At 69.9% G+C, this 105,442-nt stretch carries 99 protein-coding genes and 1 pseudogene (1 of these 100 only partly in view); 58 read left to right on the top strand and 42 right to left on the bottom strand.

The window, feature by feature from the left end:
- Nucleotides 1-99: 99 nt before the first annotated feature.
- The 3 genes from ACIP4X_RS08485 to ACIP4X_RS08475 form a co-directional block, all read right to left on the bottom strand.
- Nucleotides 100-348: a hypothetical protein gene (locus ACIP4X_RS08485; protein ID WP_401347381.1), complete on the bottom strand. Its 249-nt coding sequence runs from the start codon at nucleotides 346-348 to the stop codon at nucleotides 100-102.
- A 193-nt stretch (nucleotides 349-541) separates the two neighbouring features.
- Entirely contained in the window at nucleotides 542-1,045 is a 504-nt protein-coding gene (locus tag ACIP4X_RS08480) for a sigma factor-like helix-turn-helix DNA-binding protein (protein ID WP_391459729.1), read from the bottom strand.
- Nucleotides 1,046-1,274: 229 nt separating this feature from the next.
- Nucleotides 1,275-1,790 carry a MarR family transcriptional regulator gene (locus ACIP4X_RS08475; protein WP_358728700.1) on the bottom strand — a complete coding sequence of 172 codons (516 nt, stop codon included), beginning with the start codon at nucleotides 1,788-1,790 and terminating at the stop codon, nucleotides 1,275-1,277.
- Nucleotides 1,791-1,933: 143 nt separating this feature from the next.
- Here ACIP4X_RS08475 and ilvA point away from each other — a divergent pair, with 143 nt between their 5' ends.
- From ilvA to ACIP4X_RS08460, 3 genes are all read left to right on the top strand, one after another.
- Nucleotides 1,934-3,163, top strand: a complete 1,230-nt coding sequence (gene ilvA, locus ACIP4X_RS08470) for a threonine ammonia-lyase (protein WP_358728702.1) — start codon at nucleotides 1,934-1,936, stop codon at nucleotides 3,161-3,163.
- A gap of 244 nt (nucleotides 3,164-3,407) precedes the next feature.
- Complete coding sequence (locus tag ACIP4X_RS08465) at nucleotides 3,408-4,427, top strand: ATP-binding cassette domain-containing protein (protein WP_358728704.1); 1,020 nt, start codon at nucleotides 3,408-3,410, stop codon at nucleotides 4,425-4,427.
- Complete coding sequence (locus ACIP4X_RS08460; RefSeq protein WP_358728706.1) at nucleotides 4,424-5,281, top strand: ABC transporter permease; 858 nt, start codon at nucleotides 4,424-4,426, stop codon at nucleotides 5,279-5,281. Before ACIP4X_RS08465 ends, ACIP4X_RS08460 begins: the two co-directional genes overlap by 4 nt.
- Before the next feature lie 126 nt (nucleotides 5,282-5,407).
- Here ACIP4X_RS08460 and greA read toward each other — a convergent pair whose 3' ends face one another.
- Together greA and ACIP4X_RS08450 are read right to left on the bottom strand one after the other, a co-directional pair.
- A complete protein-coding gene (gene greA, locus ACIP4X_RS08455) occupies nucleotides 5,408-5,905 on the bottom strand; it encodes a transcription elongation factor GreA (RefSeq protein ID WP_358728708.1) in 498 nt (165 codons plus the stop codon).
- A 176-nt stretch (nucleotides 5,906-6,081) separates the two neighbouring features.
- Entirely contained in the window at nucleotides 6,082-6,480 is a 399-nt protein-coding gene (locus ACIP4X_RS08450; protein ID WP_358728710.1) for a DUF4307 domain-containing protein, read from the bottom strand.
- Between the two features lie 221 nt (nucleotides 6,481-6,701).
- Between ACIP4X_RS08450 and mca the strand changes: the two genes are divergently transcribed.
- Nucleotides 6,702-7,559 carry a mycothiol conjugate amidase Mca gene (mca, locus tag ACIP4X_RS08445; RefSeq protein ID WP_391459734.1) on the top strand — a complete coding sequence of 286 codons (858 nt, stop codon included), beginning with the start codon at nucleotides 6,702-6,704 and terminating at the stop codon, nucleotides 7,557-7,559.
- A gap of 6 nt (nucleotides 7,560-7,565) precedes the next feature.
- Nucleotides 7,566-7,811: a hypothetical protein gene (locus tag ACIP4X_RS08440; RefSeq protein WP_358728712.1), complete on the top strand. Its 246-nt coding sequence runs from the start codon at nucleotides 7,566-7,568 to the stop codon at nucleotides 7,809-7,811.
- A gap of 85 nt (nucleotides 7,812-7,896) precedes the next feature.
- On the opposite strand, the gene ACIP4X_RS08435 is transcribed toward ACIP4X_RS08440, so the two are convergent.
- The gene (locus ACIP4X_RS08435; protein WP_391459724.1) at nucleotides 7,897-11,097 is read right to left on the bottom strand and encodes a tetratricopeptide repeat protein; all 3,201 of its coding nucleotides are present in this window, start codon (nucleotides 11,095-11,097) and stop codon (nucleotides 7,897-7,899) included.
- 196 nt (nucleotides 11,098-11,293) lie between these two features.
- Between ACIP4X_RS08435 and ACIP4X_RS08430 the strand changes: the two genes are divergently transcribed.
- Nucleotides 11,294-13,327 carry a thioredoxin domain-containing protein gene (locus ACIP4X_RS08430; RefSeq protein WP_401347376.1) on the top strand — a complete coding sequence of 678 codons (2,034 nt, stop codon included), beginning with the start codon at nucleotides 11,294-11,296 and terminating at the stop codon, nucleotides 13,325-13,327.
- A gap of 44 nt (nucleotides 13,328-13,371) precedes the next feature.
- Here ACIP4X_RS08430 and ACIP4X_RS08425 read toward each other — a convergent pair whose 3' ends face one another.
- The 4 genes from ACIP4X_RS08425 to ACIP4X_RS08410 all read right to left on the bottom strand — a co-directional run bounded on the left by ACIP4X_RS08425 (nucleotide 13,372) and on the right by ACIP4X_RS08410 (nucleotide 17,205).
- On the bottom strand, nucleotides 13,372-14,103 hold the full coding sequence (locus tag ACIP4X_RS08425; protein WP_358728718.1) for a Mut7-C RNAse domain-containing protein: 732 nt from the start codon (nucleotides 14,101-14,103) through the stop codon (nucleotides 13,372-13,374).
- A 34-nt stretch (nucleotides 14,104-14,137) separates the two neighbouring features.
- Entirely contained in the window at nucleotides 14,138-14,776 is a 639-nt protein-coding gene (locus ACIP4X_RS08420) for a TetR family transcriptional regulator (protein WP_391459719.1), read from the bottom strand.
- Between the two features lie 14 nt (nucleotides 14,777-14,790).
- Entirely contained in the window at nucleotides 14,791-16,344 is a 1,554-nt protein-coding gene (locus tag ACIP4X_RS08415; RefSeq protein ID WP_401347373.1) for an MFS transporter, read from the bottom strand.
- Between the two features lie 147 nt (nucleotides 16,345-16,491).
- On the bottom strand, nucleotides 16,492-17,205 hold the full coding sequence (locus ACIP4X_RS08410) for a hemolysin III family protein (protein WP_391459715.1): 714 nt from the start codon (nucleotides 17,203-17,205) through the stop codon (nucleotides 16,492-16,494).
- A gap of 288 nt (nucleotides 17,206-17,493) precedes the next feature.
- Between ACIP4X_RS08410 and ACIP4X_RS08405 the strand changes: the two genes are divergently transcribed.
- The 5 genes and pseudogenes from ACIP4X_RS08405 to ACIP4X_RS08385 all read left to right on the top strand — a co-directional run.
- The gene (locus tag ACIP4X_RS08405) at nucleotides 17,494-19,395 is read left to right on the top strand and encodes a phosphoenolpyruvate carboxykinase (GTP) (protein ID WP_401347370.1); all 1,902 of its coding nucleotides are present in this window, start codon (nucleotides 17,494-17,496) and stop codon (nucleotides 19,393-19,395) included.
- 156 nt (nucleotides 19,396-19,551) lie between these two features.
- A complete protein-coding gene (gene rfbA, locus ACIP4X_RS08400) occupies nucleotides 19,552-20,484 on the top strand; it encodes a glucose-1-phosphate thymidylyltransferase RfbA (RefSeq protein ID WP_391459711.1) in 933 nt (310 codons plus the stop codon).
- Nucleotides 20,485-21,283: 799 nt separating this feature from the next.
- On the top strand, nucleotides 21,284-22,336 hold the full coding sequence (locus ACIP4X_RS08395; RefSeq protein ID WP_401347367.1) for a collagen-like protein: 1,053 nt from the start codon (nucleotides 21,284-21,286) through the stop codon (nucleotides 22,334-22,336).
- Between the two features lie 143 nt (nucleotides 22,337-22,479).
- A complete protein-coding gene (locus tag ACIP4X_RS08390) occupies nucleotides 22,480-22,650 on the top strand; it encodes a hypothetical protein (RefSeq protein ID WP_358728731.1) in 171 nt (56 codons plus the stop codon).
- 18 nt (nucleotides 22,651-22,668) lie between these two features.
- Nucleotides 22,669-22,965: pseudogene (locus ACIP4X_RS08385) on the top strand (sugar nucleotide-binding protein); the annotation flags it as partial.
- A gap of 34 nt (nucleotides 22,966-22,999) precedes the next feature.
- Here ACIP4X_RS08385 and ACIP4X_RS08380 read toward each other — a convergent pair.
- Both ACIP4X_RS08380 and ACIP4X_RS08375 read right to left on the bottom strand, forming a co-directional pair.
- Complete coding sequence (locus ACIP4X_RS08380) at nucleotides 23,000-24,274, bottom strand: glycosyltransferase (RefSeq protein WP_358728733.1); 1,275 nt, start codon at nucleotides 24,272-24,274, stop codon at nucleotides 23,000-23,002.
- The gene (locus tag ACIP4X_RS08375) at nucleotides 24,271-24,873 is read right to left on the bottom strand and encodes a tetratricopeptide repeat protein (protein ID WP_358728735.1); all 603 of its coding nucleotides are present in this window, start codon (nucleotides 24,871-24,873) and stop codon (nucleotides 24,271-24,273) included. Before ACIP4X_RS08375 ends, ACIP4X_RS08380 begins: the two co-directional genes overlap by 4 nt.
- A gap of 660 nt (nucleotides 24,874-25,533) precedes the next feature.
- Between ACIP4X_RS08375 and ACIP4X_RS08370 the strand changes: the two genes are divergently transcribed.
- Nucleotides 25,534-26,412, top strand: a complete 879-nt coding sequence (locus ACIP4X_RS08370) for a hypothetical protein (RefSeq protein WP_358728737.1) — start codon at nucleotides 25,534-25,536, stop codon at nucleotides 26,410-26,412.
- Between the two features lie 207 nt (nucleotides 26,413-26,619).
- Here the strand turns inward: ACIP4X_RS08370 and ACIP4X_RS08365 are convergent, their stop codons facing one another.
- The 3 genes from ACIP4X_RS08365 to ACIP4X_RS08355 form a co-directional block, all read right to left on the bottom strand.
- A complete protein-coding gene (locus ACIP4X_RS08365) occupies nucleotides 26,620-27,051 on the bottom strand; it encodes a hypothetical protein (protein WP_391459701.1) in 432 nt (143 codons plus the stop codon).
- 102 nt (nucleotides 27,052-27,153) lie between these two features.
- Nucleotides 27,154-28,365: a pyridoxal phosphate-dependent aminotransferase gene (locus ACIP4X_RS08360; RefSeq protein WP_358728740.1), complete on the bottom strand. Its 1,212-nt coding sequence runs from the start codon at nucleotides 28,363-28,365 to the stop codon at nucleotides 27,154-27,156.
- A gap of 140 nt (nucleotides 28,366-28,505) precedes the next feature.
- Nucleotides 28,506-29,891 (bottom strand): DUF2079 domain-containing protein, encoded by a 1,386-nt coding sequence (locus ACIP4X_RS08355; protein ID WP_391459698.1) that lies wholly within the window; start codon nucleotides 29,889-29,891, stop codon nucleotides 28,506-28,508.
- 409 nt (nucleotides 29,892-30,300) lie between these two features.
- Here ACIP4X_RS08355 and ACIP4X_RS08350 point away from each other — a divergent pair, with 409 nt between their 5' ends.
- Nucleotides 30,301-31,173 carry a serine protease gene (locus ACIP4X_RS08350; protein WP_358728744.1) on the top strand — a complete coding sequence of 291 codons (873 nt, stop codon included), beginning with the start codon at nucleotides 30,301-30,303 and terminating at the stop codon, nucleotides 31,171-31,173.
- A 47-nt stretch (nucleotides 31,174-31,220) separates the two neighbouring features.
- On the opposite strand, the gene ACIP4X_RS08345 is transcribed toward ACIP4X_RS08350, so the two are convergent.
- Both ACIP4X_RS08345 and ACIP4X_RS08340 read right to left on the bottom strand, forming a co-directional pair.
- The gene (locus tag ACIP4X_RS08345; protein WP_391459696.1) at nucleotides 31,221-32,864 is read right to left on the bottom strand and encodes an amidohydrolase family protein; all 1,644 of its coding nucleotides are present in this window, start codon (nucleotides 32,862-32,864) and stop codon (nucleotides 31,221-31,223) included.
- 20 nt (nucleotides 32,865-32,884) lie between these two features.
- On the bottom strand, nucleotides 32,885-34,150 hold the full coding sequence (locus ACIP4X_RS08340) for an amino acid deaminase (protein ID WP_358728748.1): 1,266 nt from the start codon (nucleotides 34,148-34,150) through the stop codon (nucleotides 32,885-32,887).
- A 193-nt stretch (nucleotides 34,151-34,343) separates the two neighbouring features.
- On the opposite strand from ACIP4X_RS08340, the gene ACIP4X_RS08335 reads away from it, so the two are divergent.
- The 3 genes from ACIP4X_RS08335 (at nucleotide 34,344) to ACIP4X_RS08325 (ending at nucleotide 36,341) form a co-directional block, all read left to right on the top strand.
- Nucleotides 34,344-35,105 carry an IclR family transcriptional regulator gene (locus ACIP4X_RS08335; protein WP_358728750.1) on the top strand — a complete coding sequence of 254 codons (762 nt, stop codon included), beginning with the start codon at nucleotides 34,344-34,346 and terminating at the stop codon, nucleotides 35,103-35,105.
- Between the two features lie 46 nt (nucleotides 35,106-35,151).
- The gene (locus ACIP4X_RS08330) at nucleotides 35,152-35,571 is read left to right on the top strand and encodes a RidA family protein (RefSeq protein WP_401347358.1); all 420 of its coding nucleotides are present in this window, start codon (nucleotides 35,152-35,154) and stop codon (nucleotides 35,569-35,571) included.
- A 77-nt stretch (nucleotides 35,572-35,648) separates the two neighbouring features.
- Nucleotides 35,649-36,341 (top strand): hypothetical protein, encoded by a 693-nt coding sequence (locus ACIP4X_RS08325; protein ID WP_401347355.1) that lies wholly within the window; start codon nucleotides 35,649-35,651, stop codon nucleotides 36,339-36,341.
- A 67-nt stretch (nucleotides 36,342-36,408) separates the two neighbouring features.
- On the opposite strand, the gene ACIP4X_RS08320 is transcribed toward ACIP4X_RS08325, so the two are convergent.
- The 5 genes from ACIP4X_RS08320 to ACIP4X_RS08300 all read right to left on the bottom strand — a co-directional run bounded on the left by ACIP4X_RS08320 (nucleotide 36,409) and on the right by ACIP4X_RS08300 (nucleotide 41,363).
- Nucleotides 36,409-36,813, bottom strand: a complete 405-nt coding sequence (locus tag ACIP4X_RS08320) for a hypothetical protein (protein ID WP_391459692.1) — start codon at nucleotides 36,811-36,813, stop codon at nucleotides 36,409-36,411.
- A 113-nt stretch (nucleotides 36,814-36,926) separates the two neighbouring features.
- Entirely contained in the window at nucleotides 36,927-38,624 is a 1,698-nt protein-coding gene (locus ACIP4X_RS08315) for a chitinase (protein WP_401347351.1), read from the bottom strand.
- A 168-nt stretch (nucleotides 38,625-38,792) separates the two neighbouring features.
- The gene (locus tag ACIP4X_RS08310; protein WP_358728756.1) at nucleotides 38,793-39,191 is read right to left on the bottom strand and encodes a hypothetical protein; all 399 of its coding nucleotides are present in this window, start codon (nucleotides 39,189-39,191) and stop codon (nucleotides 38,793-38,795) included.
- 20 nt (nucleotides 39,192-39,211) lie between these two features.
- The gene (locus ACIP4X_RS08305) at nucleotides 39,212-39,775 is read right to left on the bottom strand and encodes a hypothetical protein (protein WP_358728758.1); all 564 of its coding nucleotides are present in this window, start codon (nucleotides 39,773-39,775) and stop codon (nucleotides 39,212-39,214) included.
- A gap of 28 nt (nucleotides 39,776-39,803) precedes the next feature.
- Nucleotides 39,804-41,363, bottom strand: coding sequence for a hypothetical protein (locus ACIP4X_RS08300; protein ID WP_401347347.1), 1,560 nt, complete (start codon nucleotides 41,361-41,363; stop codon nucleotides 39,804-39,806).
- Nucleotides 41,364-41,723: 360 nt separating this feature from the next.
- Between ACIP4X_RS08300 and ACIP4X_RS08295 the strand changes: the two genes are divergently transcribed.
- The 14 genes from ACIP4X_RS08295 to ACIP4X_RS08230 all read left to right on the top strand — a co-directional run bounded on the left by ACIP4X_RS08295 (nucleotide 41,724) and on the right by ACIP4X_RS08230 (nucleotide 53,394).
- Nucleotides 41,724-42,533 carry a hypothetical protein gene (locus ACIP4X_RS08295; protein WP_358728762.1) on the top strand — a complete coding sequence of 270 codons (810 nt, stop codon included), beginning with the start codon at nucleotides 41,724-41,726 and terminating at the stop codon, nucleotides 42,531-42,533.
- Between the two features lie 85 nt (nucleotides 42,534-42,618).
- A complete protein-coding gene (cpaB, locus tag ACIP4X_RS08290) occupies nucleotides 42,619-43,326 on the top strand; it encodes a Flp pilus assembly protein CpaB (protein WP_358728763.1) in 708 nt (235 codons plus the stop codon).
- 13 nt (nucleotides 43,327-43,339) lie between these two features.
- The gene (locus ACIP4X_RS08285) at nucleotides 43,340-44,593 is read left to right on the top strand and encodes an AAA family ATPase (RefSeq protein ID WP_358728765.1); all 1,254 of its coding nucleotides are present in this window, start codon (nucleotides 43,340-43,342) and stop codon (nucleotides 44,591-44,593) included.
- Nucleotides 44,590-45,006, top strand: a complete 417-nt coding sequence (locus ACIP4X_RS08280) for a TadE/TadG family type IV pilus assembly protein (protein WP_358728767.1) — start codon at nucleotides 44,590-44,592, stop codon at nucleotides 45,004-45,006. The genes ACIP4X_RS08285 and ACIP4X_RS08280 overlap by 4 nt, the downstream gene beginning before the upstream one ends.
- Nucleotide 45,007: 1 nt before the next feature.
- On the top strand, nucleotides 45,008-45,379 hold the full coding sequence (locus tag ACIP4X_RS08275) for a TadE family protein (RefSeq protein WP_401347344.1): 372 nt from the start codon (nucleotides 45,008-45,010) through the stop codon (nucleotides 45,377-45,379).
- 84 nt (nucleotides 45,380-45,463) lie between these two features.
- Nucleotides 45,464-46,801, top strand: coding sequence for a CpaF family protein (locus ACIP4X_RS08270; protein WP_358728771.1), 1,338 nt, complete (start codon nucleotides 45,464-45,466; stop codon nucleotides 46,799-46,801).
- A 19-nt stretch (nucleotides 46,802-46,820) separates the two neighbouring features.
- Complete coding sequence (locus ACIP4X_RS08265) at nucleotides 46,821-47,762, top strand: type II secretion system F family protein (protein ID WP_358728773.1); 942 nt, start codon at nucleotides 46,821-46,823, stop codon at nucleotides 47,760-47,762.
- Between the two features lie 27 nt (nucleotides 47,763-47,789).
- Nucleotides 47,790-48,683: a DUF5936 domain-containing protein gene (locus ACIP4X_RS08260; RefSeq protein WP_358728774.1), complete on the top strand. Its 894-nt coding sequence runs from the start codon at nucleotides 47,790-47,792 to the stop codon at nucleotides 48,681-48,683.
- 15 nt (nucleotides 48,684-48,698) lie between these two features.
- The gene (locus ACIP4X_RS08255) at nucleotides 48,699-50,282 is read left to right on the top strand and encodes a histidine kinase (protein ID WP_391459667.1); all 1,584 of its coding nucleotides are present in this window, start codon (nucleotides 48,699-48,701) and stop codon (nucleotides 50,280-50,282) included.
- 50 nt (nucleotides 50,283-50,332) lie between these two features.
- The gene (locus ACIP4X_RS08250; RefSeq protein ID WP_358728778.1) at nucleotides 50,333-51,172 is read left to right on the top strand and encodes a response regulator transcription factor; all 840 of its coding nucleotides are present in this window, start codon (nucleotides 50,333-50,335) and stop codon (nucleotides 51,170-51,172) included.
- A gap of 148 nt (nucleotides 51,173-51,320) precedes the next feature.
- Nucleotides 51,321-51,554 carry a Flp family type IVb pilin gene (locus ACIP4X_RS08245; RefSeq protein ID WP_401347340.1) on the top strand — a complete coding sequence of 78 codons (234 nt, stop codon included), beginning with the start codon at nucleotides 51,321-51,323 and terminating at the stop codon, nucleotides 51,552-51,554.
- On the top strand, nucleotides 51,551-52,150 hold the full coding sequence (locus tag ACIP4X_RS08240) for a pilus assembly protein TadG-related protein (protein WP_401347337.1): 600 nt from the start codon (nucleotides 51,551-51,553) through the stop codon (nucleotides 52,148-52,150). The genes ACIP4X_RS08245 and ACIP4X_RS08240 overlap by 4 nt, the downstream gene beginning before the upstream one ends.
- Nucleotides 52,151-52,184: 34 nt before the next feature.
- Entirely contained in the window at nucleotides 52,185-52,760 is a 576-nt protein-coding gene (locus tag ACIP4X_RS08235; RefSeq protein WP_401347334.1) for a hypothetical protein, read from the top strand.
- Nucleotides 52,761-52,767: 7 nt separating this feature from the next.
- On the top strand, nucleotides 52,768-53,394 hold the full coding sequence (locus tag ACIP4X_RS08230; protein ID WP_401347332.1) for an OmpA family protein: 627 nt from the start codon (nucleotides 52,768-52,770) through the stop codon (nucleotides 53,392-53,394).
- Nucleotides 53,395-53,521: 127 nt separating this feature from the next.
- Here ACIP4X_RS08230 and ACIP4X_RS08225 read toward each other — a convergent pair whose 3' ends face one another.
- Genes ACIP4X_RS08225 through ACIP4X_RS08215 form a run of 3 tightly spaced genes read right to left on the bottom strand, consistent with a single transcriptional unit; the run spans nucleotide 53,522 to nucleotide 54,932 of the window.
- Nucleotides 53,522-53,836 carry a hypothetical protein gene (locus ACIP4X_RS08225; RefSeq protein ID WP_401347330.1) on the bottom strand — a complete coding sequence of 105 codons (315 nt, stop codon included), beginning with the start codon at nucleotides 53,834-53,836 and terminating at the stop codon, nucleotides 53,522-53,524.
- Nucleotides 53,837-53,876: 40 nt separating this feature from the next.
- Nucleotides 53,877-54,068, bottom strand: a complete 192-nt coding sequence (locus ACIP4X_RS08220; RefSeq protein WP_401347328.1) for a hypothetical protein — start codon at nucleotides 54,066-54,068, stop codon at nucleotides 53,877-53,879.
- Nucleotides 54,069-54,080: 12 nt separating this feature from the next.
- Nucleotides 54,081-54,932 (bottom strand): helix-turn-helix domain-containing protein, encoded by an 852-nt coding sequence (locus ACIP4X_RS08215; protein WP_401347326.1) that lies wholly within the window; start codon nucleotides 54,930-54,932, stop codon nucleotides 54,081-54,083.
- Nucleotides 54,933-55,182: 250 nt separating this feature from the next.
- Between ACIP4X_RS08215 and ACIP4X_RS08210 the strand changes: the two genes are divergently transcribed.
- Nucleotides 55,183-55,695 (top strand): ATP-binding protein, encoded by a 513-nt coding sequence (locus tag ACIP4X_RS08210; RefSeq protein ID WP_401347323.1) that lies wholly within the window; start codon nucleotides 55,183-55,185, stop codon nucleotides 55,693-55,695.
- Nucleotides 55,696-56,055: 360 nt separating this feature from the next.
- Here ACIP4X_RS08210 and ACIP4X_RS08205 read toward each other — a convergent pair whose 3' ends face one another.
- Nucleotides 56,056-56,787, bottom strand: coding sequence for a type IV toxin-antitoxin system AbiEi family antitoxin domain-containing protein (locus ACIP4X_RS08205; protein WP_401347321.1), 732 nt, complete (start codon nucleotides 56,785-56,787; stop codon nucleotides 56,056-56,058).
- Nucleotides 56,788-57,092: 305 nt separating this feature from the next.
- Here ACIP4X_RS08205 and ACIP4X_RS08200 point away from each other — a divergent pair, with 305 nt between their 5' ends.
- Nucleotides 57,093-59,636, top strand: a complete 2,544-nt coding sequence (locus tag ACIP4X_RS08200; RefSeq protein WP_401347318.1) for a hypothetical protein — start codon at nucleotides 57,093-57,095, stop codon at nucleotides 59,634-59,636.
- The gene (locus ACIP4X_RS08195) at nucleotides 59,626-60,927 is read left to right on the top strand and encodes a hypothetical protein (RefSeq protein ID WP_358728789.1); all 1,302 of its coding nucleotides are present in this window, start codon (nucleotides 59,626-59,628) and stop codon (nucleotides 60,925-60,927) included. The genes ACIP4X_RS08200 and ACIP4X_RS08195 overlap by 11 nt, the downstream gene beginning before the upstream one ends.
- A 28-nt stretch (nucleotides 60,928-60,955) precedes the next feature.
- On the opposite strand, the gene ACIP4X_RS08190 is transcribed toward ACIP4X_RS08195, so the two are convergent.
- Nucleotides 60,956-61,339 (bottom strand): DUF192 domain-containing protein, encoded by a 384-nt coding sequence (locus ACIP4X_RS08190; protein ID WP_358728791.1) that lies wholly within the window; start codon nucleotides 61,337-61,339, stop codon nucleotides 60,956-60,958.
- Between the two features lie 128 nt (nucleotides 61,340-61,467).
- Between ACIP4X_RS08190 and ACIP4X_RS08185 the strand changes: the two genes are divergently transcribed.
- From ACIP4X_RS08185 to ACIP4X_RS08160, 6 genes are all read left to right on the top strand, one after another.
- Nucleotides 61,468-62,214 (top strand): prepilin peptidase, encoded by a 747-nt coding sequence (locus ACIP4X_RS08185; RefSeq protein WP_401347315.1) that lies wholly within the window; start codon nucleotides 61,468-61,470, stop codon nucleotides 62,212-62,214.
- Between the two features lie 64 nt (nucleotides 62,215-62,278).
- Nucleotides 62,279-63,073, top strand: a complete 795-nt coding sequence (locus tag ACIP4X_RS08180) for a methyltransferase domain-containing protein (protein WP_358728794.1) — start codon at nucleotides 62,279-62,281, stop codon at nucleotides 63,071-63,073.
- 691 nt (nucleotides 63,074-63,764) lie between these two features.
- Entirely contained in the window at nucleotides 63,765-64,538 is a 774-nt protein-coding gene (locus ACIP4X_RS08175; RefSeq protein ID WP_358728796.1) for an isoprenyl transferase, read from the top strand.
- Between the two features lie 340 nt (nucleotides 64,539-64,878).
- Complete coding sequence (locus ACIP4X_RS08170) at nucleotides 64,879-66,204, top strand: PhoH family protein (protein WP_358728798.1); 1,326 nt, start codon at nucleotides 64,879-64,881, stop codon at nucleotides 66,202-66,204.
- Nucleotides 66,205-66,606: 402 nt separating this feature from the next.
- Nucleotides 66,607-67,320, top strand: coding sequence for a transglycosylase SLT domain-containing protein (locus tag ACIP4X_RS08165; protein WP_358728800.1), 714 nt, complete (start codon nucleotides 66,607-66,609; stop codon nucleotides 67,318-67,320).
- A gap of 132 nt (nucleotides 67,321-67,452) precedes the next feature.
- Nucleotides 67,453-68,832: an AI-2E family transporter gene (locus tag ACIP4X_RS08160; protein WP_358728802.1), complete on the top strand. Its 1,380-nt coding sequence runs from the start codon at nucleotides 67,453-67,455 to the stop codon at nucleotides 68,830-68,832.
- Between the two features lie 56 nt (nucleotides 68,833-68,888).
- Here the strand turns inward: ACIP4X_RS08160 and ACIP4X_RS08155 are convergent, their stop codons facing one another.
- Entirely contained in the window at nucleotides 68,889-69,422 is a 534-nt protein-coding gene (locus ACIP4X_RS08155; protein WP_100571946.1) for an alkyl hydroperoxide reductase, read from the bottom strand.
- A gap of 4 nt (nucleotides 69,423-69,426) precedes the next feature.
- A complete protein-coding gene (locus ACIP4X_RS08150) occupies nucleotides 69,427-69,981 on the bottom strand; it encodes a peroxiredoxin (protein ID WP_225075362.1) in 555 nt (184 codons plus the stop codon).
- Nucleotides 69,982-70,114: 133 nt separating this feature from the next.
- On the opposite strand from ACIP4X_RS08150, the gene ACIP4X_RS08145 reads away from it, so the two are divergent.
- Entirely contained in the window at nucleotides 70,115-71,074 is a 960-nt protein-coding gene (locus tag ACIP4X_RS08145) for a LysR substrate-binding domain-containing protein (protein ID WP_401347311.1), read from the top strand.
- Between the two features lie 40 nt (nucleotides 71,075-71,114).
- Here the strand turns inward: ACIP4X_RS08145 and ACIP4X_RS08140 are convergent, their stop codons facing one another.
- The 3 genes from ACIP4X_RS08140 to ACIP4X_RS08130 are packed head-to-tail and all read right to left on the bottom strand — an operon-like array spanning nucleotide 71,115 to nucleotide 74,664.
- Nucleotides 71,115-73,457 (bottom strand): ABC transporter permease, encoded by a 2,343-nt coding sequence (locus tag ACIP4X_RS08140; RefSeq protein WP_401347308.1) that lies wholly within the window; start codon nucleotides 73,455-73,457, stop codon nucleotides 71,115-71,117.
- Nucleotides 73,454-74,143, bottom strand: a complete 690-nt coding sequence (locus ACIP4X_RS08135; RefSeq protein ID WP_358728807.1) for an ABC transporter ATP-binding protein — start codon at nucleotides 74,141-74,143, stop codon at nucleotides 73,454-73,456. Before ACIP4X_RS08135 ends, ACIP4X_RS08140 begins: the two co-directional genes overlap by 4 nt.
- Entirely contained in the window at nucleotides 74,140-74,664 is a 525-nt protein-coding gene (locus tag ACIP4X_RS08130; RefSeq protein ID WP_358728809.1) for a PadR family transcriptional regulator, read from the bottom strand. Before ACIP4X_RS08130 ends, ACIP4X_RS08135 begins: the two co-directional genes overlap by 4 nt.
- 337 nt (nucleotides 74,665-75,001) lie before the next feature.
- Between ACIP4X_RS08130 and ACIP4X_RS08125 the strand changes: the two genes are divergently transcribed.
- On the top strand, nucleotides 75,002-77,347 hold the full coding sequence (locus tag ACIP4X_RS08125) for a transglycosylase domain-containing protein (RefSeq protein WP_401347304.1): 2,346 nt from the start codon (nucleotides 75,002-75,004) through the stop codon (nucleotides 77,345-77,347).
- Between the two features lie 123 nt (nucleotides 77,348-77,470).
- Here ACIP4X_RS08125 and ACIP4X_RS08120 read toward each other — a convergent pair whose 3' ends face one another.
- The 4 genes from ACIP4X_RS08120 to ACIP4X_RS08105 form a co-directional block, all read right to left on the bottom strand.
- The gene (locus ACIP4X_RS08120; RefSeq protein ID WP_401347301.1) at nucleotides 77,471-79,639 is read right to left on the bottom strand and encodes a SpoIIE family protein phosphatase; all 2,169 of its coding nucleotides are present in this window, start codon (nucleotides 79,637-79,639) and stop codon (nucleotides 77,471-77,473) included.
- Between the two features lie 285 nt (nucleotides 79,640-79,924).
- Nucleotides 79,925-80,617: a DUF402 domain-containing protein gene (locus tag ACIP4X_RS08115; RefSeq protein WP_358728815.1), complete on the bottom strand. Its 693-nt coding sequence runs from the start codon at nucleotides 80,615-80,617 to the stop codon at nucleotides 79,925-79,927.
- Nucleotides 80,618-80,689: 72 nt separating this feature from the next.
- Entirely contained in the window at nucleotides 80,690-82,075 is a 1,386-nt protein-coding gene (locus ACIP4X_RS08110) for a class II fumarate hydratase (RefSeq protein WP_401347297.1), read from the bottom strand.
- Between the two features lie 119 nt (nucleotides 82,076-82,194).
- Complete coding sequence (locus ACIP4X_RS08105; RefSeq protein ID WP_391459643.1) at nucleotides 82,195-83,895, bottom strand: FumA C-terminus/TtdB family hydratase beta subunit; 1,701 nt, start codon at nucleotides 83,893-83,895, stop codon at nucleotides 82,195-82,197.
- 171 nt (nucleotides 83,896-84,066) lie between these two features.
- Here ACIP4X_RS08105 and ACIP4X_RS08100 point away from each other — a divergent pair, with 171 nt between their 5' ends.
- Nucleotides 84,067-84,762, top strand: a complete 696-nt coding sequence (locus tag ACIP4X_RS08100; RefSeq protein ID WP_401347294.1) for a DUF1707 domain-containing protein — start codon at nucleotides 84,067-84,069, stop codon at nucleotides 84,760-84,762.
- A 140-nt stretch (nucleotides 84,763-84,902) separates the two neighbouring features.
- Entirely contained in the window at nucleotides 84,903-85,280 is a 378-nt protein-coding gene (locus ACIP4X_RS08095) for a WhiB family transcriptional regulator (protein ID WP_358728823.1), read from the top strand.
- A gap of 118 nt (nucleotides 85,281-85,398) precedes the next feature.
- Here the strand turns inward: ACIP4X_RS08095 and glpX are convergent, their stop codons facing one another.
- Nucleotides 85,399-86,433 carry a class II fructose-bisphosphatase gene (gene glpX / locus ACIP4X_RS08090; protein ID WP_358728824.1) on the bottom strand — a complete coding sequence of 345 codons (1,035 nt, stop codon included), beginning with the start codon at nucleotides 86,431-86,433 and terminating at the stop codon, nucleotides 85,399-85,401.
- A gap of 126 nt (nucleotides 86,434-86,559) precedes the next feature.
- Here glpX and ACIP4X_RS08085 point away from each other — a divergent pair, with 126 nt between their 5' ends.
- Nucleotides 86,560-87,084: a DUF4245 domain-containing protein gene (locus tag ACIP4X_RS08085; protein WP_358728826.1), complete on the top strand. Its 525-nt coding sequence runs from the start codon at nucleotides 86,560-86,562 to the stop codon at nucleotides 87,082-87,084.
- A gap of 224 nt (nucleotides 87,085-87,308) precedes the next feature.
- On the opposite strand, the gene ACIP4X_RS08080 is transcribed toward ACIP4X_RS08085, so the two are convergent.
- On the bottom strand, nucleotides 87,309-87,545 hold the full coding sequence (locus ACIP4X_RS08080; protein ID WP_401347290.1) for an exodeoxyribonuclease VII small subunit: 237 nt from the start codon (nucleotides 87,543-87,545) through the stop codon (nucleotides 87,309-87,311).
- 9 nt (nucleotides 87,546-87,554) lie between these two features.
- Nucleotides 87,555-88,763: an exodeoxyribonuclease VII large subunit gene (xseA, locus tag ACIP4X_RS08075; RefSeq protein ID WP_401347288.1), complete on the bottom strand. Its 1,209-nt coding sequence runs from the start codon at nucleotides 88,761-88,763 to the stop codon at nucleotides 87,555-87,557.
- 98 nt (nucleotides 88,764-88,861) lie between these two features.
- On the opposite strand from xseA, the gene ACIP4X_RS08070 reads away from it, so the two are divergent.
- The gene (locus ACIP4X_RS08070; RefSeq protein ID WP_358728832.1) at nucleotides 88,862-89,869 is read left to right on the top strand and encodes a 4-hydroxy-3-methylbut-2-enyl diphosphate reductase; all 1,008 of its coding nucleotides are present in this window, start codon (nucleotides 88,862-88,864) and stop codon (nucleotides 89,867-89,869) included.
- A 29-nt stretch (nucleotides 89,870-89,898) separates the two neighbouring features.
- Complete coding sequence (gene ppgK / locus ACIP4X_RS08065) at nucleotides 89,899-90,645, top strand: polyphosphate--glucose phosphotransferase (RefSeq protein WP_358728834.1); 747 nt, start codon at nucleotides 89,899-89,901, stop codon at nucleotides 90,643-90,645.
- 118 nt (nucleotides 90,646-90,763) lie between these two features.
- On the opposite strand, the gene ACIP4X_RS08060 is transcribed toward ppgK, so the two are convergent.
- Nucleotides 90,764-91,132, bottom strand: coding sequence for a DUF6542 domain-containing protein (locus ACIP4X_RS08060; protein ID WP_391459732.1), 369 nt, complete (start codon nucleotides 91,130-91,132; stop codon nucleotides 90,764-90,766).
- Nucleotides 91,133-91,456: 324 nt separating this feature from the next.
- Between ACIP4X_RS08060 and ychF the strand changes: the two genes are divergently transcribed.
- From ychF to ACIP4X_RS08025, 7 genes are all read left to right on the top strand, one after another.
- Nucleotides 91,457-92,545 (top strand): redox-regulated ATPase YchF, encoded by a 1,089-nt coding sequence (gene ychF / locus ACIP4X_RS08055; RefSeq protein ID WP_100571966.1) that lies wholly within the window; start codon nucleotides 91,457-91,459, stop codon nucleotides 92,543-92,545.
- Nucleotides 92,546-92,873: 328 nt separating this feature from the next.
- Nucleotides 92,874-93,065: a hypothetical protein gene (locus ACIP4X_RS08050; protein WP_030145782.1), complete on the top strand. Its 192-nt coding sequence runs from the start codon at nucleotides 92,874-92,876 to the stop codon at nucleotides 93,063-93,065.
- Entirely contained in the window at nucleotides 93,049-93,594 is a 546-nt protein-coding gene (locus tag ACIP4X_RS08045) for a DUF6879 family protein (protein ID WP_401347282.1), read from the top strand. The genes ACIP4X_RS08050 and ACIP4X_RS08045 overlap by 17 nt, the downstream gene beginning before the upstream one ends.
- The gene (locus ACIP4X_RS08040) at nucleotides 93,591-94,421 is read left to right on the top strand and encodes a helix-turn-helix domain-containing protein (protein ID WP_401347279.1); all 831 of its coding nucleotides are present in this window, start codon (nucleotides 93,591-93,593) and stop codon (nucleotides 94,419-94,421) included. The genes ACIP4X_RS08045 and ACIP4X_RS08040 overlap by 4 nt, the downstream gene beginning before the upstream one ends.
- A 61-nt stretch (nucleotides 94,422-94,482) precedes the next feature.
- Complete coding sequence (locus ACIP4X_RS08035) at nucleotides 94,483-94,686, top strand: hypothetical protein (protein ID WP_030145785.1); 204 nt, start codon at nucleotides 94,483-94,485, stop codon at nucleotides 94,684-94,686.
- On the top strand, nucleotides 94,686-94,907 hold the full coding sequence (locus tag ACIP4X_RS08030) for a hypothetical protein (RefSeq protein WP_401347276.1): 222 nt from the start codon (nucleotides 94,686-94,688) through the stop codon (nucleotides 94,905-94,907). Before ACIP4X_RS08035 ends, ACIP4X_RS08030 begins: the two co-directional genes overlap by 1 nt.
- A 118-nt stretch (nucleotides 94,908-95,025) precedes the next feature.
- Nucleotides 95,026-95,232 carry a hypothetical protein gene (locus ACIP4X_RS08025; protein ID WP_401347273.1) on the top strand — a complete coding sequence of 69 codons (207 nt, stop codon included), beginning with the start codon at nucleotides 95,026-95,028 and terminating at the stop codon, nucleotides 95,230-95,232.
- A gap of 184 nt (nucleotides 95,233-95,416) precedes the next feature.
- Here ACIP4X_RS08025 and ACIP4X_RS08020 read toward each other — a convergent pair whose 3' ends face one another.
- On the bottom strand, nucleotides 95,417-95,578 hold the full coding sequence (locus ACIP4X_RS08020) for a hypothetical protein (protein WP_401347271.1): 162 nt from the start codon (nucleotides 95,576-95,578) through the stop codon (nucleotides 95,417-95,419).
- Between the two features lie 243 nt (nucleotides 95,579-95,821).
- Complete coding sequence (locus tag ACIP4X_RS08015; protein WP_401347268.1) at nucleotides 95,822-96,196, bottom strand: hypothetical protein; 375 nt, start codon at nucleotides 96,194-96,196, stop codon at nucleotides 95,822-95,824.
- 258 nt (nucleotides 96,197-96,454) lie between these two features.
- Between ACIP4X_RS08015 and ACIP4X_RS08010 the strand changes: the two genes are divergently transcribed.
- From ACIP4X_RS08010 to ACIP4X_RS07990, 5 genes are all read left to right on the top strand, one after another.
- Nucleotides 96,455-99,001: a type I restriction-modification system subunit M gene (locus ACIP4X_RS08010; RefSeq protein WP_401347266.1), complete on the top strand. Its 2,547-nt coding sequence runs from the start codon at nucleotides 96,455-96,457 to the stop codon at nucleotides 98,999-99,001.
- A complete protein-coding gene (locus ACIP4X_RS08005; protein WP_401347264.1) occupies nucleotides 98,998-100,176 on the top strand; it encodes a restriction endonuclease subunit S in 1,179 nt (392 codons plus the stop codon). Before ACIP4X_RS08010 ends, ACIP4X_RS08005 begins: the two co-directional genes overlap by 4 nt.
- Nucleotides 100,173-103,265: a type I restriction endonuclease subunit R gene (locus ACIP4X_RS08000; protein WP_401347261.1), complete on the top strand. Its 3,093-nt coding sequence runs from the start codon at nucleotides 100,173-100,175 to the stop codon at nucleotides 103,263-103,265. The genes ACIP4X_RS08005 and ACIP4X_RS08000 overlap by 4 nt, the downstream gene beginning before the upstream one ends.
- A gap of 34 nt (nucleotides 103,266-103,299) precedes the next feature.
- Nucleotides 103,300-103,980 carry a M48 family metallopeptidase gene (locus ACIP4X_RS07995; protein WP_401347259.1) on the top strand — a complete coding sequence of 227 codons (681 nt, stop codon included), beginning with the start codon at nucleotides 103,300-103,302 and terminating at the stop codon, nucleotides 103,978-103,980.
- Nucleotides 103,981-104,190: 210 nt separating this feature from the next.
- On the top strand, nucleotides 104,191-105,442 hold the 5' portion of the coding sequence (locus ACIP4X_RS07990; protein ID WP_401347257.1) for an ATP-binding protein. 743 nt of this gene lie beyond the right edge of the window; 1,252 of the gene's 1,995 nt are visible here — the first part of the coding sequence; it begins with the start codon at nucleotides 104,191-104,193; its stop codon lies beyond the right edge, outside the window.

Raw genomic sequence — 105,442 nt, 5'->3', positions numbered from 1 at the left:
GAGCTCCAGACACTCCTCGCGACCTGGACCGGCGCCTGCCCCACCTGCCACCGCGACATACCGACCCCAAGAGCAACCTGACCAAGCACTACTAGCTAGTCACCAGCCGGTCACGGGTGGAGTCGTCTGCGACGGCGGCTCCACCCAGGGGCGGGCCGTCAGCGCCCATACCGTGAAGGCGACGACCGCCGCGGCCAGCACCAGCCACATCATCCGGCGGGCGGCCGTGCGGCGGCGCAGCATCCGTCCACCGCGGCGCACGGCGTCCTCGTACAGCTCCGGGGGTACCTGCGGCGGACGCTGCTCCAGGATCCGCCGCACGGCCGCCTCCCGCTCGGACCGGTTCACCGGCGACCCCAGCCACACAGGCCACACGAGCCACATCGGCGGCGCAGGCCACGCAAGCCACACGCACTGCGCAAGCCACACGCACTGCGCAAGCCACACGCACTGCGCAGGCCACACGCACTGCGCAAGCCACATGCACCGCGCGGGCCGCGCACACCGCGCAGGCCGCACAAGCCGGGACCCCGCGATCCACTCACGGCGCCGCCGCCCCGGCCCCGCCGATCGCCGGTGTTCCGCGCACTGGCGTGCGGGTGAGCGCCATGATCGCGCGGTCGCAGAGGAGGCGGATCCGGTCCGCGGGCAGGCCCAGCAGGGCCGCCGCCTGTTCCTCGGCCAGTCCCTCGTACAGCCTGAGGACGACGATCAGGCGCTCCTGGGCCGTGAGCGCGGCCAGGGCGCCGGGCGTCCTGCGGCGGGTGCGGCCCGGGCCGCCGAGCCGGTGCCACGCCTCGCGGGCGAAGCGGGCGGCCAGCTGCCGGCGGACGTGGTGGTACGGGTCCTCGCCGGGCAGCCGGTCCCAGCACGCGTACGTGTGCGCCAGAGCGAGGGTCAGCAGGCGTCGCGCGCGCGGGTTGTCGCCGGGGGCCTCGGCGGTGAGCAGCGTGGCGGCGTGCAGCAGCCGCCCGGCCGCGCCCGCGACGAACGCCTCGAACTCCCGGGCCCGGCGAGCGCCTCGGGCCGCCTGCCGCTCTCGCACCGCGCCTCCCCCCAAGGGCGACCGTGACCGAGGGACCCGTCTCGTACGGCCTCCTGAACCAGGTATGACGACCGCGCATGACGGCCGGGCACGACGACCGGGCGACGACCGGGTACGCAACCGGATACGACGACCGGACACGAGGAGGGCCCGGTCTCATATGAGGGCAGGGGCGGCCCGTCGGTCAAGAGCCGCGTTCACATCCCGCGGCCCGCGCACGGGCGGGGTTTCAGGACGCCGAGGGGGAGTCCGTCTGCGGTATGCCCTGGCGGGCGGCGAGGGCGTCATTGAAGCGAGTCAGCAGCGCGCAGAAGGTGTCGCGTTCCGCCGGTTCCCAGTCGCGGGTCAGCTCGGCCATCAGCTGCCGCCTGGACGAGCGGACCTCCTCCAGCCGCGACAGCCCGCGCGGGGAGAGCTGGAGCACCACGGCCCGCCCGTCCTCGGGGTGCGAGGTGCGCTTGACGAGGCCGGTGTCGACGAGCGGCGCCACCTGACGGGTGACGGTGGAGGAGTCGATGCCCATGCTCGCGGCGAGCGCCTTGACACCCATCGGGCCCTCTTTGTCGAGGCGGTTGAGCAGCAGGTACGCGGCGCGGTCCATGGAGTTGCGCACCTGTCCGACGCCGCCGAGGCGGGTCTGCTCGGCCCGGCGGGCGAAGACCGCCACCTCGTGCTGGAGGGTGTCGAGGAGACCGGTGTCACCGACGGTCGTCCCGTCCGTCGACATGTCGGGGGGTGTGGGCATGGCCGGGGGCTCACTTCTGGAGAGCTGCTGGGTTGGGGGACAGGTTACGCGGACTGGTGGCAAGTCGTACCGGCGCTGCGCGATCCGGTCTCGGAGGATGGTCACAACGGCGTCCGCGGCCTGTGAACTGCGAGACTTGAGGCATGAGCTACAGCACGGCAGGCTCCCTCTGGCCCGTCACCCTGGACGACGTGCGCGGCGCGCAGAAGATGCTCTCCGGGGTGGCACGGGTGACCGCGCTGGAGGGCAGCAGGCACCTGTCCGGCCTGGTGGGCGCGCCGGTGCACCTGAAGTGCGAGAACCTCCAGCGGACGGGTTCGTTCAAGCTGCGCGGCGCCTACGTCAGGATCGCGGGACTGCTGCCCGAGGAGCGCGCCGCCGGGGTGGTGGCGGCGAGCGCAGGCAACCACGCGCAGGGCGTCGCGCTGGCGTCGTCGCTGCTCGGGGTGCACTCGACGGTGTTCATGCCGAAGGGCGCCCCGCTGCCGAAGATCAGCGCCACGCGGGACTACGGCGCCGAGGTGCGGCTGCACGGCCAGGTGGTCGACGAGACGCTGGCCGCCGCCCAGGAGTACGCGGACCGGACGGGCGCGGTGTTCATCCACCCGTTCGACCATCCGGACATCATCGCGGGCCAGGGCACGGTGGGCCTGGAGATCCTGGAACAGTGCCCCCAGGTGGGCACGATCGTCGTCGGCATCGGCGGTGGCGGGCTCGCGGCCGGCATCGCGGTGGCGGTGAAGTCGCTGCGGCCGGACGTGCGGATCGTCGGGGTGCAGGCGGCGGGCTCGGCCGCGTATCCGCCGTCGCTGGCGGCGGGCCGTCCGGTGTCGGTCGGCACCCCGGTGACGATGGCCGACGGCATCAGGGTCGGGCGGCCGGGCGACGTGCCGTTCGGGATCCTGCGCGAGCTGCTGGACGAGGTGCGCACGGTCACCGAGGACGAGCTGTCCGCCGCGCTGCTGCTGTGCCTGGAGCGGGCCAAACTGGTGGTCGAGCCGGCCGGGGCGAGCCCGGTCGCGGCGCTGCTGGGCCGTTCGGGTCCCCTGGCCGGTCCGGTGGTGGCGGTGCTGTCCGGCGGGAACGTCGATCCGGTGCTGCTCCAGCGGGTACTGCGGTACGGGATGGCCGCGCAGGGCCGCTATCTGGCGGTGCGGCTGCGGCTCACCGACCGGCCGGGTGCGCTCGCCACGCTGCTGGGGGTGCTGTCGGCGGTCGACGCCAACGTGCTCGACGTCAGCCACGTCCGGACCGACCCACGGCTCGGACTCGCGGAGGCAGAGGTGGAGCTGCATCTGGAGACCAAGGGCCCGGCGCACTGCGCCGAGGTCGGCCAGTCCCTGCGGGAGTCCGGCTACACGGTCATCGACTGAGCCCGCCCTCCGCCGGGCGGTCGGGCGGCGGACGGGCGGAACACGGAGGTCACCACTCTTCATCACTCGTTCGGGAAAATTCATTGAGCAGACGCGATACATCGCGTTATGGTGTGTCGTGTTCGCGAGCGAGCCGCGCGTTCCGCGTGGACGCCGCCCGGTCGCGGCGCGGACGAAATTCCCAGCGGAACAACACCTGCCTCTCTAGGCTTTTCCGACCATCCCCGACGACGTGGAGACTCACATGCCAGGCGCCATCTATGCCGAGGGTCTGGTCAAGACCTTCGGCGACGTAAGGGCTCTGGACGGCGTCGACCTCGATGTCCCCGAGGGCACGGTGCTGGGACTGCTCGGGCCCAACGGCGCGGGCAAGACCACGACCGTCCGCTGTCTGACCACGCTGCTGCGACCCGACAGCGGCAAGGCCGTCGTCGCGGGTCTCGACGTGCTCAAACACCCCAACGAGGTGCGGCGCTCGATCGGACTGTCCGGCCAGTTCGCCGCGGTCGACGAGTATCTGACCGGCCGCGAGAACCTCGAGATGGTCGGCCGGCTGTACCAGATGAGGGGCGCGGCGGCGAAGACCAGGGCGGGGGAGCTGCTGGAGCAGTTCAACCTCGCCGACGCCGCGGACCGGCCCGCCAAGACCTACTCCGGAGGCATGCGTCGCCGGCTCGACCTGGCGGCGGCGCTCGTCGTCTCCCCGCCGGTGATGTTCATGGACGAGCCCACGACCGGCCTCGACCCGCGCAACCGCCAGCAGCTGTGGGAGGTCATAAAGCAGCTGGTCTCCGGCGGTACGACCCTGTTGCTGACCACGCAGTACCTGGAGGAGGCCGACCACCTGGCGCACGAGATAGCGGTGGTCGACCACGGCCGGGTCATCGCCCTCGGGACCTCCGACCAGCTCAAGGCCCGCACCGGCGGCGAGCGCGTCGAGGTCGTGGTGCACGAGCGCGAGCACATCCCCACCGCCGCCGAGGTGCTGCGCGGCTTCGGCAAGGGCGACACCAGCGTCGAGGACCACACCCGCAAGATCACCACGCCCGTCACCGGCGGCGCGAAGCTCCTCGCCGAGATCATCCGGGAGCTGGACACCCGCGGCATCGAGATCGACGACATCGGTCTGCGCCGCCCGACCCTCGACGACGTGTTCCTGTCCCTGACCGGCCATGTGGCCGAGGCCAAGGACGAGAACGGCACGAGCGGCGCCCGGGGCGCCGACGCCAGGGACCGCCGGAACAAGAAGGAGACCGCCAAGTGAGCGCCGCCACCGACAGCGCGCGGATCGCGCCGCCCGGCAACGTCCTGACCCAGTCCGTCCGTGACTCGATGGTCGTCGCCAAGCGCAACCTGATCCGCATGACCCGGATCCCCGAGATGGTCATCTTCGGGCTCATCCAGCCGATCATGTTCGTGGTGCTGTTCACCTACGTGTTCGGCGGCTCGATGCAGATCCAGGGCACGACCGATCCCAGCGTCTACAAGAACTTCCTGATGGCGGGCATCTTCGCGCAGACCGTCACCTTCGCCACCGCCAGCTCCGGCGCCGGCATCGCGGACGACATGCACAAGGGCCTGATCGACCGGTTCCGCTCGCTGCCCATGGCACGCGGCGCGGTGCTCACCGGGCGTACGTTCGCCGACCTGGTGCAGACGGCGCTGACCCTGTTCGTCCTCGCCGCCGTCGCCCTGCTCGTCGGCTGGCGCGTCGGATCGTACGGCGACACGAACGTCGGCCGGGTGCTGGCCGCCTTCGGCCTGCTGCTCCTGCTCGGTTACGCCTTCACCTGGATCGGCGCCCTGATCGGCCTGTCGGTCCGCACGCCCGAGGCGGCCACCTCCGGCGGTCTGATCTGGCTCTTCCCGGTGACGTTCGTCTCCAACGCGTTCGTGGACTCCGGCAAGATGACGCCGTGGCTGCGGCATGTCGCGGAGTGGAACCCGTTCAGTGCCACCGTCCAGGCCTGCCGCGTGCTCTTCGCCAACCCGGGCCAGTCCACGTCCACCGCCTGGCCGATGCAGCACCCGGTCTGGGCCTCGCTGATCTACTCGGCTCTGATCATCCTCGTCTTCCGCACCCTGGCGGTGCGCAAGTACCGCTCGGCCACGGCCTGAGCACGAGCAGCGGCGAAGCCTGGGCCAGAAGTAGCCCGGACATCTGGGCCAGAAGTAGCCCGGACATGACGAGGCCCCCGGTGCTCACGCGGAGCGCCGGGGGCCTCGCCGGAAGGCGGTGGGGACTCAGCCGCTGTACGGCTCGGCCTTGAGGATCTTCACCGAGGCGACCTTGCCGTTCGGCAGCTCGTACTCCGCGTCCTCGCCGACCTTGTGGCCGAGCACGCCGGAACCCAGCGGGGACTGCGGCGAGTAGGTCTCGATCTCGGCGCTCGCGTACTCCCGCGAGGCCAGCAGGAAGGTCAGGGTGTCGTCCTCGTCGCCGTCGAAGGCGATCGTGACGACCATGCCCGGCGCGACCGCGCCGTCCGCGGCCGGCGGCTCGCCGACCTGGGCGGTCTCGAGGAGCTGGGTCAGCTGGCGCACACGAAGTTCCTGCTTGCCCTGCTCCTCCTTGGCCGCGTGGTACCCGCCGTTCTCGCGCAGGTCGCCCTCCTCGCGCGCGGCCGCGATCTTGGCGGCGATCTCCGTGCGCGCAGGACCAGTAAGGTACGCAAGCTCGTCCTTGAGCTTGTTGTACGCCTCCTGGGTCAGCCAGGTGACGTTCTCGCTGGTCTGGGTCACAGGTGCTCCTCGTCGGTGCTGGGAATACAAAGCATCGCCCTACCCAGAAGAATGTTCCCTCATGGATGGGCGAAACCACGAGCCTAACAATTCAGGGCGCAAAGGGGGAGGACATAAGCCGTGAGACCTACGTCTACGCAGGTCAGCGACCGCCTATTCAGGTCGGCGCGGACGCGTCACCCGGCGTTGCAGCCCAGCAGCTCGGCCGTCGTGCCCCGCGCCGTCGTTCGCAGGGTGAGCACCTTGTCGATCTGCGAGGCGTGCTCGTCGAAGCGGAAGTCCGCCCGTCCGACCTCGGAGCCGTCGGCCGCCTGCGAGCGCAGCGTGCAGTAGCCGCGGGCGCCGGCGTCCTTGTGGACCTCCAGATGGACCCGCACCGCGTCGTCCGACGTCTGGAAGGCGATGACCTGCGCGCTGATCTTGTTCTGGCCGACGTAGTGGTAGGCGAAGTAGCCGATCAGGGCGAGCAGGGCCGCGCCCAGGACGGCACCGGTGATCTTGAGCTTGTGGTCGGCGCGCTCGTTCGCGGAGCGGCCGTAGCGGCCCTCGGGCAGCCGGGTGCTCGCCGTGCTCATGATCGTCCTCTCGGCCGGTGCGGGACGCGCGCCCCGCGGGGGCTTCCGGAGCCGGACCCCGGAATTATTCGCCCCCCGATTCGGTCACTATAGAAGCCCCCGCCCGCCCGACCGACCGCGACCCCGGACCGATCCTGCCGCGGGACGGCACCGTTGACTGCCCGCCCGGCCGGGCACCGACTTGACCTGAGGACTGAGCCTTGACTGACCAGCTGCGACTGATGGCCGTGCACGCGCACCCCGACGACGAGTCGAGCAAGGGCGCGGCCACCATGGCCAAGTACGTTTCCGAGGGGGTGGACGTGCTGGTGGTGACCTGCACGGGCGGAGAGCGTGGCTCCATCCTCAACCCCAAGCTCCAGGGCGACAAGTACATCGAGGAGAACATCCACGAGGTGCGCAGGAAGGAGATGGACGAGGCCCGCGAGATCCTCGGCGTGCGCCAGGAGTGGCTCGGCTTCGTCGACTCGGGACTGCCCGAGGGCGACCCGCTGCCCCCGCTGCCCGAGGGCTGCTTCGCCCTGGAGGACCTCGACAAGGCGGCCGGCGAGCTGGTCCGCCAGATCCGCTCCTTCCGTCCCCAGGTGATCACCACCTACGACGAGAACGGCGGCTACCCGCACCCCGACCACATCATGACCCACAAGATCTCGATGGTGGCCTTCGAGGGCGCCGCGGACGCCGAGAAGTACCCGGAGGACGAGTACGGCCCGGCCTACCAGCCGCAGAAGCTCTACTACAACCAGGGCTTCAACCGCGTGCGCACCGAGACGCTGCACCAGGCCCTGCTCGACCGGGGCCTGGAGTCTCCCTACGGCGAGTGGCTCAAGCGCTGGGAGAAGTCGGGCCACACCGAGCGCACGCTCACCACGCACGTCCCCTGCGCGGACTTCTTCGAGATCCGCGACAAGGCGCTGATCGCCCACGCCACGCAGATCGACCCCGACGGCGGCTGGTTCCGGGTGCCGATGGAGGTCCAGAAGGAGGTCTGGCCGACGGAGGAGTACGAGCTCGCGAAGTCGCTCGTCGACACCTCGCTCCCGGAGGACGACCTCTTTGCGGGTGTCCGGCAGTCGTGAGGGACAATGCCTGACATGAGTGCAAGCGTGAGCCTGGCAATGACGCACCTGGTCCCTCTCGCCGAGTTCGACAAGAACAAGGTCACCCCCGGCGTCCTCGGCTTCGTCGTCTTCGCGGTGATGGCCCTCGCGGTGTGGGCCCTGATGAAGTCCATGAACCGCCACATGGGCAGGATCGACTTCAAGGAGGCCCCGGACCCCGCGGCACGGCCCGGCGCCGCCTCCGGCGAGGCCAAGGCCGAGCGGGGCTGACACCCGGGCGCACCCGACACCCGGGCGGGCACTGCCGGCCCACGGCCTCTCGTCCGGGTCGGGCCGGCCCGACCCGGACGGAGGATCAGTTCCCGTCCGGCACCGCCACGCCCATCACCTCCCGCGCGTGCCGCTCGGGCACCATGCCCAGGCGCCAGGCCTGCCAGCCCGCCTCCAGGCTCACGCCGCGCTCCAGGAGGAGCCGGTAGGCCTCGACGTAGTCGTTCAGCTTGCCGTCGCGCAGCGGATGGGCGCCGCGGGCGAGCTGGGCCAGTTCCTCCTGGGCCACCGCCGTGCCGACCTCCGTGCCTCCGGGAGCGGCGTACGGCAGCAGCGTGCAGCGCAGGAACCGCGCCCAGTCCTCACCGCGGCGGTCCCCGTAGGTGGCGAACAGGGCCAGTGCCTCGTCGCACAGGGCCAGCGCCTGCTGGGTGCGCGCGTTGCCGGCGTCCACCACGGCCAGCTCCAGACATGTCCACGCCTCGCCGTGCGCCAGGCCGATGCGCTGGAAGTCGGCGCGGGCGTCCACGAGGAGCTGGCGGGCGAAACCGGAGTTGCGCAGTGAGCCGGTCTGCGCCGCCCGCTGGTCCCGGGTGACCCGGGCCGAGTGGTGCCGTGCGCAGGCCAGTCCGTACACGTCCCGCATCCGGGAGAACATGGTGCGGGCACGTTCCAGCTCGCGCACCGACTGGTCGAGCGCGCCGCTCTCCTCCAGCGCCTGACCGAGGTAGTACAGCGTCCACGCCTCGCCGCGCGCGTCCTCGTTGTCCCGGTGCCGCGCCGCCGCCTGCCGCAGCTCCTCCACCGCCTCGGCCGTCTCGCCGGCCAGCAGCCGGGCCCGGGCGAGCTGAGTGAGGGCCCAGGCCTCGCCGCGGGCGTCGCGGGTGCGGCGGTAGCGTTCCAGCGCCTGGCGCAGATCCGCCTCGGCCCGCTCCACGTCACCCCTGCGCAGCGCGAGCTGGCCGAGCTGGAAGTGGGCCCACGCCTCGCCGTGCACCGAGCCGCCCTCCCGGTGCAGCACCAGCGACTGCGTGAGCAGTTCCAGAGCCTCCGCCAGGTGCGCCCGGTCCCGTTCCACCGCCGCCAGCGCGTGCATCGTCCAGGCGCGGTCGGTCGCCAGCTCGGGCGCCGCCTGGAGGTCGAGGGCCTCCCGCAGCCGGGCCGCGGCCTCCGTCAGATTGCCCTGGTGGTGCAGCGTGATGCCGAGGGAGTTCAGCGCGCGGGCCGCGCCCGCGTCGTGGTGGGCCTCCCGGTACAGGTCGACGACCGAGGCCAGCGTGGTCCGCGCCTTGTCCAGCTCACCGAGCTGGCGGGCGGCGATACCGGTACGCCACTGCACCGACCGGACAAGGAGCCCCTGGTCGACGGCCTGGGTCAGCTCGCTGATCTCGCCCAGCCGGTACAGGTCGCCGCGCAGCAGGCAGTAGTCGCACAGGGCGCCGAGCAGGTTCAGCACGGCGCCCTGGTTCACGCCCTCCGCGTGCCGGAGGGCGGCGGTGATGAAGCTCGACTCGTCGTCCAGCCAGCGCAGCGCCTCGTCCAGGGAGGTGAAACCGTGCGGGCTGAAGCGGTCCGACCGGGTGGACATGTTCCCGTCGACCAGGCGCAGCACCGAATCGGCCAGCTCGGCGTAGTTCTCGATCAGCCGCTCCTGCGCGGCCGTCCGCTCGGCGGGGTCCTCCTCGTCCAGCAGGCGCGCGTGCGCGAAGGCCCGCACCAGGTCGTGCAGCCGGTAGCGGTTGCCCCGCACATGGTCGATCAGACCCGCCCTGGCGAGGGCCGCGAGCTGCCGCTTCGCCTCCGACTCGTCCGTGGCCAGCAGCGCGGCCGCCGCCGCGCCGCCCATCGAGGCGCGTCCGGCCAGGGCGAGCCGTCTCAGCAGCCGGCGGCCCTGCTCCGACTGGTCGGTGTAGCGCAGCCACAGGGCACGCTCCACCGGCTCCACCGGGCCGTACGCGCCCAGGTCGGTGGCCAGCCGGCGCGGTGAGCGCGGGCCGAGGCAGGAGCCCGCGATGCGCAGGGCCAGCGGCAGCCCGCCGCACAACTGCGTGATCCGGTCGGTGGATTCCGCGTCGTAGGGCCCCGAGCTGTCCTGTGCGGCGGCGGTCAGCAGTTCCTCCGCGCCCACCGCGTCCAGTGCCTCGACGGGCAGTTGGTGCACCCAGGCGGGCAGGTCGGCGGGCAGTGGCAGCGGTTCGCGGGCGGTGACCAGGACCAGACTGTCGGACCGCTCGGGAACCAGGGCACGGACCTGCTCGGCGTCCGAGGCGTCGTCCAGCACGATCGTGACCGGCAGCCCGGTCAGCTGCTGGTGGTACAGCTCGCCGAGCCGTTTGAGCTGCTGATCGGGGGAGGAGCGGTCACGGAACAGCAGCTGCTCGCGGGGCGCGCCGAGCCGGTTCAGCAGATGCAGCAGGGCGTCGCGGACGGGCAGCGGCGGCTCCTCCCGGCTGCCGCCGCGCAGGTCGACCACGACCGCGCCCCGGAACTGGTCCTTCAGATCATGGGCCGCGCGGACCGCCAGCGTGCTGCGGCCGGAGCCCGGCGTTCCGTGCAGGACCACGACGGTCGGCCGGGTCTCGGTGGACGCGCGGGCCGCCTGCACCCACTGCCGGATCCGCGCCATCTCCTGCCGTCGCCCCGCGAACACGCCTACGGACTCGGGCAGTTGGCCGAAAGACTGCTCCAGGGCGTTGCGTCTGCGGGCCGCCGCGCTCTTGTCCGTGCCGCGCAGCCGGGGCGCCGTCTTCTTCGGCGTGGTGGACGCGCTCAGCACCCGCTGCTGGTCGAGGAACGGGCGGATGCCGCGCACCTCCAGCGCGGTCAGCCACTGCAGCCGCAGCTGCTGCGGTCCTCCGGGCTGGCCGGCCGCTCCGGCCCGGCGGTGGGCGGCGGGCAGGTGGGTGGCGGTCACCTTCACCACGGTGGCGGCGACGCCCACCACCCCGGCGGTGACGCCCGCGCCGACGGCGGTGCCGCCGCCGGTGCCCAGCGACAGATCGGCGACGACGGCGGCCAGTCCCGCAACTCCCGCGACGAGCAGGGGTGTTCCGCCGCCCTCGCGGGCGTAGCGCTGGGCGAACGTGAGCTGTCCGGCGGCCGCCTCGTCCAGCGCCCGCGTGTAGGCCCCGTACTCCTCCGCCGCGGTCTCGGCCATGGTGTCCAGCGCGCCGCGCGCCCGGGACAGCAGCACACTTCCGTCCACCCGGCCGCCCGAGCGGCGAACCTCCTCCTCCACGGCCCGAGTCAGCAGCCGCTCGGCGTCCGCCCGATGGCCATCTCGCATGTCCCGTCCCCCTCCGGTGACAACTCCGTTGCCTACGAGTGTCCTTCGGCTCGCGCGGGAGCGCGAGGGGGCGGCGATCACGTGTCCCCGCCCGTTGCCGACCGTCCGGGGGGACAGGGAGTCGGAGGAGCACACGAGGAGTCGCAGTGCGATCACCTTCCGCGTCCGGTGGGGTGAGGTGAGGCAGGATGGGGGCATGCCGAACCGACTGGCCCACGAGACGTCCCCCTACCTGCTCCAGCACGCCGACAACCCGGTCGACTGGTGGCCGTGGTCGGCGGAGGCCTTCGAGGAGGCGCGGCGGCGCGATGTCCCCGTGCTGCTGAGTGTCGGGTACAGCAGTTGCCACTGGTGCCACGTCATGGCGCACGAATCCTTCGAGGACGCGGCCACCGCCGCCTTCCTCGGCGAGCACTTCGTCAGCGTCAAGGTGGACCGCGAGGAGCGGCCCGACGTCGACGCCGTGTACATGGAGGCGGTGCAGGCGGCCACCGGGCAGGGCGGATGGCCGATGACCGTGTTCCTCACGCCCGACGCCGAGCCGTTCTACTTCGGCACGTACTTCCCGCCCGACCCCCGGCACGGCATGCCCTCCTTCGGGCAGGTCCTCGAAGGGGTGCGGCAGGCCTGGCAGACCCGGCGGGACGAAGTCGCCGACGTCGCCGGGAAGATCGTGCGCGACCTGGCACAGCGGGAGATCGGCTACGGCACCGCGCGGCCCCCGGGCGAGGAGGAACTGGCGCAGGCACTGCTCGCGCTCACCCGGGAGTACGACGCCCGGCGCGGCGGGTTCGGCGGGGCGCCGAAGTTCCCGCCGTCGATGGTGATCGAGTTCCTGCTGCGGCACCACGCCCGCACCGGCTCCGAGGGCGCCCTCCAGATGGCGGCGGACACCTGCGAGCGGATGGCCCGCGGCGGCATGCACGACCAGCTCGGCGGCGGCTTCGCCCGGTACTCCGTCGACCGCGACTGGGTGGTGCCGCACTTCGAGAAGATGCTGTACGACAACGCGCTGCTGTGCCGGGTCTACGCCCACCTGTGGCGCGCCACCGGCTCCGACTTCGCCCGCCGGGTGGCCCTCGCGACCGCCGACTTCATGGTGCGCGAACTGCGCACCGCCGAAGGCGGGTTCGCCTCGGCCCTGGACGCGGACAGCGACGACGGCACGGGCAAGCATGTCGAGGGCGCCTACTACGTGTGGACCCCCGCCCAGCTCAGGGAGGTCCTCGGCGCCGAGGACGCCGAACTCGCCGCCCGCTGCTTCGGCGTGACCGAGGAGGGCACCTTCGAGCACGGCGCCTCGGTTCTGCAACTCCCGGTGCAGGAGGGCGTGTTCGACGCCGACCGGGTCGAGTCCGTACGGCGCCGGCTGCTGGCGGAGCGGGCCGGGCGTCCGGCACCCGGCCGGGACGACAAGGTCGTCGCCGCCTGGAACGGGCTGGCGATCGCCGCCCTCGCCGAGACCGGCGCCTACTTCGACCGCCCGGACCTGGTCGAGGCCGCGGTCGGCGCCGCCGATCTGCTGGTCCGGCTGCACATGGACGAGCATGCCGCGCTGCTCCGTACCAGCAAGGACGGCCGGGCCGGAGCCAACGCCGGGGTGCTGGAGGACTACGCCGACGTCGCCGAGGGCTTCCTCGCCCTCGCCTCCGTGACCGGCGAGGGCGTCTGGCTGGAGTTCGCCGGGCTGCTCCTCGGGCATGTGCTCACCCGGTTCACCGACCCGGAGTCGGGCGCGCTGTACGACACGGCCGTCGATGCCGAGCAGTTGATCCGGCGGCCCCAGGACCCCACCGACAACGCCACCCCCTCCGGCTGGTCCGCGGCGGCCGGCGCCCTGCTCGGCTACGCCGCCCACACGGGTTCCGAGGCCCACCGCACCGCCGCCGAAAGGGCGTTGGGCGTGGTGGGCGCGCTCGGCCCGCGCGTTCCGCGCTTCATCGGCTGGGGCCTCGCCGTCGCCGAGGCCCTGCTGGACGGCCCGCGCGAGGTCGCGGTCGTCGGCCCGTCCCTCGACGACGCGGCGGCAAGGGCCCTGCACCGTACGGCACTTCTGGGCACCGCCCCCGGCACGGTCGTCGCGTACGGCACTCCGGACAGCGAGGAGTTCCCGCTGCTCGCCGACCGCCCCCTCGTCCACGGCGAGCCGGCCGCCTACGTCTGCCGCGACTTCACCTGCGACGCCCCCACGACCGACCCGGACCGCCTGCGCACCGCGCTGGGCGGCTGAACCGGGCACCGCACCCTCACTTCGAAGGGGCGCGGCCCCGGACGTCAGCTCCGGTCGGCGTACCCGGCCAGGGCGCGCTCCACGATGGCCTCCAACTGGTCGTGGTGGGCGCCCTTCCAGTAGGCGCGGCCGCAGTCGAGGCAGCGGGCGAAGACGTCGTACGTGCGGTGCGTGCCGTGTTCGAGCTGGTCGGCGACCTCGTCCTTCGTGGCCTCCCGCACCAGTCCGTTGCAGGCGGTGCAGCGGGTCCAGGGACGCAGCTCGGGGCGGAAGCGGTCCAGGACGTCCTGGAGCTGGTCCTCGGGGCGAGTGCTGTAGACGTAGGCGCCCGCCCACAGTTCACGGCGGCGCAGCAGGCCCCGGTCGCGGCTGAGCATGACCCGCTTCTCGGCGGCCGAGCGGGCGGCGAGCGCCGGGTCGCCGATGTCGGTGGACTCGTACGCGGTGTCGACGCCCAGCAGGCGCAGCCGGCGGGCGAGCGTGCCCAGGTGCACATCGAGGAGGAAGCGCAGGGGAGCGCCGGGCACCCGCTGGGGGCGTGCGACGGCGCACACCTGGACCGTCTCGCCCGCCCGCGGCACGTGCGACACCGGCACCTCAAGGCCGTCCACGACCAGCGCGCCGACCTCGGTGAGCGGGACGCCCAGGGACTCCACGACGTGGCCGAGCGTCGAGACGCCGTCGGTGGCGACCGCGGTGGCGCCGCGACGCCGGGTGTGCGGGACGAACAGGTGCAGGCCGGGGGCGAAGCCGACGTGGATCTCGGGACCGTTCACCCGGTCAGGATGGCACGGAGGCGGGGCTGCGGGCTCACGGATTTCCGGTGGGGAGGCCGTGTTCCAGCACGTCCATGGCCTGGTCCATGAGGTCGCTCAGCTCGCCCTCGCACCCGTGCTCGGCCCAGTACAGGGAGACCTCCATCAGCCCGCCCATGAGGGACATGGCGAAGACCCGCACCTCCAGGCTGTCCTGGTCCAGGCCGGTGCGGGCCGCGATGGCCTGGCGGATGAGCACGCCGGCCTCCGACATGCTCTCCATCATCCGGGCGCGGACCGCGGGAACCTCGACGCCCAGCCGGGCGCGCAGCCGGGACACGTCGGGCTCGTCGGCCATTCCCAGCGCGAGGGCCTTGTGCATGACGTGCCGGAGGGAGTCCATCCACGGCTCGTCGACGGGCCGCGCCCGCAGCTCCTCCAGCATGATCTCGTCGTACTCGTCCGTGAGGACGATGTCCTCCTTGGTCGGGAAGTACCGGAAGACGGTCGACGGCGACACCTCGGCGCGGTCGGCGATCTGCTCGATCGTCGTGGCGTCGTACCCCTGCTCCTCGATCAGCGCGTACGTCGCCGTACGGATCGCCTGCCGGGTCTTGAGCTTCTTGCGTTCCCGCAGTCCCATCGGGGGGCGGTCGGCTGGGGTGGTGATACGTGCGGCCGTCATGAAGGTCATTGTCCGGCATCGGGTCAGGGCCGGGCCATGGCCGGGCCCTCCTCCGGCTCGGCCCGTACGGGTCCGTGGGCGCCGCCCGGCAGGAACACGGCTGCCAGCAGAGCGGCCACCAGTGACGCGACGCCGCACACCAGCAGCACCAGGCCCATGGCGTGCACGTACGCTCCGTTCGCGGAGGCCGCCAGGTGTGCCGAGCCCGACCTCTCCGCGACCAGGTGGGCGGCGACCACGGACTTTCCGGCGGTGTGCGCGACCTCACCGGGCAGCCCCGTGACGTCGAGCCGGTGCCGGAAGGCGCTCGCCAGGAGGCTGCCGAGCAGGGCGATGCCGATCGCGCCGCCGACCTGGCGCAGCGTCATCAGCAGCCCGGAGCCGCTGCCCGCGCGGTCGGCGGGCAGGGCGGCCAGCGCCCCGTCCATGGCCGGGACGACGGAGAAGCCGAAGCCGACACCCGCGATCGACAGCCACAGCGCGGTGAGGCCGTAGCCGGAGTCCACTGTCGTACGGCTGCCGAGCAGCGCGGCGAAGGCGAGCACCACCAGGCCCGCGGTGACCACCGCCCGCGGCCCGAACCGGGCGACGACCGGCTGCGCGCCCTTCGCGGCGACCATCAGCCCGCCCATCATGGGCAGCAGCCGCACACCGGTGCCGAGGGCGTCGTGGCCGAGTACGGCCTGGAGGTAGGGCGGCAGTACGAACATCAGGCCGGACAGGATGAACATCACCAGGGTCGCGGCGATCGTGTTGAAGAGGAAGCCGCGCCGGCCGAGCAGCGCCATGTCGAGCATGGGCCGGGCCTCCCGGCGCTCACGCAGCACGAGCCCGGTCAGGAGCACGGCAGTCGCCGCGAACATGGCGAGTACGAGGGGGTCGCTCCAGCCGCGGTCGGGAGCCTCGATGATCGCGTAGATCAGTGCGCCGAGGCCGGTCGCGGTGAACGCCGTGGAGAGGGCGCCGACCTTCGGGGTTGCCGGATCCCGGGTCTCGGGGAGCAGCAGGACGCAGGCCGTCACGCCGATGGCGGCCATGGGCACGTTGATGAGGAAGACCGAGCCCCACCAGAAGTGGTTCAGCAGCCAGCCGCCGATGATCGGGCCGAGCGGCAGGCCGAGCGCGGAGGCGGCCGAGATGACGCCGACGGCCTTGGTGCGCTCCTCGGGTCCGAACAGTGAGGGCAGCACGGACAGCGCGAGCGGCATGACCAGCGCCCCGCCGACGCCCATGACGGCGCGGGCGGCGATCACCTCGTTCACCCCGTCGGCCAGGGCGCCGACCACGGATCCGGCGAGGAAGACGCCGAGCCCGGTGATCAGCGTCAGCCGTCGTCCGAACCGGTCGCCGAGCAGTCCGGCCGGGAGCATCAGCGCGGCGAAGACGACGACGTACGCGTCCACCATCCACTGCAGTTGACCGGTGGTGGCCCCGAGGTCCTTCGCCATGGTCGGCAGGGCGACGTTGAGGATCGTCATGTCGAAGCCGAGCACCAGCATGCTCGCGACCAGGGCCCCGAGGGCCCACCAGCGGCGGGGATCGCGCCGCACGTCTTCGGCGTGGGTGAGAGTAGCCATGAAATGAAAGTAACTCTCAAAATATAGGGTCTGTCAATTGTCATCCGCTATCAGGTCTACTTCGGGGGCCCTCAGCGGCTTTCGGGCGCACGGAAACGGCCACGGCTCGTACGAGCCGTGGCCGGGTGGGGAGAGGGGTGTGACGCGTTACGCGTGCTGGTACGCCACCAGCGAGATGCCCACGTAGTGCACCACGAAGGCGGCCAGCGTGAACGAGTGGAAGACCTCGTGGAAGCCGAACCAGCTCGGCGACGGGTTCGGCCGCTTGATGCCGTAGATCACGCCGCCCGCGCTGTAGAGGAGCCCGCCGACGACGACCAGGACCAGGACGGCGATGCCACCGGTGTGCAGGAAGTCCGGCAGGAAGAAGACGGCCGCCCAGCCCATCGCGATGTAGCAGGGGGTGTAGAGCCAGCGCGGGGCGCCGACCCAGAATACGCGGAAGGCGATGCCGGCGGCCGCCGCGCCCCATATCCCCCACAGCAGCCACTGCCCTTTGGTCCCGGGCAGGAGCAGCAGGGTGAGCGGCGTGTACGTGCCCGCGATGATCAGGAAGATGTTGGCGTGGTCGAGCCGGCGCAGCACGCCGCCCAGGCGTGGACCCCAGTCGCCCCGGTGGTACAGGGCGCTGACGCCGAAGAGCAGGCAGGCGGTGAGGGCGTAGATCCCGCAGGCGACCCGCCCGCGGGCGGAGCCGGCCAGTGCTGTGAGTGCGAGCCCCGCGACGAGTACGGCCGGGAACATGCCCAGATGCAGCCAGCCGCGCAGTTTCGGCTTGACCGGGTGCGGCGGGGTGGGCGCGACCGGACTGCGGCCGGCGACCGGCGTGTCCAGGGGCGCGTCGGAGGCGGACGCAGTCATGCGCGCATCGTACCGACGGCACCGTAAGTCGCGTGTCAGACCCGGTCCGTGAGCAGCGGCGACCGGCCCGAACGCAAAAAGACCTTCAGCCGAACCCAACGTGGACGCAAAGAATCGCGGGAATCGTGGCATTACTCACGTCGCTCACCTGTGACGCCCCCTGGACAGATGGGCGCTCTCGTCGGATGATCAAATGAGTGCGGTCGGCACCGGATGAGCGGCTACGAAGCGTCCGGGTCGCAGCCCCCACGGGGCGACAAGACAAAAACCCCTCATTTAGGAGCGATCGTGGCGCGCGACATCGCGGCTCCCCCCGTCATCCCCACCCAGCACAAGGAACTGATCTCGTGGGTCAATGAGATCGCCGAACTGACGCAGCCGGACAGCGTGGTCTGGTGTGACGGATCCGAGGCCGAGTACGAGCGACTGTGCGAGGAGCTCGTCCGGAAGGGCACCTTCCGGAAACTCGACCCGATCAAGCGCCCCAACTCCTACTACGCGGCGTCGGACCCCTCCGATGTGGCCCGCGTGGAGGACCGGACGTTCATCTGTTCCGAGAAGGAGGAGGACGCCGGCCCGACCAACCACTGGAAGGCGCCCGCCGAGATGCGGGAGATCTTCCAGGGGGCCGACGGCAATAAGGGGGGCGGAGTAGCCGAAGGCTCCTCCGGTAAGGGCGGTGGTGGGCGACGGGAGGGATTGTTCCGCGGCTCGATGAAGGGCCGGACGATGTACGTCGTCCCGTTCTGCATGGGCCCGCTGGGCTCGCCGCTGTCCGCGATCGGCGTCGAGATCACCGACTCCGCCTACGTCGCGGTGTCCATGCGCACCATGACCCGCATGGGACAACCGGTGCTGGACGAGCTCGGCGACGACGGCTTCTTCGTGAAGGCCGTCCACACCCTGGGCGCCCCGCTGGAGCCGGGCCAGGCGGACGTCCCGTGGCCGTGCAACTCCACCAAGTACATCTCGCACTTCCCCGAGGCCCGTGAGATCTGGTCCTACGGCTCCGGCTACGGCGGCAACGCGCTGCTCGGCAAGAAGTGTTACGCCCTGCGCATCGCCTCCGTCATGGCGCGCGACGAGGGCTGGCTGGCCGAGCACATGCTGATCCTCAAGCTCACCCCGCCCGCCGGTGAGGCCAAGTACGTCGCGGCCGCCTTCCCGAGCGCCTGCGGCAAGACCAACCTCGCCATGCTGGAACCCACGATCTCCGGCTGGACCGTCGAGACCATCGGTGACGACATCGCGTGGATGCGGTTCGGCGAGGACGGCCGGCTGTACGCGATCAACCCCGAGGCCGGTTTCTTCGGTGTCGCGCCCGGCACCGGCGAGCACACCAACGCCAACGCCATGAAGACGCTGTGGGGCAACTCGGTCTTCACCAACGTCGCCCTCACCGACGACGGCGACGTGTGGTGGGAGGGCATGACGGAGGAGACCCCGGCGCACCTCACCGACTGGAAGGGCAACTCCTGGACCCCCGAGTCCGGGACGCCCGCCGCGCACCCCAACGCCCGCTTCACCACGCCCGCCGCGCAGTGCCCGATCATCGCGCCGGAGTGGGAGGACCCCAAGGGCGTGCCGATCTCGGCGATCCTGTTCGGCGGCCGCCGCGCCTCCGCGGTGCCGCTGGTGACGGAGTCCTTCGACTGGAACCACGGCGTCTTCCTCGGCGCCAACGTCGCCTCCGAGAAGACGGCCGCCGCCGAGGGCAAGGTCGGCGAGCTGCGCCGCGACCCGTTCGCCATGCTGCCGTTCTGCGGCTACAACATGGGCGACTACATGGGTCACTGGATCAAGGTCGGCAAGGCCGCCGAGCAGCGTGACGGCGACCAGTCCAAGCTGCCGAAGATCTACTACGTCAACTGGTTCCGCAAGAACGACGAGGGCAAGTTCGTCTGGCCCGGCTTCGGCGAGAACAGCCGCGTCCTGAAGTGGATCGTGGAGCGCCTGGACGGCACCGCCGAGGGCGTCGAGACCGCGATCGGCGTCCTGCCGACGAAGGCGGCCCTGGACACGGACGGCCTCGAACTGTCCGAGTCCGACCTGGAGTTCCTGCTCACGGTCGACAAGGAGGTATGGCGTGAGGAGGCCGGACTGGTCCCCGAGCACCTGAACACCTTCGGCGACCACACGCCCAAGGAGCTGTGGGACCAGTACCGCGCGCTCGTCGAGCGCCTGGGCTGACGCGGTCCCCGACCAACCCGAGAGGCCGGGTGCGCACAACGGCGTGCGCACCCGGCCTCTTCGGCGTGCGGGCGACGGTGGCCGGCCGCGTCCGACGGGGACGCGCACTTCGTGCCCAAAAGCGGCATTCCTGGACAATTCACCTATGGTGATGCCATGCGCGGAATCCTGTTGGCCGGAGGCACCGGCTCGCGACTGTGGCCGTTGACCCGCACGGTGTCGAAGCAACTGCTGCCGGTCTTCGACAAACCCATGGTCTATTACCCGCTTTCCACACTGGTGATGGCCGGAATCCGAGAAATTCTGATCATCACCACTCCGGAAGACCAGCAGCAGTTCCGCCGGTTGCTCGGCGACGGCAGCCAACTCGGACTGCGATTCGACTACATGACACAGGAACACCCGGAGGGAATCGCCCAGGCCTTCCTGCTGGCGGCCGACTTCATCGGCGGCGAGCCGGTCTCCCTGATCCTGGGCGACAACATCTTCCACGGCAGCGGCCTCGGCACCCGGCTGGCCCGCAACGCGGATGTGCAGGGGGGCAGGGTGTTCGCCTACCCGGTGGCCAACCCCTCGGCCTACGGCGTCGTGGAGTTCGACGAACTGGGCCGGGCCCTGTCCATCGAGGAGAAGCCGGCCCGGCCCCGGTCGCGGTACGCCGTGCCCGGACTGTACTTCTACGATCATCGGGTCGTCGACATCGCCCGGAGCCTGCGGCCCAGCGCCCGGGGCGAGTTGGAGATCACCGATCTCAACCGCGCCTATCTGGAGACCGGGAGCCTGCACGTCGTCCGGCTGGACCGGGGCACGGCGTGGCTGGACACGGGTACCTTCGCCTCGATGGTCCAGGCATCGGAGTACGTCCGTGTGGTCGAGGAGCGCCAGGGCTTCAAGATCGGCTGTGTCGAGGAGGCGGCCTGGCGGGCCGGTCTGATCGACGACGCCCGGCTCCGCGAATTGGCCCGGCCGCTGCTCAAGAGCGGTTATGGCCACTATCTGCTGGGCCTGCTCGAGGACCCCCGGTCCGTCGTCATGCCCCAGCCGGGTGGTGAATGGCGCCGGGAAGGAGCGCTGCGCGCCGGAGGCTGATCGCGCGGGTGGTTCAAGGGCGGGTGAAACAACTCCACGGTCGTATATCCGTGTTCTGCGGGATACGCGTCACCATGTGAACGGGGTCAATCCCCTCGACTCTCGTCTTGCCATTTGCGCCCCTCCTCCGAGGGTTGTGCCGACTGTCGCAGAGGCCGTCCGAGCAGTGTCCGAGGCGGAAGTGTCCGCGGAATTGGGGCCCGCGCGAAAGGGGGGAACGGGCGTAGGTAAATTCGGGCGTATTGAGGCTGCTCGGGTGATTCACGACCATGTACTGTGTTTGCTGCGCAAATTCCCGTCACCGTGAGTAAAGAATGTCTTCGTCCGTGGCCAAGGGCACGTGACCCGCATGCGAACGAAGCGCACCGACTGCGCGTGCTTGCGGTTTGATCCCTCCCAGTTCCTGAGGAAGGTTCTCTTGAACCGTAGAACGATCCGAAGTTCACGTTTGAGGTCGGCCACGCTCGTATCGGCGAGCGCGCTCGCCGTGGCGCTCAACGTTGCCCCGAGCACGGCTGCCATCGCCAACGCGATCGAGAGGTCGAGCGATCGCAGTGCGGCCGTGACAGCCGGCTCCAACGATCCATGGGCCGACAGGGGCCACCACGACCGCGGCCCGCAGGGGCCGCAGGGCAAGCGGGGCCCGCAGGGTCCGCAGGGCAAGGATGGCAAGCGGGGCCCGAAGGGCGACAAGGGTGACCGCGGCCCCAAGGGCGACCGCGGTCCCCGGGGACCACAGGGTCCCGGAGGCGTCGGCGCTGGTCCCCGGGGTCCCCAGGGTCCGCAGGGAACCCAGGGTGTGCCCGGTGCCACGGGTCCGCAGGGAACCCAGGGCGTCACCGGTGTGCCCGGTGCCACGGGTCCGCAGGGTGTGCCCGGCGAGCAGGGCGTCCCGGGTGTTCAGGGTGCGCAGGGTTTCCAGGGCGTCACTGGTGCGACCGGTGCCACGGGTCCGCAGGGAACCCAGGGCGACATCGGCGCCACCGGTGCCACGGGTCCGCAGGGTGTGCCCGGCGAGCAGGGCGTCCCGGGTGTTCAGGGTGCGCAGGGTTTCCAGGGCGTCACCGGCGCCACGGGTGCCACGGGTGCGACCGGTCCGATGGGTCCGCAGGGCGCGACCGGTTCGACCGGCCTGACCGGTGCCACGGGTCCGCAGGGCGACCCGGGTGCCACAGGCACCACGGGTGCCACAGGCCCCCAGGGCCCGCAGGGCGACACGGGCGCCACGGGTGCCACGGGTGCGACCGGTCCGATGGGTCCGCAGGGTTCGACCGGTTCGACCGGCCTGACCGGTGCCACGGGTCCGCAGGGTGCGACCGGTGAGCAGGGCATCCCCGGTGTTCAGGGATCGCAGGGCTTCCAGGGCGACCCCGGTGCCACGGGTCCGCAGGGTGCGCAGGGCGGCATCGGCCTGCCCGGTCTTCCCGGCGTCCAGGGTCCGCAGGGTGACATCGGTGCTCAGGGCGGGCTCGGCCCGCAGGGTGTCCAGGGTGCGATCGGTGCTCAGGGTCCGCAGGGTGACATCGGTGCTCAGGGCGGGCTCGGCCCGCAGGGCGCTCAGGGTGACGTGGGTGTCCAGGGCCCGCAGGGAACCCAGGGAACCCAGGGAACCCAGGGTGCTCAGGGCACGGTCAGCCCCACCACTGTCGTGACCGGACCTCAGGGAACGACGTCGACCGCCGTCTGCCCCACCGGCGAGGCCATCGGTGGCGGTTACCAGGCCGCTGGGGGCTCCGCTGCGAGCCAGAGCGCCCCGGTCTTCACCGGTTCCGGCCCCGCCACCGGATGGCAGGCCACCTCCAGCGACGGCACCGTGCTCACGGCCTACGCGATCTGCACCGCGGCCCCGTGATCGGCTGCCCGGCCCGGAAGTGAACGAGGGTGCCCCGAGGCTTCGGCCTCGGGGCACCGCCCGTGTGCCGCCGCACCTGGGACGCGGCGGTACACCCCAGGTCCGATTCGACGACAGGACTCGCAGCCGACCCGGCCTCCGTCATGAGCGCACCGGGCCGTGACCGGCTGGACACCACCGATCCCGCCGCCGTGCGCGAGGCCGTCCGGGGCCACCCCGCGGTCGTCAACCGCGCCGCCTGGACGTCGACGGCGCGGAGCGTGCCGGGGAAGCGGCAACGGCCGTCGACGGCACGGGCGTACGCCACCTGGTAGAGGCTCGCACGGTGCGCGCGCTCCCGCATCGTGCGCGCTCCCCGGCTCCATGGCGCGTACGGACGCGACTTCGTGGCCGTCATGCTCGAACCCGCAGCCCGGCGCCGGCCCCTGCAAGCAGTCTCCGAGCAGCACGGACAGCCCACCTGGTCCCGTGCTCCGGCCCGGCGTCTCGCGGTTCTCGGCCGTGCGGCCCTGGCCGGGAAGGCGCCGGCCGGCACGTACCACGGGACGGCGGCCGCCGCGGCTCGCGCCTGCCGGTCGGGCCGGCCGCCCGGGTCGGACCCGGACAACAGGGCGCCCCGGCGGACCTGACGGTTCGCCGGGGCGCCCTCACGCCGTGCGGGTTCTAGACCAGCAGCAGTCCTCCGCACCGCTCGGCGCCCTCCTTCATCGCGATGAGGTTGGCGACGACGTAGGAGATGTTGTTCCGGGAGTGCCACTCGCTGGGGAAGTACGTCACCAGGCGCGAGGACTGGAACCTGGCCTGGATCTCGGGCACGAAGGTGCGGTACTGGTTGTCCGTGTAGTACCAGAACGAGTTCTCGTTGTAGTAGGCGACGTGGGTCGGGTCCTGGTACGCGCCGCGGCCGTCGGAGCTGGGCGTCATGGTGAGGAGCATTCCACCGGGCGCCAGCAGCCGGTACAACTCGTTGATCAGCGGCACCTTCGCGGGTACGTGCTCCAGGAAGTCCACCGCCCGCATCAGGCCCACGGAGTTGTCGGGCAGGTCCAGCTTTCCGGGCAGGGTCGCGACGATGTCGACGCCCTCCCCCGGGTACTGGTCCACGCCCAGGTAGCCCGGCGGCTTGCGGTGGGCCGCGCCGAGGTCCAGGGCGAGCAGTCCGCGACGCCCGCTCCAGGCCAGGGCGTTGGCCTCGATGTACTTGTCGTACAGGGCGACCGTCTCTCGCTGGATGTGAGCGTTGATCTCCGGGTCGCGCTGGGTGTTCGCCGGGTGCATCCGCTGGAGGTAGAGGCAGCGGTCGATGTGGTGGAAGTCGCCGACGTGGAACAGCCGGCACATCAGGTCCTGGTCGTCCAGCACGGTGCGGGAGGCGTCGTACCCGCCGGCCTTCTCGTAGCTCACCTTGCGGAACGCCCGCACGTGGTTCGGCGCGTACCAGATGTAGGAGACGTTGTGCGGCGTGGGCTCCATGGAGACGGCCTGGAGCAGTTTGCGCCCGTCGACCCGCACGTCCTCGAACTTCCAGCCGTGGGCCTCGTTGAAGCGGGAGTTGTCGCGCTTGCCGTCCTCGGTGATCTGCGCGGTGTTGCTGTAGACGAGGACCGCGTCGGGGTGTGCGTCGAACGCCTTGCCCAACTCGGCCAGACAGGCCTTCGCCAGGAGGTCGTCGTGGTCGAGTTCGACCAGGACCTCCCCGCGGGCCAGCTCGCAGGCCCTGCGCTTGGCCGCCCCGACGCCGCTGATGCCGTCCGCGATCTCCACGCGGACCCGGTCGTCCGCCTGCTCGGGCCGCCACCTGGCGCCGTTGTTGAGCAGGACGATCCACTCCCAGTCCGCGCAGGTCTGCGCCTGGAGGGTCTTGAGGCATTCATCGAGGAAGCGGGGCTGGTGGCTGGGGGTGAAGACGGAGAACCTCGGTGTCGCAGTCGACGTCATCTGGTGGCACCTGCCTGACTCGATGTCGGTGTGGGGCTTACCTTGTCCCGGAACTCCTCCGGGACCGCGGAGTGCAGTGAGGGATCGGCCGCGACGGCGCGTCCGAACTCCTCCTCGGCCTCGTCGTCGCGGTCCTTCTGGGCGAGGATCAGCCCGAGTTGGAGATGGGCCGTGGCGGCCCTGGGCGTGGCGGCGATGGCGCGTCGCAGGAGTCCGACGGCCTGGCCGGGGTCGCTCGGCTTCAGCAGGACCGCCTTGTTGTAGAGGGCCGAGGCGTACTTCGGGTCGATCTTCAGCGCCTCGTCGTAGGCCTTACGGGCGTCACCGGCCCTGCCTTCCTGCTGGGCGACGACACCAAGGTCGTACCAGGCGACCTTGTTGTGCGGATCGAGCTGCAGCACGCGCCGGAAGGTCATGGTCGCCCCGACGTAATCGCGGTACTGCACCTGGAGGTTGCCCGCTTGCAGAAGCGTGGCCGCCTCTTGCGCCTTGTGGCCCTGCACGGCCTTGGATTCCGGGGCGGTCGCGGTCGTCGAGTGGGACGTGATCGCCCAGGAGGTCACCCCGGTGGCAACTGCGCCCAGACCGACGAGCGTCACCCACAATCTCCTACGTTTCACTTTGTCACATTTCGTGGAATAGTGAGGGACGGACAGAGGTGGCTCTTCTCGCGCGGCCGGAACCGGAGGGCGGGTCCTGCCGGGTACCGACGGGCTGGAGTCCGAACCACCGTCATGTGCGCCGACGTTACGAGGCCGGATTGTCGACGTCGCCGTTCGGCAGGCATGTGGGGCGTACAGACCACTCGAATGTACGCAGGAAAGCCGGCGCAGCGGTGCGTGCGTGGCCGCGGTTGCGCGGACGGCGGCCGATCAAGGGGCCTCTGATCGGAGCTGGTGGGTGCTGTTGTCCTGCGCCTGGAATCCGTCGGCAGAAGCGGGCGGGGGATTCGAGGACCTCTCGGCTGAATTGTGATCGCAGTCGGGTGTGTTGTCCTTCTGCTGATTGATCCGACATGAATCATTCCTGTCGGTGTTCCGGTACCACCCACGCGAATGACATTCGCGATCCGCCCCGGGGAGCCCTGATGCGTCCGAGCATCTCTCGTATCGTCCCCGTCTTCATGGGACTCGCCCCCGTCGCCCTTGGCGTCATCACGCCTCCCGCCGCCGCACAAGCTGCCATGCCGGGTCCGGACCCACTCGGTGACCAGTTGCAGAGAGAGCGACCTGCAAGCCGCGACCGGGAAGGTCGCCACAGTGGGCGGCACGGTCAACCTCAGGCGCGGCTGCACCTACACCCTCACCGACGCCGCACCGCCCAACGACGACAACGGACTGCCGGTCATCAAGAGCAAGGTCACGATCAACGGGTGTGGCGACACCATCACCCGAGCCGCAACCGCGGCCAAATTCCGTTTCTTCGAAATCGACGGCCCCAATGCAAACCTCATTCTCAACGCCCTGACCCTCAGCAACGGTCACGCGTCCACCAGCCTTGGCAACGGCCGGGGCGGTGCCATCCGGCTCAACGGCACCGGTCCCGCACTGACGCTGAACAACGCCAGCCTCAAGACCAACACCGCCGACGTCTTTGGTGGGGCCGTCGACAACGACAACGGTGCGTTCAGCGTCAACAGGAGCACGCTCCGCAACAACAAGGCGAGTTCTGGCGGAGCGGTGTTCGTGAGCCCATTCGGAGGTTCCGGCACGGCGACCCTCGACAGAAGCCGGATCATCGGCAACCACGCGAGCGTCCTGGGTGGCGGGATCGCCGCCGCCGTCGGCACGAAGGCAACGCTGACCAGCACCCAAGTCACAGGCAACGACGTCACCGGTGCCAATGCGCAGGGCGGCGGAATTTTCAATACCGTCGGCACGGTGCGGCTCACCGACAGCCCGGTCACCGGCAACACCGTCAACGGCACGAACTCCCGCGGTGGCGGCATCTTCAACACGGGCTCCGGCACGGTGGCCCTCACCCGTAGCCCGGTGACCAGAAGCCGGGCACTGGGAACAGGTGCGAACGGTGGCGGCATCTTCAACGCCAGCGGCTCGGTGACGCGGATCGCCAGTCGAGTCACCGGTAACCGCCCCAACAACTGCGGCAGCCCCAGCACCGTACCCGGCTGTTCCTAGGCCGGTGGCCCCGGAGTCGGAACCACTGCTGGGCGATGCCGAGCCTGCCGTGCCCGGAGCGTGGGGGTGAGGCGGGCCAGACGGTTCCTCGCTGAGTGGCTGGACGGTCTGGCCGACGAGCCCCGGCCGGGCGGATCCAGACCCTGGACTGCTCGCTCGGGGCAACGTGCCGGGCGTCGCGACGGGGCGAACGTGCCTGCCGCGGCCCTAGCCGGCGGGGCTCAGCTTCCGCGGCTCGCCCAGCGCGGCCGCGTGCGCGTCCATCCGCTCGGCCGCCAGGATCGCCGCCGCGGTGTCCGCCCGGGAGGCGGCGACGACGAGCGCGCGGCCCGCGAGCGCGTGCGCCCGCTGGTGCAGTGCCGACGGTTCGCGGGCGGCCGCCACCGAGGTGCGGGCCGGACCGTGGCCGCCGCCCAGCCGGGCCACCTGCTCGGTCAGCCGCCCGGCCGCGTGGTCCAGGTCGGCGGAGGGGGTCAGTGCGCGCAGCTCGTCCGTGACGGCGAGCAGTGCCGCGAGATGGCCCGCGAGCTGGATGTCCAGCTCCTCCTCGCGGGAGCGGTGGGGGAAGTCGGAGGTGGTGCCGGCCATCGGGCCCTGGACGGACCTGCCGGAGGGCCCGGTGCGGTTCGGTTCGTACATGGGATGGCCTCCTGTGCTCTGACAGAAGACATCCTAGCTTAGAACGCGTCTAAAGTTGAGTCTGTTCGCGGTGTGGGTCCGCGGGAGTACCGAACGTGAGCGTCAGGCCTGGCCGTAGCCGTCCAGGAAGGTGCCGATCCGGTCCATGGCGTCCCGCAGGTCGCCGACCGAGGGCAGTGTGACGACCCGGAAGTGGTCCGGCTCGGGCCAGTTGAAGCCCGTGCCCTGGACGACCATGATCTTCTCGCGGCGCAGCAGGTCCAGGACCATCTGCCGGTCGTCCCTGATCTTGAAGACCGCGGGGTCGAGGCGCGGGAAGAGGTACAGCGCCCCCTTCGGCCGTACGCAGCTCACGCCCGGGATCCGCGTGAGCAGCTCGTAGGCGACGTCCATCTGCTCCTTCAGCCGCCCGCCCGGCAGGACCAGGTCGCCGATGCTCTGCCGCCCGCTGAGCGCGGCCACCACGCCGTGCTGGCCCGGCATGTTCGCGCACAGGCGCATGTTCGCCAGGATCGTCAGGCCCTCGAGGTAGGAGTCGGCGTGTGCGCGGGGGCCGGAGACGGACATCCAGCCCACCCGGTAGCCGGCCACCCGGTACGCCTTGGACATGCCGTTGAAGGTCAGGGTCAGCAGGTCCGGCGCGACCGACGCGGTCGGGGTGTGCGTGGCGCCGTCGTAGAGGATCTTGTCGTAGATCTCGTCGGAGCAGACCAGCAGGTTGTGCCGGCGGGCGATGTCGGTCAGCCCCTTGAGCACCGTTTCGTCGTAGACCGCACCGGTGGGGTTGTTGGGGTTGATGACGACGATCGCCTTGGTGCGGTCGGTGACCTTGCGCTCCACGTCGGCGAGGTCGGGCATCCAGTCGGACTGCTCGTCGCAGCGGTAGTGGACGGCGGTGCCGCCGGACAGGGAGACCGCGGCCGTCCACAGGGGGTAGTCCGGCGCCGGGACGAGGACCTCGTCGCCGTCGTTCAGCAGGCCCTGCATGGCCATCACGATCAGCTCGGAGACGCCGTTGCCGATGAAGACGTGCTCGACGTCCGTCTCGATCCCGAGGGTCTGGTTGTGCATGACGACCGCGCGCCGGGCGGCCAGCAGGCCCTTGGCGTCGCCGTAGCCGTGGGCCGTGGAGACGTTGCGGAGGATGTCCTCCAGGATCTCCGGCGGGCACTCGAAGCCGAAGGCCGCCGGGTTGCCCGTGTTCAGCTTCAGGATGCGGTGACCGGCCGCCTCCAGCCGCATTGCCTCCTCGAGCACCGGACCCCGGATCTCGTAGCAGACATTGGCGAGCTTCGTGGACTGGATCACCTGCATGTCCGCGAGCTTACGGCCGTGCGCTGCCGCGGGGGGCGTGTTTTCCACCACGTGAGACAGGTGTTTTGATCATTTTTGACACTGAAGGCGTAGCTTGAACCGTCTCGTCGCGGGCCGGCCGGTATGCGGTCGCGGTCCGCTCACTTGTGGTGGCGCAGCAGTACGTAGCCGTCCTGGGCCGCCACCAGGTCGTATCCGTTGCCGCGTTCTTCCGAAAGGCGCTGCTGTTCGGCCTCGACGCTCAGCGGGGCGCCCACCCATCCTCGCGCACCGTCCGGAACCCAGGTGTCCACCATGATCCACTGCGGGTTGGGGCGGTTGCCCTCGGCGCCGTAGACGCCGACGCTCGTGCGGTCGGTCAGCTGGGGCACCAGATGGTCGGACGCCTGGACCGTGGCACCGTCGGGGATGGAGTCCATCAGACGACGGGCGACGCCGACACGCGGATCGGTCCGCCAGGTGTCCGGCCGGAACAGCTGGAACAGCGGGAAGGCCGGCAGGACGGCGAGGGTGACCGCGGCGGAGCCCGCGAGGTAACGGCGCAGGCTGGGCCCGCTCGTCCCGCGCCGCACCAGGGCGTCGACGAACGCCGCGAACACGACCGGCATCAGCACGAGCGAGTAGTGGTTTCCGGTCCCCCAGTGGAGGCCGTTGTTGGACGCGAAGCGCCACACCAAGGTCGGCACGGCGACCCACACCAGGGGTGACCGCAGCGCCAGGAACAGAGTGGGGGCGAGCACCAGGAGGAGCGTCGTCACCTTGGTCTGCGGGGTGACGAGGCCGATCGTGCCCCGGTGGAGCAGGTCCAGCAGGCCGCCGCCCGCACCGCTTCCGGCCGTTCCGGGGGCGCCGGGGGAGTCCTGCAGCAGGGACCAGTAGGCGAAGGACCCGCTCGGACTGAACGCCGGCAGAATCACGAAGAGCGCGAGTGCCGCCCCGGCGAGACCGACCGCGGCCGCGAACAGTCCGAGCCTGTGGTTGCCGCGCCGGGCGATGACGAGACCGATGGCGAGAACCGTGAACCCGAGGTCCTCCTTCACCAGCAGGAGCGGCAGGGCCCAGCATGCCGCGGCGACGAGCCGGTCGTTGCCCAGGGCGGTGAGCGAGAGGGTCAGGAGCGGTGCGGCGAAGGCGACTTCGTGGAAGTCGTAGCCGACCGCGCCGGCGACTCCCCAGGACAGTCCGTAGCAGGCGCCGATCACCGCGGCGGCCTGAACACCGAGGGTGCGACGCGCCCAGAGGGCCAGCGGGATCACGCTCACGGCGATCAGCGCGGCCTGCACGACGAGGAGTGTCTCCGCTCCCTGCCACACCCAGTAGAAGGGCGCCACCAGCGCCAGGACGGGCGAGAAGTGGTCTCCCAGGGCGGGGAAGCCCGGCCCCTTCACTTCGGAGACCGGCAGGTGCCCTTCCGCGTAGGAGCGGACGACCTGCTCGAAGACTCCCAGGTCGTAGCTGCTGGTGATCATCCGATGGTGGAGGCGCAGCGACAGCGCCGCGTACATCACGAACAGCGTTCCCGCCATGGCCCAGATCCACCAGGTGCCGGCGAGGTGGCCTGAGTGCGGCGATCCGGCCGCCGTCCGCTTCCTGGACGGCGACTGCGTGGGGACCGCTGCGCTTTTGGTGGACGGTGCCTGCATCGAGAGCCCTTCCGGGAGCCGGGATTGGCAGCCCTCAAGATGCCAGCCGGGTGCGGCATTCGACCGTGACGCGGCGTCGGCCAAACTCCCGCGTGGTCAGAATCCGCCGAATGGCCGCACGGGAACGCGGTGCGGCGCCTTCGCCGGCCCCTTCGACGCCCGGTGCGCCCCGTCTTCCGCCGGCCGCGACGGGCTTCTTGTGGCCGCCCCCTCACGGCCTCACAATGCACATGACAAGACAGGCGACCGGAAGATCTCCGGTCGCTCACGTCTGAAGAGGGGACCCCCACAGATGAACAAGCCTCTCCTTGCCGCGCTCGCGACCCTGGTGATCACCGGGGCGGGCATGGCACCCGCGGCGGCCGCCACGCAGACCAGTGGCGCGGTGTCCGCCCCTGCGAAGGGGACGGCCGGTGCGAGTCCCGCTCTGGCGGCCGTCGACTTCGCCGGCACCGTCGCGCTGAGCAACTGCTCCGGTTCGGTCGTCCGCCTCCCCGCCTCCGCGGACAGCGACCCGGCGCTCGTGCTCAGCAACGGCCACTGCCTGGAGACCGGCTTCCCGTCGCCCGGACAGGTGATCGTGGGCCAGTCGTCCAGCCGCACCTTCGGCCTGCTGAACTCGGCCGGCACCCAGGTCGCGACGCTCCGGGCGAACAAGGTCGTCTACTCGACCATGACCGACACGGACGTCACGATCTACCAGCTCACCAGCACCTACGCGCAGATCAAGAACTCCTACGGCATCAACGCGCTGACCCTGAGCGACACCCACCCGGTCGCCGGCACCGCCATCAAGGTGGTCTCCGGCTACTGGAAGCGGATCTACAGCTGCAACATCGACGGCTTCGTCTACCGCCTGCAGGAGGGGAACTGGACCTGGAAGGACTCGGTCCGCTACACCTCCGCCTGCGACACGATCGGCGGCACGTCCGGCTCGCCCGTCGTCGACAACGCCACCGGCAAGGTCGTCGCCGTCAACAACACCGGCAACGAGAGCGGCGGACGCTGCACCGTGAACAACCCGTGCGAGGTCGACGCGAACGGCACCGTCACCGTCCGCCAGGGCATCAACTACGCCGAGCAGACCTACCAGATCCCCGCCTGCTTCGGCACCGGCAACCAGCTCGACCTGAACAAGAGCGGCTGCGTCCTGCCCAAGCCCTGACCCGGAAAAGCACCGGTAAGGCACAGCGCGGGGCGGGCGGTCGTGCCTCAGGTCCGGCGGACCGCCCGTCCCGCCAGTACGTCCGTGCGCCGCCCGTCCTCGATCACGAACCGGCCGTCGATCAGGACGTAGGGAATCCCCGTCGGCAGCGCGCGCGGCCGCTCGAAGGTGGCACCCGGCGCGACCGTGGCCGGGTCGAACAGGACCAGGTCGGCCCGGTACCCCTCGCGGACCACGCCCCGGTCCGGCAGCCGCAGCCGGGCCGCCGGCCTCCCGGTGAGGTGCGCGACGCACTCCTCCAGCGACAGCACGCCCAACTCCCGCACGTACCGGCCGAGATAGCGCGGGAAGGTGCCGTAGGCCCGCGGATGCGGCTTGGTGCCGCGCAGGATGCCGTCGGAGCCGCCGGTGTGCACGCGGTGGCGCATGATCGCCCGGACGTTCTCCTCGTGGCCGACGTGCTGCAGGACCGTCGTGCCCAGCCGGTCCTCCAGCAGCAGCCGCCGGGCGGTGGTCCAGGGCTCCTCGCCGCGCCGAACCGCCGCCTCCCGGACCGTCAGGCCGGTGTACTCGGCGAGCGCCGGGACGGTGACCCCGGAGATCTCGACCGTCTCCCACTCCACCGGGACCCCGTGGCAGCCGTCCGAGCCCGTCACCTCCAGGTCGTGGCGGATCCGCTCCGCGGTGCCCTCGTCGGCCAGCCGCCCGAGGACCGCCTCCGGGCCGCCCTCGCCCGCCCAGCTCGGCAGCAGGGCCACCAGGGTGGTGCAGCCGGGGGTGTAGGGGTAGGTGTCCAGGGTGATGTCGGCGCCGGCGGCGAGCGCCTCGTCCAGGAGGGCGAGGAGTTCGCCGGCGCGGCCCTTGTTCGGGCCGAAGTTCATGGTGGCGTGCGCGAGGTGCAGCGGGCAGTCCGCTTCGCGTGCGACCCGCACCATCTCCGCGTACGCGTCGAGGGCTCCGGCGCCGTAACTGCGGTGGTGCGGGCAGTAGTAGCCGCCGTGCGCCGCCACCACCCGGCACAGCTCGGTCAGTTCGGCGTCCTCCGCGTACATCCCGGGGGTGTAGGTCAGCCCGGAGGACATGCCGACCGCGCCCTGCCGCAGGCCGTCGGCGACCAACTGCCGCATCCGGTCCAGCTCCTCGGGCGTGGCCGCGCGGTCCTCCCAGCCGACGGCGAGCGCCCGGACCGTGCCCTGCGGGACCAGGTAGGCGGCGTTGACGGCGATGCCCTCGCCGCCGAAGCCGTGGTCGAGCCGGTCCAGGTACTCGCCCACCGAACGCCAGGTGAAGTCGATGTCGTCGCCGTCGCCGTTCCAGCCGCTGATCGCCCGGCGCACCTCGGCGAGGGTGCGGTCGTCGACCGGCGCGTAGGACAGCCCGTCCTGCCCGACGACCTCCAGCGTGACGCCCTGCGCGGCCTTCGCGCTGTGGTCGGGGTCGCGCAGGAGGGCGAGGTCGCTGTGGGCGTGCATGTCGATGAAGCCCGGGGCGAGCACCAGGCCCTCCGCGTCCAGCTCCCGCCGCGCCCGCGGCCGCCGGCAGCCGGCCGCCGCGGCCTCCTTCACGACCGAGACGATCCTGCCGTCCTTGACGGCCACGTCGGCGCGGTAGGAAGGGGCTCCGGTGCCGTCGGCGACGTCCGCGTCCCGGATGGCCAGATCGGCGTAGTCGGCGAACTCCACCGGATCCATGGCGGCGCCTTTCGAAGCTCCTAGAAGAACGTACGGACGTAGTCGACGACGGTACCGTCCGCCTCGGCCACCGGGATGAGCGGCCACTTGTCGAAGGACGTGCACGGGTGGGAGAGCCCCAGGCCGACCCAGTCGCCGACCTCCAGCTCCGCGCCGGGGGCGGTGCTCAGCCAGGCGTGCTGGTCGGACAGCCGGGTGACCTCGATGCCCGTCGCCGGGCGCTCCACGTCGTCGCGCCGCACCACCTGGGCGGAGGGCAGGTCGAGGTCGTGGGCCGCGTCCCGCTTGCCCGCGTTGACGAAGGCCTGTCCGGGGCTGGGGCGGGAGACCACCTGGGCCCAGAGGCGGAAGGCGGGCTCGAGGGCGCCCTCCTCGGGAACGCGGTTGAAGGGCGTGACCTTGCGGTAGTGCCCGTCGTCGTGCGAGACGTACGCGCCCGAGCGCAGCAACTTCAGTACGGGCAGGGAGAGTTCGGGGATGCCGGCGAACACCTCGGCCACCGTGTCGAACCAGGCGCTGCCGCCCGCGCTCACCACGATCTCCTCCGCGTGCCCGAACCGCCCCGCCTTGTCGAGGTCCACGGCCAGGGCGACGAGCCGGGTCAGCCAGGCCCGTACCCGGTCGGGGTCGGCCTGGGGCACCTCGCCCTCGTAGCCGGCGACCCCGACCAGACGCAGGGTGTCCGTGGCGGTCACCGCGTCGGCGACCGCCAGGCACTCGGCCTCCGTGCGCACTCCGGTCCGCGCGCCCTCACCGGCTCCCAGTTCGACGACCACGTCCACCGGTCGGGCGGCCCCCTCCAGGGCCGCGTCCATCAGCTCCACGCCGCGCACGGAGTCGACGTAGCAGACGAAACGGAAGGACGGGTCGGCGGCCAGCTCGGCGGCGACCCAGCGCAGGGCCGCCGGGTCCACCAGCTCGTTGGCCAGGAAGACCCGGCGGATGCCGAACGCCCGGGCCACGCGCACCTGGTGCGGCACGGCCAGCGTGATGCCCCAGGCGCCGTGCTCCAGCTGGCGGTGGAAGAGCTGCGGCGCCATGGAGGTCTTGCCGTGCGGCGCGAACGCGAGGCCGTGGCGGGCCGCGTAGGTCTCCATCAGCCTCAGGTTGTGCTCCAGGCGCTCGGCGGAGAGGGCGAGCACGGGCGTGGCGAAGCCGTCGGTGAAGAGGTTGCGGCGCTGGGCGGTCAACTCGCCGACGGTCAGACCGTCCGCGTCCGGCGGGAGGCCCTTGAAACGGTGGTCGACCCGTTCCTCGGCCAGCCGGGCGAGGGCTTCCGTGCTCATCGAGCCTCCTTCGAGACCGTTGCAAAATGTGCAATGGTCATTGCGTACAGTGCTCACCGGTGTCTAGCATCCCGCCGGAGCCGGGTCAACGCCAGAGCCTCGGAACCGCGGCGGAGACCGGGACCCGCTCCTCCCGGCCGGGCGACGGGTACCGGGCAGGGGTCCAGGAGGCCGAGGAGGAGGTACGCACGCCGTGAGCCAGACCGTCGACCGGGCGCTGAGCATCCTGCCGCTGCTCGCCGAGGGCCCCGCCGACCTCGGGCGGGTCGCCGACCGCCTCGGCGTCCACAAGTCCACGGCGCTGCGGCTGCTGCGCACCCTCCACCAGCACGGGCTCGTCCACCGTCAGTCCGACCAGCGCTACCGCCTCGGCGCCCGGCTCTTCGCCCTCGCCCAGGAGGCGATGGAGAGCCTGGACGTGCGCGAGATCGCCCATCCCCACCTCCTGCGCCTGAACGAGCAGTGCGGGCACACCGTGCACCTCGCCGTCCACGAGGACGGCGAGGTGCTCTACATCGACAAAGTGGAAAGCCGCTACCCGGTGCGCATGTACTCCCGGATCGGCCGACCCGTCGCCATCACCGTCGCGGCCGTGGCCAAACTGCTGCTCGCCGACCTGCCCGCCCCCGAGCGGCGCGCGGTCGCCCAGAGGCTCGAATACCCTCTGTACACGGCCCGTTCGACACCGAACGCCGCCGCCTTCCTGACGGAGCTGGCGACGGTGCGCGAACAGGGCTGGGCCGCCGACCTCGGCGGCCACGAGGAGTCCATCAACTGCGTCGCCGCGCCCATCCGCGGCGCCGACGGCCGGGTGGCCGCCGCGATGTCGGTCTCCGCGCCGAATGTCGTCGTCACCGCCGACGAACTCCTCGCCCTGCTCCCGCTGGTGCGTCGTGCCGCGGATGCCGTCAGCGACGAGTTCTCCGGCAGGAGCCCGGTGAAGGACCCCGTATGAGCGACCCGTACGAACGACCCCGTATGAAGGACATGAAGGACCTCGTATGAGCGACACGACGGCCAAGACCGCCCTCACCCCCGCGACCCACACCACCCCGCCCGCGAAGTTCTCCCACGGGGTGCGCAAGGGCAACATCCTCCAGGTCGCCGGCCAGGTCGGCTTCCTGCCCGCCGAGGAGGGCAAGGCGCCCACACCGGCCGGCCCGACCCTGCGCGAGCAGACCCTCCAGACGCTCGCCAACGTCAAGGCGATCCTGGAGGAGGGCGGCGCGACCTGGGACGACGCGATGATGATCCGCGTCTACCTCACGGACGTGGACCACTTCGCCGAGATGAACGACCTGTACAACACGTACTTCGAGGAGCAGGGTCTCACCCAGCCGCCCGCCGCCCGCACCACCGTCTACGTCGGCCTGCCCGCGGGTCTGCTCATCGAGATCGACGCGCTTGCCGTGCTCGGCTGACGCGTCTTGGCCATCTTCGTATAACGAAGTCGGGGCTGGCTGTGTCCGGCACAGGTTCGTCGACCATACTGCCCGCTGTGGAGCAGCGCATAGGTTCGAGCAGCCAGCCCCTGAAGGCCGAGCCCGTGAAGGGTGCCGGGTTCGACCCGGCCCACATCCCCGGGCTCACCGCACCCGCGACGGCGGAACCGGAGGACGCGCGGCCGCCGCAGGCCGGGCAGCCGCCGGCCGCGGACGACGCCGCAACCGCCGTGGAGGCGGAACGGCAGGAGGAGAAGCAGGAAGAGGAGCGGCCGGAGCAGAAGCGGCCGGAACAGAAGCGGGAGGAGGCCGTCGACGGTCCCGTCTTCGAGGCCGCTGACCGCCGGGCCCGCATCGTCGCCGATCACAGCGGCGTGCGTCTCTGCCTGGACGACCAGGAGTGCGAGTTCCGCTGGGACGAGATCGGCGCCGTCGAGACGGAGACCGCCCGTTTCGGCAAGCTGTTCACCATCACCGTGCACACCCCCGAGCGGCGCTGGTACCCCATCGAGATCGAGGCCCCGGCCAGGTCGAGCTTCGCCGAGTGGGAGACGCGGCTGGACGCGGTCCTGGACGCGTACTTCGACGACGGCACGGCGAACGAGGACGACACCGCCGAGGACACCGCCGTCAAGGACACCGCCGTCAAGGACACCGCCGTCAAGGACGACGCTGCCAAGGACGACGCGGACAAGGACACCACCGCCGGGAAGGACACGGCGGACGAGCCGTCCGCCGACGACGCCTGACCCGGACCATCCCCGTCCCGGAGGTACCGGGCCCCGGCAGCCGCCCGGGCCCGGTACCAGCCGGTGATCAGTCCTGCGGATGCCACGTCGGGGCGGTGGCGATCGCCTCCAGCTGCTTCATGGTGAGCACGGGGTCCTTACGGGTCGCCGGGGTGTTCTGCGCCCCGGAGTTGAATGCGCTGATCACCACGCGCCGGCCGTCGGGCCGGATGGTGTCCGCGCTCCACCAGACGATCCCCGGAATGCCCTTCTCGCCGGGCTGCTTGCGTGTGGCGACCTTGGTGCCGTCGGGCAGGACCTTGGCGTCCGGGCCGAACAGCTGCTTCTCCACGTCCCGCATGTCCGGCTGGACGTTGACCTGCACGAGGCTCCTGCCCCTGCCGTCGTCCAGGACGACGTACCCGAAGCCGTCGTCGTCCGGTCCGCTCCTGGAGACGATCTCGATGCCGTGCGGCACCAGACGGCTGAGCACCGCCGAGATCGATCCGCCGGGGGTGAGCGGCCCCGGGTCCGGATCGAAAAGCCGAACGGCTGCCGCCGCGCCCGGTCGAGGGCGTGGCGGCAGCCGTGGAGGGGGCTGTGGAGTTACGGCAGGGCGTGGACGTGCGGGCCCACGGTGTTGGACCAGGCGTTGCCCGCCGTCGCGTCCCAGTTGGTGGACCAGGTCATGGCGCCGCGCAGGGCCGGGTAGGTCTTCGAGGGCTTGAAGGAACCGCAGTTGGTGCCCTTGGCCAGGCAGTCCAGGGCGTTGTTCACCACCGTCGGCGAGACATAGCCGCTGCCGGCGCCCCTGGTGGAGGCGGGGACGCCCAGGCCGACCTGGGACGGGGCGAGGCCGCTCTCCAGCTGGATGCAGGCGAGGGCGGTGAGGAAGTCCACCGAGCCCTGGCTGTAGACCTTGCCGTCGCAGCCCAGCATCGAACCGCTGTTGTAGTACTGGGTGTTGACGACCGTGAGGATGTCCTTGACGTTCAGCGCGGTCTGGAAGTAGCCGGCCGACGTGGACTGCATGTCGATGGTCTGCGGCGCCATGGTGAGGATCAGCGACGGGCCCGCCTTGCCGGACAGGGCGCGCAGGGCCTGCGTCATGTAGGTGGCGTTCAGGCCGTTCTCCAGGTCGATGTCGACGCCGTCGAAGCCGTACGTCTGCATCAGGGAGTACACCGAGTTGGCGAAGTTCGTCGCGGAGGCCGAGTCGCTCACCGAGACCGTGCCCGTCTCACCGCCGACCGAGATGACGACCTTCTTGCCGGCGGCCTGCTTGGCCTTGATGTCCGCCTTGAACTGGTCGACCGTGTAGCCGTTCAGTCCGGCCGAGTCGAGGGTGAAGCTCACCGCGCCCCGGGTGGCCGTGGCGTCGGCGAAGGCGACCGCGATGATGTCGTACTGCGACGGCACGTCCGAGATCCTCTGGACCGTGGCGCCGTTGTTGAAGTTCTGCCAGTAGCCGGTCACCGCGTGCTTCGCGAGGGTGCCGCCCCCGCCTCCGCCCCCGCCGGTGGACGCCGTCGTGCCCGTCACGGTGGCCGACCTCGCGGACTCGCCCGCCGCGTTCGTCGCCGTCACCTGGAAGGAGTAGGAGGTGGCGGCCGCGAGGCCGGTCACCGTCGCCGAGGTGCCGCTCACCGCGGTCACCTTCGAGCCGTCGCGGTAGACGTTGTAACCCGTCGCGCCCGAGACCGCGTTCCAGGACAGCGACACCGACGACGACGTCGTGCCCGTCACCGCCAGGCCGCCCGGCGCGGACGGCACGGTCGGGGCCGGGTCACCGCCGCCCCCGTCGGGGCCGAAGACCGAGACGTCGTCGGCGTAGTACGCCGCCTGCCCGTACCAGCCGTGCAGGTACACCGACACCGAGGTCGTCGAGGAGCCGGTGGTGAAGGTGGTCGAGAGCTGCTTCCAGCCCGCCGAGTCCGGCGTCCAGGTGGAGACGTCCGTGGTGCCCGTACCGGTCGCGCCCAGGTAGGTGTACCCGCCCTGCACCCAGGCGCTCAACGTGTACGTCGAGTTGGGCTTGACCGCGACCTTCTGGGTGCACTGGGCGTTGTCCTGCCCGGCCGGGGTGCCCTTCAGCGCGGCGGAGCCGCCGTGCACGGGCGAGGAGACGGTCGTACCGCTGCCGGCCGAGCAGGTCCAGTTGCTCAGGCCCGATTCGAAGCCGGCGTTCTTGGCGTTGTTGACGTCCGCCGCCGAGGCCTGGCCGGCCCCGGCGAAGGAGAGGGCGAGGGCGGCGGTGACGGCTCCCGACCACAGGCGCAGCCGTCGTCCTGTGGGTCTGGGCATGCCTGGTACGCGGTCCACTGGGGCCTCCGGTGGGGGTGAGGGGGGAGGGGGAGGGCAGGACGAGCGGTGGCCACCGCCCTGGTCGTACAAGTTGGTCCAGACCATTTGGCTTGTCAAGAGGTCCAGACCAAAGTCGTTCCGGCTCAACACCCCTGTACCGGGCCCCCGTTACGCCTGCGCCTCCTCGCGCCACCGCTCGAGGAGCAGGCCCAGCGCGCACCCCGCCAGCAGCACCCCCGTCGACATCCACAGCGCCAGGGACGACACCCCGGCCCGGTCCCAGCGCAACGACAGCGTCAGCAACTGCGCCGCCACCGGCACCGCGCACGCCGCCACCACGTGCCGCGCCGGGATCTCCCGCCAGGGTGCCGGGTGGGCCCGCGCGGCCGCCCAGGTCGCCAGCACGACGCACACCAGGTTCGGCAGATGGACCAGGGCCAGCGCCGCGCCGAAGGAGCCCACGCCCCGCGGGCCGACCAGATTCCCGTACAGCAGTGTCATCTGCACGTACTCGGTGGCGACGAGCACCACCACGCCCACCGCCCAGGCCCGGACCAGCGGCAGCACGGGAGCCGTACCTCCCACCGCTAGTGCACCCGCACCGAGTCGATGATCCGGCGCAGGTCAGCGGCCGGCAGCACGCCCCGCGCCGCGTCGATCCGGACCGCGAAGGTCCGGTCGGCCGAGTCCAGGCCTGTCAGGATCACGCCCCGGATCGGCGTGCCCTTGGGCGGGTTGCCGTCCTCGCCGGTCGAGGCGAAGGTGAAGTCGATCCGCTTCGCCCGGTCCGTGCCCGCCAGCTTCACGTCCTTCTCGCCCTCCACCTTCGCACCCATCCGGATCCCGGCCTCCGCGGCGATGGCGGCCTGCTCGGCGGAGTCGGCCCGGGTGAAGTCCAGTTGCACGGTGACGACCGAGACCGTCCGCCCCGACTCCTCGCGCACGGCCGCCGCCGCGTTGTACTTGCTGCGCTCGGCGGCGCTCTGCTCCGCATATCCCCTGGGGCCCGCGGGATACGACACGGAGACGCCCTTCGTGTTCAGCGTTCCCCAGTCGTCCGGCACGGAGGCGGAGTCCGCGTCGTTCCTGCCGCAGCCCGTGAGGGCGGCCGCGGCGGCGAGCAGGCCCGCGATCAGCAGTCGTGTCCTCATCGGCGTACCAGCCCTCCTGTCGGCGAGATCACTTGGCACAGTAGCTGTAGGGCACGTAGGAGCGGCGGTCTCCGTCCGGAGCACCGAGGAACCGGGCGTCCGTGAGCGTCTCCGACTTCTGCTCGGTGCTGACCGACAGGCCGAGGCTGAGCCCGAGGTTCAGTTCGAAGCCGTACTCGGCGGCGTTCACCTGGCCCGTGTACGTCATCCTGCTGGACCTGCCCTTGTCGAAGACCAGCCGGCCGAAGGGGTCGTCGGCGCCCGGCCGCCGGGTCGGCGCGTGATCGTCGAACATGTACTGGAACGGCGTCACCAGCTGCTCGTCGGTGCCGCTCAGCCACTGCTCGGCGACGGCCCGGTCCTGGTCCCCGGCGGGACCGGGGTCGAAGCTCAGGGCGGTCGTGACGATCTCGATGCCGGTGGAGCTGTCGGCGCCCCTTCCGCTCACCCCGCCGCCGCGCTCGTCCTTGCCCGACTTGCCGTTGCCCGTGCCGAGCCTGGCGCCCTCCTTCTGGCCGCCCCGTTCGACGGTGTGGGTCATGTTGACGCCGACCAGCTTGCCGGTGGTCTTGTCGTAGGTGACGGTGATGGTGCCGGTCCGGGTGGTGGAGACCGAGGCGTCCCCCTTGAGCACGCCGGCCTCGTAGCCCGCCTTGGCGCCGTACTCGATCGACGAGGAGTACGTGTACGACTTGGTGTTCTTGTAGGCGTTGTCGGTCCAGGTGACCTCGGGGGCGTATCGGAAGTTGCCGCCGAGCGCCGCGCTGAGCTTCTTGTCGTCGCCCGCCGAGATCTTCAGACCGGCCGCCGCGGAGGCCTCCAGGCCCACCTTCCCGTAGGTGATCCTACGGTTGTCGCCCAGCGCCTTCCTGACCCGGTTCTCCGTGTTCTCCTCGTCCTTGAGGGGACCGGTGCCGAACAGGTAGAGGATGCTGTCGCCGAGGCTCGCGTCCGCGCCGCCCGGTGACTGCCGCCGCATCCGGTACATCTGGAGCTTCTCGACGTCGTCGCGGAACCGGCGCGCCTCCTCGGGGCTCTCGAACACCCAGGTGTCGCCGTTGGTCACCTTGATCCCGGCGCCCAGCTCCACCTTGTCGGCGCCGACCTTCCCCACCTTCAGTCCGGGCTTGAAGTCCTTCTTGGCGCTGACGGAGGCCGCGTCCGTGAAGGTCAGGTAGACCAGTTCGTCCTGGTCGTCGACCTTGCCATCGTGGTTGACGTCCGTGTGCGCCTTGAGGTGCTGCTCCTGGAAGCCGTACTCCTTGCCGGTCTCCCAGAACAGGATCTTCGCCTTGGAGCCCGCCTTGTCGCTGACCGTCGAGACCTGGCACAGCGCCGGCTCGAAGTCGGAGTCGGTCAGGGCCCGGCCGCCGTCCCCTGTGCTCGCGCCGCAGTCCGAGCCGCCGGTGACCTCGCAGATCTCGGCGGCGATCCGGTCGTGGATCGTCCGGCCGACACCGGTGGCGTCGATGCCGAGCACGACGGCGACGACGACCACGACCATGCCGAGGTACTCGGTGGCGGTCGCGCCCGAGTCGTCGCACCCGTACGTCCTCGGCCATGTCCGTATGCCGCCCCCGCGAGCCATGCGGTACCCCTCCTCGCCCACCGGCAAGCGCCGTTCCGGTCGGCGAGCGTAGGTGCGAGCGGTGCCGGGCGGCGTGGGTCCGCGGACCCAAACCGGGGCCCAGGGTCAACGAGTTGAGTCCGGCCCATGCTTTCGGGTCGATTCAGGATGCTCACCCTGCCCCGGTTTGAAATGACTTGGGAGAGGAGAGTTGCCGGCCAGGTACGAAATCGCTGTTCTCCGGCCACAGAGGCGTGGATACAGTGCTGAGGTAGTCACGCAGTGAGGTCAACTCGGCGTGCCGGAGGACCACCGGCGGGCCGACAGGCGTCTAACGGGGAGCTGCGCGTGTCAACTGCCATTGCTGTGACAAGCGCCGACATGGCGCTGCCCGCGCAGGACGAGCGGACCGTGCCCGCCGTCGTCCTGAAGGACCTGGACCGGCAGCCGCTGGAGCAGACGCTCGACGCGATGAAGGCCCTGGTCGACCACCACGGGTATGTCGTCGTGGTGTGCTCGCACGCCGTGCCGAGCGGGGTGGAACGGCGGCTGCACACCGTCCGGTCGCTGCTGGAGAGCGACCGCATCGCCCTGTTCCGGCCCGATCTGCCGCCGCTCGGACTCGCCGTCCTCGCCCGCCAGTTGCGCCAGCTCGCCTCCTGCGACCTCAGCCCCGGCGTGCTCGCCTCGGCCGGCCGGCTGCTGACCCACTACATCCACGCGGGCGCCGTCCTGTCCTCGGTCGCCCGTCTCGACCGCGTCCCCGTCGGACTCAAGGCGCACGCCAAGTCCTGGGTCCCGGGCAGCCAGTTCGGCGTGATCGCCCACCCCGAACCCCAGCTCGTCCGAATCGGCCCCGAAGCCACCCTGGACGGACCGGACTTCGGCAGCTGGATGTTGCTCGCCAAGGGCCAGCTCCAGTCCGACTGGGTCGGCTCCACGCTCGCCCCCGCGTGGAACGCGCTCGGGCTGCGCGAGGCCGGCCTGCCGGCCGAGTCCGCCACCTGGTGGGGCACCGGCAAGCTGATCGAGTTCTGCACCTACCTGCCCGACCTGTCGGTGCTTTACCAGCTGGTCACCTCGGTCCGCCAGGGTGTGTGCCACTGGTGCGGCATCGACGTCATCGGAGACCGCTGCGTCTTCTGCTCGGCCACCCCGCCCGTCCCCGAGAACCGGACACCCTCCGGATGAGTCCCTGAACCTGAACCACCGGCACCACCGTCATTCGATTCCGCTCGCCTTCGCCGACCGATATCCCAATGAGGTTGCACGGTTCATGAACTCCCGTCAGCGCCGCGGCGTGATACTCCTGATCCTGTCCGTCATCTGCGCCCTCGCCGCGTTCGCGGGCGTGCTCTCCGTCATCAGCGACGTCAAGTCCAAGGTCGGCCCCGAGGTCGCCGCCTACCAACTGCGCACGGACGTCGCGCCGTACACGACGCTGAGCACGGGTCAGTTCGAGAAGGTCAAGATGCCCAAACGGTGGCTGTCGCCGAACGCCGTCACCGACCTCGCGCAGATCCAGGGCAAGATCGCGGTCACCACCCTGCGCAAGGGTTCCCTGCTGCAGAGCGACATGATCGTGGACCAGCCGGCCCTGCAACCGGGCCAGCAGGAGGTCGCCATCATGATCGACGCGGCGACCGGCGTGGCCGGCAAGATCACACCGGGCTCCACGGTCAACGTCTACGCCACCTTCGGCGGACAGCGGCAGGGCGACCCCGCCCAGTCGAAGATCATCGTGACCAACGCCAAGGTCCTCGACGTCGGGCGGATCACCGCGCTCCAGCCGAACGCCGACAACCGGGCCCAGCAGCCCACCGACGCCGTCCCGATCACCTTCGCGCTCTCCACCATCGACGCCCAGCGCATCACCTACGCCGAGTCGTTCGCCCAGCGCGTCAGGCTCGCGCTGGTCGCCCCCGGCAGCGACACCAGCGTCCCGGCCAAGGACCGGACCTACGAACTCGCGAACGACAAGTGAGAGGCCGGCAGGCATGACCACCAGGATCCTCCCGGCCGTCGGCGACGCCGACGCGGCCCGGTCCATCACCACCCTGCTCAGCCAGCTCCCCGACGCCGAGCCGGTGGCCCCGGTCGCCGACTCCACCCAGCTCATCGACACCCTCGCGCGCCTGGCCGCCGAGTCCGTCGACGAACTGCCCGAGATCGTGGTGGTGCACGAGCGGATCGGCCCGGTACCGGCCCTGGAACTGATCCGCGAAGTGGCCCTGCGCTTCCCGGCGGTCGGCGTCATCCTCATCACCTCCGACGCCAGTCCCGGCCTGTTCTCGGCCGCGATGGACTCGGGCGCGCGGGGACTGGTGGCCCTCCCGCTGAGCTACGAGGAACTGGTCAGCCGCGTACAGGCGGTGGCCCAGTGGTCGGTGGGCGTACGGCGCCATCTGGGCCACGGCGGCGAGGTGTTCACCGGGGCCGGCGGCCGGGTGGTGACGGTGAGCGGGGCCAAGGGCGGCGTGGGCGCCACCCTCACGGCGATACAACTGGCCCTCGCCGCCCAGGCGTCCGGGCGCGCCACGGCCCTGGTCGACATGGACCTCCAGTCCGGTGACGTCGCCTCCTTCCTGGACGTCCAGTTCCGCCGCTCCGTCGTCGACCTCGCCGCCATCACCGACATCTCCCCGCGCGTCCTGGCCGACGCGATCTTCCGCCACGACAGCGGGCTCGCGCTGCTGCTCGCCCCCGGCGAGGGCGAGCGTGGCGAGGAGGTCACCGACCGGGCCGCCCGCCAGATCGTCAGCGCGCTGCGCTCCCGCTACGAGATCGTCGTCCTGGACTGCGGCGCCCAGATGAGCGGGGCGAGCGCGGCGGCGGTCGAGATGGCGGACACCGCGCTGCTCGTGACCACTCCGGACGTGGTCGCGGTGCGCGCGGCCAAGCGGACCGTACGCATGTGGGACCGGTTGCAGATCCGCAAGGCCGAGGAGACGACGGTCGTCGTCAACCGCCACACCCGGGCGACCGAGATCCAGCCGCCGCTCATCCAGAAGATCACCGGCACGCCGGTGGCGGGCACGGCGGTCCCCGCGGGCTTCAAGGAGCTCCAGGGCGCGGTGGACGCCGGCCGCATCCACGAACTGGACAGCAAGAGCACGGTCAAGCAGGCGCTGTGGGGGCTCGCCGGCGAACTGGGGCTCGTCAAGGCGCCCGAGGCCGACCGCAAGGGCGGGCGGCTGCGGGGCGACCGGGGGTCGGTGAGTTTCCGGCGACGCAAGGAGGCAGGTGGATGAACGTGCGGGCAGGCACAGGGAAGAGGCTGTCGGCCGGCCGGCTGCGCTCGGACAGCGGGCAGGTCGCCGTCGAGTTGCTGGGCATGACGCCCACGATCCTCATCACGCTGGTGCTGCTGTGGCAGTGCGTGCTGCTGGGGTACACGTACACGCTTGCGGGGAATGCTGCCGACGAGGCGGTACGGGCGGGCACGGCGGCCGATCGCGGCGCCAGGGAGGCCGCCTGCAGCCGGGCCGGGCTCGACAAGCTGTCGGCGGCGTGGCGAAGGGGGGCTCAGGTGGGCTGCGAGACGGGCAACGGCTACGTACGGGCGCGCGTCGACCTCAAGGTCCCCGTCCTCTTCCCCGGCGCGATCGGCTTCCCCTTCACGGTCACGGGCCAGGCCGGTGCCGTAGAGGAGGCGACGAACTGACATGCCGTACGGACACGTACACCGCGACCGTCGCCGCCACGACCGGGGTCAGGTCGCCATCGAGTACCTGGGATTCATCCCGATCCTGATGCTGCTCGCCATGGCCGTCATCCAGATCGGCCTGATCGCCTACACGGCCCAGCAGGCCGGCACCGCGGCCCGCGCCGGGGCGCGCGCGGCCTCGCTCCGGCAGGAAGCCGGGCAGGCCTGCGCGAACGCGGTCAGCGACTGGCTCGCTGGCGGCACCAGCTGCCCGGCCTCGTACGGGGGCAAGGAGGTCACCGTCACAGCGGGCATCAAGATCCCCTCGATCGTCCCCGGCTGGAACTTCGGCCGGGCCCACAAGACCGCGACGATGCCGCTGGACCACTGAGACCGACCGACCGCTGAGACCGCCCGACCACCGACCAGGACCGACCACGACACCGCCGAGCAGGAGCGAGGAGCACCGGAACCCATGAGCCTCCGCGCACGCATCAACTCCCCCGAGGAGAAAGGCAGCCGGGGCGAGGACGGCCACCTCGTCGCCTCGTACCGGGCCAAGCTCCTGGAGGAGATCGACCTCGCGGAGATGAGCTCGCTGGCCGCCGCCGAGCGCCGGGTGCGGCTTGAGCGGGTGCTGGGGCACATCATCAGCCGGGAGGGCCCGGTCCTCTCGACCGTGGAGCGCTCGCAGCTGATCCGCCGGGTCGTCGACGAGGCCCTGGGCCTCGGCATCCTCGAACCGCTCCTGGAGGACGCCTCCATCACCGAGATCATGGTGAACGGACCCGACGCGATCTTCGTCGAGCGCGGCGGCCGGGTCGAGCAGCTGTCCCTCCGCTTCGCCTCCGACGACCAGCTCATGCAGACGATCGAGCGGATCGTCTCCACGGTCAACCGCCGCGTGGACGAGTCCAATCCGATGGTCGACGCCCGTCTGCCCTCCGGCGAGCGCGTCAACGTCATCATCCCGCCGCTGTCGCTGACCGGCCCCACCCTCACCATCCGCCGCTTCCCCCGCTCCTTCACCCTCCAGGAGCTGATCGGCTTCGGCTCGCTCGACGAGCACATGCTGTACCTGCTGGCCGGACTGGTGCAGGCGAAGTTCAACGTCATCGTCTCCGGGGCCACCGGCACCGGGAAGACGACCCTCCTCAACGCCCTGTCCGGACTGATCCCCGCGGACGAGCGCATCATCACCATCGAGGACTCCGCCGAACTCCAGCTCCAGCAGGCGCATGTGATCCGGCTGGAGTCCAGGCCGCCGAACGTGGAGGGCCGCGGCCAGGTCACCATCCGCGACCTGGTGCGCAACTCCCTGCGTATGCGCCCCGACCGCATCGTCGTCGGTGAGGTCCGCGGCGGCGAGTCGCTCGACATGCTCCAGGCGATGTCGACCGGACACGACGGCTCGCTCGCCACCGTGCACGCCAACAGCGCCGAGGACGCGCTGACGCGCCTGCAGACCCTCGCCTCCATGTCCGACGTGGAGATTCCCTTCGTCGCCCTGCACGACCAGATCAACAGCGCCGTCGACGTCATCGTCCAGCTCACCCGGTTCGCCGACGGCGCCCGCCGCGTCACCGAGATCGCCGTCCTCGACAGCCACGGCGGCGAGCCGTACCGGCTGGCCACCGTGGCCCGCTTCGCCGCCCGGCCCATGGCGTCCGACGGCCGGATCTACGGCGCCTTCGAGTACCACCCGCTGCCCCGCCGCACCGCCGACCGCCTCTACATGGCGAGCCAGCCCATCCCCCAGGCCTTCGGCGTCGCCCAGTCCGCAGACCAACTGGCCACCCGAGAAGCCAGGTAGGCAGGTAGGAACCGTCCCCATGGATCTGAGCACCCTCGTCACCCTCACCACCGGAGTCACCCTGCTGACCTGTGTGCTGGCCGTCGCGGGCCTGCACGCCTACAGCTCCGGCAAGGCCCAGCGGGCGGCCCTCGTCGACCGGCTCTCCCAGACAGGCCAGATCCCCGTCGGCCGCCGGCGCCGCTTCCCCGGCCTCGACCGCCGCCTGCGTCGCACGAGACTCGGCCGCCGGCTGGAGCTGAGGCTCGCCGCGACCGGCCTGGACGTCACCCCGGGCGAGTTCTTCGTCTACATGCTCGCCACCGTGGCCGCCCTCTGGCTGATCGGACAGGCCGCCCTGGCCCCCTTCTTCGGACCGCTGGCCGGCCTGCTCGGCGTCTGGGCGGCGATCCAGTTCCTCAACTGGCAGCGCCAGAAGAGGATCGAGAAGTTCATCAACCAACTCCCCGAACTGGCCCGCATCCTGGCCAACGCCACCCAGGCGGGCCTCGCCCTGCGTACCGCGATCGGCATGGCGGCGGAGGAGCTGGAGGCCCCGGCCGGTGAGGAACTGGCCAAGGTCGCCCACCAGTTGGCGCTCGGCGCGTCGATGGACGACGCGCTGGCGGAGCTCGCCGACCGGCTGCCCTCACGGGAACTGGTCGTCCTCGTCACCACGCTGGTCCTGTCCAACCGGGCCGGCGGCCAGGTGGTGAGCGCCCTGCGCAACCTCACCGAGACCCTGGAGGAGCGCAAGGAGACCCGCCGCGAGGTCCGCACCCAGCTCTCCCAGGTCAGCATGACCTCCTACGCGGTCCCGGTACTGGGCATCGGCGCGCTGTTCCTCATGAACGGCGTCAAGGCCGGCGCCCTGGACCGCATGACCGCCTCCCCGATCGGCCAGGGCGCGGTGATCATCGCCTTCGCGCTCTACGCCGTCGGCTTCGTCCTCATCCGCCGCATGTCCCGCATCGACGTCTAGCCGGGTTCCCGGAAGGAGGGAAGAGGGATGGCACTGCTGCTCGCACTCGTGATGGGCCTCGGCGTCTGGGGCGTCTTCGCCGGCATCCGCATGTACCGCGCCGAGGCCAGGCTGCCCGGGGACCTGGCGCTGGCCCTGGAGGTGGGCGCCACCCGCACCGGCGCGGTCGACTCCCTCGTCGACCGCCTCGGCATGCGCTACGCCCCCGCCGTGCTGCGTCTGATGGGCCCCAAGAGGGTGGCGAAGTACCGCCGCAGGATCGACCTGGCGGGCAACCCCGGCGGCCTCACGATCGACCGCTACGCGGCCCGGCGCGCGGTCTACGGCTTCCTGGGGGGCGTCGGCGGACTCGTGTTCCTCCTGCGGGGCCAGCTTTTCATGGCCCTGATCCTGTTCGCCTTCGGCGCCTTCTGGACCGAGGTCGGCATCTGGTCGGCGATCCGCATCCGCAAGGACGTGATCGAGCGGACGCTGCCGGACTTCCTCGACGTGCTCGCGGTCGTGGTGAGCGCGGGCCTCGGCTTCCGCCAGGCCCTGGACCGCGTCGCCGACAAGTACGAGGGCCCCTGGGCGGACGAACTGCGCATCACCCTGCGCCAGATGGACCTCGGCATGAGCCGCCGCCAGGCCTTCGCGGAGCTGCGGCGCAGGAACGACTCCGAACAGGTCGCCATGTTCGTCACCGCCCTCCAGCAGGGCGAGGAACTGGGCGCGCCCATCGTCGACACGCTGGTGGCCCTGGCCAAGGACATGCGCCGCACCGACGCGCAGAACGCCCGCCGCAAGGCCGCCCGCGCGGTGCCCAAGGCCACCATGATGATCACCACGTTCATGGTGCCGGCCACGATGATCCTCCTCGGCGCGGGGCTGATCCTCGGCTCGGGCGTGGACTTCGGCTCCCTCACGGGTACGGGCAAGTAGGGGGCGGGCGAGGACATGGCGACGACGGAGGAACGCACCGGGCTGCTGCGCCGCCGCCCGAGAATCCCCGAGATCACCACCCCTCCGGCGGGTACGGTCCTGCCGGCCCACGTCCGCACGGGCGCGCCGGACATCCCGGTGACGTCGGTGACGCCGGAGCTGCCGCCGGGGTGGGAGCCGGTGAAGGCCGCGTTGCCGGGCGTGCCGCAGCAGCCGGACGGACGGACGGCCGCCGACGGGGAACGGGCCCCGGAGGTGCCACCCGCACCGGACGGCGACAGCCGCACGGCCGGTACGGGCGGGAACCCGGACCCGGTCGGCAGCGCGGTGCCCCCAACGCAACCCGCACCCGCGGGCGCATCGGCACCCGATCCGGAAAAGCTGCAGATCAGCGCGTTGCAAGCGATGTGCCGCCACGTCTTCGCCTTCCGCCTCGCGATGATCGCCCTCGCCGCCCCCGTCGCCCTGCTGAACGCGGCCCCCGGACTCGCCACCCGCCTGGTCAGCGCCGCGGTGGTCGTCACCTTCATGGGCTCCTACGTCCTGTTCAGGGACTGGGAGCGCTTCGGCCCCCTGCTCCTGCGGCACCCCACGCTCCTCGCCCTGGACACCCTCTTCGGTGCCCTCCTCCTGATCGCGGCGGGCCCGGACAGCACGCTGGCCTACGTCAGCGTCTGCACCCCGCTCCTCGCCGGTCTCGTGTACGGCTGGCGCGGCGCGGCCCTGTTCGCCTCGCTCCAGTCGCTGATCCTGCTCGTCGTCTCCACCAGCTCCAGGGAACTGTCCCCGGACCTGGCCCAGGCCGCCCTCCTCCCCGGCCTGTGCGTCATCGCGGGCGCGGCCGGAGTCACCGTGCGCAACCTGCTCCTCCGCTTCGGCGAGGCCACCCGGGCGCTGACCACGGTCCAGGCCCGTCTCGCCGTCACCGAGGCGGTCGGTGCCGAACGGGCCCGCCTGGCACGCGAGATGCACGACTCGGTGGCGAAGACCCTGCACGGCGTGGCCATGGCCGCCGACGGCCTGGCGGGCTCGGCGGGCGCCGACCGCATGGACGCGACCCTGGTGAAGCAGCAGGCGGAACTGGTGGCCCGCTCGGCCCGCCGGGCGGCCGCCGAGGCCCGCGAGCTGCTGACCGACCTGCGCCGCGAGAACGACCCCGACCACGGCACCGACGTGCTCGCCGAACTCGTCGCCCGCACCCGTGACTTCGCCGCCCGCACTGGCCTGTCCGCCGCCTGCCGCCCGATCGGCGAGCAGGGCGTGCCGCCGGTGCCGCCGGCCGTGGCCCGCCAGCTGCTGACCATCGCGTCGGAGGCGATGGAGAACGCCCACCGGCACGCGGCGCCCACGCACGTGGAGGTGTGCGCGGGTGTCCACGGCGACCTGCTGCGGATCAGCGTGTACGACGACGGCCGCGGCCTGCCGCCCGGCACCAGCCTCGAACAACTCCGCCGGGCGGGCCACTTCGGCCTGGTCGGCATGGTCGAGCGGGCGGCCTCGGTCGGCGCCCGCATCCGTATCGGCCGCGGCTCCCACCCCAAGGGAACGGAGGTCCGCCTCGAACTGCCCCTGGGAGCCCTGACGACACCGACCGTATGACCGTCCGACGAACCATCCCTGCTCCACGACCCAGAGAGGAGGCCGCCGCCGTGCCGGACCGGACGACTCCCAACCCCTTCGAGGGCTTTCCACAACCCGCGCAGGCCGTGCCCCTGCGCGTCGTCGTGGCCGACGACAACCCCGTGGTACGCGCCGGCCTGACGGCGCTGCTCTCCGGCCGCGCGGACATCACGGTGGTCGCGGAGGCCGCCGACGGCCGCGCCGCCTGGGAGGCCGCCCAGCAGCACCGTCCCGACGTCGTCCTGCTCGACGTCCGCATGCCCGGCGTGGACGGCCTCTCCGCCCTGCCGTACCTGGTCCGGATCGCCCCGGTGATGATGCTGACCTACAGCAGCGAGTCGGAAATCGTCCAGGAGGCCCTGCGCCTGGGCGCGGGCGGGTATCTGGTCCACGGCGAGTTCACGGCCGACCAACTCGTCACCGCCGTCCGCGACATCAAGGAGGGCAGGGCCCACTTCACTCCCACGGCGGCGAGCGCGCTGGTGGACCGACTGCGCCGGGACCAGCCGGTGGTGGATGCGATTGCACACGATCGCATATCCCCAACGTCGCAAGAAACAGGACGTTCTCTCGAAACTCTTTCGCACCTGCAACCAGCTGTGGGACAGTCTTCGTCTGGATGGACAGGTGGCCGTCCGGCCGCCGTCGACAGGTCGAGGTTCCAACTCAGCGCGAGGGAGGCGGAGATCATGGACCTCATCGCGTCCGGCATGACGAACCAGCAGATCGCCGCCACCTGCTTCATCAGCGAGAAGACCGTCAAGAACCACATCAACCGCATCTTTGCCAAGCTGCACAGCACCAGCCGCTCCGAGGCCGCCGCGAAGTGGCTCGGCACGGCCCCTGGTTCGTCACGAGGGCTGGTGTGAGGCGTGATGACGACGGTGCGGGGGAGGCGGGGTCGGGTCCTGCTTTGGGCCCGGGATTGGGTCCGGGGACCCTCCGGCGGACGGGGTGTTCCGGCATACGTTTCCGGTGTCGCAAGCGGCACCGAGACCGAACCCGGAGGGGAACACCATGACCGACCTGATGCTGAAGACCGCGGTCGCGACCAAGGTCCGCGTGAACGGCTGGAAGAACACCACGGCCGAGTCGCTGCGCCGCCGCGCCGACGACCGGGGGCAGACCGCGGTCGAGTACCTGGGCATCATCGCGGTGGTGGTGGCGATCGTGCTGGCGATCACGGGGACGAGCATCGGCTCGACGATCCTCGAGAAGATCACCGGACTGATCGACCAGGTCGGCAATTGACGCGACCTCGTCTGCACGGCGACGCAGGGCAGGCCTTCCCCATCTACATCACGGTGGTGGGGGGCCTGCTCTTTCTTGCGCTCGCTTACTTCGCGGTCGGCCAGGCAACGGTGAACCGTGGTGGTGCTCAGACGGCGGCCGACGCGGCGGCACTCGCGGCGGCCCAGGATGTCCGGGACCAGCTTGCAGGTGAATGGATCAAGGACGTAATCGACCCGGACCAGTGGCAGAACATCTTCGACGGCAACAGTCAGGGGCTCCAGCCATCCTGCTGGCGAGCGTATGAGCTCGCTCAGCGTAACGATGCCCATGTCCTCGAATGTGGTGCGAGCGGTCCGCTGGCTTACACGGTCAGAGTCGAGACCAACAAGTCCATGGGTAAGTCGGTCGTCCCCATCACCGCGCGAAAGCACTCGAAGGCGGTAGCCACAGCCGTCATCGAGCCGCTTTGCAAGTTCAAGCCCTTGAGCGTAGATGCCGGGGCCGATCTGTTGCCACGTCTCACCTGCAAGAACAGGTACTGGGATCTTGACCCGCAGAACCTTGGTGATCTGCCTAGTCCCCAGGACCTCTTCGACGTCCATCTGGCCGACTGACAAGCGAACGACGAGTGATGAAGGAAGCAGAGTGATGAGTATTCGGTTCACTGCGAAGGCCCGCAGGGGGATGGTCGCGTTGACCGTGGCAGCGGGGTTGGCCCTCGGTGCGGCTGGTTGCGGCGGTGGGGACGACAAGAAGCCGGATGCTTCGGCGTCCGAATCCAAGGGCGGCGGATCAAAACCGAGTGCTCAGGAGGGACAGTCACAGACTCCCTTGGCCGAACTGAAGGGCCCAGATGGGCTGCTCCTCCAAGTGTTGTCGGCGAACCGTGACTCCGGCGGTTTCGTCACCGTAAACGGAAACCTGAAGAACGACAGCGGCAAGACGGTTGTGGTTCCGGTTTCTGTCAGGGGGGACGAGACGGAGATTCTCAAGCACGGAACTTCCCTGGGCGGCGCCACGCTCGTGGATTCGCAAGGCAAGAAGCGCTACTACGTGTTGCGTGATACCGACGGGCGGCCACTCACCACGACTGACCTCACCACTGTCAAGTCGGGCCAAACCATCCCCGTCTTCATGCAGTTCCCGTCCCCGCCAGCGGACACCTCCGAAGTCACTCTGCAACTGCCCACCTTCTCCAGCAGCACTATCGAGATCTCCGGGTGACGCCCCGATGACACACACCCGTCTCGCCCTGGCCCTCACCGCCGCCGGTGTCATGGTTGCCGCGAACCTCTACGGTGCCGTGGCCGCCCGTGCCGACAGTGGGCCCAGCGTGCCCCCGGGCACCGAGCCGTCCGCCTCCGCCCCCGTGAAGGTCGACCCGAGCGATCCCGATCTCAAGCTGCCCGAGGGGGCCACCCTCGCCGAGCCCAAGGTGCTGGACATCAAGTCGGTGGTCGAGGAGCAGGGCGGTGAGGAACGCCGTGAGGACACCAACACGGACGTGACGTTCGCCCTCCAGGCCGAGGTGCTGTTCGCCAAGGACAGCGCGAAACTGAGCAGTCAGGCGAAGTCCCGGATCGACACGATCGCGCAGGAGATCAAGAAGCAGAAGCCGAGCCAGGTCCGCGTCTTCGGCTTCACGGACAACCTCGGCACCCACGCGCACGGCGTGGTCCTGTCCAAGCAGCGGGCCAACGCGGTCCAGGACGTCCTGTCCCAGGAGCTGAACGACGCCAACATCACCTTCGACGTGCGCGGTTACGCCGAGCAGTACCCCATCGCGGACAACTCCACGGAGGACGGCCGCAAGAAGAACCGCCGAGTGGAGGTCACGTTCCCCCGCACCCAGAACTGACCTGCGACCAGTCGCGGGGCTCGTTCCGTGCCATGGCCGGCAAGGCCGGATCGGGCCCCGGAAGGTCACACGGCCGTGGCGCGGACCTTCTCACCGCACAGCTTGCTCAGTCGGCCTTGCGCGCGTGTCATTCCGGAACGCTTATCTCTCCCGGCCCCTCCGCGCACTGTTCGTTCGCCGCCAAGGCTTCGGCCTCACGGAAGATCTCCGCAGCCCGTTCCTGGATCTCGGGAGAGGGCGGACCGATCTCGGCCTCCTTCTCCTGGAGCAGTTCCTCCAGGAGATCACGCTGTATCTGCCGTTCGACGGCCGCGCTCACGTACGCGGAGAAGCCGCGTGCCACCACGCGTGCCTTGACGGCTGCGATGCGGCCCGCGGGCATGGACACGCTGACCTTCTGGGCCGGTCCCTCGTCCATGCCGTACTGCTCCGCAACGTCCATGCGAGGAGAGTAGTAGTGGCAAAGCGTCGTCCGGTCGGCTCTACAGCAGGTGATCGGCACCCCCGGCCTTGATCTCCCGGATGAGGGCGCGGAGGGCTTCGCGGCTGTCGGTCAGCGGGTGGTCCTCCTGCCCGGCGACGGCGATGTAGGCGTTGCCTTCGACGTCGGTCCCTATGCGGAAGCAGTTGGCGCCTTCTCCGCAGAAGGGATCTTCCCAGGTGATGGCCGGCATGGTGGTGGCTCCTTAGAGTTCGCTGACAAGGCCGCGAATGAAATCGCGTGAGGCCCCTGGGGCGAGTGCCGCTGCTTTTGCGGCGGCGAGCATGGCCCGGTACTTGGCGAGCTGGGTCTCCGAGTCGATGAACTCCGGCCCGTGAGTGCTGTCGAGTTCCACGGTGTCGAGTTGAGGCACGGACGACTCGGCGTACAGGACCGACTGGCCCGCTCCGGGGAAGCCGCCCGCTTCGAAGGGAATGACCCGCAGCGTTACGGCCTCGCGCTCGGACATGGTCAGCAGGTGCGCCAGCTGCTGCCGGGCCACGGCAGATCCTCCGAACGCCATGCGCAGAGCTGCTTCGTGGAGGATGACGTCAAGTTCGGGTGGCGTCGGGTGGTCGAGCACCTGCTGCCGGTCCAGGCGTTGCGAGACGCGGACCTCTACATCCGCCGGTGACAAGGCGGGGATCACCGCTTGGAAGACAGCGCGGGCGTGTTCCTCGGTCTGCAGCAGTCCCGGCAGGTGCACGCTCACTGACATGCGTACGCGTACGGCGTGCCACTCCATCTCGGCGATGTCCAGGAAGGCATTGGGCAGTTGACCGCGATAGGACTCCCACCACCCCTTGTCTCTGTCGGCGGCCATGGCGGCCAGAGCCTCGACAAGGGCTTGATCCGAACACCCGTAGTTGCTCGCCAGCGTGCGTACGCGTTCAGGGCTGATGCCCGAGCGGCCGGACTCCATGTTGGGCACGTTCGTTCGCGGGACGCTCAGCAATCCGGCGGCGGCCTCGGTCGTCATCCCAGCCGCGACCCGCAGTTTGCGAAGCTCCAGGCCCAAGCGCCGTTGACGTGCCGTTGGTGCGCTTCTGGGCGCCATGCTCCCCTCCTGCCCCGTTGCCTGACGGGAGTCAGTCTGCCCCCGGGATCGGCGGCCGGTCCACTCGATGGGGGTCGAATTCGGCAAGTTGGTAGTACGTGTACTCCGTGATGTTCTACCGTCTGTGACAGGTCGACCACGACCCTCCGCTGCCGCGCGGAAGTGCATCGCCCATGCCATGCCAGGCCCGGGTGACAGGCCACCGTGCGCGAGGCGAGGAACAACCACTCCATCGATCAAGGGAGTTGTCATGCCTGTCGCTATGACCTCGGCCTGCCTGCCCTACACCCCCACGGACCTGCCGCCCGCACCCCCCACCCCGGAATCCCTCACGTACAGCCTCACGCTCCCGGCCGCACCGCAGAGCCCGGCGATCGTCAGGGCGATGATCCGCACGGTCCTCGACGCACACGGCCTCGCCGACATGGCCGACGCGGTCGTGCAGGCAGCGAGCGAACTCGTCGCCTGCGCCTGCCGTTTCACCACCTCTCCGGAGGTGTACGTCTGCCTCCGCTACCGCGAGGAAGCACTCCGCGTGGTCCTCTACGACGCGCACCCCCGCCACCAGCACCCCCGCCTCGCCGCCGCCTGCGACGCCCGTCGCCGCTCGGCACTGCGCCTGTCGGCCTGTGTGGTCCGGGCGTGTGGCGGTGACTGGGGCTTCGGTGACGCCCGCGAGCCCGGCGGTGGCACGCGGATGTGGGCGGTCCTGCCGAGGAAGGGTGCCCGCGCATACCTGGTGGGTGGCCACACGAATGAGTGACGGCTCCTCGAAGCCTGCCGGAAAGGGCGGCGCACCGCCTACGTTCCTGCCGACCGCCTGTGGGTGGCCCCTCGCGCCCGGTTGGACCGTACGTCACGTCTGTTGTGACGCTATGACTGTCCCGAAGTGCGCGAAATGGGCGCTGCGTTGCACTCGTCAGGATCAAGGGCACCCAAGGGCCCGGCGGAGGGGGAGCAGGATGGAAGGGGGGTGGTGGGTGTCGGCCCATGTGAAGCGCAGGAGGGTGAGGTTGGGGAGGAGGGTGACCAGGCGGTTTTGGCGGAAGCGGTCCTGGTAGAGGGCCTGGGGGGTGCTGTGGGGGGCCTTGCCATCTGTCTCGATGCCCACCAGGTGGGTGGGTCAGCCCAGGTCGATGCGGTAGGAGCGGTTGTGCTCCAAGTCCGGGATGCGCCACTGGAGGACGGGCGGGGGTAGGCCGTCGTCCAGGCAGATGAGGCGTACCTGGGTTTCCAGGGGAGATTCGGCTCGGGCGTCGGCCAGACGTAGCCAGGCCCGGGCCCTGGGCGCATGGGGGCGGCCCGAGAGGTGGGCCGGGATGGTGAGGAGGTCGGGCTCGGACAGCAGGCCCTTATGGAGGGCCGAGTCCAGCACGCTCACTGCCTCCACGCGGGGGAGTTGGAGCAGGAGGTCCGCGCAGGTGCGGGCCGGGTTGGTGAGAGGGATGCCCCGCAGTGTCATGCGGGCACTGGGAGGAGTGGCGCTCCGGTGGACGCGGATGCCTGGGCGGCTGCGGATCTCGTGCCCCGGTGGCGCGGCCAGGTGCAGGGTGCCGTCGTCCTTGGGAAGGCCCTCGATGCCCAACAGGCGGGCGGCTGTGGTGCCTGCGGCCACTACCTGTGGGCCGCAGGTGAGGAGAGTGCCGCGTACTCGGGAACGCAATGACGGTCCCCGGTCGTCCCACCCCACCCAGTAGCTGCCCCGGGTCAGCGGAACCCACTGACCCGACCTGATCATTCGCCGCACGGTGTTCCGATCGGCGCCGGCTGACTTGAGTTGTGAGGTCGTCAGCACCCGGTCCTGCTGCGAGGCAGTGGCGCGGACCCGTCGGAGGAGTTCACTGCTGATCGTCATGCCGCACTATCGCCTGAGGCTCGGACGGTTTGCCTGGGGCTGTGGATATCTCATTTGTTCCTTGTTCTCGCTGCGACTCCTGTGTCTCCGCCTTTGGCGAATTGGGTGACTTTTTGGGTCCCTGGGCCCACGTCGGGCGGACTGTCCCTTCCTAGCCTCGGGGCGTTGTCGTCGAACAACGCGGGGGAGGGGGCATGGCCTCGCTTGGGGGAGTGCCGGAGTCCGAAGGGGCGTCAGGGGCGTCGCCAACCGGGCGCGGGGGGCGCCGGGAGGTGCCACGGTCGCTGTCGGCGGCAGTGGTGCTCGTGCACACACTGTTCGTCGCCACCGTGCTCGGTGGGATCGGTCTGCTGCTGACGGCCGGGTCGTACGGCGCCCTCGACGGCAGAGTGGTCGGCCTCGTCGCCTACGCCGCCGCGCCCGGGGTGCTCGGCTGGTGGCTCGCCCGGCGGAGCTGGGAGGGCGGGGACCGGATCCGGTGGGCGCTGGTCGCCGTACAGGTGTGGCTGATCCTCGGGGGACTCGCCAACCTCACCGCGGGTTCGGCCCGCGGCGGCATCCAGCTCTTCCTGCCGGTTCTCATCCTCTACTTCCTGCTCCAGTCCGAGACCCGGCAGTGGTACGAACTCCCCGTGCCGGCGCGGGCCGAGCGCCGTCCCTTCTCGCTCGCCCGGATGATCCGGTGGCGGGGGAGGGACGAGGGGCAGACCGCGGTCGAGTACGCGGGCCTGGTCGCGATCGTCGCCGCCATCGTGCTCGCGCTGGTGGTCAGCGGTCTCGGCACGCAGATCTTCACGAGCATCGAGGCCCAGGTCTGCAAGGTCGCGGGGATGGGCTGCGCGGCACCGGCGGGCAGCGGCACCGACACCCACGCCTCCGGCGACACCCACGCCCCGGGCCGCACCAGCGCCTCGGGCGGTACCACCGGCGCCACGACCGGTGGCCGTACCGACAGCAGTGGCGGCACGACCGGTGGTGGTGACAGCACCGGTGGTGGCACGTCCGGTGGCGGTGCGGACAGCACCGGCGGTGGCTCCGCGACCGGCGGCGGTACGACCGGTGGTACCTCGGCCGGCACCACCACCACCGACGATGGCGGCCAATCCACCGGCGGTACCACCGAATCCGACGACCAGCCCACCGACGACACCCCCACCACCGAATCCGACACCGACGACACCACCGCAGCCCCCGACGAGAAGAAGGACGACGGCTGTTTCTCCGGGTTCGGTGCCTTCTTCGGGTGTGCCGGTGATCAGCTCAAGCAGGTCGGTGAAGGCGTCTTCGTCGACGGGATCTGGGGGGACGTCACCGGAATCTGGGACATGGTCACGAACCCGGGAGACACCCTCAGCGGGATCGCCGACTACGGCAAGCAGCTCGGGCACGACTGGATGGAGGACTCCAAGGACGCCCGGAAGAAGTGGTCGGACGGCGACTACTTCGGGGCCCTCTGGGACTGGGGCGGGGCCTCTCTCAACACCGGCGGGACGGTCCTGTGGGACATGTTCATCGGCGACGACGTGGCCGAGGACTGGAAGAACGGCGAGAAGACCCGTGCCGTCTCCCACGTCGCCTGGAACATCGGCTCCCTCTTCATCCCCGGCTACGACATCGGCAAGGTCGTCGAGAAGGGGGGCGACCTCGGCAAAATCGGGAGGCTCGGCAAGCTGGGCAAGCTCGCGGAGCAGGCCACCGAGGCGGCCGAGGACGCCAAGAAGGCGGCCAAGGCCGGTGACGTCGAGGGCGCCGAGCGGGCCGCGAAGAAGGCGGACGAGGCGGCCGACGAGGCCGAGAAGAAGGCGCGTGAGTCCGGCTGCTCCATCGCCGTGCCCGCCCGCCGGATCCCGTACGGGGGCGGACTCGTCGGCGGGGCCGGCACCGGAACCACCGTCCTCGCCGCGGGCGGCCCCCGCTACGTGGTCCTCGCCCAGGAGGGCTGTGACGAGGACGCGAAGAAGGAGGCCGCCGAGGCCCGCAAGAAGGCGGACGAGGCGGATCGGGCGGCGAACGGCGCCGAACTGGCGCACAGCAAGGACGCCGCGAAGAAGGCGCTCGACGACGAGGGCGTGCCCTACTCCAAGAAGAACGTCGACGACTTCGCCGGCCGGGCCAAGGACAACCCCGATCCGGAGAAGAAGGAGATCGGCACCAAGGACGCGACCCGGGCGCTGGACGAGGTCGAGAAGCTGGCGAAGACGCCGAACGTCTCCAAGGACGCGAGGTCGACGCTCACCAGCAAGGTCCTCAACGCGAAGAACACGGACGAACTCGCCCAGGCCCGGGCCGAACTCAACGCCGTCCAGCACGCCGCCGACGCCGAGGCCGCGGCCGGCACCACGGTCCACACCGCGGTCGGCAAGGACTTCGGCAAGACCGAGGTCGACCTCGGCAACGGCGAGAAGGTCGACATCTCCGACATCGAGGACGCCGACACGCTCTACAAGGGGAAGGACGGCAAGGTCCACGTCGTGGAGGTCAAGAACACCGGCAACGCCACCATCAAGGCCGAGTTCGAGCGGCAGGTCGAGGACCTGGCCCGGTGGCGGGGCAAGGACGGCGCGGGCCGCGCGGTCCACGTGGACATCGCGACCAACGACAAGTGGAGCAACATCTTCAGCGGTTACAAGACCGGCAAGCGCGACGGTGTGAAATACAGGCCGCCGGGCACTCCGGCGACCACACTGGCCAAGAACAACGTGCCGGTCCGGATCGCCGGACAGGACGTCTCCCCGGGCCAGCTCGCCAGGATGCAGGCCGAGATCGACGCGCGCAGGGCGGCGGGCACGATGGAATGGTCGAGGATGACGACCCCGAAGGAAGCCATGGAGTACCTGGGTGTCTCGTGACGATCACCTGCTGCCCGCCGCGATGCGGGAGCTGCCGCCGCCCTGGAACGACCTGACCCACCGCCGGGCCCTCGCGCTGGCCGAACTCCCGGCCTCCCGCGCGGATCAGGCACTGGACGTCCTCCGGGCAGCCCTGCCCCGGCACCGGCACAGCGTGCACGGCTGGGACGAGGCGCTGCGGGACGCCTACGACGACCGGGACGACCACACCCTGGACGACGCGGACGCCTGGCTGACCCGGCTGATGCCGGCCACCGCCGACGTCACCCGGGAACGGGTGGCCCGGGTCGTGGCGGAGTGGTCCCGTCTTGGCATCCCCACGGTGTCCGCTCCGCCGACGCCGGAGCAGATCCGCACCACGGCCGCCGAATGGGCGACCACGGTACGGCAGGACCTGGCCTCCGACGCCTTCGCCTTCCTCCTCGAACGCGGCGCCCTCGCCGGACACGAGGACGAGGCGGTCCGGCTCGCCCAGGCCTACGTCCGCGTCGGCCTGGCGGTGGAACCGGCGGTCCGTCTGCTCCTGGCCCTCGGCCGGCCGCGCGGGGAGGCGGCACTGCTGGAACTCGTGACCGACGACGAGGTCCGGGACTTCCGTCCCTACGTCCGCTCCCGGCTCCTGGTGCTGCGCCGCCCCGGCTACGAAGCCCGGGGGAGGCAGCCGGCGCGCGGCGAGGAACCCCTGCTGCCGCCTGCCGTGCGGGAGCTGCCGTACCGCTGGGCCGCCGGTTTCCAGTGGCCGGCCGGCCTTCCGCGGGACGCGGAGAACACCGCCCGTGCGCGGGCCGTCCTCCTGGCCTGCGCGCCGACCGGGCCGGTGCCCGAACCCGTCCCCGGCCCCGCCCGGACCGGTGACGCGGACGAGGAGCCGCCCACCTGGCCGGACGTCCGGCAGGTCATGGCGGACCTGATGCCCTGCGCGCGTCTGGTCACCAGGGAACGGATGACCGAGGCGATGCGCGAGTGCGCGCTGCTGGGCATCCCCGGCGTACCGCGGGATCCGCACGGCGAGGAGGCGGCGCGGTTCCTGGCGCGGTGGGTGACCTGGATCGGCGGCTGGATCGCCGGCGCGGTCTTCACGTGGCTGGGCACGTACGTCGACGACGACGTCCTCCTCACCCCGTGGGCGTTCGAACTCGCCGAGCGGTACGCCCGCTGCGGAGTCGCCGTGGACGAGGCCGTGGCACTGCTGCACCGGCACGGCGCCGTGGCGTACGGCCGCGAGGCACTCGACCGCATGGCGGCCGACGAGACGCTGCCGGAGAGGCTGCGGCGCCAGGCCGCACGGTGACCCCTCCGGCCACGCCCGGAGGCCGCCCCTACTCGGGTTCCACCGGCCTCTGTTCGGGCTCCACCGTCACCAGCACCCCCGCCCGCAGCCCCCACCCCGCCATCGCCCCGGCCTCCGCCTCCAGGATGTGGCGGGAGCGCGGGCGGAGCAGGCCGAGCCGGTTCGGACTCATGGTGACGACGGTGAGGACGCGCAGGTCGCGGTCGAGGTAGGCGACGTCGATCGGGATGCGCATGCGGAAGGTGTGCACGTTGTTGGCGGGGGAGAGCAGGATCGCGCCGTCCACCGCGTCGCGGCCCAGCAGGCCCTTGGTGCGGGCCCGGTAGGAGGTCGCCAGCTCCAGCGGGACCGTCGCCGGCGCCGCACCGTGCACGATCAGCCTGCCCCGCCCGTCGCGCCAGCGTCGTCCCATGCCGAGCCGCCCTCCCTTGAGTCCCCTACGTCCCGTGCGCTGCCGACCGACCGTATCGGCGGGGCGGTGGGCCCCGCATGGGTCCACGGGCCCATGCCCCGCGCTCCCGCCGCGGTTAGGGTCCCGGGGTGCGCGTACTGGTGACCGTCGTGGCCGCGCTGTGGGGCGCGGGGACCGGGCTGCTGCTGCCCCGGGCCGCCCACCGGCTGTCGGTCGGCGCCGGGGAGTCGTGGAGTGCCCGGTGTCCGGGCGGGCATCCGATCATCGGCGCGCTCGGGGGCTGGGTGGGCCGGGCCCGCTGCACGGGCGCGGAGGCCGGATGCGGGGCGTACGGGCCGAGCGCCCGGGTGACCGCGGTCGTGACCGCGCTCGTCTGCGCCGCGCTCGCCGCCGCCACCGGGCCCCGCCCCGAGGCGGCGGTATGGCTGCTCGCCGCGCCGGTCGGTGTGCTGCTGGCGCTCGTCGACCTCCGTGTGCACCGGCTCCCGGACGTGCTGACGCTGCCGTTGGCCGCCGCGACCGCCGCCCTGCTCGGAGTCGCCGCCACACTGCCCGCCGCCGCGGGCTCCTGGTCCACCGCCCTGCTCGGCGGACTCGCCCTCGGCGCCGCGTACTTCGTGCTGTTCCTGGTCAACCCGGCCGGCATGGGCTTCGGCGACGTCAAACTCGCCCTGGCGCTCGGCGCGGCCCTCGGCTGGTACGGCTGGCCGGTCCTCGTCGTCGGCGCCTTCACCGGGCTGCTCTACGGCGCCGGCTACGGCCTGGGTCTGGTGGTGCTGCGCCGGGCCGGCCGCAAGTCGGCCATCGCACTGGGGCCGTTCATGCTCGGCGGGGCCCTGACGGGGGTACTGCTGGGGGCGTTCACGGCCAGGTGAGGGCAGGGAAGGACGATGCCTATGGAGAGGCGGCGGAGGACCGTCTTCCGGCAGGATCACTCGCATGGCAGACCACCCGCACCGTTCCGGCCGCTCCTTCGAGGACCTCGTCGCCGAGGCGGCCGCCGTTCCCACCGAGGGCTGGGACTTCTCGTGGTTCGCGGGCCGGGCCACGGAGCAGCGGCCCTCCTGGGGGTACGCCGTCTCGATGGCCGCCCGGCTGTCCGGGGCCCGGGCCGTGCTCGACGTGCAGACCGGCGGTGGGGAGGTCCTCGACTTCGCGCTCGGACGCGCCGCGGCCACGCCCGTGCTGCTCGCCGCCACCGAGGGCTGGCCGCCGAACGTGGCCGGGGCGACCGCACTGCTCCGCCCGCGTGGCGTCGTGGTCGTCGACTCGCCGGAGGACGCGCCGCTGCCGTTCGCCGACGCGGCCTTCGACCTCGTCGTCAGCCGGCACCCCGTACGCCCCCACTGGGCCGAGATCGCCCGTGTCCTCGAGCCCGGCGGGACCTACTTCGCGCAGCACGTGGGACCCGGCAGCGTCTTCGAACTCGTCGAATACTTCCTCGGGCCCCGGCCGGAGGAGTCGCGCGAGGCCCGCCATCCCGATCGCGAGCGCGCCGACGCGCGGGCGGCCGGTCTCGAAGTCGTCGACCTGCGCGCCGAACGGCTCCGCATGGAGTTCCACGACATCGGCGCCGTCGTGCATTTCCTGCGCAAGGTGGTCTGGATGGTCCCCGGATTCACGGTCGAGGCGTACGAGCCCCGGTTGCGGGCGTTGCACGAACAGATGGAGAGGCGCGGGCCGTTCGTGGCGCACAGCGCACGGCACCTCTTCGAGGCCCGCAGGGCGGAGTGAACGCACCACCGGAATGCCTGTGTTCACATCGTTACCGTCCGCCTCTCGCGTCACCCTTTCAGCACACGTAAAGTTCAGACCAAGGGAATTCGCGTGCGCAAAGTCACGCGGTCGGTACCGCGTGGTGGAGGGGGCTGCGCGGTGCGCGGCCCCTGATGGCGGTATCCGCCCGGCCCGGGGGGTCGGCGCGGGGCGGTGCCGCCGACGTCAAGCGGGCGTTCGCGGGCGGGTCGCCCCTGGGAGGGATCCGGGGCAACACGCCGCGCGACCCCCAAAGGGCGGAGCTTCTTCGCTTCTCGTCGAAGCCTGACGATTTCCCTGCCTGTCCCGTCGGGATCCGGTCATGATCAGGGCCGGAATGATGGATTCCGACCTTCCCGACCGCTCTCCATGCGTCGCCATACGATTTCGGAGAGTAGTTTTGTCGCGTCTGGGCACACAGCAGCCCTTACGAAGGGTTATGGTGGAAACCCCCCCTCGGGCCGGTCCGTCTCCCCCCCCACGGACCGGCCCGTTTTCTTTGCCCACCGCGTGCGACGCACCAGGGCGCGCACAGTGCCCTGTTGAGGGACGCTGGGATCGCCGGGGGTAGGCTTCGCCCCCGGGGACCGCCATACGGACCAGGCCGCCGCACGGACAGGGAACGCCCCCGGCCGCGCCTGTCCGTCGATACGGAGGGGCTGACGAACACGTGAACCTGCGCGACAAGCTGCGTGGCCTGCTGGTCAGGCTGTACGCACGCCGGGTGGAGGGCCACCTGGACCCCGCTCAGGTGCCCAAGCACATCGGCGTCATCATGGACGGCAACCGGCGCTGGGCGAAGGCCGCCGGCTCGACCGCCGCCCAGGGCCACCGGGCCGGCGCGGACAAGATCGAGGAGTTCCTCGGCTGGTGCACCGAGACGGACGTCAAGGTCGTCACGCTCTGGCTGCTCTCCACGGACAACTTCGAACGGCCCCAGGAAGAGCTCGTCCCGCTCCTCGGCATCATCGAGGACGTCGTGCGCACCCTGGCCTCCGACGGCCGCTGGCGCGTCCACCACGTCGGCACCATGGACCTGCTGCCGCCGGCCATGCAGGCCACCCTCAAGGAGGCCGAGGAGGCCACCGCCCACGTCGACGGGATAGTCGTCAACGTCGCCATCGGCTACGGCGGCCGGCAGGAGATCGCCGACGCCGTGCGCTCCATGCTCCTCGACGCCCAGGACCGGGGCACCTCCATGGAGGACCTCGCCGAGTCCGTCGACGTCGAGATGATCGGCCGCCACCTGTACACCAAGGCCCAGCCCGACCCGGACCTGGTCATCCGCACCAGCGGGGAGCAGCGGCTGTCCGGATTCATGCTCTGGCAGACGGCCCACTCCGAGTACTACTTCTGCGAGGTCTTCTGGCCGGCCTTCCGCAAGGTCGACTTCCTGCGGGCGCTGCGCGACTACGCGGCCCGCCACCGCCGCTTCGGCGGCTGAGGACGCACCCCTTCGGTCACCCGGGTGCCCCCTCTTCACGAGGAGTTCATTCGTGCGTCGTTCCGCTTATTTGCATGGCGGCGCATCTTCGAGGGCATAAGGCAAACAGGTCGACACCCGAACCACGGGTGTCGGATCTCAGCGGGCGGCTCGGGGCCGTCCGCCCGGGAGGCCCTTTGTACGAGCCCGACCGTGTGGTCACAGCACGGACGAAGACCTGGAGGGCCGGTCCACGGCCCGTCGTGTGCGGGGGCCGTCGGCCGGCCGGCTTGTTCCCGCCCACCCAGCAGGGCCTCCACCTCGTCGCTCCCCGACCTCATCCGAGGGGGTACGTCCTTCCGTGGTGACCAGCACAAAGCGCCACAAGCCAGACCGGCGCACCTACGTCCTCGACACCAGCGTCCTGCTGGCGGACCCGAACGCCCTGACCCGCTTCGACGAGCACGAGGTCGTGCTCCCCATCGTCGTGGTCACGGAACTGGAGGCCAAGCGGCACCATCCCGAACTCGGCTACTTCGCCAGGCAGGCCCTGCGCCTGCTGGACGACTACCGGGTCCGGCACGGCCGCCTCGACGCCCCCATCCCGATCGGGGACCTCGGCGGCACGATCCGGGTCGAGCTCAACCACTCGGACCCCAGCGTGCTGCCCACCGGCTACCGCCTGGGGGACAACGACTCGCGCATCCTCGCGGTCGCCCGTAATCTCCAGGCGGAGGGCTACGACGTCACCGTCGTCTCGAAGGACCTGCCGCTGCGCATCAAGGCGTCCTCCGTGGGCCTGCTGGCCGAGGAGTACCGCGCGGAACTCGCCATCACCGACTCCTCCGGCTGGACCGGAATGTCCGAACTCACCCTGCCGGGTGAACAGGTGGACGTTCTCTTCGAGGAAGGTCACCTCCACGTACCGGAGGCGGCCGAACTGCCCGTGCACACCGGACTGACGATCCAGTCCGAGCGGGGCAGGGCCCTGGGCCGCGTCACACCCGAGGGAGGGGTGCGGCTGGTGCGCGGCGACCGGGAGGCGTTCGGCATCAAGGGGCGCAGCGCGGAGCAGCGGATCGCCCTGGACCTGCTGCTCGACCCGGACGTCGGGATCGTGTCGATGGGCGGCCGGGCCGGCACCGGCAAGTCGGCGCTGGCGCTGTGCGCGGGTCTGGAGGCGGTCCTTGAGCGCCGTCAGCACCAGAAGGTGATGGTCTTCCGTCCGCTGTACGCCGTCGGCGGCCAGGAGCTCGGCTATCTGCCGGGCTCCGAGGCGGAGAAGATGAACCCGTGGGCGCAGGCGGTCTTCGACACGCTGTCGGCGGTCACGTCCCGGGAGGTCATCGAGGAGGTCACCGCGCGCGGGATGCTGGAGGTGCTGCCGCTCACCCACATCCGCGGGCGCTCGCTGCACGACGCGTTCGTGATCGTGGACGAGGCGCAGTCGCTGGAGCGGAACGTCCTGCTGACCGTTCTGTCCCGGATCGGGGCCAATTCGCGGGTGGTTCTGACCCATGACGTGGCGCAGCGGGACAACCTGCGGGTCGGCCGCTACGACGGTGTCGTGGCCGTCGTGGAGAAGCTGAAGGGTCATCCGCTCTTCGCGCACGTGACGCTGACCCGGTCCGAGAGGTCCCAGATCGCGGCCCTTGTGACCGAAATGCTGGAGGACGGGCACATCTGATCAAAATCGCCCACTCCGGAAGAGTGGTGCGGGAGTTGGCGCCGCCCGGCAAAGGCCTGAGCCTAGCCGGGCGGCGTCCGTGTTCGCGGGTGTTCGGGGAAATCCCCTGGGCCGAACGAGGTGTGAGCTTTCACACGCAACTCGGAATTGCCTTGCGGTGTTGGGTTACGGCAGAGTCTCACTCCTGTCAGGCCCCGCATACGACACATCTGTACCGCCAGCGGTATGGCACACCTGAAACCACGCGCTTTCAACTCCATAGCGTCGTCGTATGCCGCCCGAGCACCACGCGGCGCTCCCCTCGCGGGAGTTGCCCACCGGGCCCGCGCCTCCCGTGACCGCGCAGTTGGGAGGCCAGTGTCAGGGGCACGATTGCGTCCGCCAGGGTCACCGAAGCGGGCGATGCTGGAAGGAAACCGTGTGAGCCGGATCTCGGTCCGGGGATTCGCAGTGGCCTCCGCCACCGCGGTCACCGCTGTCGGAAGCGTCGTCGGCGTTGCCACGGGCAGCACCGCGCAGAACAACGACGCCGAGGCGATGGCAGCCGACGCGACGCTTCTCGCGGACATACCCGTCGGTCAGCAGGCCCAGGTGCAGACCGCCTCCCTGGCGCAGCAGGCCGACGCCCAGGCCATCGCCGCGGACGCGAGCGCCAAGAAGGAGGCCGAACAGGCCGCCCGCAAGGCCGCCGCCCAGACGGCGATCGCCAAGAAGGCGGAGGCGGAGAAGGCCGAGAAGGAAGCCAAGGAGCGTGAGGAGCTCAAGGCGGCGGCCAGCCGTGCCGCGAGCCGCGACGTCTCCAGCTTCCCGGTGCAGGCCTCGTACACGGTCGCGCAGATCCAGGCCATGGCGAGCTCCATGGTGCCCGCCGGCCAGTTCCAGTGCTTCAGCAACATCGTGAACCACGAGTCGAGCTGGAACTACCGGGCGGTCAACCCCTCCTCCGGCGCGTACGGCCTGTTCCAGGCGCTGCCCGGCTCCAAGATGTCCTCCGTGGGCGCCGACTGGCAGACCAACCCGGCCACCCAGATCAAGTGGGGCCTGAACTACATGAACGGCCGCTACGGCAGCCCCTGCGACGCGTGGAACTTCTGGCAGGCCAACCACTGGTACTGAGCCGGATCACCGCCGCACTCAACCTCCGCGCAGCCCCTCCCCGTCTTAGGGGGAGGGGCTGTTGCCCTGTACGGTCGGACCGGACGGCTCCAGGGGGGAGTGGTGGGGAAAGACGGGGGAAGAGGACGGATCATGTCGCGAGTGCCAGGGTGGCTCGGCAGGCTGGGCGCCGGACTCACCGAGATGGGTGAGCGGTTGGACGAACGCCGCGCCGAGGTGGAGAAGGTCCACACCGGCCACGCCGACCCCATGGACGCCACCGACCACGCCCGGCCGGAGCCGGACGTGGGCGTGGATGTGGGCATGGACGTGGACGTCCAGCCCGTGCCGGACACGACGACCGCTACCGTGACCCGGCCCGATCCCGCCCAGGCGGTGCCGTGGGGCGTGCGGGTGGCCGCGGAGGCCGGCTGGCGGGTGCTGGTGCTCGCGGGCACCGTGTGGGTGCTGATGCGCGCCATCAGCGCCATCCAGTTGGTGGTGCTGGCGTTCGTGACCGCGCTGCTCATCACGGCGCTGCTCCAGCCGGCGGTGGCCTGGCTGCGGCGGCACGGGCTGCCGCGCGGGCCCGCCACCGCGCTCACCGCGATCCTCGGCTTCGTCATCATGGGGCTGATCGGGTGGTTCGTGACCTGGCAGGTCATGGAGAACATCGACACGCTCTCCAGCCAGATCCAGGACGGCATCGACCAGCTCCGCAAGTGGCTGCTGGACAGCCCCTTCCATGTCACCGACAAGCAGATCAACCAGATAGCGAAGAACCTGCGGGACGCGATCGGCGCCAACACCGACCAGATCACCTCGGCCGGCCTCCAGGGCGTGACGGTGATCGTGGAGGCGCTGACCGGGATCCTGCTGACGGTCTTCTCCACGCTGTTCCTGCTGTACGACGGCCGGCGCATCTGGGAGTGGACGCTGAAGCTGGTGCCGGCGGCGGCGCGTCCGGGCGTGGCCGGTGCCGGCCCGCGTGCCTGGCGCACCCTGACCGCGTACGTGCGCGGCACGGTGATCGTGGCGCTGATCGACGCGATCTTCATCGGCCTCGGGATCTACTTCCTCAATGTGCCGATGGCCGTGCCGCTGGCCGTCTTCATCTTCCTGTTCGCCTTCATCCCGCTGGTGGGCGCCGTGATGTCGGGCGCGCTGGCGGTGGTCGTGGCCCTGGTCACCCAGGGAGTCTTCACCGCGGTGATGGTCCTGGTGGTGGTGCTGGCGGTACAGCAGCTCGAAGGCCATGTGCTGCAGCCGTTCATCCTCGGCCGCGCCGTGCGGGTCCACCCGCTGGCGGTGGTCCTCTCGGTCGCCGCGGGCGGGCTGATCGCGGGGATCGGCGGCGCGGTGGTGGCGGTGCCACTGGTCGCCGTGACGAACACGGTGGTCGGGTATCTGCGGGCCTACTCACGGGAACAGGAGCGGCGTCAGGCACGGGTGCCCGCGGCGGCTCCCGCGCAGCCGGCCACCGCGGCGTCCGGCTCAGGGAGTCACGAACCGGGCGGTTCCGAACCGAGCTGAAACCGGCGAACCCCGCCCACCTCAGAGGTGGACGGGGTTCGGCCGTGCGGTACGCGTTACTGCGCGAGAGCCGCTTCCGCGTCGAGGGTCGTCGCGACGGCCTGGACCACCGCGGCGATCTTGAACGCCTCCTGGACGACCTCGCGCTCCACGCCGGCCTTCCGCAGGACCTGCTCGTGGGAGTCGAGGCACATGCCGCAGCCGTTGATGGCGGAGACGGCGAAGGACCACAGCTCGAAGTCGACCTTGTCGACACCGGGGTTGCCGATGACGTTCATCCGCAGACCGGCCCGCAGGGTGCCGTACTCCTGGTCGGACAGGAGGTGGCGGGTGCGGTAGAAGACGTTGTTCATCGCCATGACGGCCGCCGCGGCCTTCGCCGCGGTGTACGCCTCCGGCGACAGGTTCGCCTTCGCCTCCGGCTCCAGCTCACGCAGGACGATCGGCGAGCGTGAGGCGATCGCCGTCGCCAGCACCGTGCCCCACAGCTGCTGCGCGGGCAGGTCGCTGTTGCCGATGACCGAGCCCAGGTTGAGCTTCAGGTCCTTGGCGTAGTCCGGGACGGCGGACTTCAGGGAGTCCAGGGACATGGGGTCACTCACCCGCCAGCAGCGCGACCGGGTCGAGGGTCTCGTCGCCCTTGGTCCAGTTGCAGGGGCACAGCTCGTCCGTCTGGAGGGCGTCCAGGACCCGCAGGACCTCCTTGGGGTTACGGCCGACCGAGCCCGCCGTCACCATGGAGAACTGGATCTCGTTGTTCTGGTCCACGATGAAGACCGCGCGCTTGGCGAAGCCGTCCTCGCCCTCGATGCCGAGGTCGCGCATCAGCTCGTGCTTGGAGTCCGCCATCATCGGGAACGGCAGGTCACGCAGGTCGTCGTGGTCCTTGCGCCAGGCGTGGTGGACGAACTCGGAGTCGCCGGAGAAGCCGAGGACCTGGGCGTCGCGGTCGGCGAACTCGTCGTTCAGCTTCCCGAAGGCGGCGATCTCGGTGGGGCACACGAAGGTGAAGTCCTTGGGCCAGGCGAAGACGACCTTCCACTTGCCCTCGTAGGTCTTGTGGTCGATCGTCTCGAACTCCTTGCCCTTCTCCAGCGAGACGCAGGCGGTCAGTTCGAACTCGGGGAACTTGTCACCGACAGTGAGCACGCGCTCTCCTTGCAGCGAGGAAACACCGGTCGTGCTGGCGTTTCCCATGGGTTGGACGATGCTGATGTTGGCACACGGTGCATTGATTGCAGAAATAGCTACACTCGGTCGGGTTGATCGGAGGTAGTTATCAGTGACCGTGGGTAATCCCGGAAAGCGCAGGCAGCCTACCCTCTCCCAGTTGCGTGCCTTCGCCGCCGTCGCGGAGCATCTGCATTTCCGGGACGCCGCCGCGGCGATCGGCATGAGCCAGCCGGCCCTCTCCGGGGCCGTCTCCTCACTGGAGACGGCACTGGGTGTCACGCTGCTGGAGCGTACGACGCGCAAGGTGCTGCTCTCACCGGCCGGCGAGCGGCTCGCCGTCCGGACCAGGGTCGTGCTCGACGAGGTCGGCGCCCTGCTGGAGGAGGCCGAGGCCGTCCGGGCGCCCTTCACCGGCGTACTGCGGCTCGGCGTCATCCCCACCGTCGCGCCCTATCTGCTGCCCAGCGTGCTGCGGCTCGTCCACGACCGCTACCCCGACCTCGACCTCCAGGTCCACGAGGAGCAGACCGCCAGCCTGCTGGACGGGCTCGCCGCCGGACGGCTCGACCTGCTGCTCCTCGCGGTACCTCTCGCTGTGCCCGGCGTCGTCGAACTCCCCCTGTTCGACGAGGACTTCGTCCTGGTGACCCCGCTAGGCCACCGGCTCGGCGGCCGAGCGGGCATACCGCGCGAGGCCCTGAAGGAGCTCAATCTGCTGCTGCTCGACGAGGGGCACTGCCTGCGCGACCAGGCACTCGACATCTGCCGCGAGGCCGGGCGCGAGAACGCGCCGGTGTCGACGACCGCCGCGGGCCTGTCCACCCTCGTCCAGCTCGTCGCCGGCGGCCTCGGCTGCACCCTGCTGCCCCGCACCGCCCTCACGGTCGAGACGTCCCGCAACAGCCGGCTCCTCACCGGCCGCTTCGCCGACCCCGCCCCCTCCCGCCGCATCGCCCTGGCCATGCGCGGCGGCGCGGCCCGCGCCGCCGAGTACCGGGAACTGGCCGCCGCCCTGCGCGCGGACCTGCGGCCCCTCCCGGTGCGGGTGCTGGACGGCGACCGGGACTGAGCCCCGGGTGCGGGGCCCGGTCCCGGTCGCAGCCCGGTGGTCACTCCGTGCGCAGGCCCTCGGGGCGCATCAGGCGCAGCAGTGGCGGAAGGCTGAGCAGGGTGACCGCGAGGACGACTCCCGCGCCCATGCCGGTCATCGCCAGCACGCTCGGCCAGTGCACGGCCACCGTGGTGTTCGTCATCTTCAGCAGCACCGCTCCCAGCGTCATCCCGACCGCCGCGGCCAGCAGCAGGCCGAGCATGACCGGGATCGCCGTCTGCCACAGCACCGACAGGCTCAGCGTGCGCCGCCGGGTGCCGAACGCGACCAGCGCCGACAGCAGTTTCTTCCGTTCCCGCAGCTGCTCCAGCTGCGACACCAGCAGGCTCGCCCCGATCAGCAGCAGCACACAGGTCGCGCCGACGAACAGGCCGGTGCGGATGGAGGCGAACTTCTTCGACTCCTCACTGGCCACCCACACGTACGCGTTCGTCATCGGGTCGACCGCCGCCGCCGTGTTGCGCACGTACTCGCCCACGTCCCGCACCGACCGGTCGACCGACAGATAGACCCTTCCCCCGACCACCGCGGCCACCGGCGGGGGCACAGCGGCCGGGGTCATCAGCAGGCCGCCGCGCCTTTCTCCCCCCGGGTCCTCGATCGAGCGGGCGGTCTTGAGGGTGTCAGGGACGGTCCACGGGATGTCCGCGTTGTGCCTCACACCCGTGGAGGTGTCCAAGTACAGCTCGCGGCCGGGCCTGGCCAGCTTCGCGGTGTCGGCGTCGAACTGGCTGCCGCTGAGGGCGAAGACGTCTCCGTCGTGGCAGGAGGACATGCTCGCCACCTCGCGCAGGGAGGCGCAGTCGCCGATCGTCACCGAGGCCGAGACACTGGATTCGTCCTCGGTCTTCCAGGACCTTTCAGCGACTGATCCCTGGGACAGCGCGGTCGCCTTCAGCACGCCCTTCGTGGCCGAGAACTTCTCGGCGGTCCCGGTGAGCGCGGCGCCCCGCGGCGCGCTCACCTCCATCTGGGCCCGGGAGAGGTTCTTTCCGGAGTCCTTGGTGTAGTCGCCCTGCACCCCGGCGAAAAGCATCTGGAGCGCGATCGCCCCGGCCACCGCGACCGCGATGCCACTGACCAGCCGTGCCGCCGTACCGCTGCTCAACTGGAGCCTCCGTACCGCCAGTTGCCAGGCCACTCCACCGCCGCCGAGCCGGCCGACGACCGTCTCCACGGCCCACGGCAGCAGCGCGGTCACCCCGATCAGCAGCAGGGTCACGCCGCCGATCACCAGGTACTGGTTGAAGTCCCCGTTGCCACGGCCCTGGCCGAACATCGGGTAGAGCATCCCCAGCCCCACGACGGGAAGCAGCAGCCGCCACCACAGCCGGCGCCGCGCGGGCTTCGCCGTGCGCACCACGCCCAGCGGCTCGATGACCACTCCGCGCAGCGCCAGCACGGTGACCAGCACCGCCGCGGACGGCACCGCGACCGCGACCAGCCCGGCCAGCCAGGGGGAGGGGTTCAGGTAGCTGGGGAAGACGCTGATGCCGACGACCTCGACGGACCCGGCGGCCTGACGGCCGATCAGGAAGAAGACCGTGCCGAAGACCAGCCCGAGCAACGAGCCCGCCATCGCCTCGCCGGCCGCGATGCGGCGGGTCATCCTGCTGTCGGAGCCGACCAGCCGGAGCGCGGCCAGCCTGCGGTCACGCTGCTCGCCGCCGAACCGCACGGCCGCGGCGATGAACACGGCCACCGGCATCAGCAGTGCCACGAAGACGACCATCACGAGCAGCAGCAGCACCGGGTCCGAGCGCTCCGTCCGCTGCGGGCTGCCGTACTCGGTGATCCGGGCCACCTGCCAGCCGTTGATGCGCGGCGCCAGGTTCTCCACACCCGCGTAGTAGGCCAGTTCGCGGGAGCCGATGAGTCCGCTCTCGGCGATCGTGCCGGCCACGCGGTACGGCAGCCGCTGCCGCAGCAGCCTTCCGGAGCCGGAGTCGAGGAGTTCCCTGAGCGCGGGGGAGACCACCATCTCGCCCGGCTTCGGGTAGGCGGCCACTCCCGGGGGAAGCGGCGCCCGCGGCCCCTCGGGCTCCACCAGCCGTCCGCGCACCTCCTTGTCGTGGTACGTCGTGTCGACGTCCGCGATCACCAGGGTGTCGTCGGCCTTCGCCGGGGGGTTCTGGCTGTAGGTGTAGTCCTCGCGGGCCTCGCTCCGCTCGTGCCGTACCGACAGCGCGCTCGGTATCGCGGTCGTGAGCAGCAGCAGTGCCACGCCGAGCCCGACACCGACCGCCGTGAGCACGACCCGGAGCCATCCCTCGCGTCCCCCCGTGAACGCGAACCTGGCCCCCATGCTCAGGTCGCGGGCCCACTGACGCACGACGCTCATACGACGCGCTCCATGTCCCGGGACTTGCCGTCGCGTACGACGATCTCGCGGTCGGAGTACGCGGCGACCCGTGCCTCGTGGGTGACGAGGACGACCGCAGCGTTGGACGACCGGGCGGCCTCCGTGAGCAGTTCCATCACACGCTCGCCGTTGAGCGAGTCCAGTGCGCCGGTCGGCTCGTCGGCGAACAGCACGCGCGGGTCGGTGACCAGGGCCCGGGCCACCGCGACGCGCTGGCCCTGGCCGCCGGAGACCTCGCCGGGGCGCTTCTTGCGCAGGTCGTCGACCTCAAGGCGGCGCATCCACTCCAGCGCCGCCCGCTCGGCCTCCTTGCGGGAGGTGCCGTTCAGCCGGAGCGGCAGGGCCACGTTCTCCACGCACGTCAGCTCGGGCACCAGCTGGCCGAACTGGAAGACGAAGCCGAACTCCGAGCGCCTGAGCGCACTGCGCTGGGCGTCGTTCATGGCCGACAGCTCACGGCCGTCGTAGGTGATCGAACCCGAGTCGGGGGTGACGATCCCGGCGAGGCAGTGCAGCAGCGTGGACTTGCCGGAGCCGGAGGGACCCATCACGGCGACGACCTCGCCGGCGTGGATGGAGAACCCGGCGCCGTCCAGGGCGGTGGTCGGGCCGTAGGCCTTGTGCAGATTCTCGGCGGTCAGCAGGGAGCCGGCGGGAGGGGTCATCGGGCCACCGCCTCTCGGAGCTTGTCGAGACGGGCCGCGGTGAGCTCCAGCCAGCGCAGGTCGGCCTCGAGGTGGAACAGGGCGTGGTCGCAGATGAGCTGGTCGGCGAGATCCCCCTTGCGCTTGCGCTCGGTCAGGATCCGCATGCTGCGCAGGTGCTCGGCGCGCTGGGTGTCGAGGACGTCGGCGGCGTCGCGGTGGGTGAGCAGCGCCAGGACGACCTTGGTGTAGAGCGTCGACTGCAGGTACAGCTCCGGCTTCTCCGGAGTGGCGAGCCACCGCTCGACGTCGGTGACGCCGGCCTCGGTGATCGCGTACCGCTTGCGCTCGGGGCCCTCGCCCGCCTCGATCCCGTCGACCTCGACGAGTCCGTTCTTCAGGAGCCGGGACATCGTCGAGTAGACCTGGCCGTAGTGCAGCGGCCGGTCGTGACCGAACTTCTCGTCGAAGGCCCGCTTCAGGTCGTAACCGTGACGCGGGCCGGACTCAAGGAGTCCCAGGAGTGTGTGACCGATGGACATGCCGATGACTCTACACAGGGTGTATACGCGGCATGTATACACCGCGTGTCCGCGGCGCCACGGAAGGGGCGATTACGCAGGTGGGAGGGGATTGTCACGGTTCCGCTACGAGGCCGGCGATCACGGTTTCCGTCCATCGGGATGGCAATACTTCATCGCTCGACGGCAACCCTTGGCGCCCCTGGAACGTCGGTTCCAGAGGGACAGGTGCTGATTGTCACGTCCGTGACGGGGCGGATCAGTGGGGCTTTGTCATAGGCAGCGGTGTTAGCTTTCTGAGCTGACCTGGACCACGCATCTGAGTGACAGCCGAGACGGAAGCGGAGCGTACGGACCCATGGGACGAGCGGAAGAGAGACGAGCGCGACAGCGTGGTGGCCGCCGCGCGGCGCCCCAGCGCTCGTCCGGGACACCGGCGGCCGGCATAGCACCCGAGGGCGGCGGCAGGGCCGCGGCGCGCAGGGCCGCCGCCCGCCCGGCCAAGGGGAAGGGCGGCATACGCCGGCTGTTCACCTGGAAGAAGATCCTCGGCTCCTTCCTTGGCGTCTGCCTGCTGGGCATGGGTGCCTTCATCGTGCTGTACCTGGTCGTGGACGTGCCGGAGGGCAACCCCGACGCGCAGCTCCAGAGCAACGTCTACAAGTTCAGCGACGGCTCGGTCCTGGCCCGTACCGGCGAGGTCAACCGCGAGATGGTGGACCTGTCCAAGGTGCCCAAGGCGGTCCAGCACTGCTTCGTCGCGGCCGAGAACAAGACGTTTTACAGCGACAACGGCGTCGATCTGAAGGGCACCGCCCGCGGTCTGCTCAACACGCTGAGCGGCAAGGGTGCGCAGGGCGGATCGACGATCACCCAGCAGTACGTCAAGAACTTCTACCTCAACCAGGACCAGACCGTCACGCGCAAGCTGAAGGAACTGGTCATCTCGCTGAAGGTGGACCAGCGGATGTCGAAGGACGACATCCTCGCCGGGTACATCAACACCAGCTACTACGGCCGGGGCGCCTACGGCATCCAGGCCGCCGCGCAGGCCTACTACCGCGTCGACGCCAAGGACCTCTCCGTCCAGCAGGGCGCTTACCTCGCCGCCCTGATGCAGGCCCCGAGCCAGTACGACTGGGCCGTCGCGAGCGACACCGGCAAGCGGCTCGCGCAGCAGCGCTGGAACTACGTGCTGGACAACATGGTCAAGCAGGACTGGCTGAACGCCGGCAAGCGGCAGACCATGAAGTTCCCCGTGCCCAAGGAGCCCAGGCCCGCTCCCGGACGTGACGGTCAGAAGGGCTACCTGATCGCGCTGGCCAACCAGCAGCTCGAACAGCAGCTGATGAAGGACCAGGACCTGACCCAGGCCCAGGCGGAGCGAGCGGTCGAGGGCCAGGGCTGGAACATCACCCTGAACATCGACAAGAAGAAGCAGACCGCGCTGGAGGAGGCGGTCAAGGCCCAGCTCACCAGCAAGCTGGACGCCAAGCAGCGACCGGTGGACAAGACCGTCCAGGCCGGCGCCGTCTCCGTCGACCCGAAGACCGGGCACGTCGTCGCCCTGTACGGCGGCCAGGACTACCTGAAGCACTACTTCAGCAACGCGACCCGGCGGGACTACCAGCCGGCCTCCACCTTCAAGCCGGTGATCCTGGCCGCGGCGCTGGAGGACGACTCCAGGACCCAGGACGGTCGGCCGATCAGGGCGAACACCGTCTACGACGGCACCAGCGGCCGCCAGGTCGTGGACAACGGCACCAAGGTCGGCTTCGGCCCGCCCAACGAGGACGACCAGAACTACGGGAACATCACGGTCCAGAAGGCCATGAACCAGTCCGTCAACTCCGTCTTCGCGCAGATGGGCGTCGACGTGGGCATGGACAACGTGATGAAGGTCGCCGGCAAGCTCGGCATGGACACCAAGGGCATGCAGGCGGTGCCGGCCCAGACGCTGGGCTCCATGGGCGCCAGCCCGCTGGAGATGGCCGGGATCTACGCCACCCTCGACAACCACGGCAGGAAGGTCACCCCGACCATCGTCAAGTCGGCCGAGCAGAAGGACCGCACGGTCAAGATGGCCGACCCGATCGGCGAGCAGGTCATCAGCCGCGAGGCCGCCGACACGGTCACCTCGGTGCTGACCGGCGTGGTCGACGACGGTACGGCCAAGAGGTCGGTGCAGGACAATCCGCAGCGCAACGGCCAGCAGGTCGCGGGCAAGACGGGTACGTCCGACAAGAACAAGTCGGCCTGGTTCACCGGCTACACGCCGGGCCTGGTCACCTCGGTCGGCCTGTTCGGCGAGGATCTGGCCAAGAACGGCCAGCACGTTCCGCTGTACGGGGCGCTCGGCGAGCCGCGCGTCAACGGCGGTGGGCCGCCCGCGAGGATCTGGGCCGAGTACACGTTCGGCGTGATGGGCGACGTCACCAAGTTCGACCTGGACACCAAGCAGGGTGCCGCCGTGGAGCCGTCCACGTCCCCGACGGTCACCGAGTCGCCGAGCGAGACTCCGTCCGAGACGCCCACCACCACCGCGCCCACGGTGTCCGAGTCGCCCAGCGACACACCCAGCGAGACGCCGTCGCAGACACCGAGCCAGACGCCGTCGCAGACACCGAGCGACCCGTCGTCGAGCAGAGAGCCGACGGACGGCCTCAGCGACAACCCGCTCCTCCCCAACGGCAACGACCAGTGAGCGGCATGCGGTGATCACCGAGAGGTGAACAGTACGAAGGGGCGCCCGGTCCGACCGGGCGCCCCTTGCTTTTGTCGCTTTCGGCGAGCTGCGGGGTTCTTCGGCCAGAACATGGCCGGTCGTTCACGGGCGGCCGGCGACCTCGAACCAGACCACCTTGCCCGTGCTCAGCCGGGTCGCGCCCCAGCGTCTGGCCAGCCGGTTGACCAGGTACAGGCCGCGTCCGCCCTCGTCCGTGGCGCGGGCCTGGCGCAGGCGCGGCAGTTGCGGCACGTCGTCGCCGACCTCGCAGCGCAGCACATCCGTGCGCAGCAGGCGCAGGGTGACCGGGCGGGAGGCGTAGCGCACCGCGTTGGTGACGACCTCGCTGATCAGCAGCTCCACGGAGTCGGTGAGCTCCTCCAGGCCCCAGCGGGACAGCGCCCGGCGGGCCAGGCGGCGGGCCTGGCCGGGGGCCGCGTCCTCCGGGTCCAGGGTCCAGTACGCCACATCGCTCGGCGCGATGCCGTCGAAACGGGCGGCGAGGAGCGCGATGTCGTCGTCCCGGTCGCCCGGCCCGAGCATGTCGAGCACCTCGTCGCACAGCGCCTCCAGCGGCGGCGGGTGATCGGGGCCGGTGAGCTGCGCGGTCGCCGAGAGCTTCTCGCGCAGCTGCTCTATGCCCGTCCACACGTCCCGCAGCCGCGACTCGACCAGGCCGTCGGTGTACAGCAGCAGGGTCGCGCCCGCCGGCGCGTCCAGCTCCACCGCCTCGAAGTCGACGCCGCCGACACCGATCGGAGCGCCCGGCGGCACCCGCAGCACCTCGGACCGGCCGCCCAGGTGCAGCAGGACCGGCGGCGGATGGCCGGCGTTGGCGATGGTGATGCGGTGCGCGACCGGGTCGTAGACCGCGTACAGGCAGGTCGCCATGCGGTCGGAGCCCAGCCGCTGCGCCTGTTCGTCGAGGTGGTGCAGCACCTCCTGCGGCGGCAGGTCGAGCCCGGCCAGGGTCTGCGCGGTGGTGCGCAGCTGGCCCATGATCGCGGCCGACGTCATCGAGTGGCCCATGACGTCACCGACGACGAGGGCGACCCGGCTGCCGGGCAGCGGAATGGCGTCGTACCAGTCCCCGCCGACCCGCGCGGTCTCCGCCGCGGGCAGATAGCGGGAGGCCAGCCGTACGCCGGTGGGGCGGGGCAGCGTCTCCGGCAGCATGGTGCGCTGCAACTCGTCGGCGATGTACGCCTCGCGGCCGTAGAGCACCGCCTTGTCGATGCCGAGGGCGCTGTGCGTGGCGAGCTGCGCGGCGACGAGCAGGTCGTCGGGCTGGAACGCGTGGCGTTCCGGGCGGCGCAGGAACAGCGCGGCGCCGATCACCCGGCGCCGGCCGCGCAGCGGGGCGAGAATGGTGCGCTGCCCGTCGGGCACGACCAACTCGGAGTCCTCGCCGAGCAGTTCCGTCAACGCCAGATGCGCGGCCGCGGTGTCCGTGAACACCGGACGCACGCCGCGCAGCACCTCGCCCAGCGCGGATCCGGGCCGTACCTCGCACAGCTCGTTGGTCACCGCCGACAGCTCGGCCGGCTGCTCCGGAACCGGCGCCGGCATGAACCCCAGCTCGTTGTCGCGGTCCGCCGGTATCCGGTCGGTGCGGCGCAGCCGCAGGACGAGCGGTCCCGCGGGCCGTTCGTCGCCCACCGGCAGCGGTTCGCGCAGATACACGAGGATGGCGTCGGAGAAGGTGGGCACGGTGGCCCGGCACAGACCCAGGACGATCTCGTCGAGGTCCAGACCGCGGGCGATGCGCCGGGTGGCGGCACCCACGAACCGCAGCCGGTCCCCGTCCCGCCGCATGGGCAGCGTCCGCCCGGGCGGCAGCCCTTTCCCGGTACGCCGCTCCTGGCCGTCGGGGGCCGCACCGCGCCCGGCCCGGCGCTCCTGGCCGCCGGGGCCGCCCGCCGAACGGGACGCCCCGGCGTCGGACTGACCGGAACCGGCCCCGTCGAGGGCCCCGCCGTCGCCGGTCCTGCCCCCGGCCACCCCGGCCGCGTCCGGCTGGGCGGGGATGCCCTCCGGCGCGGGGCGCGGACGGTGTGCGTCGGGCTCCGCGGACGCCGGCTGGGAGTGCTCGGACCCGGCCGCGGCGACCGGACGCGGCACGTCGTCGGCCGGGCCGGACTGAAGCGGTAAGGCCGCGGCCCCCGGGGCGGTGGGGGTACGCAGAAGCGCCCCACGGGCGTCCGTGGGGTCGGCGCCCGGCTGGGGGCGTTCGAAGGAGGTCGGCTGCTCCGTCACGCGTGTCGAATCCATCCGTCCGGGGCTGCGCGCCGGGCGCGCAGTTCGTCCCGCCGAAGACCCGATACCCGGAATGCATGCCCCAGGAACGGATTTCCGGCGTGGTCAGAGGCTGTTGCTGTGCCACCGGCGGACCGACCGCGGCCCGCACGGGTGTTGCCCTCGTACCCCTCGCTCACGTCCTGCCGCCCCTCGGTGACGTTCGATCAGTCCCGGTCGTCGCTCCGGGAGTTGGTACCGGCCCTGCGCCTGTTGCGGAGGACGATCCTACGGTTCTTGTCCGGGGGCGCATCAAGGGTCTCATGAGGCCACGCGCGTGGGGGTGCGGTCCCAGTCGTCCGGCAGCGACGGTACCTCCCAGGCGGGATCCGGGCGCCACTGCTGCCAGGACTCGCTGAACGGCGGCCGCCAGGCGCGGATCGTCTCCACCGCCTCGCGGCCCGCGGCCCGTACCCGTTCGGCGAGTTCGGCGTCCACCAGCCCGTCCTGCTGCGCCTGCGTGAACTCGTCCTCGTCCCGCCAGTGCCAACTGCGGTCGGGGTGGACGGAGATGTCGAGGAAGTGGTCCTCGGAGTCGACCCCGCCCGCCCAACGGGCCAGCGGTTCCTCCAGGTTGACGTACCAGTTCTTGAACGTCCAGCCGGGCTCCCAGAACAGCCACACCGACCAGGGCTCGCCGGGCCGGGCCAGCTTGAGCACGCCCGTGCCGGACCAGCGGTCGCGCCGCACGGTGCGCGGCTTGGTGTAGCGCGACGCGAGCGGCTCCAGGTGCACGGGTGTGCCGTCGGCGAGCACGGGTCTGACGCACTCGGTGCCGGGCGCCATCCACACGGCGAGCAGCCCCGGGTCGTCCCGCACGACGGTCACCGGCCGCACGATGTGGAAGCGCGCGCCGCCGTTCTCCCGGTACCGCCACAGGATCTGGCTGCCGGGGGTCCAGGGTGCCGTCGCACCGCCCGTCGTCGCGGGTGCGGTCGCTCCGTCGTGTGCCATGGGCAAATATTAGGTGCCCGGGGCACCCTCCGCCGTGCAGGACGGCATCGTTCACGCTTCGGTGGCGCGTGGTTACGGGTGCGTCATCCGCAGGACGTCCAGCGCCCGGTCGAGTTGTTCCGTGGTGAGCAGACCGCGCTCGACGTAGCCGCCCTCGACGACGACCTGACGGATCGTCTTCTGCTCGGCCAGCGCCTTCTTGGCGACCTTCGCCGCCTCCTCGTACCCCAGGTACCTGTTGAGCGGGGTGACCACGGACGGCGAGGACTCGGCGTACTCGCGGGCCCGTTCGCGGTGGGCGACGATCCCGTCCACGGTCCGGTCGGCGAGCAGCCGGGAGACGTTGGCCAGCAGCCTGATCGACTCCAGCACGTTCTTGGCGATGACCGGGAGCATGACGTTGAGCTCGAAGTTTCCGGCGGCGCCCGCGGTGGCGACCGTGGCGTCGTTGCCGACGACCTGGGCGCAGACCATGAGGACGGCCTCGGGCACGACCGGGTTGACCTTGCCCGGCATGATCGAGGAGCCGGGCTGGAGGTCGGGCAGGGAGATCTCGGCGAGCCCGGTCCTCGGCCCGGAGGCCATCCACCGCAGATCGTTGGCGATCTTCGTCAGCCCCACGGCGATGGTCCGCAGCTGGCCGCTGGTCTCGACGACGCCGTCCCTGGCGCCCTGTGCCTCGAAGTGGTCGCGGGCCTCGGTGAGCGGCAGCCCGGTCGCGTGGGCGACCTCCTCGATCACGGCGGCGGAGAAACCGGGCGGGGTGTTGATGCCGGTGCCGACGGCTGTCCCGCCGAGCGGCAGCTCGGCCAGCCGGGGCAGGGAGGCGTTCAGGCGCTCGACGCCGTACCGCACCTGGGCGGCGTAGCCGGCGAACTCCTGGCCGAGGGTCACGGGCGTGGCGTCCATCAGGTGCGTCCGCCCGGACTTCACCACGTCGGCGAACTCCTCGGCCTTGCGGGTGAGGGCGCTCGCGAGGTGGTCGAGGGCGGGGACCAGGTCGCGGGTGACGGCCGCGGTGGCGGCGATGTGGATCGACGACGGGAAGACGTCGTTGGAGGACTGCGAGGCGTTGACGTGGTCGTTGGGGTGCACGTCCCGGCCCAGCCGCTCGCCGGCGAGGGTGGCGATGACCTCGTTGGTGTTCATGTTGGACGAGGTACCGGAACCGGTCTGGAACACGTCGACCGGGAAGTGCTCGTCCCACCTGCCCTCGGCGACCTCGGCCGCCGCCTCCCGGATCGCCTCGGCGACGTCCTCGTCCAGCACCCCGAGCCGCGCGTTCACCGTGGCCGCGGCGCCCTTGATCCGGGCCAGTGCCTCGATGTGCGCGCGTTCGAGCCGCTGCCCGGAGACGGGGAAGTTCTCCACCGCCCGCTGCGTCTGGGCACGCCACTTGGCGTGGACGGGGACCTGGACTTCGCCCATGGAGTCGTGCTCGGTGCGGTATTCGCTCATACCGCGTACAGCGCGGGCGGCGGTGGGGATGTTCCGGCGGTGGGCCGAACGGGGGGGGGAGCCCCCGGCGGCTGCCGAGGGCTCCAAGGGTGTGCGGGGACCGGTGTGCGGGGACCGGCTCAGGCCAGACCGGGGCCCCGGACCGGGATCGACGTGAACGTCGGCTGGGGGGCCGGGTTCTGGAAGAAGTCGTTGCCCTTGTCGTCCACGACGATGAACGCCGGGAAGTCCTCGACCTCGATCCTCCAGACGGCCTCCATGCCGAGCTCCTCGTACTCCACGACCTCGACCTTCTTGATGCAGTCCTGGGCCAGCCGGGCCGCCGGGCCGCCGATCGAGCCGAGGTAGAAGCCGCCGTGGGTGCCGCACGCGTCCGTGACCTGCTTGCTGCGGTTGCCCTTGGCCAGCATCACCTTGGAGCCGCCCGCCGCCTGGAACTGCTCCACGTAGGAGTCCATGCGGCCGGCCGTGGTCGGGCCGAAGGAACCGGACGCGTAGCCCTCGGGGGTCTTGGCCGGGCCCGCGTAGTACACCGGGTGGTCCTTGAGGTACTGCGGCATCTCCTCGCCCGCGTCGAGCCGCTCCTTGATCTTCGCGTGGGCGATGTCCCGGGCCACGACCAGCGGGCCGGTCAGCGACAGCCGGGTCTTCACCGGGTACTTCGCCAGCTCCGCGAGGATCTCGTCCATCGGCCGGTTGAGGTCGACCCTCACCACGTCGTCGTCCGACAGGTGCTCGTCCGTCGTCTCCGGCAGGAACCGCGCCGGGTCCTTCTCCAGCTGCTCCAGGAACACGCCCTCGGGCGTGATCTTCGCCAGGGCCTGCCGGTCCGCCGAGCAGGACACCGCGATGGCGACCGGGCAGGACGCGCCGTGCCGCGGCAGCCGGATCACGCGCACGTCGTGGCAGAAGTACTTGCCGCCGAACTGCGCGCCGATCCCGATCCTCTGCGTCAGCTCGAAGACCTTCTGCTCCAGCTCCTCGTCCCGGAAGCCGTGCCCGAGCGGCGAGCCCTCGGTCGGCACGTTGTCCAGGTAGTGCGCGGAGGCGTACTTCGCCGTCTTCAGGGCGTACTCCGCGCTCGTGCCGCCGACCACGATCGCCAGGTGGTACGGCGGGCAGGCGGCGGTGCCCAGCGAACGGATCTTCTCCTCCAGGAACTTCATCATGGAGGTCTCGTTCAGGACGGCCTTCGTCTCCTGGTACAGGAAGGACTTGTTGGCCGAGCCGCCGCCCTTGGCCATGAACAGGAACTTGTACGCGCCGCCGTCCGTCGCGTACAGCTCGATCTGCGCGGGGAGGTTGGAGCCGGTGTTCTTCTCCTCCCACATGGTGAGCGGCGCCATCTGCGAGTAGCGCAGGTTCAGCTTCGTGTAGGCGTCGTAGATGCCCAGAGAGAGGGCCTTCTCGTCCTCGCCCGCCGTCAGCACGTTCTGGCCGCGCTTGCCCATGACGATCGCGGTGCCCGTGTCCTGGCACATGGGCAGCACGCCGGCCGCGGCGATGTTCGCGTTCTTGAGCAGGTCGAGGGCGACGAACTTGTCGTTCGCGCTCGCCTCCGGGTCGTCGATGATGCGGCGCAGCTGGGCGAGGTGGGCCGGGCGCAGGTAGTGCTGGATGTCGTGGACGGCCTCCTCGGCCAGCTTGCGCAGCGCCTCCGGCTCGACCTTGAGGAACGTACGCCCGTCGGGCCCCTCGACGGTGGAGACGCCCTCGGACGTCACCAGCCGGTACGGGGTGGTGTCCTCACCCTGGGGGAGCAGATCGGTGTACGTGAACGCAGGGCGGGCAGGGGGGGAAGTATGCGGCATCTCGCCCATTCCTCACTCGGCAGACGGCTGCCCGCCGACGCTGGCGGGCGACAACCAGCGTAGAACCTGTCCCCGACGGTGAGCCTGTGAGGTCCGGCTCGCTGTGGACAACAGATACTCGGCACCCTCGCCGTCCACAGCCCCTAGTCGCGATCTATCGCGTTTCGGTACCCTGCTGCCGTGGACCTTCAGAAGCAGACCGAACCGCGAGCGGCCGCCGCTCCCGTCGCCGAACTGCGCGCCTCGGACGCCGACCGTGACCGTATCGCCGACATCCTGCGCGAGGCCCTCGCCGAGGGCCGTCTGAACGCGGACGAGCACGCCGAGCGCGTCGAGGGGGTGCTGAGCGCCAAGACGGTCGGCGAGCTGGAGGTCTTCATCCAGGACCTGCCCGCCGCCCACCAGGGCCGAGCGGCCGCCGCGTACACCCCGGCGCCGAACCAGCCGGCGGACGGCGCGATACCCCCCGTCGCCGACGAGAACGTGGTGGCGGTGTTCAGCCAGGCCACCCGCCGCGGCCGCTGGCGCCCCGGGCGCCGGGTGCACGCGTACGCGATCTTCGGCAGCGTGGAGATCGACCTCAGCGAGGCGGTCTTCGAGTACCAGCAGGTCGTGATCAAGGCCGTCTCGGTCTTCGGTGACGTGCAGGTCCGCGTCCCGGAGAACGTGTCGCTGCGCGGCACCGGCGGCGGCGTCCTCGGCAACTTCGAGGTGGTCACGCTGGACTCGGCCGAGTCGGAGGCGCCCGTCGTCTACGTCGACGGCTGGGCCGTGCTGGGCAACGTCGAGGCGCGGCCGAGGCGGGGCAAGCTCGTCGCGGACATCCTCGACCGGGTCCAGCGCAAGGTGGACAAGCATCTGCGCAAGCACTTGTGACAACAGCGGTCGTTCGCGGACGCCGGCGGTCACGGTCGGGCGGTTGGGAACTCAGTGCATAGGCGCGCGTACAGCGGGTAGGCCTTGCTGCATCGTCTCTTGGACCCTCCCGCTCGCGAAGCCGTCGTCAGGAGAAGACCGTGCCGCAACCGCCGCATTCGTCGCTGCAGGTAGCTGCCGTACCGGCCCAGCGGGCGCCGGCGCGTGACAGGGATCAGGACGCGCCCTGGCACACCGAGGCGGTGTGCCGGCGTGACGAGGCGGGCCTGTTCTTCGCGCCCTCCAAGGAGCCCACCGCCGCGCGGCTGTCCCGCGAGGAGGCGGCCAAGCGCGTCTGCGCGCGCTGCCCCGTCATGGTCGAGTGCCGCGAGCACGCGCTGCTGCAGCCCGAGCCGTACGGCGTCTGGGGCGGCCTCACCGCCGCCGAGCGCCGCGTCGTCCTGGCCCGGCGCCGCCGCCGCGACCTGGAACTGCAGAAGGCCGCCCGCACCACGGGCCGCATAGCGGCCGCGGGGTAGGGCCCGTACGCCGGCGGATCCTCCGTGCGTCCTTGGTGCGGTACGCGCAAGGGGCGCCCCCTCCGCACGGGGAGCGCCCCATTGCTGTGATCGCGGTGACCGGACCGCGGGCCGTCGGCTACTTCGCGCGGTCGAAGTCGATCGCGCTGTACGCCCGCAGCTTGCTCAGCCGGTGCTCGGAGTCGATCCGGCGGACCGTGCCGGACTTGGAGCGCATCACGATCGAGTCGGTCGTCGCCGTCTCGGCGCGGTAGCGCACACCGCGCAGCAGTTCGCCGTCGGTGATGCCGGTGGCGACGAAGAAGACGTTCTCGCCGGAGACCAGGTCGTCCGTGGTCAGCACGCGGTCCAGGTCGTGCCCCGCGTCGAGCGCCCGCTGCCGCTCCTCGTCGTCCTTCGGCCACAGCTTGCCCTGGATCGTGCCGCCCAGGCACTTCACCGCGCAGGCCGAGATGATGCCCTCGGGCGTGCCGCCGATGCCGAGCAGCAGGTCGATGCCGGTGCCGTCGCGCAGCGCCAGGATCGAGCCGGCCACGTCGCCGTCGGAGATCAGCTTGATGCGGGCGCCCGTCTCCCGGATCTCCCTGATCATGTCCTCGTGCCGAGGCCGGTCCAGGATGACCACGGTGACGTCCTCGGGCGTGGACCGCTTGGCCTTGGCCACGCGCCGGATGTTCACCGACACCGGGGCGTCGATGTCGACGAAGTCGGCCGCTTCCGGGCCGGTGACCAGCTTGTCCATGTAGAACACGGCGGACGGGTCGAACATCGCGCCGCGCTCGGCGGCGGCGAGGACCGCGATGGCGTTCGGCATGCCCTTGGCGGTCAGGGTGGTGCCGTCGATCGGGTCGACGGCGATGTCGACCTCGGGCCCGGTGCCGTCGCCGACCTGTTCGCCGTTGAAGAGCATCGGCGCCTCGTCCTTCTCGCCCTCGCCGATGACGACGACGCCGTTCATCGAGACGGTGGAGACGAGGGAGCGCATGGCGCGCACGGCGGCGCCGTCGGCGCCGTTCTTGTCGCCGCGCCCGACCCAGCGGCCCGCGGCCATCGCCGCGGCCTCGGTCACCCGGACGAGTTCAAGGGCGATGTTGCGGTCGGGCGCCTCGGAGGGCACCTCGAGCTCTGAGGGCAGATGATGATGCTCGGTCATCGGAGCGCACCTTTCTGATACGACGACGGCCGGATGAGGGTGTTGGCCCCGACTCTATCTCCGGACGGACAGAATGAGCAGGGGACCCCACGGATGAGCGGGCAGGGCACCTGCGACGATAGGGGCGTGGCAGGTTCGAACGGCAAGCAGAAGACGGTCCGGGACATGATCCTCTCCCTGGGCCTGATCGGCATCGCGGCGGCGGTGATCTACCTCTTCGTCCCGCACGACACCAAGGCTCCCGACATCCAGCGGGTCGACTACGGCATCGAGTTGACCACCGCACGCCGGGCGGCGTCGTACCCGGTGGCGGCCCCCGAGGGCCTGCCCGACACCTGGAAGGCCACCTCGGTCCGCTTCCGGGCCCAGGAGAAGGAGCACTGGCACCTGGGTTTCCAGGACCCCGACGGTCAGTACGTGGCGGTCGAGCAGTCCGCGGAGAACCGCAAGGACTTCGTCGACGCGGCCAGCGTGGGCGGGCGCGCCACGAAGGTCACCGAGGAGATCGACGGCCGCACGTGGACGCGCTACACCGGCGGCCGCTACGACGCGCTCGTCCTGGAGGGCACCAAGGGGTCCACGACGGTGGTGGCGGGCACGGCGTCCTTCGACCGGCTGACGGCGATGGCCCGGGCCTTGAAGACGTCCTGACCGCCTGAGTTGCTGACCGCCCGCCGCGGCCGCGGGGTCCCGGCGAGTGGTCCCCCCGGCCCGGGCGTGGGCTTTCAGCGCCCTGACCAGCGGGTTCCCCGGCCGTGATGGCGGATCTGGCCGTCGGGGCGCGGGCCTCGGTTCCGGCTACGGGCCCGACCTGTGGGCTTCCCGGACCCGACCGCGAACCCTGCCTGCCGAAACCCTGCCTGCCGCAACCCTGCCTACCGGCGGCCGGCCTCCGGCCCGTCCCCTTCCGTCTCCTCGGAGAGGGCCGCGTCCAGTCGGGCCCGTGCGCCCTCCAGCCAGTGGCGGCACACCTTGGCCAGTTCCTCGCCGCGCTCCCACAGGGCGAGGGACTCCTCCAGGCTCGTACCGCCCGCCTCCAGGCGCCGGACGACGTCGATCAGCTCGTCCCGGGCCTGCTCGTAGCCGAGCGCCTCATCCGCCTTGCTTGTCATCCGCCCACCCTATGTGTCGACACGAACCGTGAACTCGCCCTCGGCGACCCGGGCCCGCAGGGCCTCGTCCGCCGTCACCTCTCCGGGGTCGCGGACCACGTGCCCGTCCGCCTTCTGGAGCACCGCGTACCCGCGCCGGAGGGTCGCGGCGGGGGAGAGGGCCACCACGCGCGCGTGCGTGTGCGTCAGCTCCGAGTCCGCGCGGTCCAGCAGATGCCGCAGGGTGCGCCGGCCGCGGTCGAGGACCGACGCGATGTGCTCCTCGCGCTCGTCGAGCATGCGGTGCGGGTCCTCCATGCAGGGCCGGGCGAGCGCGTGGGCGAGCCCCCGCTCCTCCCGTTCGACGAGTGCCCGTACGCACCGGCGGGCCCGGTCCCGCAGCTGCCGTACCCGCTCGTACTCCTCGCCGACGTCCGGTACGACCTTCTTCGCGGCGTCGGTCGGAGTGGAGGCGCGCAGGTCGGCGACGTAGTCGAGGAGCGGTGTGTCCGGCTCGTGCCCGATCGCCGACACCACGGGCGTACGGCAGGAGGCGACCGCCCGCACGAGTTGCTCGTCGGAGAACGGCAGCAGGTCCTCCACGCTGCCGCCGCCGCGCGCCACGATGATCACGTCCACGTCGTCGATCGAGTCCAGCTCCTTGACGGCCTGCACGACCTGCGGGACGGCGTGCACGCCCTGCACGGGCACGTTGCGCACCTCGAAACGGACCGCGGGCCAGCGGTGCCGGGCGTTCTCCAGCACGTCCCGCTCCGCGGCGGACGCCCGGCCGCAGACCAGCCCGACGAGCTGCGGCAGGAAGGGCAGGGGCTTCTTCCGCTCGGCCGTGAACAGGCCCTCCGCCGCCAGGGTCTTCTTGAGCTGTTCAAGCCGGGCCAGCAGCTCACCGACGCCCACCGGCCTTATCTCGGCGGCCCGCAGCGACAGCTGCCCGCGCGGCGCGTACCACTCCGGTTTGGCGTGCACCACCACCCGCGCGCCCTCGCCGACCACGTCGGCGATCGCGTCGAACACCTGGCGGTAGCAGGTCACGCTGACGGAGATGTCGTGCGACGGATCGCGCAGCGTCAGGAACACCACGCCCGCACCCGGGCGCCGCGACAACTGCGTGATCTGCCCCTCGACCCACACAGCGCCGAGCCGCTCGATCCACCCCCCGATCAGCCGTGACACCTCACCGACGGGCAGGGGGGCTTCGGGGGACGTGGAAAGGGCCATGACCGCGAGAGTAACCGCCCCCACCGACAACCCCCACCCCTTCACCCACCGCCCATGGGCCGATCTTCGGGCCGCGGCGGCGGCCTTACGATGGGGGCATGACTGCTTCGTCTGGCCGCCGTGTTCTGCTCGCCGCCCCCCGGGGCTACTGCGCGGGTGTGGACCGCGCCGTGATCGCCGTCGAGAAAGCCCTGGAGCAGTACGGGGCTCCGATCTATGTCCGGCACGAGATCGTCCACAACAAGTACGTCGTGCAGACCCTGGAGAAGAAGGGTGCCGTCTTCGTCGAGCGCACGGAGGAGGTGCCGCCGGGGAACATCGTGATGTTCTCGGCGCACGGCGTGGCCCCCACCGTCCACGAGGAGGCCGAGCGCGGCCGCCTGGCCACCATCGACGCCACCTGCCCCCTGGTGACCAAGGTCCACAAGGAGGCCGTCCGGTTCGCCACGGAGGACTACGACATCCTCCTGATCGGGCACGAGGGGCACGAGGAAGTCATCGGCACCACCGGTGAGGCCCCCGACCACATCCAGCTCGTCGACGGCCCCGAGGACGTCGCGAACGTCGAGGTCCGCGACCCGTCCCGGGTCGTGTGGCTGTCGCAGACCACGCTGTCGGTCGACGAGACCATGGAGACCGTCGACGCGCTCCAGAACAAGTTCCCGCAGCTGCTCTCGCCGCCCAGCGACGACATCTGCTACGCCACGCAGAACCGTCAGCTCGCCGTGAAGCAGATGGGCGCCGAGGCCGACCTGGTGATCGTCGTCGGCTCCCGCAACTCCTCCAACTCCAAGCGGCTGGTGGAGGTCGCCAAGCTCGCGGGCGCGCGCCAGGCGTATCTCGTCGACTTCGCCGACGAGATCGACGAGAGCTGGCTGGAGGGCGTCTCCACGGTCGGCCTGACCTCGGGCGCCTCCGTGCCGGAGGTCCTGGTCGAGCAGGTGCTCGAATGGCTGGGGCAGCGCGGCTTCGAGGACGTGGAGATCGTCAAGGCGGCCGAGGAGTCCATCACCTTCTCCCTGCCCAAGGAGCTCCGCCGGGACCTGCGCGACGAGGCGGCCGCGCTGGTCGCCGAGCGCGGAGGGGCCGGTACGACCCGGCATTGACGGTCCGTCGTACGCCGTAACGTGGGGCCATGCAGATCTTCGGCGTGGACATCGGCGGGTCCGGCATCAAGGGTGCCCCTGTGGACCTGGACAGGGGAGCCCTGGCCCAGGAGCGGCACAAGGTGCTGACTCCGCACCCGGCGACCCCCGGCACCGTCGCCGACGGGGTCAAAGAGGTGGTCGACCACTTCGGCTGGACCGGACCGGTCGGGCTGACGTTCCCGGGCGTCGTCACCGGCGGCGCCACGGTCCGTACGGCGGCCAACGTCGACAAGAGCTGGGTCGACACCGACGCGCGCGCGTTGTTCGGCGGCCGGCTGGGCGGTCTGCCGGTGACGGTGGTCAACGACGCGGACGCGGCGGGCGTCGCCGAGATGCACTTCGGCGCGGGCCGCGGCCGCGGGGGCACGGTGGTGCTGCTGACCTTCGGCACCGGCATCGGCAGCGCCGTCTTCGTCGACGGCGCTCTCGTCCCCAACACCGAGCTCGGGCATCTGGAGCTGAACGGTCACGAGGCGGAGAAGCGGGCGTCCAGCAAGGCCAAGGAGGACCACGACCTGAGCTGGGAGCGCTGGGCGCGCCGGGTCCGCAAGTACCTCGCCCATGTCGAGATGCTCTTCAGCCCGGAGCTGTTCATCATCGGCGGCGGCGTCAGCCGCAAGTCCGAGAAGTTCCTGCCCCTCATCGAGGGCATCAAGGCGGATATCGTCCCCGCCCAGCTCCAGAACGACGCGGGAATCGTCGGCGCGGCCATGCACGCGGCGGAACACGGCTGAGCGGGCGCGCAGGCCGACGGGGGCCCCGGTGGGGCCCGCCGGGTGCGGGTGGGGTGCCGATTAGCTGCACCCCGCGTGCCCCCGCGTGCCCCCCCCCGCGGACGGCGCACCCGTCGCCTCAGACCGCCATGCGCTTGCGTGTCGCCCGTCTCTGGGCCGCCAGGATCACCCGTCGCACCAGTGCCGTCACGCCCGCGATCAGGGTGCCCGCGTACAGCCAGGGGGCCTGGGTGGCGAGCGCGGCCACCAGGCTCATGAGCTTGCCGAGGAACCCGGCGTCCCCGTCGATCACCGGCAGCAGCCCCACGGCGAAGCCGATCGGCACCACGACGGGTGCGCTCAGCATGTCGCCCTTGCGCACCCACAGCGCGGTCAGCGCGCACACCGGCAGGAACAGCACGCCGTAGACGGTGGAGCCGCCGCCGAGGAGCAGGTCGAGGCCACCCAGCAGGAACATGGCGGCCCCGCAGAACAGCCCGGCACCCAGACCGGTCAGCCGCGGACCGGACGGCCGTCGCGGCGCGGGCGCCGGGACCGCCGCCGGAACGGCCGGACGCCGGGCCGCGGGAGGCCGCCGTGCCGGGGGCACCGGCGGCCTGTCTCGTCGCGGTCCGTGCTGCTGGTGTCGCGTCCTGTGCTGCTCCACTGGACCAACCTAGGTCTGCTTATGTGGCGAATAGCCCGCCTGACACGCCGTGTGTCGCAGCCTGGCCAAGCGTTCGAACCGTCGCGGGGAGCCGGGCACGACACGCCGTAGACTGGTGGATCGGCCGCCTGGCCCCCAATCTCCTCACGTACGGGAAGTCGCAACGTGTCGCTCACGATCGGAATCGTCGGTCTGCCGAACGTCGGCAAGTCGACCCTGTTCAACGCCCTGACCAAGAACGACGTGCTCGCGGCCAACTACCCGTTCGCCACGATCGAGCCGAACGTCGGTGTCGTCGGCGTGCCGGACGGTCGCCTCGCCCAGCTCGCCTCGATCTTCAAGTCGGAGCGGATCCTCCCGGCCACCGTCGACTTCGTCGACATCGCCGGCATCGTGCGCGGCGCAAGCGAGGGCGAGGGCCTGGGCAACAAGTTTCTCGCGAACATCCGCGAGTCGGACGCGATCTGCCAGGTCATCCGCGCCTTCAAGGACGAGAACGTCGTCCACGTCGACGGCAAGGTCTCGCCGAAGGACGACATCGAGACGATCAACACCGAGCTGATCCTCGCCGACCTCCAGACCATCGAGAAGGTCCTGCCCCGGCTCCAGAAGGAGTCGCGGATCAAGAAGGACATCGCTCCCAAGGTCAAGGCGGTCGAGGAGGCCCAGGAGATCCTGGAGAAGGGCGACACGCTCTTCGCGCACGGCATCGTCCAGGGCAGCGAGCGCGCCGAGCTCCTGCACGACCTGCACCTGCTCACGACCAAGCCGTTCCTGTACGTCTTCAACGTCGACGAGGACGAGCTGGTCGACGAGGACTTCAAGAACGAGCAGCGCGCCCTGGTCGCCCCCGCCGAGGCGATCTTCCTCAACGCCAAGCTGGAGGCCGACCTCGCCGAGCTGGACGAGGACGAGGCCCTGGAACTCCTCCAGTCCGTCGGCCAGGACGAGCCCGGCCTCGCCACCCTCGCCCACGTCGGCTTCCGCACCCTCGGCCTCCAGACCTACCTGACGGCCGGCCCCAAGGAATCCCGCGCCTGGACCATCAAGAAGGGCGCCACCGCCCCCGAGGCCGCCGGTGTCATCCACACCGACTTCCAGAAGGGCTTCATCAAGGCGGAGGTCATCTCCTTCGAGGACCTCCTGGAGTCCGGCTCCGTCACCGAGGCCCGCGCCAAGGGCAAGGCCCGCATGGAGGGCAAGGACTACGTGATGCGCGACGGCGACGTGGTGGAGTTCCGCTTCAACGTGTAGTGCCTGATTCCTTGATCGGCTAACGTGGCTGGTCAGGGCATGAATCCCCAGGTCAGGGGCCAGATCATCGGGTCTGGCCCCTTCCTGTTTTCTCCTGCGGATTAAGGCTGTTTCCGGGCCGTGTGCTGACTTGGTGCTGACCCTGGCGGCGACTCTCAGAAGCTCTGACCTGGGGCTCCGGAGGGAGAAGGGAGGACAGCCGAGGGTGACCCGGACGAAGCGACGGCGGACCGGTTTCCCGTTCTGGAAACCCGAACCTCTTGTTGTGCAGGCCGCCGGCTGGGAACGATGAACGGGACACCGGAGCACGGGAACGAGGGGGCACCGTATGAGGCTGACGAAGCTGGCCACCACCTGTGAGAACGGGGACTGTCCCACCCTGTATGCGACCGACAAGGGAACCCTGATCGTGCAGGGAGGCGTGCCGACAGGACACGGCCTCGACGTGCCGGAGGGCGAATCCCTGGTGGAAATCCCGATGGACCTCATCCGGAAGGCAATCCGTGATCAGCGCATCTAACGACCTGGCTGCCCGCTTCTCCACCTTCCAGGAGGAGGCGTTCCGGCTGGAGACCCTCGACGACTACAGCAACTCCGGAAACCCCGCCGCCTTCCGCTCCTTCCTCGCAGGGGAGCCCAAGCCCGCGGACTACAACGCGGGCTGGCTGGAGACCGTGAGCAAGGCGACGGAGAGCGGCAAGCGCATGGTGCGCGTCCACGTCCTGTCCCGCCCGCTCACGCCGTACCTCCGCTACGAGCTGAGCTGGGGTTACCAGACGAACATGACGGCGGGTGAGGAGTTCCACATCCTCGACACGACCGACCGCCCGAATCCGCTGGAGGGTGTGCCCGATTTCTGGCTCTTCGACGGCCGCGAGCCTGTGGTGCTCAACTACGACGAGAACGGCGCGTTCACCGGGCCGACGTTCGTCCCGGCACCGGGGGCGTTGCCCACGGGCGAGGAGTCCGAGTACGCGACGTATCGAAGCGTCGCCCTGGCCATGTCGGTGCCCTTCACCGAGTGGTGGGGGAAGCACGGAGCAGCGTGAATCAGGCAGAACTCGGTGCCGCGCTGCGGGCGCTGCGGCAGGCGTCCGGCAAGGAGGCCAAGGTCGTCGCCCGCAGCGCAGTCATGTCGACCGCCAAGCTGTCGAAGATCGAGAACGGCCGTGTCGCCCCGGCGACGGCGGACGTGGAACGCATCCTCACGGCTTTGGACGTGTCCCCGGAGATCAAGGCCGAGTACCTCGCTGTAGCCCGCGCACAGGCCACAGAGGCAACCGCATGGCGCCTCTTTCGGCGCATGGGCTACCACAAGAAGCAGGAGCAGATCAGGGCGTTGGAGTCCTCGATGACGCTCCTGCGCCTCTTCCAGCCGTCCCTGGTTCCCGGTCTGCTCCAGACGCCCGAATACATCCGGGCAGTGTTGGAGCCGAAGGGCCTCACGGACGAACAGCTCTCCCGTACGGTCTCCGCCCGGATCGAGCGGCAACGCGTCCTGTACGACACCAGCAAAGCCCTGCACTTCGTGGTTACGGAACCCGTCCTGCGCTGGCGTCTCCTTCCGCCCGCGATGATGGCGGGCCAGCTGGACCGCATCGTGTCAGTGTCCCGCCTGCCGAACGTGGACGTGCGCGTGGTCCCCCTCGACGCGCCGCAGCGCGACGTGCCCGGTCACTCCTTCGTCATCCGGGACGACCGTGTGGTGACGGTCGAGACGACACACGCCGAGGTGGTCGTCACCGACCCACGGGACGTCTCCCTGTACGTCGAGAAGTTCGACCGCTTCGCCTCCGTGTCCCTTGCCGGGGACGCAATGCGCGACCTAGTCGAGGGCATCCGGGACGCGTTCTTGCGCGAACGGGAAACGCCCTAGCTTCGGCCCCTCGGACCGGCTGACCATGGCCTTCTCGACGAGATGCGGGGAGGCATACGAGATGCACGGAGAACCGTCGACGCTGCCGGAGCCGGTGGCTTCTTCCCTACCGCCGGCACGGCCAGAACCCGTCCCGGGCTGCCGGGACTGCCTCGGCCTCGCGGTACAACGGGCCAACGCCGGGTCGGTCTGGGACTACTCCAAGGTGTCCGACATGAACGTGACCCTGCGCGCTCACCTGCGGGACGCGCACGGGGGCGAGTGATGCCCCGCGCTGTGCTGCGGTACGTCACGCATCGGATCACCCAGCACCCAGACACCGACGTGACGTTCGAGGCCAAGTGCCTCCGCTGCGACTGGTCGGCGACGCCTTCCGAGGACGGGGCGGCCGTGGACATCGAGTGCATGGGGCACACGGGACGCACCGGCCACGAGGGATTCAGGCGGGTGTGCACGTCGTTCGCTCTGGTGGTGCGGGCGGGGTGACGGCGACCCAAGCGTCACTTGCTTCAGTTGCCGTCAGACGCGCTGGAGGCGACGCCGACGGCCCCCAGCACGGGACACAGACACGGGCCTCCGTATGAGATCGAACAGGACGAAACCCATGGCGAAGCGTTCCGAGCCGAAGAAGACGATGACCAAGGGGGAGTGGATCGAACAACAGCCGGCCAATGCCCCGGAGCCGACGGCCGAGGATGTCTGGCGGGTGCTCAGCAGGTTCGGCTTCCCGACGGAACAGGTAAAGGCGGCCTACCAGGCGATGCTCCGGGAGAAGGAGGAACGCGCCGCAAGGCGCACAGCTGAGCCCTGAGCTTCATCGTGGTCCAAGGCTCCGCGCCACTCGGCGAGCCGGTCAGCCTGCCTGGCTCACGAGACGGGCTGTGTTCAGCTGAGCGGGGATGCGCAGGCCATGAACGGCCCGGCCGCCCGGCTCCATGATTCTCCCCTGGCGAGAGCTGCCGCGCCTTCCGTGCGCAGCGACGTGACCACGGGGGTCAGGAAGTCGTACGCCAATGCTGCACGGCCTCCGGCTTCATGCCGCTCGCCTCGACCGAGGTCCCCACCCTGGCTTCGAGTACGGCCGCGCCCTGCGCCGCGTCGTCCCCGGTCCACTCGTCCACGTGCTCGGCCACCAGGGCCCACGTCAGCTTGATCATGCGCGGATCGTACGGACGGCGGCGGGCGGCGTGAAGAGCCAGAGGTGAGAGCGGGGGTGGGGGTACGACCCCCGAAGGGGCCCGTCGTCGGCCGCCGCGTCTTAGCAGCTCGGGTTCTGCCACGGTTCCAGGGGCGACGGGGCAGCTGTGGCGCTCCCTCCGGCGGCAATAGAAGCCGCAGGTCAGCGGTGATCCAACCGTTCTGCAGGGCATCCGTCGGCACTGCACAGGAATCAGAAGCGCTCAGGCCGCGGCTTCGCCCGGGTCCTCGTCCTCGTCTTCCGAGGAGCCGCCCCGCTCGTAACCCGACACGTCGATCTCGCGGCCGTCTGCGAGCCGTCTCTTGTGCGGCGCGACGTTGTGCTTGGTGGGCGGGTTCCGCTGCTCCTTCTCCTCTGCAGAGTCGGCGGCCGACCCGGTGTCCTGGAACTCCTCGGCGACGTTCTGTTCCTCGGCATGCCTAGCGGCCAGGACGGCGACGGCCAGAGCCGCGCTGCCGACCGTGCCGGCCACGGCGAGGATCTTCGGCTTGTGCTTGCTGACCCAGCCCTTCGCCTTGGCGAAAGCGGTGGGTTCGCCGTTCTCGGGGATGGGTTCGCTGGGCGTGGAGTCAGTCACGGGCACAGATCTACCGGAACTGTCCCTCGCCTGTCAGGCAATCACCTGACATCGCCCGATCAGGTTCCGTGGCGCTCGTACGTCTTCGCGTCTTCTTGAAGGTACATCCTTTGGCCGCCGCAGCCGATTGCCGTCTTCGCTCTGTGGCCCGCCCGCCGGGCGGCTCTGCTTGGCGTCGGCCGCGAGGTGCCTCTCTTCCCATACAAGGCAGCTCTGCCGCTTTCTCTACTACGCTTCCCGGGTGGACTCGGCTGCCGCTTGCGTGGAACTCGCATCGACGGCTGGAAACGGCTGCGCGACGTGCGTCACGCCGCTGGCATCAGGGTTGGCGGCCCGCGCGACCGCCATGACATACCGGGAAGAAGAGCCTTGGCCCTCAAGAAGACAGACCTCTACAGCTCGCTCTGGAAGAGCTGCGACGAGCTGCGCGGCGGGATGGACGCCGGACAGTACAAGGACTACATCCTCACGCTGCTCTTCGTGAAGTACGTCTCCGACAAGGCCAAGGCCGACCCCGACAGTCTCATCGACGTCCCGCCCGGCGGTTCCTTCGACGACATGGTCGCCGCCAAGGGCGACAAGGAGATCGGCGACCGCTTCAACAAGATCATCAGCCGGCTGGCTGAAGCGAACGACCTTCGTAACGTCATCGACCTCGCCGACTTCAACGACGAGGAGAAGCTCGGCAAGGGCAAAGAGATCCAGGACCGGCTGTCCAAGCTGGTCACGATCTTCAGCGACCTCGACTTCCGAGGCTCCCGAGCCGAGGGCGACGATCTCCTCGGCGATGCCTACGAGTACCTCATGCGCCACTTCGCCACGGAGTCCGGTAAGAGCAAGGGCCAGTTCTACACCCCCGCCGAGGTATCCCGCGTGCTGGCCAAGGTGGTCGGCATCACCAAGGCCACCCGTCAGGACCAGACGGTCTACGACCCGACGTGTGGCTCCGGCTCGCTTCTCCTGAAGGTCGCTGCCGAGACCTCACGCGGTATCACGATCTACGGCCAGGAGAAGGACAACGCCACGTGGGCGCTGTCCAAGATGAACATGATCCTGCACGGGAACGAGGACGCCGAGATCCTCAAGGGCGACACGATTACGAGCCCTCAGTTCACCAACGGTAACGCTCTCCAGACGTTCGACTTCGCCGTGGCCAACCCGCCGTTCTCGATCAAGTCCTGGAGCAACGGGCTGGAGCAGGAGTACGGCCGCTTCGAGTACGGCCGGCCGCCGGAGAAGAACGGCGACTACGCCTTCCTGCTGCACATCCTCAAGTCGCTCAAGAGCACGGGCAAGGCCGCGGTTATCCTTCCGCATGGCGTGCTCTTCCGCGGCCACGCCGAAGCTGACATCCGCCAACGTCTGCTGAAGCAGGGGTTCATCAAGGGCATCATCGGCCTGCCCGTGAACCTCTTCTACGGGACTGGCATCCCGGCCTGCATCATCGTTCTGGACAAGGAGAACGCTGTCGGCCGTACCGGCGTCTTCATGATCGACGCGTCCAAGGGCTTCATTAAGGACGGCAACAAGAACCGCCTCCGCAGCCAGGACATCCACAAGATCGTCGACGTCTTTACGCGGCAGACCACGATCGACCGCTACTCGCGCATGGTCCCGCTGTCGGAGATCGCCGACCCGAAGAACGACTACAACCTAAACATCCCGCGCTACATCGACTCCTCCGAGCCCGAGGACATCCAGGACCTCCACGCACACCTGCATGGTGGCATTCCTGACCGTGATCTTGACGCGCTCAGCGGTTACTGGGAGGCCTTTCCGCAGTTGCGAGGTCAGTTGTTCCAGCCGAACCGTCCTGGCTACAGCGACCTGACCATCGAGGTCGGCAAGGTTCAGCAGGCAATCCTTGATTCGCCCGAGTTCCAGAAGTTCACCCAGGAGGCCCGGGAGCTCACCGCTGAGTGGTTCAGCGCCTTCCGCAAGCAACTCGAAGGGATTGACGAGACTACTCGACCCAATGACCTCGTGGCCGCCCTGGGCGACGACCTGCTCGCCCGCTTCAAAACGGTGCCATTGCTGGATGAGTACGACGTCTACGAACAGCTCATGACGTACTGGCACGACGTCATGCACGATGACGTCTTCATGGTCATGAACGACGGCTGGCTCGAAGCTGCCAAGCCTCGCAAGATCGTGGTGGATAAGGCTCGAAAGCTTTCCGAGACCCCCGACCTCGTGGTGGGTGCGGGCCGCAGCGCCGAGAAGTACAAAATGGACCTCCTTCCGCCGGAACTGATTGTTGAGCGCTACTTCGCCAAGGAACGCGCTGAGGTCGATGAGCTCATGTCGGTATGGGAGGAGGCAAGTCGTCTGGTCGAGGAGTACGTCGAGGAGCATGCCGTCGAGGGTGGGCTCCTCGCCGAAGCGATGGACGACGAAAAGATCAATAAGCTGCTCGCTGCGACCCGCCTGAAGAAGGCGCGACACGAAGGTACTGATGCAGACGAGGTGGCAGCCCTGGCACACCTGATCAAGCTGTACAACGCGGAGGCGGTAGCTAAGAAATCAGCCAAGGATGCAGAGGCCGCGCTCAGCCTGGCCACGCTGAAAAAGTACGGCGACCTCACCGAGAAGGATGTGCAAGAACTTGTGCTGGATGCCAAGTGGCGGTTCACGGTCACAGAACGCGTCGCCTCCGAAGCTGAGGCCCTAACGCTCGTCCTGGTGAACCGAATCCAGCAGCTTGGCGACCGCTATGCGCAGACTGTCGGTGCACTCGCAGCCGAGTTGGAGAAGCTCGAATCCAAGGTTGCCCGGCACCTTTCCAAGTTGGGGGCTGGGTCGTGAACGCTATTAGCAGGAGTGCCCGTTCGCAAGGCCTGCCCTGGAACAGGGTATTGCTTGACAAAGTCGCCACGCGAGGGAGCGGGCACACCCCCAATAAGAAGCGTGCAGATTACTGGAATGGAAGTGTCCGTTGGGTATCACTCAGGGACACATTCAGGATGGACCAGGGGCTGATTTCAGAAACAACCGCGAGTATCACGCATGCGGGATTGGCGAATTCTTCGGCCGTGGTGCACCCTTCAGGTTCAGTAATCCTTCTGCGAGATGCCGGAATTGGGAAGAGTGCCGTTCTTCAGAGTGACATGGCTGTGAGTCAACACTTTATGGCTTGGAGCTGTGGCCCTCGGCTCAATAACTGGTACCTCTATTACTACCTTCAGTCCATGAAGTCCGAGTTTGAGCGGATTTCTAACGGTAGTACGATCAAGACCATCGGGCTCGACTACTTTCGGCAGCTTACGATTCCACTCCCTGAGATTGAAGAGCAGTGTCTGATCTCTCGGATGCTTCTTGATATCGATGAATTTCTTGCTTCTCTGGAGCAACTTGTTACCAAGAAGCAGGCGATCAAGCAGGGGCTAATGCAGGAGCTGCTCACCGGCAGGAGGCGCCTACCTGGCTTCACCGAGCCATGGCGAACTCGCCGCCTGTGCGACTTGCTTACCTACGAGCAGCCCAGCCCTTACCTGGTGCGCACGTCAAAGCAGCTCGACGCTGGACGTGTTCCGGTGTTGACCGCTGGTAAGACTTTCATCCTTGGGTTCACCAATGAGTCCCACGGCATCTTCCGGGACCATCCCGTCGTGATCTTCGATGACTTCACGACAACGTCCAAGTACGTCGACTTCGACTTCAAGGTGAAGTCGTCGGCCATAAAGATTCTCAAGGCCAGGGACGGGGCCGATCTTCGCTTCGTGCATGGGCGGATGCAGTTGATCGACTTCTCGCTCGGCGATCACAAGCGGTACTGGATCTCGGAGTACAGCAAGCAGGAGCTCTTGGTCCCCGATGTGGAGGAGCAGACGGCCGTCGCTCAGGTACTTGCCGACGCGGACGATGAGATCGATGCGCTGAAGGTCCGCATCGAGAAGGCCCGATCCGTCAAGCAGGGCATGCTGCAGGAGCTCCTCACGGGAAGGACGCGCCTGCCTGTTCAGGGGGAGGACGACGAATGAGTGATGTCGGGCAGGTTGAGCGCGAGGCCCAGAAACGGATCGTGCGGTTGTTCAAGGAGCAGCTGCGCTACCGCCACCTCGGCAGCTGGGAGCACCGCGTCGGCAACTCGAATATCGAGGTCGAGCTACTGGAGTCGAACCTTCGTACCCGCGGCTACGGCAGTACTCTTGTCAGCAAGGCGATCGACCAACTAAAGAAGGCTGCCGCGCTCGGTAGCGGACGCGACCTGTACGAAGCGAACCGTGCCGTCTATGACCTTCTGCGCTACGGGGTCAAGGTCAAGCCGGGTGCCAGTGAGCAGTACGAGACGGTCTGGCTCATCGATTGGAACGCCCCACAGGCAAATGACTTCGTGGTCGTTGAGGAGGTAACGATCGTCGGGAAGCAGACGAAGCGACCCGATATCGTGCTCTACGTCAACGGCCTGGCTTTGGTGACTTTGGAACTAAAGCGCTCCCGAGTGGCGGTGAGCGAGGGTATCCGGCAGACCATTGGGAATCAGAAGCCTGGGTTCATCCGGTCGTTCTTCTCCACCGTCCAGCTCGTGCTTGCCGGCAACGACGTGGAGGGCCTGCGCTACGGCGCCATCGATACGCCTGAGAAGTACTGGTTGCAGTGGAAGGAGCCCTCTGACGTCGAGGAGCCGTTGGACCGCGCGCTGCTTCAGATGTGCGGTAAGGAGCGGCTGCTTGAGTTGATCCATGACTTCACCGTCTTCGACTCCGGTGTCCGTAAGGCGTGCCGTCACAACCAGTACTTCGGCGTCAAGGCCGCGCAGGATCGTATCGGCCGTCGCGAGGGCGGCATCATCTGGCACACCCAGGGTTCGGGGAAGTCGCTCACGATGGTGTGGCTGGCGAAGTGGATCCGGGAGCACCAAGACGACGCCCGAGTCCTGCTGATCACCGATCGCACCGAGCTGGACGAGCAGATCGAGAAGGTCTTCAACGGCGTCAACGAACAGATCTATCGCACCAGTAGTGGCGTGGACCTCCTGGACACTCTGAACAAGTCTGCCGAGTGGCTCATCTGCTCTCTCGTGCACAAGTTCGGTAGCTCGGCGGATGGTAAGGACGGATCGAAGGCCGACAACGAGTTCATCAAGGAGCTCAAGGCCAGGATCCCTAAGAGCTTCAAGGCCAAGGGCAACCTCTTCGTCTTCGTCGACGAGGCCCACCGCACCCAGTCCGGCATGATGCACGACGCGATGAAGGACCTGTTGCCGGGCGCCATGTTCATCGGGTTCACGGGGACGCCGCTGCTCAAGGCGGACAAGGCCACCAGCATGGAGAAGTTTGGGTCGTTTATCCACACCTACAAGTTCGACGAGGCCGTCGAGGACGGCGTCGTGCTCGACCTTTGCTACGAGGCCCGCTCCATCGACCAGCATCTGACATCGCCGGCGCAGGTGGACAAGTGGTTCGAGGCCAAGACCCGCGGCATGACCGATCTGTCCAAGGCGGAGTTGAAGAAGCGCTGGGGCACGATGCAGAAGGTCGTCTCCTCCGAACCCCGGGCGAAGCAGATCGTGCAGGACATCCTGCTCGACATGGAGATCAAGCCCCGCCTGATGGACGGGCGCGGTAACGCCATGCTCGTGGGCGAGAGCATCTACCAGGCATGCAAGTTCTACGAGCTGTTCTGCAACGCGGGCTTCCGAGGGAAGTGCGCCATCGTCACCAGCTACGCCCCGAGTCCAGGAGATATTTCCAAGGAGGACTCCGGCGCAGGCCAGACGGAGAAACTGCGTCAGTACGACATCTATCGAAGGATGCTTGCCGACCACTTTGGCGAGTCCGAAGACGCCGCCATGACGAAGGTCGACCAGTTCGAGAAAGAGGTCAAGCGGCAGTTTGTCGAGGAGCCCGGTCGGATGCGCCTGCTCATCGTGGTCGACAAGCTCCTGACCGGGTTCGATGCGCCAAGCGCCACGTACCTCTACATCGACAAGAAGATGAGCGATCACGGCCTGTTCCAGGCGATCTGCCGGGTCAACCGACTCGACGGAGACGACAAGGAGTTCGGCTGCATCGTCGACTACCGCGACCTGTTCAACTCCCTACAGGACGCCATCACCGACTACACGTCCGGGGCACTCGACGGGTACGAACCACAGGACATTGAGGGCCTGCTGACTGACCGGATCGAGAAGGGGCGAGAGGCTCTCGACGAAGCGCTGGAACGAATCCGCGCGCTCTGCGAGGTGGTTGCGCAGCCCCGGAACACGCTCCAGTACCAGCAGTACTTCTGTGCGGCTGATCCCGGCAACGCCGAGCAGCTCAAAGCCAACGAGCCCAAGCGTGTCGAGCTCTACAAGGCCGTTGCCGCGGTTACGCGGGCTTTCGCCAACCTGGCCAACGACATGGAGGCCGCCGGATACACCAGCCAGGAGGCCGAGGACATCCGTGCTGAAATCCGGCACTACACGGATGTCCGCGACGAGGTGAAGCTCGGAGCCGGTGAGGACGTCGACTTCAAGCAGTACGAGGCCGGCATGCGGTTCCTGCTGGACACCTACATCCAGGCGGACGCGTCCGAGACTGTGTCCGACTTCGAGGACACCGGCCTCGTTCAACTCATCGTCGAACTGGGCGGCGGGGCCCTCGACAAGCTGCCAAAGGGAATCAGGAACAGCCCTGAGGCCGTCGCCGAGACGGTCGCCAACAACATGCGCAAGCTGATTATCGAAGAGCATGCGACGAACCCGAAGTACTTCGACAAGATGTCGGAGCTGCTCGACGCCATAATCGAAGAGCGGCGCCGAGGAGCGATCGAGTACCAGGACTACCTCGCCAAACTGCTGGAGACTGCCGCGCAGCTCGGCAGAGGAGAGTCCGACGACACGCACAAGTATCCCGCCTGGGCCAATAACGGGGCGAAGCGGGCCCTGGTCGACTTCTTCCTCCCTGATGAGCGACTGGCTGTCGAGGTCGACACCGCAGTGCTTCACTCCAAGCCGCATGCATGGGTGGGTAACCCGTTAAGGGAGCGGAAGGTTCGGAACGCGCTGAAGCGAGCGCTGCCCGACGATTTCGACCGGCTTGATGAGCTCCTTGAACTGGTGAAGGCAAGGCATGAGTACCACTAGCGCCCATCTCGCGGTCCGGGGCATTGACGTCCACGTGGTCTACAAGGACATCAAGAACCTGCACATCGGCGTCTACCCACCCATAGGGCGCGTTCGGGTGGCCGCTCCTCAGCAACTGGATGACGATCAGGTCCGCCTGGCCGTCATCCAGCGGTTGCCGTGGATCAAGCGTCAGCAGGATCAAATGCGCTCGGCTGAGCGTCAGTCAGTGCGCGAGATGGTCAGCGGAGAGTCCCACTACGTGTGGGGTGTGCGACGACGCCTGAAGGTCATCGAGCGGCCGGGACGCCCGCATGTAGAAATCGACGGCGACCGAATGGTGCTCTACGTGCCAAGCGGGACGAGTGAGGAGCGCCGTCGTGACCTGCTCGACCGGTGGTGTCGTGAGCAACTCCGTCAGGCGATCCCTGCGCTCATCGAGCGCTGGGAGACCAAGCTAGGGGTTTCGGTGCCGTGGTGGGGTATCCGCCGGATGAAGACCAAGTGGGGCTCCTGCAACCGGGAGACCCGCCGCCTGTGGTTCAACTCCGAACTGGCCAAGAAGCATCCAGAGTGCCTTGAGTACGTCGTCGTTCACGAGATGGTCCACTATCTCGAACGGGGACACGGCCAGCGCTTCGCCCAGCTGATGGACGGCTTCCTGCCGGACTGGCGTAGTCGCCGTGATCGCCTGAATGCCGCATCGCTCTCTGACGAGCTATGGACAGGGCGTTGAGTGCAGCGAGGACTGCTTGTGTCCGGACGGGGCCTGCTCCACGACAACAGCCTCATGTCTGCCCTGAAGCACGGAGAGATCGTGGACGCACTTCCGTTGCTCGAAAATATCGAGTGACGTTTATCAGGTATGCGAGTTAAAGAGGGGGGAGGCGTCTCGCTTCCCCCCTCGGTCCCATCAGATGACGATGACGCGGAAGGTGCTGACCCCATGGCGAAGCTTCGGTTGACCGTAGGGCGGGGGCACGTCGAGGAGCTGGCACGCCTGCGTCATCCCGTGGGAGCCGTCGAGGAACTGATCTGGAATTCTCTCGACGCGGACGCCGAGACTGTCACCGTTGTGCTTGAGCGCAACGACTTCGGTGGAGTCGACCGGGTCGCCGTGATCGATGACGGCACTGGTATCGCGGCGGAGAAGTGCAGCGACTACTTCGAGCAGATCGGTACGTCCTGGAAGAAGCGCACGCAGGTCAGCGAGGTCAAGAAGCGCGTGCTGCACGGGAAGAACGGGCGGGGCCGAGTCAGGGCCTTCGCGCTCGGTAGCGAGGTTCGCTGGACCAGCGTGAGCGGGATGCAGGGGATCCGCCGGCGCGTGGTCATCGAGTCCGATCGCGACTCCATGGACGAGTTCGACGTCAGCGATCCCGAGCCGACGGCTGATGCGACGGGGACGATCTTCGAGGCGTTCGGCGGGGAGGACCTACAGAAGCTGACCGAGGACGCCGCCCGTACCGCGCTCACTGCTGCCTTCGCGCTCCATCTGGAGGCGTACCCGGACATCTGCATCACCTACGACGGGACGCGGCTGGACCCGGCGTCGGAACAGGTTCACGTCGATACGTACGAGGTGGCGGCTCCGCCGGGCAGTTCTCACCCGGCGGCGCAGCTGAAGATCATCGAATGGTCGCGTCCGTACTCCCGGGCTCTGTTCCTCTGCGACGGCCGAGGTATGTCCTTGGCGCAGCTGAAGCCGGAGATCCAGGCTCCGGGCTTCCACTTCACGGCGTACCTGTCTTGGTCAGGGTTCGAGGACGATTCGGTCGGTGACCTCGCCTTCGCAGATTGGATGCCGGAGGGGCCCGCTGCCGAGGTATTGGCCGAAGCCCGGGAGCGTATGCGTGAGCACTTCCGTTCCCGCGCCGACGAGCGCCGTCGTGAGCTCGTTGACTCGTGGCGTGCGGAGGGCTTCTACCCGTATACAGGCGAGCCCGGCAACGACCAGGAGCGCGCGGAGCGCGAGACCTTCGACGCCGTGGCGACCGCGGTCGTCCGGCACTTGCCGGCGAGCAAGAGGGCGCAGAAGGTGTCCTTCGCGCTTCTGCGTTCCGTCCTGACCCACGAGCCGGGCGAAGTGCTCCGTATCGCCGAGGAGCTCTTCGCGCTCTCCAAGCAGGAGCAGGCGGAGCTGAGCCGTCTGCTGGACCGTACCCCGCTATCGGCCTTGATCAAGGCATCGACCGCGA

Source organism: Streptomyces sp. NPDC088817 (genome assembly GCF_044750345.1).
Classification (GTDB): domain Bacteria; phylum Actinomycetota; class Actinomycetes; order Streptomycetales; family Streptomycetaceae; genus Streptomyces.
Note: the sequence above shows the minus strand (reverse complement) of the source record. Positions and strands in the feature narration are given on the sequence as shown.

Coding starts and splice junctions, on each gene's coding strand:
- cpaB (WP_358728763.1), top strand. CDS start 42,619: ATGAACTCCCGTCAGCGCCGCGGCGTGATACTCCTGATCCTGTCCGTC.
- ACIP4X_RS08465 (WP_358728704.1), top strand. CDS start 3,408: ATGCCAGGCGCCATCTATGCCGAGGGTCTGGTCAAGACCTTCGGCGAC.
- ACIP4X_RS08340 (WP_358728748.1), bottom strand. CDS start 34,150: ATGAGCACGGAAGCCCTCGCCCGGCTGGCCGAGGAACGGGTCGACCAC.
- ACIP4X_RS08205 (WP_401347321.1), bottom strand. CDS start 56,787: ATGACGATCAGCAGTGAACTCCTCCGACGGGTCCGCGCCACTGCCTCG.
- ACIP4X_RS08050 (WP_030145782.1), top strand. CDS start 92,874: ATGAGGCTGACGAAGCTGGCCACCACCTGTGAGAACGGGGACTGTCCC.
- ACIP4X_RS08440 (WP_358728712.1), top strand. CDS start 7,566: ATGCCTGACATGAGTGCAAGCGTGAGCCTGGCAATGACGCACCTGGTC.
- ACIP4X_RS08285 (WP_358728765.1), top strand. CDS start 43,340: ATGACCACCAGGATCCTCCCGGCCGTCGGCGACGCCGACGCGGCCCGG.
- ACIP4X_RS08305 (WP_358728758.1), bottom strand. CDS start 39,775: ATGAGGACACGACTGCTGATCGCGGGCCTGCTCGCCGCCGCGGCCGCC.
- ACIP4X_RS08410 (WP_391459715.1), bottom strand. CDS start 17,205: ATGACTGCGTCCGCCTCCGACGCGCCCCTGGACACGCCGGTCGCCGGC.
- ACIP4X_RS08420 (WP_391459719.1), bottom strand. CDS start 14,776: ATGACCTTCATGACGGCCGCACGTATCACCACCCCAGCCGACCGCCCC.
- rfbA (WP_391459711.1), top strand. CDS start 19,552: ATGCGCGGAATCCTGTTGGCCGGAGGCACCGGCTCGCGACTGTGGCCG.
- ACIP4X_RS08080 (WP_401347290.1), bottom strand. CDS start 87,545: ATGACAAGCAAGGCGGATGAGGCGCTCGGCTACGAGCAGGCCCGGGAC.
- ACIP4X_RS08020 (WP_401347271.1), bottom strand. CDS start 95,578: ATGATCAAGCTGACGTGGGCCCTGGTGGCCGAGCACGTGGACGAGTGG.
- ACIP4X_RS08350 (WP_358728744.1), top strand. CDS start 30,301: ATGAACAAGCCTCTCCTTGCCGCGCTCGCGACCCTGGTGATCACCGGG.
- mca (WP_391459734.1), top strand. CDS start 6,702: ATGGCCGTGCACGCGCACCCCGACGACGAGTCGAGCAAGGGCGCGGCC.
- ACIP4X_RS08160 (WP_358728802.1), top strand. CDS start 67,453: ATGTCGCGAGTGCCAGGGTGGCTCGGCAGGCTGGGCGCCGGACTCACC.
- ppgK (WP_358728834.1), top strand. CDS start 89,899: ATGCAGATCTTCGGCGTGGACATCGGCGGGTCCGGCATCAAGGGTGCC.
- ACIP4X_RS08365 (WP_391459701.1), bottom strand. CDS start 27,051: ATGTACGAACCGAACCGCACCGGGCCCTCCGGCAGGTCCGTCCAGGGC.
- ACIP4X_RS08225 (WP_401347330.1), bottom strand. CDS start 53,836: ATGGACGTTGCGGAGCAGTACGGCATGGACGAGGGACCGGCCCAGAAG.
- ACIP4X_RS08450 (WP_358728710.1), bottom strand. CDS start 6,480: ATGAGCACGGCGAGCACCCGGCTGCCCGAGGGCCGCTACGGCCGCTCC.
- ACIP4X_RS08120 (WP_401347301.1), bottom strand. CDS start 79,639: ATGGATTCGACACGCGTGACGGAGCAGCCGACCTCCTTCGAACGCCCC.
- ACIP4X_RS08215 (WP_401347326.1), bottom strand. CDS start 54,932: ATGGCGCCCAGAAGCGCACCAACGGCACGTCAACGGCGCTTGGGCCTG.
- ACIP4X_RS08430 (WP_401347376.1), top strand. CDS start 11,294: ATGCCGAACCGACTGGCCCACGAGACGTCCCCCTACCTGCTCCAGCAC.
- ACIP4X_RS08135 (WP_358728807.1), bottom strand. CDS start 74,143: ATGACCCCTCCCGCCGGCTCCCTGCTGACCGCCGAGAATCTGCACAAG.
- ACIP4X_RS08025 (WP_401347273.1), top strand. CDS start 95,026: ATGGCGAAGCGTTCCGAGCCGAAGAAGACGATGACCAAGGGGGAGTGG.
- ACIP4X_RS08295 (WP_358728762.1), top strand. CDS start 41,724: ATGGCGCTGCCCGCGCAGGACGAGCGGACCGTGCCCGCCGTCGTCCTG.
- glpX (WP_358728824.1), bottom strand. CDS start 86,433: ATGACCGAGCATCATCATCTGCCCTCAGAGCTCGAGGTGCCCTCCGAG.
- ACIP4X_RS08125 (WP_401347304.1), top strand. CDS start 75,002: ATGGGACGAGCGGAAGAGAGACGAGCGCGACAGCGTGGTGGCCGCCGC.
- ACIP4X_RS08280 (WP_358728767.1), top strand. CDS start 44,590: ATGAACGTGCGGGCAGGCACAGGGAAGAGGCTGTCGGCCGGCCGGCTG.
- ACIP4X_RS08260 (WP_358728774.1), top strand. CDS start 47,790: ATGGCACTGCTGCTCGCACTCGTGATGGGCCTCGGCGTCTGGGGCGTC.
- xseA (WP_401347288.1), bottom strand. CDS start 88,763: ATGGCCCTTTCCACGTCCCCCGAAGCCCCCCTGCCCGTCGGTGAGGTG.
- ilvA (WP_358728702.1), top strand. CDS start 1,934: ATGAGCTACAGCACGGCAGGCTCCCTCTGGCCCGTCACCCTGGACGAC.
- ACIP4X_RS08165 (WP_358728800.1), top strand. CDS start 66,607: ATGCTGGAAGGAAACCGTGTGAGCCGGATCTCGGTCCGGGGATTCGCA.
- ACIP4X_RS08230 (WP_401347332.1), top strand. CDS start 52,768: ATGACACACACCCGTCTCGCCCTGGCCCTCACCGCCGCCGGTGTCATG.
- ACIP4X_RS08130 (WP_358728809.1), bottom strand. CDS start 74,664: ATGTCCATCGGTCACACACTCCTGGGACTCCTTGAGTCCGGCCCGCGT.
- ACIP4X_RS08475 (WP_358728700.1), bottom strand. CDS start 1,790: ATGCCCACACCCCCCGACATGTCGACGGACGGGACGACCGTCGGTGAC.
- ACIP4X_RS08275 (WP_401347344.1), top strand. CDS start 45,008: ATGCCGTACGGACACGTACACCGCGACCGTCGCCGCCACGACCGGGGT.
- ACIP4X_RS08140 (WP_401347308.1), bottom strand. CDS start 73,457: ATGAGCGTCGTGCGTCAGTGGGCCCGCGACCTGAGCATGGGGGCCAGG.
- ACIP4X_RS08245 (WP_401347340.1), top strand. CDS start 51,321: ATGACCGACCTGATGCTGAAGACCGCGGTCGCGACCAAGGTCCGCGTG.
- ACIP4X_RS08330 (WP_401347358.1), top strand. CDS start 35,152: ATGAGCGACACGACGGCCAAGACCGCCCTCACCCCCGCGACCCACACC.
- ACIP4X_RS08390 (WP_358728731.1), top strand. CDS start 22,480: ATGAGCGCACCGGGCCGTGACCGGCTGGACACCACCGATCCCGCCGCC.
- ACIP4X_RS08360 (WP_358728740.1), bottom strand. CDS start 28,365: ATGCAGGTGATCCAGTCCACGAAGCTCGCCAATGTCTGCTACGAGATC.
- ACIP4X_RS08180 (WP_358728794.1), top strand. CDS start 62,279: ATGGCAGACCACCCGCACCGTTCCGGCCGCTCCTTCGAGGACCTCGTC.
- ACIP4X_RS08435 (WP_391459724.1), bottom strand. CDS start 11,097: ATGCGAGATGGCCATCGGGCGGACGCCGAGCGGCTGCTGACTCGGGCC.
- ACIP4X_RS08105 (WP_391459643.1), bottom strand. CDS start 83,895: ATGGGCGAGATGCCGCATACTTCCCCCCCTGCCCGCCCTGCGTTCACG.
- ACIP4X_RS08070 (WP_358728832.1), top strand. CDS start 88,862: ATGACTGCTTCGTCTGGCCGCCGTGTTCTGCTCGCCGCCCCCCGGGGC.
- ACIP4X_RS08235 (WP_401347334.1), top strand. CDS start 52,185: ATGAGTATTCGGTTCACTGCGAAGGCCCGCAGGGGGATGGTCGCGTTG.
- ACIP4X_RS08035 (WP_030145785.1), top strand. CDS start 94,483: ATGCACGGAGAACCGTCGACGCTGCCGGAGCCGGTGGCTTCTTCCCTA.
- ACIP4X_RS08030 (WP_401347276.1), top strand. CDS start 94,686: ATGCCCCGCGCTGTGCTGCGGTACGTCACGCATCGGATCACCCAGCAC.
- ACIP4X_RS08220 (WP_401347328.1), bottom strand. CDS start 54,068: ATGCCGGCCATCACCTGGGAAGATCCCTTCTGCGGAGAAGGCGCCAAC.
- ACIP4X_RS08115 (WP_358728815.1), bottom strand. CDS start 80,617: ATGGCACACGACGGAGCGACCGCACCCGCGACGACGGGCGGTGCGACG.
- ACIP4X_RS08000 (WP_401347261.1), top strand. CDS start 100,173: ATGAGTGATGTCGGGCAGGTTGAGCGCGAGGCCCAGAAACGGATCGTG.
- ACIP4X_RS08345 (WP_391459696.1), bottom strand. CDS start 32,864: ATGGATCCGGTGGAGTTCGCCGACTACGCCGATCTGGCCATCCGGGAC.
- ACIP4X_RS08415 (WP_401347373.1), bottom strand. CDS start 16,344: ATGGCTACTCTCACCCACGCCGAAGACGTGCGGCGCGATCCCCGCCGC.
- ACIP4X_RS08380 (WP_358728733.1), bottom strand. CDS start 24,274: ATGACGTCGACTGCGACACCGAGGTTCTCCGTCTTCACCCCCAGCCAC.
- ACIP4X_RS08265 (WP_358728773.1), top strand. CDS start 46,821: ATGGATCTGAGCACCCTCGTCACCCTCACCACCGGAGTCACCCTGCTG.
- ACIP4X_RS08270 (WP_358728771.1), top strand. CDS start 45,464: ATGAGCCTCCGCGCACGCATCAACTCCCCCGAGGAGAAAGGCAGCCGG.
- ACIP4X_RS08315 (WP_401347351.1), bottom strand. CDS start 38,624: ATGCCCAGACCCACAGGACGACGGCTGCGCCTGTGGTCGGGAGCCGTC.
- ACIP4X_RS08355 (WP_391459698.1), bottom strand. CDS start 29,891: ATGGCGGGAACGCTGTTCGTGATGTACGCGGCGCTGTCGCTGCGCCTC.
- ACIP4X_RS08110 (WP_401347297.1), bottom strand. CDS start 82,075: ATGAGCGAATACCGCACCGAGCACGACTCCATGGGCGAAGTCCAGGTC.
- ACIP4X_RS08210 (WP_401347323.1), top strand. CDS start 55,183: ATGCCTGTCGCTATGACCTCGGCCTGCCTGCCCTACACCCCCACGGAC.
- ACIP4X_RS08255 (WP_391459667.1), top strand. CDS start 48,699: ATGGCGACGACGGAGGAACGCACCGGGCTGCTGCGCCGCCGCCCGAGA.
- ACIP4X_RS08155 (WP_100571946.1), bottom strand. CDS start 69,422: ATGTCCCTGGACTCCCTGAAGTCCGCCGTCCCGGACTACGCCAAGGAC.
- ACIP4X_RS08190 (WP_358728791.1), bottom strand. CDS start 61,339: ATGGGACGACGCTGGCGCGACGGGCGGGGCAGGCTGATCGTGCACGGT.
- ACIP4X_RS08300 (WP_401347347.1), bottom strand. CDS start 41,363: ATGGCTCGCGGGGGCGGCATACGGACATGGCCGAGGACGTACGGGTGC.